General features: G+C 62.4%; 113 protein-coding genes, 1 tRNA gene and 2 pseudogenes (2 of these 116 running past the window's edge). 66 read left to right on the top strand and 50 right to left on the bottom strand.

Translation table 11 applies throughout. The features are described from left to right. The 16 genes from NKI37_RS00885 to NKI37_RS00810 all read left to right on the top strand — a co-directional run. On the top strand, window positions 1-1030 hold the 3' portion of the coding sequence (locus NKI37_RS00885; protein ID WP_023670964.1) for a circularly permuted type 2 ATP-grasp protein. It extends 383 nt beyond the left edge of the window; only the last 1030 of its 1413 coding nucleotides appear in the window; its start codon lies off the left edge, out of view; its stop codon occupies window positions 1028-1030. 116 nt (window positions 1031-1146) lie between these two features. Continuing rightward, on the top strand, window positions 1147-2088 hold the full coding sequence (locus tag NKI37_RS00880; protein WP_023693403.1) for an alpha-E domain-containing protein: 942 nt from the start codon (window positions 1147-1149) through the stop codon (window positions 2086-2088). An 85-nt stretch (window positions 2089-2173) separates the two neighbouring features. Next, window positions 2174-2968, top strand: coding sequence for a transglutaminase family protein (locus tag NKI37_RS00875; protein ID WP_023739978.1), 795 nt, complete (start codon window positions 2174-2176; stop codon window positions 2966-2968). 32 nt (window positions 2969-3000) lie between these two features. Beyond that, window positions 3001-3732 carry a proteasome-type protease gene (locus tag NKI37_RS00870; protein WP_352787718.1) on the top strand — a complete coding sequence of 244 codons (732 nt, stop codon included), beginning with the start codon at window positions 3001-3003 and terminating at the stop codon, window positions 3730-3732. 89 nt (window positions 3733-3821) lie between these two features. Then, entirely contained in the window at window positions 3822-5237 is a 1416-nt protein-coding gene (locus NKI37_RS00865; RefSeq protein WP_023688617.1) for a pyridoxal phosphate-dependent decarboxylase family protein, read from the top strand. Between the two features lie 14 nt (window positions 5238-5251). Next, window positions 5252-5698, top strand: coding sequence for a hypothetical protein (locus NKI37_RS00860; RefSeq protein WP_155923318.1), 447 nt, complete (start codon window positions 5252-5254; stop codon window positions 5696-5698). Window positions 5699-5813: 115 nt separating this feature from the next. After that, window positions 5814-6581: a DeoR/GlpR family DNA-binding transcription regulator gene (locus NKI37_RS00855; RefSeq protein WP_023734329.1), complete on the top strand. Its 768-nt coding sequence runs from the start codon at window positions 5814-5816 to the stop codon at window positions 6579-6581. Window positions 6582-6698: 117 nt separating this feature from the next. After that, window positions 6699-8219: a glycerol-3-phosphate dehydrogenase gene (gene glpD / locus NKI37_RS00850; RefSeq protein WP_023712375.1), complete on the top strand. Its 1521-nt coding sequence runs from the start codon at window positions 6699-6701 to the stop codon at window positions 8217-8219. A 38-nt stretch (window positions 8220-8257) separates the two neighbouring features. Further along, complete coding sequence (locus NKI37_RS00845; protein ID WP_023684650.1) at window positions 8258-9337, top strand: ABC transporter ATP-binding protein; 1080 nt, start codon at window positions 8258-8260, stop codon at window positions 9335-9337. A gap of 10 nt (window positions 9338-9347) precedes the next feature. Further along, complete coding sequence (locus tag NKI37_RS00840; RefSeq protein WP_352787723.1) at window positions 9348-10439, top strand: ABC transporter ATP-binding protein; 1092 nt, start codon at window positions 9348-9350, stop codon at window positions 10437-10439. Then, the gene (locus tag NKI37_RS00835) at window positions 10440-11306 is read left to right on the top strand and encodes a carbohydrate ABC transporter permease (RefSeq protein WP_023712374.1); all 867 of its coding nucleotides are present in this window, start codon (window positions 10440-10442) and stop codon (window positions 11304-11306) included. It begins immediately after the preceding gene. Window position 11307: 1 nt separating this feature from the next. Continuing rightward, window positions 11308-12222: a carbohydrate ABC transporter permease gene (locus NKI37_RS00830; protein WP_023670976.1), complete on the top strand. Its 915-nt coding sequence runs from the start codon at window positions 11308-11310 to the stop codon at window positions 12220-12222. 67 nt (window positions 12223-12289) lie between these two features. Continuing rightward, window positions 12290-12577, top strand: coding sequence for a DUF2160 domain-containing protein (locus NKI37_RS00825; protein WP_352787725.1), 288 nt, complete (start codon window positions 12290-12292; stop codon window positions 12575-12577). A 77-nt stretch (window positions 12578-12654) separates the two neighbouring features. Next, window positions 12655-14382 (top strand): ABC transporter substrate-binding protein, encoded by a 1728-nt coding sequence (locus NKI37_RS00820; protein ID WP_023670978.1) that lies wholly within the window; start codon window positions 12655-12657, stop codon window positions 14380-14382. A gap of 89 nt (window positions 14383-14471) precedes the next feature. Continuing rightward, on the top strand, window positions 14472-15965 hold the full coding sequence (gene glpK / locus NKI37_RS00815; protein WP_352787726.1) for a glycerol kinase GlpK: 1494 nt from the start codon (window positions 14472-14474) through the stop codon (window positions 15963-15965). Between the two features lie 22 nt (window positions 15966-15987). Further along, window positions 15988-16464, top strand: coding sequence for a DUF6882 domain-containing protein (locus tag NKI37_RS00810; RefSeq protein WP_352787728.1), 477 nt, complete (start codon window positions 15988-15990; stop codon window positions 16462-16464). A gap of 90 nt (window positions 16465-16554) precedes the next feature. Here the strand turns inward: NKI37_RS00810 and NKI37_RS00805 are convergent, their stop codons facing one another. Then, window positions 16555-17046, bottom strand: a complete 492-nt coding sequence (locus tag NKI37_RS00805; RefSeq protein WP_023693412.1) for a BA14K family protein — start codon at window positions 17044-17046, stop codon at window positions 16555-16557. A gap of 322 nt (window positions 17047-17368) precedes the next feature. Here NKI37_RS00805 and NKI37_RS00800 point away from each other — a divergent pair. After that, window positions 17369-17444 (top strand) — tRNA-Lys (locus NKI37_RS00800). Window positions 17445-17646: 202 nt separating this feature from the next. Next, entirely contained in the window at window positions 17647-18303 is a 657-nt protein-coding gene (locus NKI37_RS00795; protein WP_352674459.1) for an outer membrane protein, read from the top strand. 190 nt (window positions 18304-18493) lie between these two features. On the opposite strand, the gene NKI37_RS00790 is transcribed toward NKI37_RS00795, so the two are convergent. Together NKI37_RS00790 and NKI37_RS00785 are read right to left on the bottom strand one after the other, a co-directional pair. After that, complete coding sequence (locus NKI37_RS00790) at window positions 18494-18883, bottom strand: hypothetical protein (protein ID WP_155929693.1); 390 nt, start codon at window positions 18881-18883, stop codon at window positions 18494-18496. Continuing rightward, complete coding sequence (locus NKI37_RS00785) at window positions 18880-19305, bottom strand: hypothetical protein (RefSeq protein ID WP_352787729.1); 426 nt, start codon at window positions 19303-19305, stop codon at window positions 18880-18882. Before NKI37_RS00785 ends, NKI37_RS00790 begins: the two co-directional genes overlap by 4 nt. Window positions 19306-19395: 90 nt before the next feature. Between NKI37_RS00785 and NKI37_RS00780 the strand changes: the two are divergent. Together NKI37_RS00780 and NKI37_RS00775 are read left to right on the top strand one after the other, a co-directional pair. Continuing rightward, window positions 19396-19623 (top strand): annotated as a pseudogene (locus NKI37_RS00780) (helix-turn-helix domain-containing protein); the annotation flags it as partial. Between the two features lie 75 nt (window positions 19624-19698). Continuing rightward, window positions 19699-19911 (top strand): hypothetical protein, encoded by a 213-nt coding sequence (locus NKI37_RS00775; protein ID WP_352787731.1) that lies wholly within the window; start codon window positions 19699-19701, stop codon window positions 19909-19911. Between the two features lie 227 nt (window positions 19912-20138). On the opposite strand, the gene NKI37_RS00770 is transcribed toward NKI37_RS00775, so the two are convergent. From NKI37_RS00770 to NKI37_RS00680, 19 genes are all read right to left on the bottom strand, one after another. Then, window positions 20139-20678 carry a hypothetical protein gene (locus NKI37_RS00770; RefSeq protein WP_352787734.1) on the bottom strand — a complete coding sequence of 180 codons (540 nt, stop codon included), beginning with the start codon at window positions 20676-20678 and terminating at the stop codon, window positions 20139-20141. Between the two features lie 107 nt (window positions 20679-20785). Beyond that, a complete protein-coding gene (locus NKI37_RS00765) occupies window positions 20786-21088 on the bottom strand; it encodes a hypothetical protein (protein WP_352787736.1) in 303 nt (100 codons plus the stop codon). Continuing rightward, window positions 21085-23985 carry a phage tail tape measure protein gene (locus NKI37_RS00760; RefSeq protein WP_352794338.1) on the bottom strand — a complete coding sequence of 967 codons (2901 nt, stop codon included), beginning with the start codon at window positions 23983-23985 and terminating at the stop codon, window positions 21085-21087. The genes NKI37_RS00765 and NKI37_RS00760 overlap by 4 nt, the downstream gene beginning before the upstream one ends. Before the next feature lie 54 nt (window positions 23986-24039). Continuing rightward, window positions 24040-24423 (bottom strand): hypothetical protein, encoded by a 384-nt coding sequence (locus NKI37_RS00755; RefSeq protein WP_023700765.1) that lies wholly within the window; start codon window positions 24421-24423, stop codon window positions 24040-24042. Between the two features lie 55 nt (window positions 24424-24478). Next, on the bottom strand, window positions 24479-25078 hold the full coding sequence (locus NKI37_RS00750; RefSeq protein WP_352794336.1) for a hypothetical protein: 600 nt from the start codon (window positions 25076-25078) through the stop codon (window positions 24479-24481). A gap of 477 nt (window positions 25079-25555) precedes the next feature. Further along, window positions 25556-26590, bottom strand: coding sequence for a hypothetical protein (locus NKI37_RS00745; RefSeq protein ID WP_352787740.1), 1035 nt, complete (start codon window positions 26588-26590; stop codon window positions 25556-25558). Window positions 26591-26664: 74 nt separating this feature from the next. After that, window positions 26665-27123 carry a hypothetical protein gene (locus tag NKI37_RS00740; RefSeq protein WP_352787742.1) on the bottom strand — a complete coding sequence of 153 codons (459 nt, stop codon included), beginning with the start codon at window positions 27121-27123 and terminating at the stop codon, window positions 26665-26667. A 48-nt stretch (window positions 27124-27171) separates the two neighbouring features. Then, window positions 27172-27942, bottom strand: a complete 771-nt coding sequence (locus NKI37_RS00735; RefSeq protein ID WP_352787745.1) for a hypothetical protein — start codon at window positions 27940-27942, stop codon at window positions 27172-27174. Then, window positions 27935-28303 carry a hypothetical protein gene (locus tag NKI37_RS00730; protein ID WP_352787748.1) on the bottom strand — a complete coding sequence of 123 codons (369 nt, stop codon included), beginning with the start codon at window positions 28301-28303 and terminating at the stop codon, window positions 27935-27937. The genes NKI37_RS00735 and NKI37_RS00730 overlap by 8 nt, the downstream gene beginning before the upstream one ends. A 1-nt stretch (window position 28304) precedes the next feature. Beyond that, window positions 28305-28502: a hypothetical protein gene (locus NKI37_RS00725; RefSeq protein ID WP_352536792.1), complete on the bottom strand. Its 198-nt coding sequence runs from the start codon at window positions 28500-28502 to the stop codon at window positions 28305-28307. Next, window positions 28499-28705 carry a DNA-binding protein gene (locus NKI37_RS00720; RefSeq protein WP_156933961.1) on the bottom strand — a complete coding sequence of 69 codons (207 nt, stop codon included), beginning with the start codon at window positions 28703-28705 and terminating at the stop codon, window positions 28499-28501. The genes NKI37_RS00725 and NKI37_RS00720 overlap by 4 nt, the downstream gene beginning before the upstream one ends. A 77-nt stretch (window positions 28706-28782) precedes the next feature. Beyond that, the gene (locus tag NKI37_RS00715) at window positions 28783-29763 is read right to left on the bottom strand and encodes a hypothetical protein (protein ID WP_352536791.1); all 981 of its coding nucleotides are present in this window, start codon (window positions 29761-29763) and stop codon (window positions 28783-28785) included. Further along, entirely contained in the window at window positions 29760-30983 is a 1224-nt protein-coding gene (locus NKI37_RS00710) for a tyrosine-type recombinase/integrase (RefSeq protein ID WP_352536790.1), read from the bottom strand. The genes NKI37_RS00715 and NKI37_RS00710 overlap by 4 nt, the downstream gene beginning before the upstream one ends. A 260-nt stretch (window positions 30984-31243) precedes the next feature. Next, complete coding sequence (locus tag NKI37_RS00705; RefSeq protein WP_023670982.1) at window positions 31244-32305, bottom strand: ABC transporter ATP-binding protein; 1062 nt, start codon at window positions 32303-32305, stop codon at window positions 31244-31246. 39 nt (window positions 32306-32344) lie between these two features. Continuing rightward, window positions 32345-33166 (bottom strand): carbohydrate ABC transporter permease, encoded by an 822-nt coding sequence (locus NKI37_RS00700; RefSeq protein WP_023726672.1) that lies wholly within the window; start codon window positions 33164-33166, stop codon window positions 32345-32347. Beyond that, window positions 33167-34105, bottom strand: coding sequence for a carbohydrate ABC transporter permease (locus NKI37_RS00695; RefSeq protein ID WP_023693414.1), 939 nt, complete (start codon window positions 34103-34105; stop codon window positions 33167-33169). Continuing rightward, window positions 34105-35442: an ABC transporter substrate-binding protein gene (locus tag NKI37_RS00690; protein WP_352787753.1), complete on the bottom strand. Its 1338-nt coding sequence runs from the start codon at window positions 35440-35442 to the stop codon at window positions 34105-34107. Before NKI37_RS00690 ends, NKI37_RS00695 begins: the two co-directional genes overlap by 1 nt. A gap of 66 nt (window positions 35443-35508) precedes the next feature. Next, window positions 35509-36168 (bottom strand): GntR family transcriptional regulator, encoded by a 660-nt coding sequence (locus tag NKI37_RS00685; protein ID WP_352787756.1) that lies wholly within the window; start codon window positions 36166-36168, stop codon window positions 35509-35511. Between the two features lie 23 nt (window positions 36169-36191). Continuing rightward, window positions 36192-37076 carry a dihydrodipicolinate synthase family protein gene (locus NKI37_RS00680; protein ID WP_023826980.1) on the bottom strand — a complete coding sequence of 295 codons (885 nt, stop codon included), beginning with the start codon at window positions 37074-37076 and terminating at the stop codon, window positions 36192-36194. Window positions 37077-37315: 239 nt separating this feature from the next. Here NKI37_RS00680 and NKI37_RS00675 point away from each other — a divergent pair, with 239 nt between their 5' ends. Next, window positions 37316-38458 carry a hypothetical protein gene (locus NKI37_RS00675; RefSeq protein WP_023706211.1) on the top strand — a complete coding sequence of 381 codons (1143 nt, stop codon included), beginning with the start codon at window positions 37316-37318 and terminating at the stop codon, window positions 38456-38458. A gap of 235 nt (window positions 38459-38693) precedes the next feature. Here NKI37_RS00675 and dprA read toward each other — a convergent pair whose 3' ends face one another. The 4 genes from dprA to NKI37_RS00655 are packed head-to-tail and all read right to left on the bottom strand — an operon-like array spanning window position 38694 to window position 42728. Further along, the gene (gene dprA, locus NKI37_RS00670; RefSeq protein ID WP_023670989.1) at window positions 38694-39821 is read right to left on the bottom strand and encodes a DNA-processing protein DprA; all 1128 of its coding nucleotides are present in this window, start codon (window positions 39819-39821) and stop codon (window positions 38694-38696) included. Continuing rightward, the gene (gene plsY / locus NKI37_RS00665; RefSeq protein ID WP_023696534.1) at window positions 39818-40423 is read right to left on the bottom strand and encodes a glycerol-3-phosphate 1-O-acyltransferase PlsY; all 606 of its coding nucleotides are present in this window, start codon (window positions 40421-40423) and stop codon (window positions 39818-39820) included. Before plsY ends, dprA begins: the two co-directional genes overlap by 4 nt. Before the next feature lie 56 nt (window positions 40424-40479). Then, entirely contained in the window at window positions 40480-41766 is a 1287-nt protein-coding gene (locus NKI37_RS00660; RefSeq protein ID WP_023706213.1) for a dihydroorotase, read from the bottom strand. Continuing rightward, window positions 41763-42728, bottom strand: a complete 966-nt coding sequence (locus NKI37_RS00655) for an aspartate carbamoyltransferase catalytic subunit (RefSeq protein ID WP_023706214.1) — start codon at window positions 42726-42728, stop codon at window positions 41763-41765. The genes NKI37_RS00660 and NKI37_RS00655 overlap by 4 nt, the downstream gene beginning before the upstream one ends. A gap of 197 nt (window positions 42729-42925) precedes the next feature. Here NKI37_RS00655 and NKI37_RS00650 point away from each other — a divergent pair, with 197 nt between their 5' ends. The 3 genes from NKI37_RS00650 (at window position 42926) to NKI37_RS00640 (ending at window position 45607) form a co-directional block, all read left to right on the top strand. Next, complete coding sequence (locus tag NKI37_RS00650) at window positions 42926-44554, top strand: DNA alkylation response protein (protein ID WP_023688598.1); 1629 nt, start codon at window positions 42926-42928, stop codon at window positions 44552-44554. 124 nt (window positions 44555-44678) lie between these two features. Beyond that, window positions 44679-45266 (top strand): hypothetical protein, encoded by a 588-nt coding sequence (locus NKI37_RS00645; protein ID WP_023670994.1) that lies wholly within the window; start codon window positions 44679-44681, stop codon window positions 45264-45266. Then, a complete protein-coding gene (locus NKI37_RS00640; protein ID WP_023670995.1) occupies window positions 45266-45607 on the top strand; it encodes a DUF6105 family protein in 342 nt (113 codons plus the stop codon). The genes NKI37_RS00645 and NKI37_RS00640 overlap by 1 nt, the downstream gene beginning before the upstream one ends. Here the strand turns inward: NKI37_RS00640 and ruvX are convergent. Next, a complete protein-coding gene (ruvX, locus tag NKI37_RS00635; protein ID WP_023688595.1) occupies window positions 45525-46031 on the bottom strand; it encodes a Holliday junction resolvase RuvX in 507 nt (168 codons plus the stop codon). The two genes, NKI37_RS00640 and ruvX, sit on opposite strands and share 83 nt — an antisense overlap. A 165-nt stretch (window positions 46032-46196) precedes the next feature. Here ruvX and NKI37_RS00630 point away from each other — a divergent pair, with 165 nt between their 5' ends. From NKI37_RS00630 to NKI37_RS00600, 7 genes are all read left to right on the top strand, one after another. After that, window positions 46197-46904, top strand: a complete 708-nt coding sequence (locus NKI37_RS00630) for a metal-dependent hydrolase (RefSeq protein WP_023670997.1) — start codon at window positions 46197-46199, stop codon at window positions 46902-46904. A gap of 44 nt (window positions 46905-46948) precedes the next feature. Beyond that, window positions 46949-47365, top strand: a complete 417-nt coding sequence (locus NKI37_RS00625; RefSeq protein ID WP_023670998.1) for a hypothetical protein — start codon at window positions 46949-46951, stop codon at window positions 47363-47365. Between the two features lie 110 nt (window positions 47366-47475). After that, a complete protein-coding gene (gatC, locus tag NKI37_RS00620) occupies window positions 47476-47763 on the top strand; it encodes an Asp-tRNA(Asn)/Glu-tRNA(Gln) amidotransferase subunit GatC (protein WP_023670999.1) in 288 nt (95 codons plus the stop codon). Between the two features lie 7 nt (window positions 47764-47770). After that, window positions 47771-48226 (top strand): GNAT family N-acetyltransferase, encoded by a 456-nt coding sequence (locus NKI37_RS00615; RefSeq protein WP_023834119.1) that lies wholly within the window; start codon window positions 47771-47773, stop codon window positions 48224-48226. Continuing rightward, a complete protein-coding gene (locus NKI37_RS00610; RefSeq protein WP_352787760.1) occupies window positions 48226-49791 on the top strand; it encodes an amidase in 1566 nt (521 codons plus the stop codon). Before NKI37_RS00615 ends, NKI37_RS00610 begins: the two co-directional genes overlap by 1 nt. A gap of 1 nt (window position 49792) precedes the next feature. After that, window positions 49793-50323: a hypothetical protein gene (locus NKI37_RS00605; protein ID WP_352787762.1), complete on the top strand. Its 531-nt coding sequence runs from the start codon at window positions 49793-49795 to the stop codon at window positions 50321-50323. A 7-nt stretch (window positions 50324-50330) separates the two neighbouring features. Beyond that, on the top strand, window positions 50331-51128 hold the full coding sequence (locus NKI37_RS00600; protein ID WP_352787764.1) for a YdcF family protein: 798 nt from the start codon (window positions 50331-50333) through the stop codon (window positions 51126-51128). Here the strand turns inward: NKI37_RS00600 and NKI37_RS00595 are convergent. Further along, window positions 51077-51820 carry a DUF599 domain-containing protein gene (locus NKI37_RS00595; RefSeq protein ID WP_352787767.1) on the bottom strand — a complete coding sequence of 248 codons (744 nt, stop codon included), beginning with the start codon at window positions 51818-51820 and terminating at the stop codon, window positions 51077-51079. The genes NKI37_RS00600 and NKI37_RS00595 overlap by 52 nt on opposite strands. 272 nt (window positions 51821-52092) lie before the next feature. On the opposite strand from NKI37_RS00595, the gene NKI37_RS00590 reads away from it, so the two are divergent. The 4 genes from NKI37_RS00590 (at window position 52093) to NKI37_RS00575 (ending at window position 55539) form a co-directional block, all read left to right on the top strand. Further along, window positions 52093-53496: an L-serine ammonia-lyase gene (locus NKI37_RS00590; protein ID WP_023688590.1), complete on the top strand. Its 1404-nt coding sequence runs from the start codon at window positions 52093-52095 to the stop codon at window positions 53494-53496. Window positions 53497-53574: 78 nt separating this feature from the next. After that, the gene (locus tag NKI37_RS00585) at window positions 53575-54012 is read left to right on the top strand and encodes a DUF1489 family protein (RefSeq protein WP_023671006.1); all 438 of its coding nucleotides are present in this window, start codon (window positions 53575-53577) and stop codon (window positions 54010-54012) included. 103 nt (window positions 54013-54115) lie between these two features. Further along, window positions 54116-54841 (top strand): vWA domain-containing protein, encoded by a 726-nt coding sequence (locus NKI37_RS00580; RefSeq protein WP_352787770.1) that lies wholly within the window; start codon window positions 54116-54118, stop codon window positions 54839-54841. Beyond that, window positions 54841-55539: a DnaJ domain-containing protein gene (locus NKI37_RS00575; protein ID WP_352787772.1), complete on the top strand. Its 699-nt coding sequence runs from the start codon at window positions 54841-54843 to the stop codon at window positions 55537-55539. Before NKI37_RS00580 ends, NKI37_RS00575 begins: the two co-directional genes overlap by 1 nt. A 46-nt stretch (window positions 55540-55585) precedes the next feature. Here NKI37_RS00575 and NKI37_RS00570 read toward each other — a convergent pair whose 3' ends face one another. Further along, window positions 55586-56980, bottom strand: a complete 1395-nt coding sequence (locus tag NKI37_RS00570; RefSeq protein ID WP_460221999.1) for an SPOR domain-containing protein — start codon at window positions 56978-56980, stop codon at window positions 55586-55588. 68 nt (window positions 56981-57048) lie between these two features. Between NKI37_RS00570 and NKI37_RS00565 the strand changes: the two genes are divergently transcribed. The 4 genes from NKI37_RS00565 (at window position 57049) to clpA (ending at window position 60750) form a co-directional block, all read left to right on the top strand. Continuing rightward, on the top strand, window positions 57049-57324 hold the full coding sequence (locus NKI37_RS00565; RefSeq protein WP_023726657.1) for a hypothetical protein: 276 nt from the start codon (window positions 57049-57051) through the stop codon (window positions 57322-57324). Continuing rightward, a complete protein-coding gene (locus tag NKI37_RS00560) occupies window positions 57321-57650 on the top strand; it encodes a phasin family protein (RefSeq protein ID WP_023671011.1) in 330 nt (109 codons plus the stop codon). The genes NKI37_RS00565 and NKI37_RS00560 overlap by 4 nt, the downstream gene beginning before the upstream one ends. A 277-nt stretch (window positions 57651-57927) precedes the next feature. After that, entirely contained in the window at window positions 57928-58254 is a 327-nt protein-coding gene (clpS, locus tag NKI37_RS00555; RefSeq protein ID WP_023671012.1) for an ATP-dependent Clp protease adapter ClpS, read from the top strand. A 6-nt stretch (window positions 58255-58260) separates the two neighbouring features. Then, the gene (gene clpA, locus NKI37_RS00550) at window positions 58261-60750 is read left to right on the top strand and encodes an ATP-dependent Clp protease ATP-binding subunit ClpA (protein ID WP_023815775.1); all 2490 of its coding nucleotides are present in this window, start codon (window positions 58261-58263) and stop codon (window positions 60748-60750) included. A gap of 57 nt (window positions 60751-60807) precedes the next feature. On the opposite strand, the pseudogene NKI37_RS00545 reads toward clpA, so the two are convergent. The 5 genes and pseudogenes from NKI37_RS00545 to NKI37_RS00525 form a co-directional block, all read right to left on the bottom strand. Next, window positions 60808-61617, bottom strand: a pseudogene (locus tag NKI37_RS00545) (IS3 family transposase); the annotation flags it as partial. A 34-nt stretch (window positions 61618-61651) separates the two neighbouring features. Further along, on the bottom strand, window positions 61652-62080 hold the full coding sequence (locus NKI37_RS00540; protein ID WP_023693438.1) for an HIT family protein: 429 nt from the start codon (window positions 62078-62080) through the stop codon (window positions 61652-61654). 95 nt (window positions 62081-62175) lie between these two features. Beyond that, window positions 62176-63390 (bottom strand): GNAT family N-acetyltransferase, encoded by a 1215-nt coding sequence (locus NKI37_RS00535; protein WP_352787775.1) that lies wholly within the window; start codon window positions 63388-63390, stop codon window positions 62176-62178. A 55-nt stretch (window positions 63391-63445) separates the two neighbouring features. Further along, complete coding sequence (locus tag NKI37_RS00530; RefSeq protein WP_352787777.1) at window positions 63446-64174, bottom strand: glycerophosphodiester phosphodiesterase; 729 nt, start codon at window positions 64172-64174, stop codon at window positions 63446-63448. Between the two features lie 14 nt (window positions 64175-64188). Further along, entirely contained in the window at window positions 64189-64653 is a 465-nt protein-coding gene (locus NKI37_RS00525) for a RidA family protein (protein WP_352787780.1), read from the bottom strand. 138 nt (window positions 64654-64791) lie between these two features. Here NKI37_RS00525 and NKI37_RS00520 point away from each other — a divergent pair, with 138 nt between their 5' ends. From NKI37_RS00520 to tsf, 5 genes are all read left to right on the top strand, one after another. Beyond that, window positions 64792-65622: a cell envelope integrity EipB family protein gene (locus NKI37_RS00520; protein WP_352787783.1), complete on the top strand. Its 831-nt coding sequence runs from the start codon at window positions 64792-64794 to the stop codon at window positions 65620-65622. A gap of 44 nt (window positions 65623-65666) precedes the next feature. Beyond that, the gene (locus NKI37_RS00515) at window positions 65667-65945 is read left to right on the top strand and encodes a DUF4031 domain-containing protein (RefSeq protein ID WP_023671020.1); all 279 of its coding nucleotides are present in this window, start codon (window positions 65667-65669) and stop codon (window positions 65943-65945) included. Beyond that, complete coding sequence (locus NKI37_RS00510) at window positions 65942-66553, top strand: LysE family translocator (protein WP_352787786.1); 612 nt, start codon at window positions 65942-65944, stop codon at window positions 66551-66553. The genes NKI37_RS00515 and NKI37_RS00510 overlap by 4 nt, the downstream gene beginning before the upstream one ends. Window positions 66554-66729: 176 nt before the next feature. Further along, window positions 66730-67512, top strand: a complete 783-nt coding sequence (rpsB, locus tag NKI37_RS00505) for a 30S ribosomal protein S2 (RefSeq protein ID WP_023777441.1) — start codon at window positions 66730-66732, stop codon at window positions 67510-67512. A gap of 127 nt (window positions 67513-67639) precedes the next feature. Next, entirely contained in the window at window positions 67640-68560 is a 921-nt protein-coding gene (tsf, locus tag NKI37_RS00500; protein ID WP_352787789.1) for a translation elongation factor Ts, read from the top strand. A gap of 30 nt (window positions 68561-68590) precedes the next feature. Here the strand turns inward: tsf and NKI37_RS00495 are convergent, their stop codons facing one another. Beyond that, window positions 68591-69517 carry a LysR family transcriptional regulator gene (locus NKI37_RS00495; protein WP_352787792.1) on the bottom strand — a complete coding sequence of 309 codons (927 nt, stop codon included), beginning with the start codon at window positions 69515-69517 and terminating at the stop codon, window positions 68591-68593. A gap of 114 nt (window positions 69518-69631) precedes the next feature. On the opposite strand from NKI37_RS00495, the gene NKI37_RS00490 reads away from it, so the two are divergent. The 13 genes from NKI37_RS00490 to lpxB all read left to right on the top strand — a co-directional run bounded on the left by NKI37_RS00490 (window position 69632) and on the right by lpxB (window position 82763). Next, complete coding sequence (locus NKI37_RS00490) at window positions 69632-70159, top strand: nuclear transport factor 2 family protein (protein ID WP_352787794.1); 528 nt, start codon at window positions 69632-69634, stop codon at window positions 70157-70159. A gap of 30 nt (window positions 70160-70189) precedes the next feature. After that, the gene (locus tag NKI37_RS00485) at window positions 70190-71299 is read left to right on the top strand and encodes an aldo/keto reductase (protein ID WP_352787797.1); all 1110 of its coding nucleotides are present in this window, start codon (window positions 70190-70192) and stop codon (window positions 71297-71299) included. A 151-nt stretch (window positions 71300-71450) separates the two neighbouring features. Next, window positions 71451-72173: a UMP kinase gene (gene pyrH / locus NKI37_RS00480; RefSeq protein ID WP_023671026.1), complete on the top strand. Its 723-nt coding sequence runs from the start codon at window positions 71451-71453 to the stop codon at window positions 72171-72173. A gap of 101 nt (window positions 72174-72274) precedes the next feature. Beyond that, window positions 72275-72829, top strand: coding sequence for a ribosome recycling factor (gene frr / locus NKI37_RS00475; protein ID WP_023671027.1), 555 nt, complete (start codon window positions 72275-72277; stop codon window positions 72827-72829). A gap of 31 nt (window positions 72830-72860) precedes the next feature. Beyond that, window positions 72861-73583, top strand: coding sequence for an isoprenyl transferase (locus NKI37_RS00470; protein WP_023748403.1), 723 nt, complete (start codon window positions 72861-72863; stop codon window positions 73581-73583). A gap of 11 nt (window positions 73584-73594) precedes the next feature. Next, window positions 73595-74410 (top strand): phosphatidate cytidylyltransferase, encoded by an 816-nt coding sequence (locus NKI37_RS00465; RefSeq protein ID WP_023696555.1) that lies wholly within the window; start codon window positions 73595-73597, stop codon window positions 74408-74410. Between the two features lie 103 nt (window positions 74411-74513). Then, a complete protein-coding gene (gene rseP / locus NKI37_RS00460; RefSeq protein WP_023684693.1) occupies window positions 74514-75656 on the top strand; it encodes an RIP metalloprotease RseP in 1143 nt (380 codons plus the stop codon). A gap of 217 nt (window positions 75657-75873) precedes the next feature. Further along, window positions 75874-78267, top strand: coding sequence for an outer membrane protein assembly factor BamA (gene bamA / locus NKI37_RS00455; protein WP_023684694.1), 2394 nt, complete (start codon window positions 75874-75876; stop codon window positions 78265-78267). 77 nt (window positions 78268-78344) lie between these two features. After that, entirely contained in the window at window positions 78345-79403 is a 1059-nt protein-coding gene (lpxD, locus tag NKI37_RS00450; RefSeq protein ID WP_023684695.1) for a UDP-3-O-(3-hydroxymyristoyl)glucosamine N-acyltransferase, read from the top strand. A 1-nt stretch (window position 79404) separates the two neighbouring features. After that, a complete protein-coding gene (fabZ, locus tag NKI37_RS00445; RefSeq protein ID WP_023684696.1) occupies window positions 79405-79857 on the top strand; it encodes a 3-hydroxyacyl-ACP dehydratase FabZ in 453 nt (150 codons plus the stop codon). 15 nt (window positions 79858-79872) lie between these two features. Further along, window positions 79873-80706: an acyl-ACP--UDP-N-acetylglucosamine O-acyltransferase gene (lpxA, locus tag NKI37_RS00440; protein WP_023693447.1), complete on the top strand. Its 834-nt coding sequence runs from the start codon at window positions 79873-79875 to the stop codon at window positions 80704-80706. After that, a complete protein-coding gene (locus tag NKI37_RS00435) occupies window positions 80693-81595 on the top strand; it encodes an LpxI family protein (protein WP_023684698.1) in 903 nt (300 codons plus the stop codon). Before lpxA ends, NKI37_RS00435 begins: the two co-directional genes overlap by 14 nt. Further along, on the top strand, window positions 81585-82763 hold the full coding sequence (gene lpxB, locus NKI37_RS00430; protein WP_023684699.1) for a lipid-A-disaccharide synthase: 1179 nt from the start codon (window positions 81585-81587) through the stop codon (window positions 82761-82763). Before NKI37_RS00435 ends, lpxB begins: the two co-directional genes overlap by 11 nt. A 115-nt stretch (window positions 82764-82878) precedes the next feature. Here the strand turns inward: lpxB and gltA are convergent, their stop codons facing one another. Both gltA and gltX read right to left on the bottom strand, forming a co-directional pair. Continuing rightward, the gene (gene gltA / locus NKI37_RS00425) at window positions 82879-84210 is read right to left on the bottom strand and encodes a citrate synthase (protein WP_023671037.1); all 1332 of its coding nucleotides are present in this window, start codon (window positions 84208-84210) and stop codon (window positions 82879-82881) included. A 181-nt stretch (window positions 84211-84391) separates the two neighbouring features. After that, window positions 84392-85816, bottom strand: coding sequence for a glutamate--tRNA ligase (gltX, locus tag NKI37_RS00420; RefSeq protein WP_023671038.1), 1425 nt, complete (start codon window positions 85814-85816; stop codon window positions 84392-84394). Window positions 85817-86277: 461 nt separating this feature from the next. On the opposite strand from gltX, the gene arr reads away from it, so the two are divergent. Together arr and NKI37_RS00410 are read left to right on the top strand one after the other, a co-directional pair. Continuing rightward, on the top strand, window positions 86278-86694 hold the full coding sequence (gene arr / locus NKI37_RS00415) for an NAD(+)--rifampin ADP-ribosyltransferase (RefSeq protein ID WP_023671039.1): 417 nt from the start codon (window positions 86278-86280) through the stop codon (window positions 86692-86694). A 106-nt stretch (window positions 86695-86800) separates the two neighbouring features. Next, window positions 86801-89257 (top strand): ComEC/Rec2 family competence protein, encoded by a 2457-nt coding sequence (locus NKI37_RS00410; RefSeq protein ID WP_023693448.1) that lies wholly within the window; start codon window positions 86801-86803, stop codon window positions 89255-89257. Here NKI37_RS00410 and lexA read toward each other — a convergent pair. Next, window positions 89251-90048, bottom strand: coding sequence for a transcriptional repressor LexA (gene lexA, locus NKI37_RS00405; RefSeq protein ID WP_352787802.1), 798 nt, complete (start codon window positions 90046-90048; stop codon window positions 89251-89253). The genes NKI37_RS00410 and lexA overlap by 7 nt on opposite strands. Before the next feature lie 205 nt (window positions 90049-90253). Further along, window positions 90254-91018 carry a GntR family transcriptional regulator gene (locus tag NKI37_RS00400; protein ID WP_023684704.1) on the bottom strand — a complete coding sequence of 255 codons (765 nt, stop codon included), beginning with the start codon at window positions 91016-91018 and terminating at the stop codon, window positions 90254-90256. 168 nt (window positions 91019-91186) lie between these two features. Here NKI37_RS00400 and kynU point away from each other — a divergent pair, with 168 nt between their 5' ends. After that, a complete protein-coding gene (gene kynU, locus NKI37_RS00395) occupies window positions 91187-92434 on the top strand; it encodes a kynureninase (RefSeq protein WP_352787805.1) in 1248 nt (415 codons plus the stop codon). Window positions 92435-92539: 105 nt separating this feature from the next. On the opposite strand, the gene kynA is transcribed toward kynU, so the two are convergent. Next, entirely contained in the window at window positions 92540-93376 is an 837-nt protein-coding gene (gene kynA, locus NKI37_RS00390) for a tryptophan 2,3-dioxygenase (protein WP_352787808.1), read from the bottom strand. Next, the gene (locus NKI37_RS00385) at window positions 93373-94998 is read right to left on the bottom strand and encodes an AMP-binding protein (protein ID WP_023822204.1); all 1626 of its coding nucleotides are present in this window, start codon (window positions 94996-94998) and stop codon (window positions 93373-93375) included. Before NKI37_RS00385 ends, kynA begins: the two co-directional genes overlap by 4 nt. A 160-nt stretch (window positions 94999-95158) precedes the next feature. Between NKI37_RS00385 and NKI37_RS00380 the strand changes: the two genes are divergently transcribed. Continuing rightward, a complete protein-coding gene (locus NKI37_RS00380) occupies window positions 95159-95995 on the top strand; it encodes a hormone-sensitive lipase (RefSeq protein WP_502897514.1) in 837 nt (278 codons plus the stop codon). A gap of 45 nt (window positions 95996-96040) precedes the next feature. Here NKI37_RS00380 and NKI37_RS00375 read toward each other — a convergent pair whose 3' ends face one another. From NKI37_RS00375 to NKI37_RS00355, 5 genes are read right to left on the bottom strand one after another with little or no spacing between them, the layout of a single operon-like run. After that, window positions 96041-97246 (bottom strand): molybdopterin molybdotransferase MoeA, encoded by a 1206-nt coding sequence (locus NKI37_RS00375; protein ID WP_023693454.1) that lies wholly within the window; start codon window positions 97244-97246, stop codon window positions 96041-96043. After that, window positions 97247-97729 carry a cyclic pyranopterin monophosphate synthase MoaC gene (gene moaC, locus NKI37_RS00370; protein ID WP_023684710.1) on the bottom strand — a complete coding sequence of 161 codons (483 nt, stop codon included), beginning with the start codon at window positions 97727-97729 and terminating at the stop codon, window positions 97247-97249. 2 nt (window positions 97730-97731) lie between these two features. Next, window positions 97732-98544 carry an indole-3-glycerol phosphate synthase TrpC gene (trpC, locus tag NKI37_RS00365; RefSeq protein ID WP_023684711.1) on the bottom strand — a complete coding sequence of 271 codons (813 nt, stop codon included), beginning with the start codon at window positions 98542-98544 and terminating at the stop codon, window positions 97732-97734. Between the two features lie 3 nt (window positions 98545-98547). Continuing rightward, window positions 98548-99558, bottom strand: coding sequence for an anthranilate phosphoribosyltransferase (gene trpD / locus NKI37_RS00360; RefSeq protein ID WP_023684712.1), 1011 nt, complete (start codon window positions 99556-99558; stop codon window positions 98548-98550). A 31-nt stretch (window positions 99559-99589) separates the two neighbouring features. Further along, on the bottom strand, window positions 99590-101485 hold the full coding sequence (locus NKI37_RS00355; protein WP_352787815.1) for a peptidylprolyl isomerase: 1896 nt from the start codon (window positions 101483-101485) through the stop codon (window positions 99590-99592). Window positions 101486-101632: 147 nt separating this feature from the next. On the opposite strand from NKI37_RS00355, the gene tpiA reads away from it, so the two are divergent. The 5 genes from tpiA (at window position 101633) to NKI37_RS00330 (ending at window position 106752) form a co-directional block, all read left to right on the top strand. Continuing rightward, on the top strand, window positions 101633-102403 hold the full coding sequence (tpiA, locus tag NKI37_RS00350) for a triose-phosphate isomerase (protein WP_023688559.1): 771 nt from the start codon (window positions 101633-101635) through the stop codon (window positions 102401-102403). A 196-nt stretch (window positions 102404-102599) separates the two neighbouring features. Continuing rightward, on the top strand, window positions 102600-103088 hold the full coding sequence (gene secG, locus NKI37_RS00345) for a preprotein translocase subunit SecG (RefSeq protein ID WP_023693455.1): 489 nt from the start codon (window positions 102600-102602) through the stop codon (window positions 103086-103088). Between the two features lie 201 nt (window positions 103089-103289). After that, on the top strand, window positions 103290-104408 hold the full coding sequence (locus NKI37_RS00340) for a L,D-transpeptidase (protein ID WP_023693456.1): 1119 nt from the start codon (window positions 103290-103292) through the stop codon (window positions 104406-104408). 154 nt (window positions 104409-104562) lie between these two features. After that, on the top strand, window positions 104563-106200 hold the full coding sequence (gene pyrG / locus NKI37_RS00335) for a CTP synthase (protein ID WP_081725397.1): 1638 nt from the start codon (window positions 104563-104565) through the stop codon (window positions 106198-106200). A gap of 15 nt (window positions 106201-106215) precedes the next feature. After that, the gene (locus NKI37_RS00330; protein WP_023709418.1) at window positions 106216-106752 is read left to right on the top strand and encodes a DUF1697 domain-containing protein; all 537 of its coding nucleotides are present in this window, start codon (window positions 106216-106218) and stop codon (window positions 106750-106752) included. A 200-nt stretch (window positions 106753-106952) separates the two neighbouring features. On the opposite strand, the gene NKI37_RS00325 is transcribed toward NKI37_RS00330, so the two are convergent. The 4 genes from NKI37_RS00325 to NKI37_RS00310 form a co-directional block, all read right to left on the bottom strand. Beyond that, window positions 106953-108410: an NCS1 family nucleobase:cation symporter-1 gene (locus NKI37_RS00325; protein WP_023688556.1), complete on the bottom strand. Its 1458-nt coding sequence runs from the start codon at window positions 108408-108410 to the stop codon at window positions 106953-106955. 201 nt (window positions 108411-108611) lie between these two features. Beyond that, a complete protein-coding gene (otsB, locus tag NKI37_RS00320; protein WP_023672690.1) occupies window positions 108612-109400 on the bottom strand; it encodes a trehalose-phosphatase in 789 nt (262 codons plus the stop codon). Next, the gene (locus tag NKI37_RS00315) at window positions 109397-111178 is read right to left on the bottom strand and encodes an alpha,alpha-trehalose-phosphate synthase (UDP-forming) (RefSeq protein WP_023707492.1); all 1782 of its coding nucleotides are present in this window, start codon (window positions 111176-111178) and stop codon (window positions 109397-109399) included. Before NKI37_RS00315 ends, otsB begins: the two co-directional genes overlap by 4 nt. A gap of 144 nt (window positions 111179-111322) precedes the next feature. After that, window positions 111323-111909: the 3' end of an amylo-alpha-1,6-glucosidase gene (locus NKI37_RS00310; protein WP_023748420.1), read on the bottom strand. Its footprint extends 1576 nt past the window's final position; only the last 587 of its 2163 coding nucleotides appear in the window; its start codon lies beyond the right edge, outside the window; it ends in the stop codon at window positions 111323-111325.

Raw genomic sequence — 111909 nt, 5'->3', positions numbered from 1 at the left:
AGTGCGGCCACCGGCCGGCGTCTACACCCACATTATCGGCGTCGATATCGTCCGCATCTCGGAGAACGAGTTCTACGTGCTGGAGGACAATGCGCGCACGCCGTCGGGGGTCTCCTACATGCTGGAGAATCGCGAGACGATGATGCAGCTATTTCCCGAGCTGTTCCAGCAGATCAAGGTGCGGCCGGTGGAGAATTATCCGCAATTGCTGCGCCAGTCGCTGGCGGCAGTGCGGCCGCAAAGCACCAAGGGTGCACCGACCATTGCCGTGCTGACGCCGGGCAGCTTCAACTCCGCCTATTTCGAACATGCCTTCCTCGCTGACCAGATGGGCGTGCAGTTGGTCGAAGGCCAGGATCTGCGCGTTGTAGACGGCCACGTCGCCATGCGCACGACCGAAGGCTACAAGCAGATCGACGTGCTTTACCGGCGCGTCGACGATTCCTTCCTCGATCCGCTGACCTTCCGGCCGGACTCGGCCCTTGGCGTGCCCGGCATTATGGACGTCTACCGCGCCGGCAACATCACCATCGCCAACGCGCCGGGAACCGGCATCGCCGACGACAAGGCGATTTATTCCTACATGCCCGACATCGTCGAGTTCTACACCGGCCGCAAAGCCATCCTCGGCAACATCCCGACCTGGCGCTGCTCGGAGCCCGACAGCCTGAAATACGTGCTCGAACACATCCATGAGCTGGTCATCAAGGAAGTGCACGGCTCCGGCGGCTACGGCATGCTGGTGGGGCCGGCTGCGACCAAGAAGGAATGCCAGGATTTCGCCAAGAAGCTGCAGGCGAAGCCTTCCAACTACATCGCCCAGCCGACGCTGGCGCTGTCGACCTGCCCGATCCTGACAGAAAAAGGCCTGTCGCCGCGCCATGTCGACTTGCGACCCTATGTTCTGGTCTCCGACCGAATCCAGATCGTGCCCGGCGGCTTGACGCGGGTGGCGCTGAAGGAGGGGTCGTTGGTCGTGAATTCCTCGCAAGGCGGCGGGACGAAGGATACGTGGGTGTTGGACGATTAGGTAGGCAGTAGGCAGTAGGCAGTAGAGGGACAAGAAATGCCATATTCCACAGAGATTCAAATGCTTACTAATCCCTACTCACTATTCCCTACTCACTAGCCCGAAGGCCACTTCACATGCTTCTCGGCCGCACCGCCAACGGGCTCTACTGGATGAACCGCTATATCGAGCGGGCGGAAAACATGGCGCGTCTGGTCGATGCCGGCCTTCGCATGGCTCTGACCCGCACCCAGAGCGCGTCGGAAGAGTGGAATTCGGTGCTGCTCAGCGCCGGCTCCGACGTCACCTTCACGCAGAAATACAAGGACTATACCGCCGCCAACGTCGCCGACTTCCTGCTGCGCGACACCTCGAACCCGTCGAGCACGATGTCGGCGATCGAGACCGCTCGCAACAATGCCCGCATGGTGCGCACCGCGCTGACGCGCGAGACCTGGGAGAGCATCAACGAAGCCTGGATGGCCCTGAAGCGCATGCTGGCAAAGCCGATCGACGAGCGCGACCTGCCGAGTGTGCTCGACGCCATCAAACGCGAGACGGCGCTGATCCGCGGCTCGTTCTACGGCACGATGCTGCGCAACGAGATCTTCGACTTCTCGCAGCTCGGCACCTATGTCGAGCGGGCCGACAACACGGCACGCATCCTCGACGTGAAATATTACGTGCTGCTGCCGTCGATCTCCTGGGTCGGCTCGAGCCTCGACAACTACCAATGGGAATCGATCCTGCGCTCGGTGTCGGCGCACCGTTCCTATCGCTGGGTCTATGAGGCCGACTACAAACCGACCAATATTGCCGACTATCTGATCCTCAATGTGCGCATGCCGCGTTCGCTGACCTTCTGTTATCGTTTTCTCGCCGAGCATCTGAAGTTCCTGGGCGACGACTATGGCGACCGTCATGCCTGCCACGCCACCGTCGACAGGACACAGGCGATGCTGCAGGCAGGGTCGATCAAGGACATATTCGACGCCGGCCTGCACGAATTCCTGGCCAGGTTCATTCAAGACAACACCAAGCTTGGCGAAGAGATCGCACAAGATTACCGGTTCAATTGAGCATGATCGCGAACCGGAGGGCCGCGCTAGCGACAAGTGGGACCCGGTTTTCGGATAAGATCATGCTTACAAACGGAAAATAGGCATGCGGCTCAAGATCACCCACCGTACCGAATACCGCTACGACGCGCCGGTGCACTATCTGTTGCAGCGGCTGCGCCTGTTACCGGTCAGCGGACCGACGCAGACCGTCTTGTCCTGGGCGCTGAAGATCGAGGGCGCGCGCGAGGAAGTCCGCTTTAACGACCATTTCGGCAACGATAACAGGCTGTTGAGCGTCGATGGCGAGCGCGACTTCATCACCGTCGAGGCCTCCGGCGAGGTTGTCACGCGCGACACAGCAGGCGTCTCGGGTCCGCATCACGGCTTTGCGCCACTGTGGCTGTTCAGCCAGGAGACAGCTTTGACCATCCCCGGCGAGGGCATAAGCGAGCTTGCCGCGGCGGTCGGCAAAGGTACCGACATCGAAAGGCTGCATCGGCTGATGGCCCTGATCGTCGAGCGCGTCGCCTACACGCCGGGCACCACCAGCGTGACGACCCCGGCGGAAGAGGCATTGGCGCTGAAGACCGGCGTTTGCCAGGATCACAGCCACATCTTTGTCACCGCAGCCCGCGTCATGGGTTTTCCGGCCCGCTATGTCAGTGGCTATCTGATGATGGATGCGGCCATCGAGCAGGCGGCAAGCCATGCCTGGGCCGAAGCCCATGTTCAGGGTCTCGGCTGGGTCGCCTTCGACGCCGCCAACGGCATTTCCCCCGATGAACGCTATGTCAGGGTAGCCACCGGCCGTGATTATCGCGACGCCTCGCCGGTGTCGGGAATTCGACTGGGACAGGCGGAGGAACAGCTTGCAGTCACCGTCACGGTAGAGCAGTAGTCTCCGGCAAGATTGCTGCCTGAAGAGATTCCATGACTTATTGCGTCGGCCTCAAGATCGATCGTGGACTCGTGTTCATGTCGGACACGCGCACCAATGCAGGGATGGATTCGATCTCCACTTTCAAGAAGATGCATGTCTGGGAAGAGCCAGGCGAGCGCGTCATCGTACTGATGTCGGCCGGCAATCTGGCTACGACGCAGGCCGTGGTCAGCCTGCTCGACGAGCGCACCAAGGCGGTGGCGGAACGCCACGCGACGCTGCTCGAGACCCCATCCATGTACCAGACGGTTCGGCTGGTCGGCGACACCGTCAAGGAAGTCATCGCCAGCTCGTCGCCTGCCGGCGAAAAGGCGGATTCCTATTTCAACGCCTCCTTCATCCTCGGCGGCCAGATCAAGGGCAGCCCGCCACGGCTGTTCATGATCTATCCCGAGGGCAATTTCATCGAATCGACCGACGACACGCCGTTCTTCCAGATCGGCGAGACCAAATACGGCAAGCCGATCATCATCCGTGCCTATGAAAGGACGATGAGCCTGGCTGAAACGGTCAAGCTCTTGCTGGTGTCGTTCGATTCGACGCTGAAATCGAACCTGTCCGTCGGCCTGCCTCTCGACCTGCTGTTCCTGGAGGAGGACACGTTCACGGTGGGTTTGAAAAAGCGCATCGGCCATGACGATCGATATTATCGTGCTATTTCCGAAGGCTGGTCGAACGCGTTGAAGACGGCCTTTGCCAGCCTGCCGGATTTTCCGGGGTAGCGCGGGAACCTTCGTCGCGGTTGCCTGTCTCTATTTAACATGTTAATCAAAATTCAAACGGCTGGCTGATCGGCGCGTCGGGAGGATCCATGGACAACGAGCAATTCCGCGACTGGTCGAGGCGCGCCGCCGACTGGGGCGCTGATTACCGCGCCGGCCTTCGCGATCGGCCCGTGCGACCTGCCATAGCGCCGGGCGAGATCTTCAGGAGCATCGAAGCTTCTCCGCCGGAGGCCGCGGAATCGATGGAGACGATCTTCGCCGATTTCGAAGCCAAGATCGTGCCCGGCATGACGCATTGGCAGCATCCGCGTTTCTTTGCTTATTTCCCGGCCAATGCAGCACCCGTCTCGGTGGTGGCCGAATATCTGGTCTCTGCGATGGCCGCGCAGTGCATGCTGTGGCAGACCTCGCCGGCGGCGACAGAGCTTGAGACGCGCATCGTCGACTGGATGCGCCAGGCGCTCGGCCTGCCCGAAGGCTTTTCCGGCGTGATCCAGGACTCCGCATCATCGGCGACGCTGGCCGCCGTGTTGACCATGCGCGAGCGCACGCTCGACTGGCAGGGCAACAAGAAGGGTCTTTCCGGGCAGGGCAGGCTGCGCGTCTATTCCTCCGACCAGGTGCACACCTCGATCGACCGCGCCATCTGGGTCGCCGGCATTGGCGAGGAAAACCTCGTCCGCATTCCCGTCGCTGGCACCTACCGCGCCATGGATACCGCGGCTTTGGAAGCGGCGATTGTTGCCGACCGCGCCGCCGGCCTATTGCCGGCCGGCATCATCGCGTGCGTCGGCGGCACCAGCACCGGCGGCACCGACGACATCGCTGAAGTGGCCGCGGTGGCCAAACGCCAGGGGCTCTATCTGCATATCGACGCCGCCTGGGCCGGATCGGCGATGATCTGTCCGGAATACCGGCATTTCTGGACCGGTGTCGAGGGCGCGGACTCGATCGTCTTCAACCCGCACAAATGGCTGGGCGCGCAATTCGACTGCTCGATCCAGTTCGTCCGCCAGCCGGAGGATCTCGTGCGCACGCTGGCGATCAAGCCGGACTATCTGAAAACTCGCGGCCATGACGGCATCATCAACTACTCCGAATGGTCGGTGCCTCTCGGCCGTCGCTTCCGGGCGCTGAAGCTGTGGTTCCTGCTGCGCGCCCATGGCCTTGAGGCGCTGCGCACCATGATCCGCAATCACGTCGCCTGGAGCGAAGGCATAGCAGCGCGCCTGGCCGAGGAGGAGGATTTCGAGCTCGCCAGCCAGCCGATGCTGTCGCTGTTCTCGTTCCGGCATCGCGCCGCATCCGGCGCTGACTGCGACGAGCACAATCTGCGTCTGGTCGACGCCATCAACAATGACGGCCGTATCTACCTGACGCAGACGCGTGTCGATGGGCGGGTCGCCATCCGCTTCCAGGCAGGCCAGTTCGAGACAACCGCGGCCGATGTCGATACCGCCTTCACTGTCATCTGCGAGTGTGCAAGATCCCCGAAGGACTGACAGGGATTGCCCGGGTGGTTGCCGCCGCCGGGGCAAGCCAGCAAGGATTTGCGAGCAAGCATATGGCCGGAAGGGCTGAAGGGGTCAGCCAGAATCTGACGGGCGTCTGGAGCGGGCGCTATTTCTATCCGCGCGAACTGCCGCCGGTTTCCTTCGTTGCAACGCTGATCGAGACGGCAACCAGCTTGACGGGGATGACCCACGAACCGGCGGCGACCAGCACGGCAAGATACGCAAGCCTGCAGGGGCAGCGAGAGGGCAACGCCGTCTCCTTTACCAAGACATACGACAAGGCCCAATTGAAGGCGCACCCGATTCACTACAGCGGCATCATCAACGGTGATGCAACCGAGATCAAAGGCACTTGGCGAATCCCGGGATACTGGTCCGGCAATTTCCTGATGATCCGCTCGCCAGGTAAAGTCGCGGCTGTCACCCGCAAGGTGGCGGAGCGGGTCTGAGCCGTATCTGCCCGGTTCGCCTTTGCAATCATCGATATTTCATTAGCCGGCGTCTCCCTTTTCATTGCTTTCGTTTTCAGCTACAAACAAGAAAAACGAAAACGGGAGGTTCTCAGTGTATTTGTCGCCGCGCCATGCCGAAATCATCCAGATGGCGAAGGACCATGGCCGTGTGCTGGTCGATGGCCTCGCCACGCACTTCAACGTGACGCCGCAGACCATCCGCAAGGACCTCAACGATCTCTGCGATCAGCGGCTGCTGACGCGCATTCATGGCGGGGCCTTGTTCCCGTCCGGCATCGAGAACATGGAGTATGAGGCGCGCCGCAAGATTGCCGCCGACGAGAAGGAGGCGATCGGCCGCGCGGCGGCCAGGCTGATACCCGACAACGCATCTTTGTTCATCAATATCGGCACCACGACCGAGTCGGTCAGCAAGGCGCTGCTCGACCATACCGGGCTCATGGTCATCACCAATAATATCAATGTTGCCAACAGGATGCGCATCTATCCTTCGATCGAGGTGGTAATCGCCGGCGGCGTCGTGCGCGGCTCCGACGGCGGCGTTGTCGGCGAGGCCGCGGTCGATTTCATCAGGCAGTTCAAGGTCGACTATGCGGTGATCGGCGCCTCGGCCATCGACCATGACGGCGCGTTGCTCGATTTCGACTTTCGCGAAGTGAAAGTGGCGCAAGCCATCATCGCCAATGCCAGGCATGTCATCCTGGTGTCCGACCAGACCAAGTTCGAACGCACCGCGCCGGTTCGCATCGGCCATCTCTCGCAAGTCAACACCTTCATTACCGACCGTTGCGACATCCCGTCGGTGCGCAAGATCTGCGAGGAAGCGGAGGTTCAATTGATCGAAACGTCGCTCGGCTAAGCTATCGATCACGGTCCCGTTACATTTCGTTTGACATTCGTTCTTATTTCGAAATAATCCCGCTACGGTTTCGTAAAAACCTAAAAATGCTGCAATGCGAAATCGCGGGAGGGCTTTGTGGACGCAGTCCGTGACATCTTCGTCATCGGTGGCGGCATCAATGGCTGCGGCATCGCCCGCGACGCCGTTGGGCGGGGCTTTTCGGTATTTCTGGCCGAGATGAACGATCTTGCCAGCGGAACCTCCTCCGGCTCGACCAAGCTGATCCACGGCGGTCTGCGCTACCTCGAATTCTACGAGTTCCGGCTGGTGCGCGAGGCGCTGATGGAGCGCGAGGTTCTGTGGAAGAACGCGCCGCACATCATCTGGCCGATGCGCTTCGTGCTGCCCTACGCCAAGGGCCTGCGCCCGGCCTGGCTGATCCGGCTCGGCCTGTTCCTCTACGATCATATTGGTGGCCGCAAATTGCTGCCGGCGACCCGGACACTGGACATGTCCAAGGATCCGGCTGGCAAGCCGCTGAAGCCGCTGTTTCACAAGGCTTTCGAGTACTCGGACGGCTGGGTCAACGATGCCCGGCTGGTGGCATTGAACGCGCGTGACGCCGCCGACCGCGGCGCCACCATCCGCACCCGCACGAAAGTCGTCGGGGCGCGGCGCGAAGGCGATCTGTGGGCGATCCGCGTGGAAGACGTGCAGACGGGAGAGGCAGAGGAGGTCAAGGCCCGGCTGCTGGTCAATGCCGCCGGTCCGTGGGTCGACCACGTCCTGTCGACCACTGTGGGCCAGAACGACGTGCACAATGTGCGCCTGGTGCAGGGCAGTCATATCGTCATCAAAAAGAAGTTCGATGATCCGCGCGCCTACTTCTTCCAGAACAAGGACGGGCGCATCATCTTCGCCATCCCTTACGAGGAAGAATTTACGCTGATCGGCACCACCGATCGCGACTATCCCGGCGATCCGCATGACGTGAAGATCAGCGACACCGAGATCGACTATCTCTGCGCGGCGGCGAGCGAATATTTTGCTGAAGCCGTGACGCGTCCCGATATCGTCTGGACCTATTCTGCCGTGCGCCCGCTCTATGACGACGGCGCTTCGAAGGCGCAGGAAGCGACCCGCGACTATGTGCTGAAAGCCGATGGCGGCGGGGGCAAGGCGCCGATCGTCAACGCTTTCGGCGGCAAGATCACCACCTACCGCCGGTTGTCGGAATCGATGCTGGAAAAGGTCGAAGGTTTTCTCGGCAAGCGCGGCAAGCCGTGGACGGCGAACGCGCCCTTGCCGGGCGGCGATTTCCCGGCCACCGGTTTCGACGTCCAGGTGGCGAAGCTGAAGAGCGCCTATCCTTTCCTCGACCAGCGCCTGGCGCGTCGGTTGACCAGGCTTTACGGCACGCGCGCGCAAGTGCTGCTCGGCCTTGCCAAGTCGAACGCCGATCTCGGCCGCAATTTCGGCGCCGATCTCTATGAGGCCGAGGTACGCTACCTCAGCGAAAACGAATGGGCGCTGACCGCCGAAGATGTATTGTGGCGTCGCACCAAGCGGGGTCTGCATCTCAGCCGCGAACAGGCCTCGGCGCTTGACGAATTCATGCGCGGCATCAGCCGGCGCCATGTCGCGGCAGCGGAATAGGGAAGGCGATTGATGCACAAAGCCTGGGAGGAGGCATCATGCTGGAACTGAGAAACGTGACGAAGATGGTCGGCGCGGTGGAGCATATCCGCGACGTGTCGCTGACGCTTCAGCACGGCTCGCTCAACGTTTTGCTCGGGCCGACACTGTCGGGCAAGACCAGCCTGATGCGGCTGATGGCCGGACTCGACGTGCCGACCACCGGTTCAGTCTGGTTCGACGGCCAGAATGTCACCGGCATGCCGGTGCAGCAGCGCAAGATCGCCATGGTCTATCAGCAGTTCATCAACTACCCCGCGATGACCGTCTACGAGAACATCGCCTCGCCGTTGCGCGTCGCCGGCACCGACCAGGCCAAGATCGACAAGGAAGTCCGCAACGCGGCAGGGCTTTTGAAGCTCACACCCTATCTCGACCGCACGCCGCTCAGCCTGTCCGGCGGCCAGCAGCAGCGTACGGCGCTGGCCCGCGCCATCGTCAAGAATGCCAGTCTGGTGCTGCTCGACGAGCCGCTCGCCAATCTGGATTACAAGCTGCGCGAGGAGTTGCGCGCCGAGCTGCCCAAGATATTTGCCGCCGCCGGCACCATTTTCGTCTACGCCACGACCGAGCCGCATGAAGCCTTGCTGCTCGGCGGCAATACGGCGACGCTGTCCGAGGGGCGGATCACCCAATTCGGGCCGACCATCGACGTCTTCCGCAAGCCGATCGACCTGGTGACGGCGAAAACCTTTGCCGATCCGCCGCTCAACACCATCGTGCTGGCCAAGAAAGGTCCGGATTTCCTTCTCGAGGGCGGCGTCAAGCTGCCGGTACCTGCCGAACTCGCCGGCATTGCCGACGCCAACTACACGATCGGCTTCCAGCCGCATCATCTGTCGCTCGAGCGGCCCAACGCCGCCGCGGTGCCGGTGCGCGCCAAGGTGACGATCACCGAGATCACCGGCTCGGAAAGCTTCATCCATCTCGATTTTGCCGATGCGCGCTGGGTCATGCTGACCCACGGCATCCGCGATTTCGAGCCCGACGCCGAGATCGAGGTGTTTATCGATCCGCGCCACATCATGGTCTTCGACAGCAACGGCAGCGCCGTCGCCGCGCCGAAGCTTGCGGCCTGAGGGGGAAGAGATGGCGCGCATCGACGTCAACCATGTCAGGCACTCCTACCTGCCCAACCCGCAGAAGGATGCCGATTTTGCGCTGCGGGAAGTGCACCACACTTTCGAGGATGGCGGCGCCTATGCGCTGCTTGGGCCCTCGGGTTGCGGCAAGACCACGCTGCTCAACATCATTTCGGGACTTCTGCAACCCTCGCACGGTGAGTTGCTGTTCAACGGCAAGGACGTCACCAATCTGTCGACGCAGGAGCGCAATATTGCGCAGGTGTTCCAATTCCCGGTCATCTACGACACCATGACGGTGTACGACAATCTGGCCTTCCCGCTGCGCAACCGCGGCGTGCCGGAGGCCGATGTCGACCGCAAGGTGCGCGAGACGTTGGAGATGATCGACCTGGCGTCGTGGGCGAAGAAGAAGGCGAGGGGCCTGACCGCCGACCAGAAGCAGAAGATCTCGCTCGGCCGCGGCCTGGTGCGCTCGGATGTCAATGCCATCCTGTTCGACGAACCGCTGACGGTCATCGATCCGCATATGAAGTGGGTGCTGCGCTCGCAATTGAAGCAACTTCACCGCCGCTTCGGCTACACCATGGTCTATGTCACCCATGACCAGACTGAAGCGCTGACCTTCGCCGACCAGGTCGTCGTCATGTATGATGGCGGTATCGTCCAGATCGGCACGCCGGCCGAATTGTTCGAGCGCCCGCGCCACACTTTCGTCGGTTATTTCATCGGCTCGCCCGGGATGAACGTCATGCCGGTGGCGATCGACGGCAAGACCGCGACCATCGGCAGCCAGCGGATCGAGCTGCCCGGCGCGCCAAAGACCGCCGCTGGGAGCTCCGGCGCCATCGAACTCGGCATCCGCCCCGAATATGTCAGGCTCGGCCGTGACGGCATGGCGGTTAAAATCAGCAAGGTCGAGGATCTCGGCCGCCACAAGGTGGTGCGCGCCAGCCTCGAAGGCCGCGAGATCGCTGCCGTCATCGGCGAGGACGAGAGCGTGCCGGCCGACCCAAAGGTTCGCTTCGATCCGGCCGGCATCAACATCTATGCCGATTCCTGGCTGGTTGAGATGGGGCGTGTCGAGTTGGGGGCATAGATGGAAAAGACCTGGAACAACAAGGCCTGGTTCCTGGTGCTGCCGGTGCTGGTGCTGGTGGCGTTCTCGGCCGTCATTCCGCTGATGACGGTCGTCAACTATTCGGTGCAGGACACCTTCGGCAACAACGTCTTCTTCTGGGCAGGCACCCAGTGGTTCGAGGAACTGCTGTCGTCCAGCCGCTTCTGGGAAGCGATGGTGCGCAACCTGATCTTCTCCTTCATCATCCTGGCCATCGAAGTGCCGCTCGGCATATTCATCGCGCTCAACATGCCGAAGAAGGGGTGGGGCGTGCCGGTCTGCCTGGTGCTTATGTCGTTGCCGCTGCTCATTCCGTGGAACGTCGTCGGCACCATCTGGCAGGTCTTCGGCCGCAACGACATCGGCCTGCTCGGCTACTACGTCAACGCGCTCGGCATCGACTACAATTACGTGCAGGATTCGTTCGACGCCTGGGTCACCATCATCATCATGGACGTCTGGCACTGGACCAGCCTTGTCGTGCTGCTCTGCTATGCCGGCCTGGTTTCGATCCCGGATGCCTTCTACCAGGCGGCCAAGATCGACGGCGCCTCGCGCTGGGCGGTGTTCCGTTATATCCAGCTGCCGAAGATGCAGCGTGTGCTTTTGATCGCCGTGCTGTTGCGCTTCATGGATAGCTTCATGATCTACACCGAGCCCTTCGTCGTCACCGGCGGCGGCCCCGGCAACTCGACCACCTTCCTGTCGATCGACCTCGTCAAGACCGCGCTCGGCCAGTTCGACCTCGGTCCGGCGGCCGCCATGTCGCTGGTCTACTTCCTGATCATCCTGTTGTTGTCGTGGGTGTTCTACACCGTGATGACCAACTACGACGCGGAGCGCTGAGATGAGCGGCGCCAACGAAAGAGCCGACAGAGTGAGCGAAACCACCGCTTCGGGAAAATTGGCGAGCACGCTTTCGCAGGATCAGGTCGCCCGGCTGATGCGCAAGCGCGGCGAGGAATCGCGCTGGTGGTGGATCGTGCCGACGATCTACATCATCGTGCTTCTGCTGCCGATCTACTGGCTCATCAACATGAGCTTCAAGACCAATGCCGAGATCGTCTCCTCGCTGACGCTCTATCCGCATCAGCCTACGATCGCCAACTACGTCACTATCTTCACCGATGCGTCCTGGTATTCGGGCTACATCAACTCGATCACCTATGTTGTCATGAACATGGTGATTTCCGTGGCTGCGGCGCTGCCGGCGGCCTACGCCTTTTCGCGCTACCGCTTCCTCGGCGACAAGCATCTGTTCTTCTGGCTGCTGACCAACCGCATGGCGCCGCCGGCAGTGTTCGCGCTGCCGTTCTTCCAGCTCTATTCGGCTTTCGGCCTGATCGACACCCACATCGCTGTGGCGCTGGCGCACTGCCTGTTCAACGTGCCGCTGGCGGTGTGGATCCTCGAAGGCTTCATGTCGGGCGTGCCCAAAGAGATCGACGAAACAGCCTATATCGACGGCTACTCCTTCCCGCGCTTCTTCGTCAGGATATTCATGCCGCTGATCGCCAGTGGCATCGGTGTCGCCTGCTTCTTCTGCTTCATGTTCTCATGGGTCGAGCTTTTGATCGCTCGCACGCTGACGACCACCGATGCCAAGCCCATCGCCGCCACCATGACCCGCACCGTTTCGGCCGCCGGCATGGATTGGGGCCTGCTCGCTGCCGCCGGCGTGCTGACGCTGATCCCCGGCGCGCTCGTCATCTGGTTTGTCCGCAACTACATCGCCAAGGGCTTCGCCCTGGGGAGGGTGTGATGAAACAAAAGCACGGGTTCACCCTCACCACCACCGCCAAGGGCTTTGCCCTGGGGAGGGTGTCACCATGAATCTCGACCTCACCTGGATGGCGTGGACGTGGCCGACGGCGGCGTTCTTCGGCACCATTCTTCTACTGCTGTGCGGCATGGCGTTTTGGGAATTTGCCTCGCCGGGCGGCAATCCGCGCGTCGGCATCCTGCGCTTCGAGACGACGCGCGGCGACCGTCTTTTTCTGTCGCTGCTTGGCAGCGCCTTTATCCATCTCGCTTGGCTGGGTCTTGTCGGATTCAACCTGTGGTGGGCTCTCGCTCTCTCCGTGGTCTACGCCGTCGGCGTGTTCCGCTACGTATAGAGGGGGAAACTGTTGGATCGACCGCGTGCCGGCGGCCGTTCCAGATCGCACTTGAAACCTAAATGTGGAGGAAACCTATGCGACGGCAATTTTTAACATCAACAACTGCCCTTGTCCTGTTGCTCGGGGTAGGCAACGCCTACGCCGGAATGGATGAGGCCAAGGCGTTTCTGGACAAGGAAATCGGCCCTCTGTCGACGCTCGACCGCGCCGGCCAGGAAGCAGAAATGCAGTGGTTCATCGATGCCGCGAAGCCTTTCGCCGGCATGGACATCAAGGTCGTGTCCGAAACCATCGCCACCCACCAGTATGAATCGCAGGTGCTGGCGCCCGCCTTTACCGCCATCACCGGCATCAAGATCACGCATGACGTCATCCAGGAAGGCGACGTCGTCGAGAAGATCCAGACCCAGATGCAGACCGGCCAGAACCTCTATGACGGCTGGGTCAACGATTCCGACCTGATCGGCACCCACTGGCGCTACCAGCAGGTCCGCAACCTGACCGACTGGATGGCGGGCGAGGGCAAGGACGTTACCAATCCCAACCTCGACCTGAAGGATTTTATCGGCACCTCCTTCACCACCGCGCCGGACAAGAAGCTCTATCAACTGCCCGACCAGCAGTTCGCCAACCTCTACTGGTTCCGTTACGACTGGTTCAACGACGAGAAGAACAAGGCCGACTTCAAGGCGAAATACGGCTACGACCTCGGCGTTCCCGTCAACTGGTCGGCCTATGAGGATATCGCCGAGTTCTTCACCGGCCGCGAGATCGACGGCAAGAAGGTCTATGGCCACATGGACTACGGCAAGAAGGACCCGTCGCTCGGCTGGCGCTTCACCGACGCCTGGCTCTCGATGGCCGGCAACGGCGACAAGGGCCTGCCGAACGGCCTGCCGGTCGACGAATGGGGCATCAAGGTCAACGAGAAATCACAGCCGGTCGGCTCCTGCACGGCGCGCGGCGGCGACACCAACGGCCCGGCTGCCGTCTACTCGATCCAGAAATACCTCGACTGGCTGAAGGCCTACGCTCCGGCCGAAGCCCAGGGCATGACCTTCTCCGAATCCGGCCCGGTGCCGGCACAGGGTGCGGTCGCGCAGCAGATATTCTGGTACACCGCCTTCACCGCTTCGATGGTCGACGCCGGCGCCAAGGCGGTGCTGAACGACGACGGAACGCCGAAGTGGCGCATGGCCCCGTCGCCGCATGGCGTCTACTGGAAGGACGGCATGAAGCTCGGCTATCAGGACGTGGGTTCCTGGACGCTGATGAAGTCGACGCCGACCGACCGCGCCAAGGCCGCCTGGCTCTACGCGCAGTTCGTGACCTCGAAGACGGTCGACGTGAAGAAGAGCCATGTCGGCTTGACCTTCATCCGCGAAAGCACGATCCACGACAAGAGCTTCACCGAACGTGCGCCGAAGCTCGGTGGTCTGATCGAGTTCTACCGCTCGCCGGCCCGCGTTCAGTGGTCGCCGACCGGCACCAACGTGCCCGATTATCCGAAGCTGGCACAGCTCTGGTGGCAGGCGATCGGCGATGCCTCGTCCGGCGCCAAGACGGCGCAGGAAGCCATGGACTCGCTCTGCGCCGAGCAGGAAAAAGTCATGACCCGCATCGAGAAGTCGGGCGTCCAGGGCGATATCGGCCCGAAGATGGCCGAAGAGCATGACCTCGCCTACTGGAACGCCGACGCGGTCAAGAACGGCAATCTCGCGCCTCAGCTGAAGATCGAGAACGAGAAGGAAAAGCCGATCACCATCAACTACGACGAACTGGTGAAGAGCTGGCAGAAGTAATCTTGGCGTACGCGCCAGGATCATAGTGAACGGGGAGGCGGCATCTTGCCGTCTCCCCTGTTTGTATAGGCGAGCTACCGGGAGGACTAATGACCGGATACATCCTTGCAATCGACCAGGGTACGACATCGACCAGGGCGATCCTGTTCGACGGCGCGATGAAGGTCGCCGGCAGCAAGCAGCAGGAATTCACGCAGCATTATCCTGCCTCCGGCTGGGTGGAGCATGATCCGGAAGAGATCTGGGCAAGCGTCGTCGCGACGATCAAAGGCGCGCTGAAGGCCGCCGGCCGCGAGGCCTCGGATGTGGCGGCGATCGGCATCACCAACCAGCGCGAAACCGTCGTCATCTGGGACAAGGCGACCGGCAAGCCGATCCACAATGCCATCGTCTGGCAGGACCGCCGCACCGCGCCGCTCTGCCAGAAGCTGAAGAAACACGGCCTGGAGAAAAAGTTCACCAGAAAAACCGGCCTGCTGCTCGATCCCTATTTCTCCGGCACCAAGATCGCCTGGATGCTGGACAAGGTGAACGGTGCGAGAAAGCGCGCCGAAAAGGGCGAACTGCTCGCCGGCACCATCGACAGTTTTTTGATCTGGCGGCTGACCGGCGGCAAGGTGCATGCGACGGATGCCACCAACGCCTCGCGCACGCTGGTCTACAACATCGAGAAAAATGTCTGGGACGACGAGCTGCTCTCCATCCTGCGCATCCCGGTGGCGATGCTGCCTGAGGTCAAGGATTGCGCCGACGACTACGGCGTGACGGAAAAAAGCCTGTTTGGCGCCGAAATCAAAATCCTTGGCGTGGCCGGCGATCAGCACGCAGCGACCATCGGCCATGCCTGTTTCGAGCCAGGCATGATGAAATCGACCTATGGCACCGGCTGCTTTGCGCTGCTCAACACCGGCGCCGATCTGGTGCGCTCGAAGAACCGGCTGTTGACCACCATCGCCTATCGGCTGAACGGCAAGACTACCTATGCCTTGGAAGGCTCGATCTTCATCGCGGGTGCCGCCGTGCAATGGCTGCGCGACGGCATCAAGGTGATCGGCAAGGCCGAGCATAGCGGCGTTTTGGCGGCAACCGCCGACCCCACGCAGAACGTCTATCTGGTGCCGGCTTTCGTCGGTCTCGGCGCGCCGCATTGGGACGCCGAGGCGCGTGGCGCGATCTTCGGGCTGACCCGCAACTCTGGCCCGGCGGAGTTCGCCCGCGCGGCGCTGGAATCCGTCGCCTACCAGACGGGCGATCTCCTCGACGCCATGCGCAAGGACTGGAAGGGGGCATCGGCCAAAACCGTGCTTCGCGTCGACGGCGGCATGGTGGCCTCCGACTGGACCATGCAGCGGCTGGCCGATATCCTCGATGCGCCGGTCGATCGCCCGACCATTCTGGAGACGACGGCGCTGGGTGCGGCGTGGCTTGCCGGCTCGAAGGCGGGCGTGTGGCCGAAGGCGAAGGATTTTGCCAGGAGCTGGGCGCTCGAGCGCCGCTTCAAGCCGGACATGGATGCCGACATGCGTTCGGCAAAACTGGCCGGCTGGCGCGATGCGGTGCGCCGGACGCTGAGCGTACGGTAGTAAATCGTGGCGGGGGAAGGGGATGAATCCACACTGGTATGTCGCCTGGCGCGACGAGGCTGTCGAACAATTGGATGCAAAGAATGCACGCTTGCAGCAGAAATTCCGACTCGGCAGTTGGCCTCGCTATGACTATGATCTGACAGAAGGAAAGCTTCTGTTCTCGGACAACGGCATCACCAAGGTCGTCGCCGAAATCCAAATCGCCGGATCGACGAGTGCCAAGGCCAGCAACTGGCTCTGGGCTTGGGCAAATTCAAACCTGCCTGGCGAACTGCTTGCCGACGCAAAGCTGGTTCGGTCATTCGGACAGGAGCATTCCATTGATGGGCTGGCTCAATCCTATGCGATAGCTTTGAACAACGACCTGGAAGTGCTCGGCTGGAAGATGACCGCAGTTGCGGTTCGAATCTGCAACGGCCTCGGTGCATACCGTTCTCCGCGTGGTGAAGGCGGAGCCCTGTATCTGATCTTCAAGAGCGTCAATTGGGCCAGCTAATCCGCCGCGCCCGTACCCAAGCAACCTACGGAAAGGCCCGCGCCGTTGCCGGCGCGGGCTTTTCTACACAACACTTGGTACCAACTCAGCTCAATAGGGCGAATTGCACTGCCGACGCGGGCCGTAATTGGGCTGGAATGTGTTGTCCGAAGCGCGGTACGACCGATAGTGGTCGTAGCACCACTGCACATGCGCATCGCCGCGGTTGTTCTCGCTGTTGACGATCGCGCCGGTGATCAAGGCGCCGGTGGCGAAGGCAGCCAGCGGGAACCAGTAGTCGCCGTGACGGCGATAGCCGCGGTGATATTCGCGATAGCCGCGATGGCCATTCCAATAGCTGCCGCCATCATTGTTGCGCGAGAATTGGCGGCCTACGCGGAAATCGCGATTGCCGGAATTGCGGTTGCCATGGCGCATCCACCGCCAGTTGTCATGACGAGAATCGCCCACATTCACGATGTCGGACGAAGTTGCTGATGACTGGGGCACGAACATCTGGGCGGCATTGGCCGGCATAGCGGCGGCCGCGGCAAACGAAATTGACAGGGTGGTCGCCAGTAGACCCGTTGCGATCTTGTTCATGATCTTCTCCTTGAAGGGTGGTTGACGTCCCTTGTGAGACGAAAACGGCCCGCTCGTGCGATGGTTCCCACCAAAACAGTAAGTTGCTGATTTGTAATGTTTCTCGAATTTGGCGCGTGAGAAAAGGCGCGTTTCGCGCGCCAACAGATCGAAGCGGCGACCACGTTGCGGGAGCGGCTCACCGGGCTGGTGACGACGCAATTTGCGGCGCGTCGGGCGATGGCCGAAACCCCGGTGGAACGGCCATCTTTTTCCGGTTGACCGGTCGCGGCACTCTCCCTATGTTCCGCGCAATTTCGAGGGCGGCCTTTAGAGCCCGCGGGAGCGCGTAGCTCAGCCGGTAGAGCAACTGACTTTTAATCAGTAGGTCTCGGGTTCGAACCCCGACGCGCTCACCAAAAACTCAAGAAAACCAAGGCATCACGAGGGGCGATCATGGGTGTGATTGAGGACGTTCGAATAGTCGACTGGCCGGCGATCCCCTCAATTCACGTCGACGGACTCAACGGCGGCAACTTAGCCGACAGGTGTGGCTTACTAGCTACATACAAGGTTGCAGGTTTATGGCACTAAGTTCCTGACATTGTGCTGGGGATTCCGATGAAAGCCTTTCTTTTCGCTTCACTTATCGCGCTTTCGGTGACCGCGCCGGCGATCGCCGCCGACACCATTACTGCTCCTGTGGACACCCCTGAATGGACCTGGCAAGGACCTTACGCTGGTATCTTCGGCGCGGGGACGCTGGAACACTACAAGATACATGAGCCGAACATTGGTGCCGGTGCTACCCACAGCCCAGGCTCGGCAACAATCGGCGGCTTTGCGGGCTATAACTTCCAGTCCGGCACGATTGTCTACGGCCTCGAAGGCGAGCTTGGGTATCGCTTCAAAAAGAACACCTTCAACGACATTCCAGGACCAGGCGTCCTCGACGCATCCACCGGGTTGTTCGGCTCTGTAAAGGGTCGAGTCGGCATGGACATGGGCGCGTACATGCCGTTCGTCACTGCGGGTGTAACCGCGGCGAAGTTGAAGACGTTCTATCCAGGTGGCGACGCGGAGCGCGATGCCACCTTGGTAGGCGGCATCGTTGGAGCAGGTTTAGACGTCGCACTCACCCACAACGTGTTTTTGCGCGGAGAGTATGATTTCTCCTTCTTTGGCAAGAAATCGCTAGAATATTGCGGTGGCGGGTGCACACTCGAACACACGCTTCAGACGCACGACTTCCGCGTCGGCGTCGCGATGAAATTCTAGCAGTAGAGAGATCGCCCGCCAGCGTGAGCCGGCGGGCTTTTCGGGAGGCACTCTCTGGCCACAAGAAAAACCCGCCGCTGTGAGGGGGGCCCAGGGCGGCGGGTTCTGCACCTTGAATAGAGCGGCCATATTCCTGAGAAAGCCGCTGCACGACATAAACCCGCAGAGGCGGCTTTTGTTCCGGACAATTTTAAGAACCGGCCAGCACTTCCTGCGATTTCAGATCATCGCCCCACATCACCGTTTCGCCGTAGGTGTCTGGACAAGGCTCGGCGTCCGCGCCTTCCTCGTCGTCGGCGTTGTCTAGCTCCAGATCGCATGTGTCGCCGGCCGGCAGGTTGGGAGCGGTGCCGGACAGGAATGACTGTCCGCCATTATGCGCCCAGCCAAGCGACGGCTCCTCGTCGCCGGTTTCCTCATCGTCGCAAAAGTCGGCTTCCATCAGATCCAATGCCGTCACCAGCGACATCGCCCGGTCTAGAAGGTCGTTGAGGCGTTTCTCGACTGACTGCCTCCAAACACGCGGGTTCGTCCCCTTGGGCATGCCGTAGGGGCGTAGCGTCCTAACCAGGGCGGTCATGACACGCGCTCCTGATCGAGGAACGCCAGCGCCGATATCAGGATGGCTTCTGCCACCCGATCGATCAGCGAATGCTCTTTCAGGGCATATCGGATCGCTTCTGCAACACCCCGATTGCTCGTTGCCGGCGGTGTTGCGTGCCACAGCTTGTCATCCAGCGGCCCATAGGTTGCCGCAACGAGAGCATCCTCGTTTTCGCTCGTGATCTCGCCGTTCGGAATTGCCATGAACTCTGCCATCTTAGCATAATATTCGGCGATGGTGTCGGCGAGCGGGTCAGGAGCCCGCGCTGGCGGCGCCAGCGCTACAGCGCCTCCTATGAGTGGAAGCGAGGCAAAGGTGCCAAGCATGGCACGGCGGGAAAATCTCCCGATGACTGCGGGCATAGCTTCGCCGGCAGCCGGAACATGGGTGTTCGGCATTGATGTTCTCCAATTGCGATAATGTTGCACCAATGGTATAAGGCTGCACATATCGTGTAGTCAACATTTTTAATGTAAGGTTTAATCAAAATGACAATTTCGCCAGCACAATGCCGAGCGGCGCGCGCCCTTGTCGGATGGTCTCAGGATCAATTGGCGACAGCCTCGAAAGTGGCAAAGGCGACCATTGCGAATTTTGAAGCCGGAAAGCGGACGCCATACGACCGCACGTTGCTCGACCTCCAAACCGCTCTGGAGGCGGCCGGGGTCGAACTTATTCCCCGGAATGGCGGCGGCGCCGGGGTCAGGCTCGCAAAGCCGTAGCCACGCCATCGCTTGCGTTTGCACAGGATCGGCGCAATGCTGTTCTTAGGGGAACGGAGGGCAATCCAAATGAAAGAGACTGACAAGCTTGCGCTGGAAGCGTTTATCGCGGCCGGCATCGTAACCGGCGGCCTATGGTATTTCATCCCAGGCCTGCCCTGGTGGGCCTATGCGATCGTGCTAGTCATGGTTGGTGGCGGCGTCTACCAGGAGCGCATCAAGACGGTGTCGCGGGAGAAGATCATCGATCGCGGCGACTGGCCGAACAAAGGCGACAGATGAAGCAGGAAGTTGGACGCTATTCGTGCCGTGGCACGGGCGGGAGGGAATACATTGTCGTTGAATACCAGAACATGGTCGCATTCCACGGAATGAGCGGTCGACAGTACAGGCCTGGGACGAAAGAGCTTCGCTTAGCGAATGGCGGCGCTGTTAACTTCATCGACGAAAATACGTTTCAGATACTCAGCACTGACGAGATCATCCAGAAGGTTTAGCCGGGTAATTCCCTATTTCGAATTACGAAGGAGGAAGTCTGTTCCGGTGTTACCGGGAGGCGTTGCCATCTGATAAGTGACGCCAGCATCCCTTAGCGCCTTCTCGACTGACGTGGCTGCCTTCGGATCAGTAGTGCGCAGGACCAGGTCCGCCGCATCCGTCACATTCTTTGCTACCATCATCACGTCCCAGCCGCTGTCCCTGAACGCGGTCTTAAGCTGATCAGCGCGGGGGTCTGGTTTATCTGGATTGCTATCCAGAATATCGACGGAACCATGTCCATCCTTGAGGCTCGATTTGATGCTTGAAAGCTGCTGGTCCGAGAGCGCTTTTTCGACTTTGTCGAGACGGTCGCTCAAGGTCTTCTGGTAGCCTTCAATCTCTCCATCTCTCTCGTGGACCATGGTTTCAAGAGTGGCGATCCTCTCGGCTGTTAGTACAGAGGCGAATTGGTATCCGCCCCAAAGGCCGGCCGCCACCAGAAGGCAAACGCTAAAAGGAGCGCCCTTCAATACTTGCAACTCTGATTTGATAGTGTCCAAACCCCACATGCCCGACTCATATCAGTCCACTCCTGCTTCGTCACGGTTTCAAAATGGCCACCAAGCCAGCATCAAAATGATTGTGCTTGCCGCGGTAAAGGCGAGGTGATCAGCGCTCATGCGTTGCGGTCCAGTTCCTTGGCTGCAAGCTGGCGCTGTCCCATCTCCTCGATGCAGCCGGCAAGCTCGGCAAAGAACTGCTCCACCATCTGATCGGACAGCGCGAACTTGTGCGTTGAGCCGTCCGGCCGGTGAAACTGGAAGGCCAGGTGCTTCCCGTCCATGGAGGTGCCGAGCCAGTAGGAATCGAATTCGACCGCTTCGAAGCTGCCGAACTGCGCCTTGAATTTGAGCCGGTTCTGTTCGGCCCGGCCTTCGTGTTCCGGCGGCGGCCGCCACCATGCGAGCTTGTCGGTCATTTGCCACGCCCCGGCTTTCGTCCTGTGCTCAGCAATCCGCTTCTGACGGCTTCTTTTTGCAGGCGACGCATCGAAACATCTCCGATGGTCATGTCATCGATTTCCGCGCCGTTCGGCAGTTGCAGCACGAATGGCGTGCGGCCGGCGGTGGTCGACGGAGATGAAGCCGGTACGTTCGCGAAGCCGCCGCCGGCAAAGCGCGGGATCGTCAGTTGCGACATTGAGCCGTTGAAGCTGTCGGCGAAGCCGCCCATGGAGAAGCCGCGCAAGCCCTTCAACGGAGGCAGAAACCCGTTGTTCAGGGCATGGAAGAAATCCACGCCAAGCCGTTTCACGATCGCCGCCTGGACGACAAATTCACCATCGCTTAGGCGTGCCAGGATGCTGTCTGTCCGTGGCCCACCCGGGCCGCGAACTGAGCCGCCTCCAGCGAAGCCGCCATGAGAGCCGCCGCTATCGGAAGATGAACTGGAGCCGGCAGCCCCGCGGAGAGACTGTGCGGCAGCCGCCGCCGCCCTGAGCGAGGCCAGGATGCGGGCGATCGCCGCCTCGACCTGTGCCGCCAGGGTGTTGACGATGCCGGCGAGACCGGAGAACCCGGTTTGCAGCAAGGCGCGCATCCCGGACAGGATGGCCGAGAGCTTGGCCGTTAATGTCTCAAACGGCGCGACGAGGGCCTCTGCGGCAGCCTGGGCTGCACCAGAGTCGAGATTGCCCAGCGAACTGTTGAAGCCGCTGGCGGCCTCCTGTGCGGCCGGCGCGATCTGGGAGATGCTGTGGGTGATTTCGGTACTAACGCCATCCACGGCGCCGCTGGTGCCGTCAACGCTGCTCTTCAAGCCGTCGAGAGCCTGCTTGCCATCATCGGCCGCGCGGGCCACACCGTCGACGACATTGAAAACTTGCTTCGTCAGTTCTCCACCACCGCCGCGAATAACCGTGATCTGGTGGCCGAGGTTTTCCACCTGGCCGGCGGTCGTAGCGGAAGCAGCACCGACAGCAGCAACACCTTTTGCTGCGCCGTCAGCGTTCTCACGAAGATCGATGATGTTGCCGACGACCTTGCCGGCAATCGTGTTCTGGATGTCTTCGAGTTGGCGCTCAGTCTGCGCAAGTCGGATATTCGCCCTGACAAGCGCGTCCATCGCCGGATCTATGTCGACGCCTAGGCGCTTTTCCATGGGGCCAAGCGCGCTCTGATCAGCAGAGAGCTTGGTCGCATCGAACACCGCCTGCTGATGCGCGAGCTGCGCCTTGGCGTCCGCAATTGCCGCCTTGGCGGCGTCGATATGAGCTTGGCCGAGACGCTTCAGCGCGCCCTCCGCACCCGGAACGCCGTTCTTGACCGCGGCAACTGCGGCATTCAGGTCGGCCAGGGCTTTCTGGTGGACTGCCGTTGCCGTTGCAGCGTCGAACTGCTTGTTGCGCACCAGACCGAGTGCCAGGCGCAGCCCCTCGAATGCCGCGGCAACTATGACGATAGCGCGGCCCCATGGCGTCAAGAACAGGAAAGCATTTTTCAGTGCGAGGGCAATCCTGATCAGGTTGGCCACGCCGCCGAACACAAACCCTAAGCCCCGCCCGAGCAAGCCAAGTGCAATCAGCGCCGGGCCAATAGCCGCCGCCACCGCGCCGATCTCCGTGCCGAGCTTCAGCGTCTCCGGATTGAGCTTCGAAAGCGACGTGGTGAAGTCGGTAAGTTTGACGACCATCTTGGTGACGGATTCGAGCAATCCGGAATCGCCTATGGCAATCGACAGGGTTTCCACCGCGCTGTTGAACTTGTTCACTTCGCCGGTGAGACCCTGCACCCGGACTTCGGCGAGCTTGTTGGCTCCGACACCCTTGATGCTTAAGGAAAGCTCGTTGAAGCCCTTGGCGCCGAGCTTCATCAGGCCGATCGCGGTGCGCAATGCATCCGTGCCGAAGATGGTCGAGCCCTTGTCGTTGAGGTCTTCCTGACTGAGCTTGCCGAGCTTTGTCTGAAGCTCCTGGGCGATCTCGGCCATCGATTTCATCTTCCCCGCAGAGTCGAAGAACCGCAAATTCAATTCCTTAAAGACGCCGGCTGCTTCCTTGGATTGCGGCACCAGCCGTTGCAGGAAGGTCTTGAACGATGTGCCGGCATCCGAGCCGCCGGAGAACAAGGCGGCCGTTCCGGCAAGCGCGACGTTCATATCTTCCAGCGAAACACCCAGAGATGAAGCCACACCGCCGGTCTGGCCGATCGCAAGGCGGTAATCATCGAAGCCGAGCTTCGACTTTATCAACGTGCCGGTGATACCGTCGACGACACCGGGCAGTTGCTTGGCCTTGAGATTGAACTGCTGGATCAGGTCGCCAGCGATGCCAGCGGCAGCGACCAATTGCCCGCCATTGGCGGCAGCCAGGTCGAGTGTGGCTTGCGCCGCCCCGTCCATGATCTGGCTATATTCAAGGCCGACCTTCGCCAGCTCGGTCATCGCGTTGGCGGAATCGGTCGCTGAGAACACAGAGGCATTGCCGAGTTCGATCGCCTTGGCCTTGGCCTCGTCGAATGCCGTTCCGGCGGCTCCGGTGTTGGCAACGAAGCTGTTCATCGCCGTCTGGAAATCGGCGGCCTGTTTCAGGATGCCGACACCAGCGCCGACGATCGGCAGCGTCAATGCGGTCGAAAACCCCCGGCCAACGCTCTGGATTTGTTTGCCAGCGTCCTGAAAGGATTTGGCCAGCGATTTAATCTGGACTTCGGCCTGCTTCAGGGAGCTGAAGAAACCGGGACTGAGCCCCTTGGCTTGCGCGGCGGCAGCCTGCAAGTCCTTGAACGCCTTGCGGCCAGCGGCGCCGAACTCTTCAAGCTCGCGCTTGAGTTCCTTGCCGCCGTCGAGGGCGATGCGCTGTTTGATTGTTGAGGCCATGATGGCTTCCTTCTAGGGACAGGCGCGCCATCACGGCGGGCCGAATTGATGTAGCTACTTGTTGCGGCGAGCGTAGATGCCTGCAGCCAGGTCGTTGAAGCCCTCGTTCGTTTTTGCGATGGCCTTATCCCACGCCTTCGAAATGGTCGTGACTGGTTTGCCCGATTCGGCAGCATCGAAGGGCGCCCGCTTCATGGCTTCGGACGTTTCGAACTTGGCCCGATCTTCGGCCCGAGCCTGAGCCAGGGCAGCGGCGTATTGCTCTGGATGACGGTCTGCCAGGTCGAGATAGTGCTTCTCTTCCTGGGAAAAGAGGGCGGTGACGAAGCGTGCCTTGTAGAAAAAGCTCACCATATCGCCGGCGGTGCGAAAGCCGGTGGCGGCACCCGTGGCGAGCGCGGTTTTCCAGTGGTCGGGAAAGTGGCTTGGGATGGTCATTGGGTGTTTCTCCTTCGAATGGGACGCGGTGTCGTCACGACGCTGCGGGTTGGTTTTAAGGCTTGGCTCCCCAGCACGCCGACATTGAGCGTTCCGCCCAATCGGCGCCGCCGGGCAGGCCTTCGATGTCGTCCGAGGTCCATTGCCCGCCTGACCCGTCATTGCCGGTTTGGTCGACGAATTCTTTCACGTCGTCGGACCAGTTCAGGACAGACCGAGCCGGCAACGGCAAACGAAAATCATGAGTGCGTGAGCGGTTGATATCTTGATGCATCGCGCAGGCCAGCGTCGCGGTAAGATCCTCCACCGCTATCACGGCCCGAGCCTGGTCGAGTTCTGAGGCTCCCAGGATTTCCATCGCCTCTCGGATCAAAGACGGCCATTCGGCTGTCATGACCGACAGGCACGCTTTCACGGCCGGGTCGTATCCATCGGTGGATTTTGCCGTCCAAGTTGAGCGCCGACGCTCAGCCCGATCTGGTCGGCCGCCATGGCCGTTCTTTATGTTGGAATTCTGGCGCCGCGCCGCGTCGGCAGCCTGCCGGTCGATCATACGCCGGCCATCAGCCAGAACGACCACAGGCAATGAACCGCGCACCACAGCCCGGCTGATGGTTGACGGGTTGACGCCGATGGTGGCGGCATATGCGGACATTGTGAGGAGAGCTGCTGACATCAGATCATTTTCAACAGGTCAGAATTGCGCGGGAGGAGGGTTCCAGACCTTGCGCCATAAGGGGTCAGCCAATTTGCATGGTGACCATGCCCATGTTTTGGAAGGCTGTGGCTAGGGACAGTTTGGGCTACCGCCGCCCCCTCATACGTGCAGCGCTGGGGAGAACCTACCCTAGGTTGCGTAGCGGTGCCGCTTGGTTGCAAAGCCGGTGCGGACGGACAAGTCGGGGAAACCCTTTCCGACCGTCCGTCCGCGACGCACGCCGGGATGGAAGTCCGCGACCGCGCCATTCGTGATGATGCCGTGAGCCGGCGGCCAACCGCTCTGAAGTCCGCCGGCTCTATGCCCACGCTGTCAGGACTGACAGGAACCGACGCAGGGCAATGGGTGAGGCCGGGCAGCCGAAGCCGTCCGGTCTCTTGGTGATGGTGAAGGATTAACACCATGCTCGTGAACTCAGTCCCGCAGTTCCGGCAGATCGTCGGCCAGACCAAGCAACGCGCGGGGATCCACATCGGCTCGGCGTTCGACTGGCAGGTGTTCGGCCAGGGCTGCATCGACAAGGGCTTCCTCTGTGCGCTCCTTGGCGAGCAACTGCCCATCGATCTCGTTGATCTTGTAGGCGCGGGTGGCCTTATCGAGTGCACGGTCGTCGGCGGCTATAGCGCCGATGTCCCTGTTAAGGGCGGCAATCATCGCGTCTGGGTTGAGCCAGCATTGGAGGGCCACCGGATCAACTGCGCTAGCGTGACCGCGCGCTATGCCGTGCGCGTCGGGCATGACAACCGTGGTCTCGACCGTGATCATCTTGTTGGGGAATTCGATCTCGTTGCGGCCACCGTCAAGGATGCCGTAAAGGCGCGGCTTGGCTGTCGCTGCCTGTGCGGCCACCCAGGCCTTGGCAAATGCCTTAGCATCGCTGGAGGGCAGCGGAGCGGTCTCAACGTCGCGGCGGTCGGCCTTCAGTTTCGAGATGGTCGACCGACTCGCCTTGATCTCGGCAAGCAGCTTGTCACCCTTTGCGGTCGACGGCTTCACCGGCTCGGCCACTTCGATCCGGCCAGGAATGTCCTTGAGGTAGCGCTCAAGCCTGTCAACGAGGGCAGCGTGGGAGCGCCAGACGGTGGCGCGCGCCTCGTACTGGCCGCGCACCCGTTCGAGTTCTTCTAGGGCGATGTCCAACTTTGCCTTGGCTTCTGCCAAGCGGGGATCGTCTGGGCCTCGCCGGACAACGCCGTTGGGCAGATCCTCCTCGCGTTGCAGTTCACCGCGATCCAGGGCGCGTTCCAGGCGCTGGAACTCCGTCTCGGCTTCGTCGCGCTTGTCGAACAGCTTCCGCTGCTTGTCCGAAATCCCCATCAGCAATGCGCGTGCATCGTCGCGGGCCTCGACCAGTGCGACGAACTTTGCCTTTGCCGGTGCAGGCAACTTTCCACCCGGATTGGCGCTGTTGAGGAAGACGATCAGATCGGCGGGAGTGGCGGCGTCCATAGGTTTCTCCGTTGATTTGCACGCATTTTACCAGACCCTGAAAAGTGCCCCGACGCGCAAATATGATTTCCGCGTTAGGTGCTGAAGAAGTCGGCGAGCCATCGCCGTGTCGGAGCTTTGCCGCCATTGCCGCGAAGGATGGTCCAGGCTAGCGCCTTGCCGCCTTCCGGGTGCGGGCAGACAGCCGCCGTTCGATGCTCTGGCCATTCGCCAGCGGCATAGGCTTCGAGGTGTTCGAACATATCCCAAACGCCTTCAGCGCCGGCGCCGTCGCGATCGGCCGCAACATGCCCGGCAAGTTCCCGCAGAGCTTTGTCGCGCTCGCCGATGAGCCAGGCGCGTCGTGCATCGGCCTGGCCAGGGCCAGCGGCCTTCAGGCCGAGCGCTGCGTCGAGCGTTGGCGCGTGACCAGCAAAGAATGCGTCGATCGCCTCGCCGAGCGGCACCGCGTCAACAGGATCGATCGGGCGGCCTTCGCGCAAAGCTGCCGATATCCTGCGCAGACGTGCAGCGGAGTCGATGGCGCCGCTCATAGGTCGCCGCTTTCTGTGGCAAGTTCTTGACCCGAAACTTTCTGAGCGCTATACGGCATCGAGCTGCCCCCCGAGCTCTTCGTATAGCCTGCGGGCTCTGCCGTAGTTCTTGTCGTCGTCGTCCATGGTGGCATGCTCACCGACAAGCCCGTCGAGCCAGTTGAACCAGTACCGCAGTCTTGAACTGTCGCCGCTCTTCATCCCGCGCTCGACCATCGCGAGCACGGCGCCGACGCTGGAGGAGTTCACCCTCTCCTTGCCCCTTCTGTCGAATGGCGTGACGTTCGATGACGCCGTTTCAACGGGATCTATTATTACCGTTTCAACGGGATCTATTAAGGCTTCGCCTAATATATTATACAGCCCATCTCCTTGAAGTTGTTCAGCGTTTTCTGAAAGTTGGTTACCTATCGGGTCATTTTGAGGAACGGGACGGTTACCCATGCGCGCCGTTGAGGTAACAGGCTGGTTACCTGTGTAGGTAACATGCTGGTTACCCTTGACGGTCTTCAGGATGGCCTCGTCCATCTCGCTGTAGATGACGAAGTAGCATCGCGATTTCGGGTTGAGTGGGTTAGCGCGGCCACCGATATAGCCGCACTCAGCCAGGGTTCTGATAGACCTGGAAAGGCTCTTGAGATGGCATCCGACAAGGCCTGCCAATCGGCCATGGCCCGCGGTGCAGCCTATGCCGTTGGTGCTCATGCGGTCATGGATCGAGATAGCCATCATAACCCGGAGATCCAAGGACGTGAGGCGCTGATCCGCCATGGCGCGCGGCGGATCAGGACAGAAGAGGCGACCATCATTCTTAGCCATTGGGGCCTCCTTGCCTGCGCAAGAGCGCATGGAGCCGGCGATGATGCTTGCGGCAGAGACAGATTATCAGCATCGCGTCCGCCGCCGGCTCCGGATGGTGACAGTCCACCCTCGGGTCGCCGCAAACCTCACACGGCCAAATGATCAGCTTTCCCTTTTTGCGCGCCTGTGCGACGGCGTAATGAGCGCGACGCGCGTCCGGGTTGGCAAGGTTCCAGTTGCGTTGCGCGCGCCATTTCGGGTCTGGCGATTGCCTGCGGCGAGTGCTATTGTCCGAACTCTCAGATGCTGCCAAGCTTGAGACTTCGAAGCCGGTGAGCGTGGTTGCACACGCCGCCGGTTTTTCTTTTTGCTGATCCATTTTAGGTAGCCCTCGCCAATGCCAGATGGTGTTGGCGGACAGCCTCACAGGCTTCGCGGGCGGTCAGCCCTAGACCTCTCAAGGCGGGGATAGCCGGGCCGCGAGCGTGGCGCGGCGTATCCTGGATGAAGCGCAATCCGATCTCGACTTTCGAGGAATCGCAGGCGGCGTGATCGTCGGTGTGGATGCCGGTCATCATGCGGCCCTCCGGCGAGGGTTGGGCTTGCGCTCAAGCGCCTCGATCCACGCCTTCACTGACGGCACGCGATACAAAATGCGGCCGCCAAGCTCGACATAGGGAAGGCCGTCCGGCAAGCGTTGCCACCGGATCAATGTGCGCTCGCTGACATGCAGTTGTGCAGCCAGGGCAGGGCGGTCCAGATAGTCATCAAGTAGGCTCATTCGCTGACACTCCTTGCGTTGAGTTGACAGCGACAACCTACGGACGGACACGCATTTGGTCGTCCGAACAACCCGTCCTAATTCTTGACGGTTGGTCGGATTTTCTTCCTCCGCTCAAATCGCGGGATTGCCAGGCGGTTCTGCAACCGCTCGGCACGTTTAGCCATGAAGTCGGCCTGGGCGAGATTGCCGGCGGCGCGGAGTTCCAGGGATTTGCTAAAATGCTCGGAAGCTCTGTCCGCAATTCGTTCCCTGAGCTTCACGGCGTTGACGGCCAATCCGATGTCATCCTTTAGGGCCGCCTTCTCAGCGTCCTCTCCGGTGGCGAGCGTATAGGCAAGCCGTACAAATGCGGAGAACGGACCTGTGTCCGTGCTCGTGATCGCCTTGCCCGCCTCGACGTGCCAGAGGAAGGCAAGATGCCGGATGAATTTCTGCTTTGGGGAGCCGTAGAGCATCGCATGAAGCCCGCGCCCGCCTCCGGAGCCCTTGTCGGGTAGGTCTGGATCGCCGGTGCCGTATGTCTTGACCACTGCGCCTCTCGCAGCACCGGCCGAAAGAGAAATCCGGTGCAGCAACTCCTCGATATCGCTCTGGAGGGCCAGCACGACAAATTCATCAAGCGGCTCGCCTGATTTTTTTCCAATTGCGTCAAGCTGCTCAACGACGGTTCGGATTAAGGGTGCGAGCAGACTTGATCCTTCTGAGATATTGTGGAGGGCGGTCGCCATCTGCGCCACTCGGAAATCCGGACGAGCAGAGCCCTCGATGAAATGGTCTACGATCTCAAGAAATTTCGCCATGAATATGAGCGACGATCCATCGTTCGCGCTCCCAACAAGCATACCCAAAATTTGGTTGAGGCGTTTGTCGTCTTCTGTCGGTTCGGATGGCAAACTGCGACCGTGGATCTCCGCTATGGATGGATCGCGGATGAACAGTGCTCGTTGCTGATCGATCGGAGCGTCGGGCTCCACGGTGATATTTAGGACATGCTCGCGCCACCTCGCGTAAACATCGGCCGCCGAAAAGCTTCCGCTCGGGAAGGGCGGCTTCATTGTGCACCGCCCTTCATGTTCACGACTTCTGCGCCGGTTCCAGTGGCCATGACAATCGCGCCAGCGCGTTCGGTCGCCGCCCGGAGGGGATCGTCCATCAAATGGCTGTAGCGCGCCGTGGTGGCCGGCTGTGAGTGTCCGAGCAAGGCGCCGATGATTGGCAGGGACAGGCCAGCGCTGGCCAGCACTGAGGCATAGGTGTGGCGTAGGTCGTGAATGCGGGCCGATGGCGTGACCACGATCTTGTTGCCTATCGTCTCGGCCGTGACGATGCCGGCGGCAAGACACAGTTCCCGCCACTCGGCCTTGATCTCGACGCGGTGATCAGCGCCACGGCCGGGGAACACATAGACGGCATCATCCTTTGCCTTCTCGCGAAGCTGATTGAGCAAGAGCCGGGCAGGGGCGGACAGGGGAACGCGGTGCATGGTCTTCTGCTTCGTGGTCGAGCCCGGCTTCGTCCAGACACCAGCGGTGAGATCGAACTGCTCCCACTTCGCGGCCTGTACCTCGCCGCGCCGCGCACCAGTGAGCAGCAGAAGCCGAAAGATGTTCGCTGCCTGCTGATCCTCTAGCGCCGTCAACGCCTCGGTCAGCTTGCCAAGTTCGGCCGGGGACAGATAGCGGTGCCGCTTCTGCTCATCGTTGCGTTCGATCCCCTTGGCCGGGTTGTCGGTGCGCCACCGCCATTTGATGGCGAGCCCGAACATCTTCGAGAGAACGGCCACTGCCCGGTTCGCCAGATAGGGCGCCGTCTTCGAAATCTTGCGGTGCAGGCTGTCGATGTCGGTAAACTCGACCTCGGCCACCTTCTTGTTTTTCAGCGCCGGCAGGATGTGGTTCTTGATCAGCGCCTTATAGTCACGGGCGGTCGAGTCACGCTTCTTGGTGAGGTGTTCCTTTTCGAAGCGGTCGCAGAGATCGGCGACGGTCTTTGCATCCCGGGCGGCGGCGACAGCGCCCATGGGGTCAGCGCCCATATCAATTTGCTTTTTGAGGTGTTTCGCTTCCTCGCGGGCAGGGCCGCTTTTCCAGTCAGGAAAAGAGCCGATCGTATATCGACGCTCCAGGCCGGAGCGAGTGCGGTAATTCAGGATGAACGCCCGGGCGCCAGCCTTGGTGACGCGGATACCGAAGCCCTTCACGTCGTCGTCATAGGTGATCTTGTTTCCGCTTGCCGGAGCCGGCAGGGCTTTGATGATGGCGTCCGAGAGTTGCATCCTGTGTGTCCGCACTGTGTCCGTCATATCGACGGCGCTTCATGTGCGCTCACTGTCTCACAATGTTCTGATTTGTCAAAGAGTGTCCGTTGAGAATCAACAGCTTATGTGCGGACACGGCATAATTTCGAATGAAAGCAACGGGTTGGCGAAACGGCTCGGAATGAACTTTTAATCAGTAGGTCTCGGGTTCGAACCCCGACGCGCTCACCAGAAATATTTCGTGCGGAAGTTGCCCTGTCAGCAGCCCCCATCGCCCCCTACAATCGCCGCCCGGTCTTGACGTCGAACAGATGAGCGCAGGCGCGGTCGATCTCGATGCGCATCTGCTCGCCCTGTTTCAGTGCCAGCCGCTCGCGGAAAAGGCAGGAGATTTCTTCTCCGGCGCAGTCGACCCTGGCAAAGATTTCCGAACCCGTTGCTTCCAGAAGCACGATCGTGCCGGCGATTCCTTTGGCGGTCGTCGCTCGGATGTGTTCGGGACGGATGCCGTAGATGAGGTCGCCGCCGGGTATGTTTGCCAGGTCGATGCCTTCCGGCAGCGGCAAGATCAGTCCACCGGCGCTGCGGAAAACACCTTCCTCGACATGGCCCCGAATGAAATTCATCGCGGGCGAGCCGATGAACCCGGCAACGAAGAGGTTGGCCGGGCGATCGTAGAGATCGAGCGGTGCGCCGATCTGCTCGACAAGGCCGTCATGCAGCACGACGATCTTGTCGGCCATGGTCATGGCCTCGATCTGGTCGTGGGTAACGTAGATGGTGGTGGTTCCCAGCCGCTGGTGCAGCGCCTTGATCTCGCCGCGCATCTGCACGCGCAATTTGGCGTCGAGATTGGACAGCGGCTCGTCGAACAGGAACACCTGCGGGTCGCGCACGATGGCGCGGCCCATGGCGACGCGCTGGCGCTGGCCGCCGGAAAGCTGACGCGGATAGCGGTCGAGCAGCTTGTCCAGGCCGAGAATGCTGGCGGCCCTGCCGACGCGGCCGGCGGTGTCGGCCGGATCGGCTTTCTTGATCTTCAGGGCAAAGCCCATATTGTCGGCCACCGTCATATGCGGATAGAGCGCGTAGTTCTGGAACACCATGGCGATGTTTCGGTCGCGCGCCCTGAGATTGTTGACGACGCGATCGCCAATGGCGATCCTGCCGCCCGAGATCGTTTCCAGTCCGGCAATCATGCGCAGCAGCGTCGACTTTCCGCAGCCCGACGGCCCGACCAGGATGACGAATTCGCCATCGGCGATGTCGACGCTGACATCGTGGATGATCTTGGCGGCTCCGAAAGCCTTCTGAACGTTGTTGATTGTTACCGATGCCATTGGATTTCTCCCGGAAATGAGTGATGTCGGGGCCGTGCCTCAGCCGCCCTTGACGGCGCCTGCGGTCAGCCCGGCGACGATCTGCCTTTGCGCGAACAGGGTCAGCACCAGCACCGGCAGCGTCACCACAAGTGCCGCGGCGGCGAGCGGACCCCAGCTCACCTGCTCGTAGGAAAGCATGTTGTAGACGGCGACCGGCAGCGTGCGGGTCTCGCGGCTGGCGAGCACAATGCCGAAGACGAAATTGTTCCATGAGAAGATGATCGACAGGATCAAGGCGACGACAATGCCCGGCTTGGCGATGGGCAAGGCGACCAGCCGGAACACCTGCCAGGAACTGGCGCCATCGATGTTGGCCGCTTCTTCCAGCTCCATCGGCGTGGTCTCGAAATAGCCGATCATCACCCAGACCACGATCGGCACCGTCACCACCAGATGGATGATGATCTGCGGCCACAGTGTGCCGAGAATGCCGACCCACTGGAACAGCAGGAACAGCGGAATGAGATAGGAAAGCCCCGGCGTCATGCGGGCGATCATGATGACCACCGCCGAGCGTTCGGCCTTGAGCCGCGCGATGCCATAGCCGGCCGGCACGCCGATGAGCAGCGCGAGCAACGTTGCCGTGCCCGTCACCAGAACCGAATTCCAGAAATAGAGCAGGAAATTGTTCTCCTCGAATACCTTCACATAGTTCGACCAGGCGAGATGTTCCGGGATCAGGATCGGCGGGTATGCACCGTTGTCGATCTCGAACTTCAGCGACAGCGAGATCATCCAGAGGAAGAACAGGATCGCCGGCGAGACGAAGACCAGAGCCGCGAAAAACAGCCCGATCCGGTTGAGCAGCCGTGAACTCATCTATTTGCCCTCCACCCCGATCCATTGGGAGCGCTGGCGCAGCATCAGCAGGATGAAGGACAGCGCGACGATGACGATGAAGAACACCACGGCCATGGCCGAGCCATAGCCGATGTCGTAGTAGGAGAAGGCGGTGTTGTAGAGATAGATGTTGATGGTTTCCGAGGCCGTGCCCGGTCCGCCCTGGGTCATGGCATAGATGATGTCAAAACTTTTCAGCGCATCGATGGTGCGGATGATCATCGCGATCATCAGGAACGGCGCGATCATCGGCAAGGTGAGATAGCGGAATTGCTGCCAGGCGTTGGCGCCATCGATCTCGGCGCTCTCGAAGGGCTCGCGCGGCACGGAGGCCAAGCCGCCCAGCACGATCAGCATCACCAGCGGCGTCCACTGCCATGTCTCGACCGCAACCAGGGACGGGATGACCGTCCTGGCATTAAAGATCCATTCCTGCGCCGGGATGCCGACCAGCGACAACAGATAGTTGAGCACGCCGAGCTGGGGATGGAACATCATCGTCCAGACCAGCGCCACGGCGACTGGCGTTGCCATCATCGGCATGACGAAGACGCCGCGCAACAGGCCGCGCAGCGGAAATTTGGCGTCGAAGATCAGCGCCGCGACAGTGCCGAGGAACATCGGCGCCGCAACCGAAAGCGCCGTGTAGGTCAGCGTATGGAAAAGCGATTCCCAGAAGCGTTGGTCGACGGCCAGCCGCAGGTAATTTTCCATCCCGGCAAAGCTTCGCGCCTGGCCGAGGGTCCAGCGGTTGACGCTCATCCACAGTGTGAAGGCCCAGGGAAAGACGATCACGGCGCCGACGACGACGAGCGCCGGGACGACGAAAGGCCAGTAGTTGGGAGCCAGCCGGATGGTCTGGCTCCCTTCGATGGCTTGCGTCGTCACCCCGGTGCGTTCTGGGGTGATGGCGGACATCAGCCTTGCTCGCTCCGGTCGAGCACCGGCTGGAACTGCTCGGTGGCCTTCTTCAGTTCCTCCGCCGGATCGGCGCCGGCGATCAGATTGGTCAGCGCCACGCCATAGATGTCGCGGAACTCGGTGACCGGAATGATGACCGGCAGCGACAGCCGGCTGACATTGCCCGAGCCGACCACGGCATCGAGCCAACTCGCCGGCATGGTGACGCCTTCGCGCACCTTGGGATTTTCCAGCACCGACTTGCGGAACGGCACGCCGGCACCCGCCTGCAGCAGGCGCGCGCCCATCGCGGGCGAAATCGCCCACTGGCAGAAGAGGTAGGCGGCCTCCTTCTTCTCGCTGGCGGCCGTCACGCCGAGGCCGTCGCCAAAGGTGCCGGCGGCATGCGCCTTAGGCCCCTTGGGCATGACGCCGTAGCCAACCTTGCCGACAACTCGTGACTTTTCCGGATTTTCCATTGGCGGGGCAAAGCCGACGCCATCGAACCACATCCCGATCTTGCCTTGCAGGAAGGCGGACTGGGCTTCGGCCCAGTTGAATCCGGTGACGCCTGGAGGCGCCGACTTGGTCATCAGCCGCTGGTAGAGGCTGGCCGCCTCGACCGCCTCGGGCGAGGTCGTGCGCAGCTTGCCCTTGTCGTCGAGCGGCGTCATGTCGTAGCCGAGCATAAGCGACGTCCACACCGGCGTGTTGGCGTTCTTGAGGCCGCGGGCGACAAAGCCGTAGGTATTGGTCGACGGGTCGGTCAGCGCTTCGGCGGCCGCCATCAGTTGCTCGAAGGTTTCAGGGTATTTGAGGCCCTTGGCCTCGAACAATTCCTTGTTCCAGTAGACGATCCAGTAGTCGACTGAGAACGGCAGCGAGCGCAACACGCCCTGGCCGTCCTTGGCAAACAGCATGCCGGCATCGGCGAAATCGGTTTCCACCAGCGCAGGATCGGTCAGGGTCGGGTCAGCGAGATAGCCTGATATGTCGGCCAGCCAGTCGCCCTTTTCGAACTGGCGCTTCTGCACGTGGTAGCTCAGATGCACGACGTCGAAGCTCGGTTTGCCGGAGCTCAGTTCGATCACCGTCTTCTGGCGCTGCTGCTGTTCAGGCGTCGCTTCGGCATTGACCTTGATCCCGGTCAGTTCCTCGAACTCGGCGATGTATTTTATCAGCGTGTCGCTGCGCGGGCTTTTCACCAGATTGACGTCAAGCGTCGTTCCCGCAAAGCGCTTCCAGTCGACGCCGGCGGCAAAGCTTGGGCGAACACCGGCAAAGCCGGCGGCGGCAAGGGCGGCGGTTCCCTGGAGGAGTTGCCTCCTGGTTGGGTTGAACAGATTGGACGACATTTTCTTCCTCCCGGTTGTTGTCGTTGTCGATTGCGCCGCAGCGACCGCGGCGCGGCTCATGCTTCCTCAGATTTGCAGCGCCAGCCGGCGCGCCTTGTCGATATGCTGGCTAATGGCCTCGACCGCCTCCCCAGGGTCGCGGCTCTGCATCGCTTCGATCACCGCCAGGTGCTCGCGCATCACCGGCACGACGCGCCCGTCGATACGGAACCGCTCCTGGTGGATCAGGCGGATTTTCACCGAATTGACCAGATAGGCCTTGGCGATGATCTCGTTGCCCAGCGCATCGATGAACGTGTCGTGCATGGCCCAGTCGATGGTCTGCGCCTTGGCCTCCATCTCCGGCGTCGGGGTTTGCGCCAGCGCCTGGGCAAGCATGTCCTCATGCTCGCGCCGCAAGCGGGCAAGCTCGGCATCGGAGGCGCTTACCGTAAACAGCGCCACCGCTTCACGCTCCATGAACAGGCGGAACTGAAAGGCCTCGCGGATCAGGCTGATGTCTATATGGGCGATCTGCATGCCGCGCTGCGGGATGGTCGTCAGCAGTCCTTCCGCCTCGAGACGCGGCACGATCTCGCGAATGGCGCCGAGCGGCAGTCCGGTGAAGGCAACCAGCTCACGCTGCGACACGAACTGGCCCGGCTTGAAGTCGCGCGCCAGCAAATGCCGCGTGAAGCTGGCATAGGCCTTCTCCCTGAGGGTGGTCGGTTCGTTGCCGTCTTCCATTTCGGCGCGCTTCCCTTTGCCGGTCAGGCCGGTTCCCTGGCAAACAAGCTGTCATAGGCTGCGGCAAGCTGCTGCTGCCCTTGCAAAGCGATCGGCTCCAGCGGCGGACGGACCGCCAGCCAGCGCTCGTCGCCGGTCTTGCGCGCCACCATCACCTTTACCGCGGGGGTGACCTGATATTTGAGCAATTCGAGCACAAAACTTTCGACGCGAGGATCGTCGCACCCGTCCCCGGCCATGGCGCGGATTTCGCCCGGGACGAAATTGGCCATGCCCGAGATTGCGCCTTGAGCACCCAGTCGCACCGCACGCGCCAGATGCCTTTCATCGCCGATCAGGATCACCAGATCGCCATGGGCGGCAAGCAGCGCCTCGCTGTAGCTCCAATTTCCACCGGAATCCTTGACCCCGGCGACCACGTCGGGAAAAGCAGTGCGCAACCGGCCGATCAGGCCAAGCGAAAGCTGCACCATGGTAACCGAAGGGATGTTGTAGAGCAGCACATCACGGGCGAGGGGGCCGAGCGCGGCAAAGACGGCGGAGAACCAGCCGAAAAGGCCGTCCTCGCCGACATTCTTGAAGTAGCTCGGCGGGGCCAGCAGAATGTTTCGGGCGCCTCGCTGCAAGGCATGCTGTGCCTGTTCGGCGGCGTCTTCGGCGGCGTCGACCAGCACGCCGGCAACGAGTTGATGCGGCAAGATTCCAGCAGCCAGCATGGCTTCGGTCACCGACCGCCGCTCCGTCGTGCCCACCGACGCGCCTTCCCCTGTCGTGCCGAAAAGCGTCACGCTGCCGCAACCCTGCGCCAGGCAACTTTTGGCCTGAGCGATCATGGGAGCGGTGGCGATCTGCCCGCGGGCATCGAAAGGCGTGGCGAGAGCGGCCGAAAGGCCAAAGCGTGATGTCACCGGAAGGTCTCCGAAGCAGGTGTGTATGCCGTGCTAGCACACTAACATGTTAGTCGTAAATTGGGGTGGTGCGCTTTTTTAACAGCGGAGGGCCTTCACGGGTTCGAAGCCCATGGCGGATCGAGACCATTGGCGAAACAGCAGGATGGCCCAGTGTTAGGGCGCGGAGCGGCAGCTCCAACCTTGTCCCCATCCCAGTCGATGGCTAAACTCAGCCTTTCCCAGGGGAGGGTTCTGACATGACACTTCAGCTTTCGGCGGATGCTGTCGCTCCTAAGGCGGCGGCGCCTCAAAAGTACCTCTTCGGCCCGGTCGCCGATTTCCTCATGCTGGGCGGCAGCGCCTTTCTCATCCTGCCGGTGCTGTTTCTCGTTCCGCTCGAATATGAGGGGCCGGTGGCCGCAACGATGGTCGTCGTCGCCTATCTCGTGAACTATCCCCACTTCGCCCACTCCTACCAGCTTTTCTATCGCAATTTCGGGCGCAAGGTGACGGGCGACGGCTACGACAGGAGCCTGCAACTCCGCTACATCTTCGCGGGCATTGTCGTGCCCCTGGTCATGGCCGGGTTCTTTGCCTATGGCGCGGTGGCGGCGAACACGCGGCTGCTCGGCTTTGCCACCAACGCCATGTTCTTTTTCGTCGGCTGGCACTACGTCAAGCAGGGCTACGGCATGCTGATGGTGGACGCGGTGCTGAAGCGCAAATTCTTCGACGATCGCGACAAGAAGGTGCTGCTGGTAAACTCCTATGCCGTGTGGATCCTTTCGTGGCTGCAGACGAATACGGCGGTCACCCAGGGCAAATATTACGGCCTCGACTATTACACCTTCGCGGTCCCTTCCTGGATCACCGACATCGCCTTGCTGGCAGCCATTGCTTCGACGGCGGCTACGCTTTTGATGCTGGTCAATCGCTGGCGAAAGAACGGTGGCAAGCTGCCCTATAACGGCATCGTGGCCTACGTCGCGTCGCTCTATCTCTGGATCCTGATTGTGAGAATAAATCCGCTCTGGCTGCTGATCGTGCCGGCGCTCCACTCGCTGCAGTACCTCGCCGTGGTCTGGCGCTATCAGACCAATGTTGAGCGTGACAGCTCCGATGCCGAACGCGATCCGCAGCCGAAAATCCTGTCCTTTCTCGGCCCCCTCTACAGGTTTCGGCTCCTCGGCTTCATCGTCGGCGGCACGGCCCTTGGCTATCTCGGCTTCTGGCTGATCCCATCCGCGCTGACGGCTTTGATTCCCTATGACAGGCAAGTGCTGGGGTCATCGCTGTTCTTCTTCATCGTGCTCATCTTCATCAATGTGCACCATTATTTTCTGGACAATGTGATGTGGCGCCGTGGCAATCCGGAGGTATCGAAGTATCTGTTCCGCTGACTGAGGCGCAGACTGTCGAGCCCGGTTTTCGTCAGCTGTCGAGTATGCCATCGCGAGCGTGATCGTCAGTGCAACGGAGAGCCCTGGAATGGCGGAGTGCTTTTCCGAGAGCCGCCTGGAAAATACCCTGCGGTGGCATCTGTACCGGCGTTGGCGACTATACCGAGGTTGGCGCCGCCGGCGTGACCCTCGACGCGTGAGTTGCGGCCGACGTGCGGCGGGATCGGCTGGAACGTCACGAAACCAGTGAGACATTGCCGCCGGCATGGCGCTCGATGCGGCCGGCAAGGTCGAGTTCCAGCAGCACCATGGAGACTTGCGCGGCGTTGAGGCCGGTGTGGCGGATGATCTCGTCCACGCCCACCGGCGTTGGGCCCAGCGCCTCGAGCACGCCGCTGCGTTCGTCCTCACCGGGCGGGGGTGTTGCCGAAAAATCGGGTGCCTTTTCTGGCGGCGCAATGCTTCGCGTTCGCGTGCCCGCCAAGGGTGCGATCGCACCGGAAACATCGGCCGCCTCGGTGACCAGGGTGGCGCCATCCTTGAGCAGCCCGTTGGAGCCGGCGCAGCGCGGATCGAGCGGCGAACCCGGTACGGCAAAGACCAGCCGGCCCATCTCGCCGGCCAGGCGCGCGCTGATCAGCGAGCCGGAGCGTTGCGCAGCTTCGATCACCACCAGTCCGAGGGCGGCGCCCGCGACAAGCCGGTTGCGGCGCGGAAAATCCTGCGCCCGCGGCTGCCAGCCGAACGGCATTTCCGAAATAACGGCGCCGCCACGCTCGGCAATGTCGTCGCACAAGCCGATATTTTCGGGCGGGTAGGGGACATCGAGCCCACCGGCCAGCACACCCACTGTACCAGTCGAGAGACTGCCCTGGTGTGCTGCCGTGTCGATGCCGCGCGCCAGGCCGGAAACGATGACGTAGCCGTCGCGGCCAAGATCCGCCGCCAGCATGCGCGCCATCTTGATGCCGGCGAGCGACGCGTTGCGGGCGCCGACGATGGCCACCGCCGGCAGGCGAAAGACGGCTGCCTCGCCCTTCACGGCAATCAGCGGCGGCGGATTGTCCATGTTTTTCAGCATCGGCGGGTAGTCGGCCTCGCCGATGCCGACGAAGCGGGCGCCGTTTTCACTGGCTGCGTCGAGTTCCGCTTCGGCTTCCTCCACGGAAGGAATGCGCATGATCCTTTTGGCTCCGCCCGAAATCATCAGCTCGGGCAGCATCTCCAACGCCGCCTCCGCCGAACCAAAGCGGTTGATCAATTCGCGAAACGAGGCCGGGCCGACATTTTGTGTGCGGATCAGCCGCAGCCAGCTCAGCCGCTGCCGGTCGCTGAGGCGCGGCCCGGCGGCGGGCTTGCTCAACCCTTGGCTCCGATCTTGCCTTCGGTGCCGGCAAGAAGGCGCGAAATGTTGGCGCGATGTTTGAAGATGACGATCAGGCTCATCACCAGGAACAGCCCGGCGGTCTCAGGTGTGCTCCAGAAATAAAGCGCGATCGGCACGATGACCGCCGCCGTCAGCGCTGCCAGCGAGGAATAGCGAAACAGAAAAGCCATCGCCAGCCAGACGACGATAAAGATCAGCGCCACATGCCAGCCGAGCGCGATCAGCACGCCGAGATAGGTCGCCACGCCCTTGCCGCCCTTGAAACCGAGCCAGACCGGAAACAGATGGCCAAGGAAGGCGCCAAGGCCCGCCCAGAGTCCAAGGCCGGCCCACAGTCCGTAGTCGTGTCCAAAATGGCGCGCGATCATCACCGCCGCCGTACCCTTCAACGCGTCGAGCACCAGCGTCGCGGCGGCGAGGCCCTTGTTGCCGGTGCGCAGAACGTTGGTGGCGCCGATATTGCCGGAGCCGATTTTGCGCACATCGCCGAGGCCGGCCGCGCGGGTGATCAAGAGGCCGAAGGGAATCGAGCCGAGGAGATAGCCGAACAGCAATGCCAGGATAACGTTATAACTCATTGTTTGCCCCCGCATTTCCCCAGCAACATATCGGTCTGCGACGTGGCGCGATCGCTCTAGCTCGAAAACACTGTGCGGCCCGCCACCAGCGTTTGCAAGACCATGCCTTGCAGCCGCGCACCTTCGAAGCAGGTGTTTTTCGAGCGCGAGCGGATGCCGCTTTCACTCACGATCCAGGGTTCTTCAAGGTCGATCAGCGCAAGATCGGCCGGCGCTCCCGGCTTCAGCGTGCCGCCCGGCAGGCCGAACAGCCTTGCTGGTGCGGTGGACAGTGTTTCGACCAGCCGAAGTAGCGGCACGTCCCCATTGTGGTAGAGCCGAAGCGCTGCTCCAAGCAGCGTCTCCAACCCGATCGCGCCGGCAGCTGCATCGGCGAAGGGAAGGCGCTTGGTGTCGACATCCTGCGGGTCGTGCGAGGAGACGATGATGTCGATCGTGCCGTCCTTGACCGCCTCGATCATGGCCAGCCGGTCTTCCTCCGCGCGCAAAGGCGGCGTCAGCCGGAAGAAGGTGCGGTATTCCCCGACATCGTTCTCGTTCAGCGACAGATTGTGGATCGCCACGCCCGCCGTGACATTGGCCTTGTCGGCTTTCGCGCGCGTCATCGCTTGCGCTGCCATCGCCGTCGAGATCTTGGCCGCGTGGTAGGCGCCGCGCGTCAGCCGTGCCAGCGCCAGGTCGCGCTCCAGCGGGATGGACTCGGCCTCGCGCGGAATGCCGGCAAGGCCGAGCCAGCTGGCATACAGGCCTTCATTCATCACGCCCGCCGAAGCGAGGTCGCCATCCTGTGTCTCATGTGCGATGACGCCGCCGAAATCGCGGGCATAGGTCAGCGCCCGGCGCATCACCAGTGCGCTGGATATTGTGTGCCGCCCATCGGTGAAGGCGACCGCACCGGCCTCGCGCAACAGGCCGAATTCGGTCATCTCGCGACCGGCGAGGCCTTTGGTGATCGCCGCCGCCGGAAAGATGTTGACGCTGGCCGTGTCCCGGGCGGTGCGCAGCACGAATTCGACCAGCGCGACATTGTCGATCACCGGGTCGGTGTCGGGCATCATAACGACGGAGGTGACGCCGCCGGCCGCCGCCGCAACGCTGGCCGAAGCGATGGTCTCGCGATGTTCGCCGCCCGGTTCGCCGATGAAGACGCGCGCGTCGATCAGGCCGGGAATGATCGCCTTGCCGGCGCAGTCGACCACGGTGGCTCCCGCCGGCAGGCCCTGGTTCAGGGCAGCCTTGCCGGCGGCAACGATCTTTTTCCCTTCGACGATGACGGTGCCGACCTCGTCGATGCCGCGTGACGGGTCGACGATGCGGGCGCGCTCAAAGACCGTCGTGCTCATGCGCCGCGGCCCTCTGCATTGCGGCGGGGATCGAGCAGCGCTTCCATGACCGCCATGCGCACGGCCACCCCCATCTCGACCTGTTCCTGGATGACGCTTTGCGGACCGTCGGCGATTTCGGACGCAATCTCGACGCCGCGGTTCATCGGACCGGGATGCATCACCAGCGCGCCGTCCTTGGCGGCCTTCAGCTTTTCGGCATCGAGGCCGAAATAGCGGAAATATTCGCGTACCGAAGGCACGAAGGCGCCTTCCATCCGCTCACGCTGCAGGCGCAGCATCATCACCACGTCGGCGCCCTTGAGGCCCTCGGCCATCGAGCGCGAGACGATGACGCCCATTTTCTCGATGCCGGTGGGCAGCAGCGTCGACGGCGCCACGACCCGCACCTGCGCGCCAAGCGCGTTCAAGAGCATGATGTTGGAACGCGCGACGCGCGAATGCAGGATGTCGCCGCAGATCGCTACGATCAGTTTCGACAGCGGCCCCTTGGCGCGGCGGATGGTCAGCGCGTCGAGCAGCGCCTGCGTCGGGTGTTCATGCGCGCCGTCGCCGGCATTGACCACCGAGCAGCCGACCTTCTGCGCCAAAAGAGCAGCGGCGCCCGCAGACTGGTGGCGGATGATCAGGATGTCGGGGCGCATGGCGTTCAGAGTCATGGCCGTGTCGATCAGCGTCTCGCCCTTCTTCACCGAAGAGCTCGCCACCGACATGTTCATGACGTCGGCGCCGAGCCGTTTCCCGGCCAGTTCGAACGACGACTGCGTGCGCGTCGAGGCTTCGTAGAAGAGGTTGATCTGGGTGCGGCCGCGCAGCGTCGAGGTCTTCTTTTCGGACTGCCGCGAAATGGCGACGGCGCGATCTGCCCGGTCGAGCAGAAGCTCGATGTCACCGGGGGAAAGATCGCGGATGCCCAGAAGATGGCGGTGAGGATAAAGCGGCAGGGACGAAGCGTCGGTCATCTCAAGGCGCTGCTATAGGGGGGAGAATTCCTTGCCGCAAGCGTCAGCTTGGCATTGCGGCCTTTCTCCCCGGTATTTTCGTCGCGCGCGCCGCCTGCCTTGGGCTATATCTAGCCGATTGCTTCGGATTCGAAGCCTCGTGATGATAAGTGCCTTTCTAGCGTTAGAAGGCCCTTCTACTTTCAGAAGGATTGGGCGTGACCGACGACGTGACCAACCAGCCGCCGCCGCTGACGGGCGGCAACGCCTGGCGGGGCGATCCGTTGCTGATCCAGCTTGCCGAGCGTTTTTCCGATCCGGTGCGCAAGGACCTCGACGGGCTTGGCCGGTTCGTCCTGACGCAGGAGGCGCAGGAGCTGGCGCGCCTCGCTAATGTCGAGACGCCGAAGCTCCGCACGCATGACCGTCAGGGCCGGCGCATCGACCTCGTCGAATTCCATCCGGCCTATCATGCGCTGATGCGCCGCTCGGTTGCCGGCGGCCTGCATTCCTCGATCTGGGAAAACGGCGATAGCGAGATCGGCCGTCGCCATCAGGTGCGCGCCGCGCGTTTCTACCTGACCGCCGAACTCGAGACCGGGCATCTCTGCCCCATCACCATGACCAGCGCTTCGCTGGCCGCCCTGATGGCCAGCCCAAAGCTGTTTCGCGAATGGGCGCCGCGCGTGACGACGCGCAAATACGACCAGAGTCAGAAGCCGCCGGTCGACAAGACCGGGCTGACGCTCGGCATGGGCATGACCGAAAAGCAGGGCGGCACCGACGTGCGCGCCAACACCACACGGGCCGAACGCGCCGGCAGCGGCTTTTATCGCCTCACCGGCCACAAATGGTTCATGTCGGCGCCGATGTCGGACGCTTTTCTCGTGCTTGGACAGGCGCCTGAAGGGCTTTCCTGCTTTCTCGTCCCGCGCATCCTCGGCGACGGTTCCGGCAACGGCTTCCGCTTTCAGCGGCTGAAGGACAAGCTCGGCAACCGCTCCAACGCCTCATCGGAGGTAGAGTTCGTCAACGCCATCGGCGAGATGGTCGGCGAGCCCGGCGCCGGCATAAAGACGATCATGGACATGGTCACGCTGACCCGGCTCGACTGCGCCGTCGCCTCGTCGGCAATCATGCGGGCGGGGCTGGCTGAGGCCGTGCATCACGCCCGTCATCGCCAGGTGGCCGGCTCGACGCTGATCGAACAGCCGCTGATGCAGCGCGTGCTGGCGGACATGGCGCTCGATGTCGCCGCCGCCACGGCACTCTCGTTCCGACTGGCGCGCTCCTTCGACGAGGCTGCCGGCGACCGCGGCGAGGCTGCTTTTGCCCGCGCCATGACCCCGGTGGTCAAATACTGGGTCTGCAAGATCGCGCCGCCACTGCTCTATGAGGCGATGGAGTGCCTCGGCGGCAATGGCTATGTCGAGGAAGCGCCGCTCGCCCGCTACTACCGCGAAGCCCCGGTCAATGCGATCTGGGAGGGCTCAGGCAATGTCATGGCGCTCGACGTGCTGCGCGTGCTCGGCCGCGCGCCCGGCCTGTTCGAGGAGGTGCTGGCCGGCATCGACCGCGATCTCGGCGCCGGCGGACGCGGAACCATTGGCGTGCTCAAGGCGGCCATGCAGGTCGCCGGCACCGATGAGGGGTCGGCCCGCCTGCTGACCGAACAGCTGGCGCTGTCGGCGGCAGCTGCGGAATTGCGCCGGCTGGGGGCAGGGCGGATTGCGGACGCCTTCGTCGAGACGCGGCTCGCCGGCCAGTGGCGCAACACCTATGGCATGCTCGATTCGCGCCACGATGCGCGCATGATCGTCGACACGCTCTATCCGCCGGTGAATTGAGGGCCTTCCGCCAGGCCTCGAACGAATTTGCCTGCCTGTGGACAGCCGTTAACCTTAACGAATGGTTTCCGTTGCAGCCGCAGGCCGCAGACCCCACTGTCTTTGTCACCAAAGCAGGAATGCCATGCGGCACATTTTGACGTCCTTTCTGGCCTTGCACTGGGCGCTGGTTTTCGCCCTGCTGGCGTTCATCTGTGTCGATGGAAACCGCGGCGTTGCGGGCGCTCTGGGCGTGCTCGGCGTCGTCGTGGAAAACACTCGTCTGGCCGATCTCGACAATGCTGCCGTCGTGGCGCCGCTGGCCATCGCCTTGCTGGTCGTGGCGGTGCTGTTTTGCTGGGTCTTCGTCGAGAGCCTGGTTAACGCCGCAGCGAGCCCGGACGGAGCCGACAGTGTGGCGCGGACCGCCTTCATTTCGGCATCCGCGGTGTTGTCGCTCATCCTGATCGGCGGCGCAGCGCGAGGCATCAACGGCCTGTTTTTGGTTGTCGCCGTGCAATTGGCGGCACTTCTGGCCTCCTATGTCGCCATGCTGGCCGAGCGGAGGTCGGTCTTCGCTGTCATGGTTTCTCGGGAGGCAGAGAGCCGCGCCACCGCCCATGCCATGGCCAAGGGTGCCGCGCACGGCTCCTTGCTGTCGCGCATTTCCGGCCGTCCGGACATTGGTCCCAGCGGTCGCAGAGGCGGCTCCAGCCGCAGGGACGGTCACTGATGCGCACGCTGTTCGCATTGTGGGCCGCGCCACTCGCTCTGTTCTGGGGCTGGTTCTTCCTGTCGCTCAACGACATCAATTTCGGCTACGTCATGCTCAGCCGGCAGCTGCATGATTTCGTGTTTCAGCTCTACGGGCAGATGCTGGGCATCGATCCGGCGATCATTCCGGGCATGGTGGCAAGGGCCTGCATCTTCGACGGCTTCCTGCTGATGGCATTGTGGGCGTTTCGCCGCCGCCGCAACATCATGGCCTGGGTCAGGCGGCAGGCGGGGAATCCGGTTCCGTCCGATCGCGTGGGTCAAGCGACTGGAGCCGGTCCAGAACTCCCTGCAGAATAAAGGCCGCAGCCGCCGAATCGATCTTGCCGGCGCGCTTTCGGCGCGAGAAATCCATCTCGATCAGCGTCCGCTCCGCCGCCACCGTCGACAGCCGCTCGTCCCACAGCACGAAGGGCAGGTCGGTTATACCTGCCATGTTGCGCACGAAGGCGCGCGACTTCTGGGCGCGGGGACCTTCCGAACCGTCCATGTTGATGGGGAGACCGAGTACAAACGCGCCGACATTGTCCTTCTGCAGCTGGGCGAGCAGCGCTGCCGCATCCAGCGAAAACTTTTTGCGCAGGATGACCGCGCGCGGATGGGCGAAGGACAGGCCGCGGTCGGAAACGGCGACACCGATCGTCTTGTCGCCGAGGTCGAGCCCGGCCAGCGTCCTGCCGCCCTCCAGCCGTGCCGGCAGATCCTCGATTGCTATGATGCCCAACGGCTTTCCCCAACCAGTTTTACCGTGACCCAGTCTAACCGTGACCCAGACTTGCCGTCACAAAGAGCGCGACACGTTCTTTTGAACCGCGAGCACACTATGTCACTTTAATTTTGCTGCCGGCGTTCTATCTTCCGGCGCAACCAAAATCGAGGAACACGATCGATGAAATTGACCTGGTACGGACATTCCGCCTTCCGCGTCGAGACATCAGGCGCGAACATCCTGATCGACCCCTATCTCGTCGGCAACCCATCATGGACGAGCGGCTGGGAGGGGCCGGCGGAAGGCGTCACCCATGTGCTTCTGACCCACGGCCACAGTGATCATGTCAGCGGCGCGGTGGAGGTGCTGAAGAAGAGCGGCGCCCAGCTGGTCGCCAATTACGAGATCTGCATGTACCTGGTCGGCAAGGGCGTCGACGGCAAGAAGATCAATCCCGGCAATCATGGCGGCACCGTCGATTGCGGTGCCTTCACCACCACATTCGTGCAGGCACTGCATTCCTCGTCGTTTGGGCTCGATGGCGGCCAGAACGTCTACCTCGGCAATCCCAACGGGCTGGTCCTGCATTTCCCGGAGGACAAGACGCTCTACCATATGGGCGACACCGACATCTTCTCCGATATGGCGCTGATCGAGGAATTGCATGAGCCGAAGATCGGCCTCGTGCCGGTCGGCGACCGCTTCACCATGGGCGGCGCGGTGGCGGCCCTGGCCTGCCGGCGCTTCTTCCACTTCGACACCGTCGTGCCATGCCACTTCGGCACCTTCCCGATCATCGACGCGACGGCGGAGAAGTTCGTGGCCGGCCTCGAAGGATCAGGTGTCGACGTAGCCTTGCCAGCCATCGGCCAAACGATCACACTATAGAGCGATCGTTGAAACGATCCCTTGTCGCAAAGGGGAATTAAACCATGGGTTTGAGAGAGACTCTTTGCGTTTCGATGCTGGTCGCTGCGTCGCCCGCATCCGCCGCCGAGGACTTCATCAAGGGCGTTTACCTCCAGACCCAGGAGCTTTGCGCGCAAGCCAAAAAGGACACGCTGCAGACGCTGATTGACACCGGCAATGTCATCTTGTCGGCGGACGGCCTGCAAAGCGTCGAGTATAATTGCGAGTTCGTCCAGGTCACCAAGGCGACGCGCTCGCCGAGCTGGGCGGTCACTGCCATCTGCCAGGAGCCGGGCTTTCTCTTTCCCGATATACTGTCGATCACGCAGATGAACGCGACCCAAATCGACATCGTCTCGGTGCGCCCGACCGCCGACGAAGGCGAGCAGGCCGGCAATGGCGGCAGCTATTATCTGTGCGAGGGTGTATCGCTGCCCTAGGCTGAAATGCCGCCCTGGCATGAACGGGCTCTATCCCCAAGCACGATCGATGTTGCGCGGCACGCGCCACGCCGCTATAGCGCCATCTGGTTTTCCCAAAGGCTAAAGACATGTCCGTTGATCTGCAAACTGTGAAGCGCGTCGCGCGTCTCGCCCGCATTGCGGTGAGCGAGGAGGATGCCGAGCGCATGACCGGCGAGCTGAACGCCATTCTGGGCTTTGTCGAGCAGCTGAACGAGGTCGATGTCTCCGGCGTCGAACCGATGACATCGGTGACCCCGATGGAGATGAAGAAGCGCCAAGACATCGTCACCGACGGCAACAAGGCTGCCGATATCGTCGCCAACGCGCCGGCCACTGACGAGAATTTCTTCCTCGTGCCGAAGGTCGTGGAGTAGCTGGCCGATGGCAATCGAGATCGCCGTCGAAACGCCGCTGCAGGACGATGTCCGCGCTTTGGTCGAGGAGCTCAACGCGACGCTGCTCGAACTGACGCCGCCGGAGCATTGCTACCATCTGACGGTCGAGCAGATGGCTGGCGACGACACCACCGTGTTCATCGCCCGCGACGACGGGCAAGCCATCGGTTGCGGCGCGCTGAAGCGCCATGACGCCCGCGTCGGTGAGGTCAAGCGCATGTACACGCGGCCCTCGCATCGCCGCAGGAAGATCGGCGCCAAGATCGTCGAGCATGTCGAAACGCTGGCGCGCAGCGAAGGGCTGAAGCGCCTGGTGCTTGAAACCGGCGACCGCCATCCCGCCGCCTGGACCGTCTACGAACGCGCCGGCTTCTCGCGCTGCGGGCCGGTGCTGGATTATCCCGATTCCGAGTGGTCGGTGTTTTACGAAAAGAGCCTTTGATGAGCGGATTGACCCATCTGACAATTTCGCAGGCGCGCGCCAAGCTGCGCGCCAAGGAGATTTCTGCCGTCGAAATCACCGAGGCCTATCTCGGTGCCATCGAGCGCGCCAATCCGGTGCTCAATGCCTACATCGTCGTCACCGGCGACAAGGCGCGCGATATGGCCAAAGCTTCCGACGCCAGGCTCGCCAAGGGCGAGGGCGGTGCGCTGGAGGGCATCCCGCTCGGCATCAAGGATCTGTTCGGGACCGAAGGTGTCCACACCCAGGCCTGCAGCCATGTGCTCGACGGCTTCAAGCCGCGCTACGAATCGACCGTCACCGCCAATTTGTGGGCAGACGGCGCCGTCATGCTGGGCAAGCTTAACATGGACGAGTTCGCCATGGGCTCGTCCAACGAGACCTCCTATTACGGCCCTGTCGTCAATCCGTGGCGGCGTTCGCGCCTCGACACGGTGGTGATGCCGACCACGCATCAGGGCGATGGCGGTTTCGTTTCGGCCGGCGGCACGAAGACCGCGCGCACGCTGGACAATGCCCAACTGGTGCCGGGGGGCTCGTCGGGGGGCTCGGCTTCCGCCGTCTCGGCTTTCCTGTGCGCCGGCGCCACCGCCACCGACACCGGCGGCTCGATCCGCCAGCCAGCCGCCTTCACCGGCACCGTCGGCATCAAGCCGACCTATGGCCGCTGCTCGCGCTGGGGCATCGTCGCCTTCGCTTCGTCGCTCGATCAGGCCGGCCCGATCGCCCGGGACGTGCGCGATGCCGCGATCATGCTGAAGTCCATGGCCTCGGTCGACCCCAAGGACACCACTTCCGTCGACCGGCCGGTGCCGGATTACGAGGCGGCGATCGGCAAACCGATCAGGGGCATGAAGGTCGGCATTCCCCGGGAATACCGCGTCGACGGCATGCCGGAAGAGATCGAGGCGCTGTGGCAGAAGGGCATTGCCTGGCTCAGGGATGCCGGCGCCGAGATCGTCGACATCTCGCTGCCGCACACCAAATACGCTTTGCCGGCTTATTATATCGTTGCGCCCGCCGAAGCGTCATCCAATCTGGCGCGCTATGACGGCGTCCGCTACGGCCTGCGCGTGCCGGGCCAGGACATTGTCGACATGTACGAAAAGACCCGAGCCGCCGGGTTCGGTCGGGAGGTCAAGCGTCGCATCATGATCGGCACCTATGTGCTGTCGGCAGGCTATTACGATGCCTACTATCTGCAGGCGCAGAAGGTGCGCAATTTGATCAAGCGCGACTTCGAGACGGTTTTTGCCGACGGCGTCGACGTCATCCTGACGCCGGCGACGCCGTCGGCCGCCTTCGGCATCGCTGACGAGGACATGGCCGCCGATCCGGTGAAAATGTACCTCAACGACATTTTCACGGTGACCGTGAACATGGCCGGACTGCCGGGCATTGCCGTGCCTGCCGGCCTCGATGCCAAGGGCCTGCCGCTCGGCCTGCAGCTGATTGGCCGTCCCTTCGACGAGGAAACCCTGTTCCAGACAGCCGCCGTCATCGAGCAGGCGGCGGGAACCTTCCAGCCGGAGAAGTGGTGGTAGCATGCCGCCTCCGTCTCGCATTTCCATCGTCGAGACGGGAAACGAACTGCTGATCACGAACCCGCCACGCACCTCGGATTTCAGGACAGTCTTTGTCCTGATCGGGGCCGCGATCGTCGCCTACACCGGCTACATGGGATTGACGGATATGTCGTCCGCAACGCTCACCAGCGGCACGCTCGGCCTGCTGCCCTTCGTGGCGGTCATTGCCCTCTTCACCTATTTCCTGGGCAAGGATTTCATCTGGCGGGTGTTCGGCAGGGAAACCCTGCGGCTGACCGACACCGCAGCCGTGCGCTCGGTGAGGGGTTCCTTGCGAAATCGGTGGTCACTGCCTTTGAAAGGGCATCTTAGGGTCGAAATCCTCGACCATACCTATCCCACGGACGAAGTGGGACTGTCGGAAGTCATCAGCTTGACCAACGCGAACGGCGTCCTTGTTTTCGGCAGGGAGTTAAGCCGCCTCGAAGCGGAAGCGGTAGCGAGTGCGGTCGAGCACTTCACCGGCCGTCACAATTTGAGCTGGAGATAGGCAGGCAATGTTCTTCTATCTCTCCAAGGTATTCTGGTTCTTCGTCCAACCACTCAACCTGGCGATCTTCCTGCTGCTTGCCGGCTTGCTCGCGGCGCTGATCGGCCGCCGGCGATTGGCGGCGACGGGCAGTGTGTTCGCCTTCCTGATTCTGGCGCTGTCGGCCTGGACGTCGCTTGGCGCCATGATGCTCAATCCGCTCGAAGAGCGCTTCCCAAAGCCGCCGCTGCCGCGGAAGGTCGACGGCATTGTCGTGCTCGGCGGCGGCTTCGAGGGCGCCATCAACTTGGCGCGCGGCGGCTATGAGCTGAATTCCGGCGGCGACCGCATGGTCGAGGCGGCGATCCTTGCCCGGCGCTTTCCCGAGGCGAAAGTGGTTATCTCGGGCGGCACCGGTGAACTGTTCATCGATGGCGAGGGGGATGCGGCCACCACGCCGCGGCTGCTCGGTGCGCTTGGCTTCGACGCCGATCGCCTGATGCTCGAGAGCAAATCCCGCAACACCTATGAGAATGCCGTCTTCACCAAGGAACTGGTAACGCCGAAATCGGGCGAAACCTGGCTGCTGGTGACCTCCGCCTTCCACATGCCGCGCGCCAAGGCGCTGTTCGACAAGGCCGGCTTTCACACGGTCCCGTGGCCGGTCGACTATCGCACCTCGGGCAAGGAAGGCTTTGGCCTGTTTCGCGACAACGCACCCGATTCGCTGCAGACCACGACCATGGCGATCCGCGAGTGGATCGGGCTCGCCGCCTATTGGCTGTCGGGCCGGATCGACCAGCTTTTCCCCGGCCCGGGCGGCTGACCGATCACGGCTTGCCTTGCGGCGGAAAAGAACTGACGCCGCACCAGCACTGCCAGTAGCAGCAGCGTCGACAGCACGAACACGATCGGGTCGATGAACCAGCCGAGATAGCCGATCGAGAAGAACACCGCGCGCAGGCCTGAATTGAAATGCTTGCCGGCCAGCATGTTCATGCGCGCCGCGCGCCACACCGCCGTTTCGCTGACCGGGTTGCGTGACGCCTCGCCATAGGGGATCGGCACCGCGCCGATCAGGATCGTGCAGTAGTTGAAGAGACGGTAGGCCCAGCCGAACTTGAAGAAGGCGAAGGCCAGGATCAGGACCAGACCAAAGACCTTGATCTGAAAGGCGGAGCGCGATGAGGTCGCGTTCAACGGCAGGTCGTTCAGCACGGCAAGGACCTGATCCGAGGCGCCAAGCAGCGCGAAACAGCCACCGAGCGCAATCAGCGAACTGGAGGCGAAAAAGGCGGTGCCTTGCTGCAGGCCGCTCATGATGGCGGTGTCGACGATGCGGATTTCGCGCTCGGCCATGGTGCGCATCCAGGCCTCGCGCTGCACGTTCATGGCCATCGTCAACGACACCCGGCTGACCAGTCTGCCGTCGGACGCCAGCGTATGCAGCAACCATGCGAGCAGGAAGAAAGCCAGCGCCGCCAGATCAGCCGTCGACAGATGGAAGGAATCGCCCATGCCCCCTTTTACCACAGGCAAAGCGGTCAGTTCGATGCTCCAATGCATGCCGCCCAGAGGTGAGCTGCGGTTCTGGGACAACGACATGCATTGAAACAAGAACTTAAAGCGCGTCGCATGAATCCGTTTCAGCGCGACGCGCTTTCAGCCGGTGATGTCGCTGCCGGAGCAAACAAGGTCGGCAGGTGCAGCGCCGCAATCCGCAAAACAGCACAAACATCATGGAAAGTCCTATATGTAGGTCTTGATCCCATTCCCGGAGACGGCGCAGCGTGTTTCTTTCGGTTTTCGACCTGTTCAAGATCGGCATCGGACCGTCGAGTTCGCACACGATGGGACCGATGACAGCGGCGCGGCGGTTTCTCGACGAGATCGCCGGAGACGACTGGCCGCGCCCGGCCGGCGCGAAAGTTGATCGTCTGGGCGCCAGCCTGCACGGTTCGCTCGCCTATACCGGTATCGGCCATGGCTCGGATCGCGCCGTTGTCCTCGGCCTTGCTGGCCTGACACCGCAGACGGTCGATCCCGATCAGGCCGAAGGCATCGCCACGCGCATCGCCGCCGAGAAGCGGATATCGCCACACGGCCATCCCTCCTATCGCTTCGACCCGGCGACGGATCTGGTGCTCGACCGCAAGACGCCGCTCACCGGCCACGCCAACGGCATGGCCTTCTACGCTTACGATGCCGGCGACCGGCTGCTGCTCAAGCGCATCTATTATTCCATCGGCGGCGGCTTCGTGGTGTCCGAGGAAGAGCTGCAGCGGATGAAGGTCAAGGGCTCGGTGACCACAGAAGGCAAGAAGGTGCCCTATCCCTTCAAGAACGCCGTCGAGATGCTGAAGATGGCAGGCAAAAGCGGCCTGTCTATCGCCGACATGAAGCGCGTCAATGAAGAGACGCATATGTCGCGCGAGGAGCTCGACAGCGGCCTTGATGCGATCTGGGGCGCCATGAAGGGCTGCATCGACCGCGGCCTGTCGCAGGACGGCATCATGCCGGGCGGGCTGAAAGTGCGCCGTCGTGCCCGCATGCTGCACGACAAGCTGCAGGAGCAATGGCAGCAGAACAAGCCCAACCCTTTGCTGGCCAATGACTGGCTGTCGATCTACGCCATGGCGGTGAACGAAGAGAACGCCGCCGGTGGACGCGTCGTCACCGCGCCGACCAATGGCGCGGCCGGCACCTTGCCGGCGGTGCTGCGTTACTGGCTGCATTTCCACCCCGAGGCCGACCAGCCGAGCATCCGCGACTTCCTGCTCACGGCGGCCGCCGTCGGCGGCATCATCAAGACCAATGCCTCGATCTCCGGCGCCGAGGTCGGCTGCCAGGGCGAGGTCGGTTCGGCCTCGGCGATGGCTGCCGCGGGTCTCTGCGCCGTCATGGGCGGCACGCCCGAGCAGGTCGAGAACGCCGCCGAAATCGCGCTCGAACATCATCTCGGCATGACTTGCGATCCGGTCGGCGGTCTGGTCCAGGTGCCTTGCATCGAGCGCAACGCGCTCGGCGCCGTCAAGGCGGTCACCGCCGCCTCTCTGGCGATCAAAGGCGACGGCGTCCATTTCGTGCCGCTCGACGCCGCGATCGAAACAATGCGCCAGACGGGCCTCGACATGAACGAGAAGTACAAGGAAACCAGCCTTGGTGGGCTCGCCGTCAATGTCGTGGAATGCTGACCGTGCAACGCCACTGGCACTGTGGAGAAGTCGGGCAGGGCCGTTGACGCAATCGCGCGCCGGACTAAACCTTAAGCGATGGCACTCAATCTCCTAAAACTGTGCGTCGGTTGCGACAGCGTCGAGGACCTCGAAGAATGGATCGCCTTCCGCCTCGATGAGCGCCGCCGCGCCGGCGAACCCGCCGAGCACTGGCACACCACCCGCATGGTGCCGACGCGCGGCGCCGAGGTCACCGATGGCGGTTCGCTTTATTGGGTGATCAAGGGCAGCGTGCAATGCCGCCAGCTGATCACTGATATCAGGCCCTTCACGGACGACGAAGGCATCGGCCGTTGCCGCCTGATGCTCGACCTCGACGTCGTGCGCACCGACTGGCAGCCGCGCCGCGCCTTCCAGGGCTGGCGTTATCTCAAACCTTCGGATGCGCCCGCAGATATCGGCAAGGGCAAGGCCGGAATGGTCGAGATGCCGCCGAAACTAAAGCGCGAGCTCGCCGATCTGGGCTTGCTGTAGAGCCAAGGGCGCGGCCGCTTCTCCCAGAGCGTCGAGCGCTGGCCCTTCATCTTGTCCAAGGCTGGACTTGCAAGGGGGCCGACAACGCCACATCTTGCTTCTTATGAGCGACAAGAAGCAGCGCGTGCCCGCAAGGGCCGATCCTGCGCCGGTCAAGCCTCAATCCAATGCCGGCGAGATCGACGCCTTTATCCGTCAGGCCCGGACGCTTGTCGCGACCGGCACGGGCCGGCTGATCCTTGCCCTCGACGCAACGATGAGCCGCCAGCCGACCTGGGATCTCGCCATCAAGCTGCAGGGCGAAATGTTCGACGCCGTCGGCAAGGCCGGCACCCTCAGCGTCCAACTGGCCTATTTTCGCGGGTTGGGCGAGTGCCGCTCGTCGGCTTTTGTCGTCGACACCAATGCCCTGAAGCAGCTGATGACGCGGATCGACTGCCGTGGCGGCCACACCCAGATCGGCAAGGTGCTGGCGCATGCGCTGAAGGAAACGGCGGCGGCCAAGGTCAACGCTCTGGTCTATATCGGCGACGCCATGGAAGAGGATATCGACGAGCTGGCGCAGAAGGCCGGCAGCCTCGGTCTGCACGGCGTTCCCGTCTTCGTCTTCCAGGAAGGCCATGATCCCGGCGCAGAAAAGGCGTTCAAGGAGATTGCGCGGCTGTCCAAAGGGGCTTGGTTCCGATTTGATCGGCGGGCTGCCGCGACCTTGGCCGGGCTGCTTTCGGCGGTCGCCGTCTATGCGACGGGTGGATTGAAGGCGCTCGAGGCAAGGGACAGGCCGGGAGACCGGCTGCTGATCGAGCATCTCAGGGGCGGCGGGAATTGATGGGCGCTATCATTGCACTTGTTGCACTGTTTCTGGTGCTGCTCGGCGCGGCGACGATCTTTGTCCGCGCCGATGCGCAAAAACTGGCAAGCGGCATGCGCACGCTCGGGCCGGTGCTTCTGGCGCTGGTCGGGCTCGCCGTTCTGGTGGTCGGGCGCGAAGGCTTTGCAGGCCTCATCCTGGCCGCGGCCCTTGCCTGGTACGGTTCGATGCGAATGAAGCGGCCGTCGGTCGGGCCGGCGCCCGGCAAGCGCTCGACGGTGCGGACCGCCGCATTGGAAATGGAGCTTGATCACGATACGGGCGGGCTTGAAGGCCTGGTTCTGGCCGGCCGCCATGAAGGCAAGATGCTGGGTGCGATGGGCCTGGCCGAGCTGCAGCAGCTTTACCGCGAACTCCCCGGCGACCCGGAGAGCCGCCAGCTCCTAGAGACGTATCTTGACGGCCGTTTTCCCGTCTGGCGCAAAGACGCTGAGGCGAACGGTGGCGAAGGGCTGGGTGTTGCGCCAGGTGCGGGCGCCATGACTAAGGAGGAGGCCTACAAGATCCTTGGTCTTGAAGCGGGGGCCGCCGCGGCGGATGTCCGCAAGGCGCACCGCCGCCTGATGCAGCGCCTGCACCCCGACATCGGCGGCACGTCTTTCCTGGCGGCGCGGATCAACGAAGCCAAGGACGTCTTGCTCTCCAATCACAACTAGTCTCCTTCGACGCAGTAAATTTCCGGGAGATGGTTCCGACGCCGCCCTACTGTTGGACGGCGTAGCAGGCGATTTTCTTTTTCTTCAGGGCATTGCAGGCATTCCAGGCCGCGTCCTTCGAGCGGAAGCCGCCGAACCGGGCGCGGTAATAGGTCTCGCCATCCTTTTCGAAGGCGACGGTGAAACCGGAAGCAGCCCCAAGAACCTTGGGCGCCAGCTTGGCGGTCTTGTCGAGGAAAGCCTGGGCTTCGGACTGCTTGGGCGACGACGCCACCTGCACCGCCCAACCAGCCGGCACCGAGGCCGTGTTGACCGGGTCGACCGCCTGTGGGGATACAGGCGTGGGTTCGGCATAGGCAGCCACAATCTGCGCAGTTTCGACCTTCGGCGCCGTCACGATGACGGTCTTGACCTTCCTGGTCTTGACGACGGGGGCGGGCTCTTCGACCGCGGCCACCGTCTGTTCGTCGGCAGACTGGCCTTCAGCAGACTGCTCGTCAGCGGATGTCGGATCGTCATTGGACGCTACGGGATCGTCTTCAACGATCGGCTTGCCATCCGGCGTCGGCGCGTCATGCTTGGGCAGGAAGACCTTGGCCAGCGCCTTGACCGGATTGTCACCGCCGGCCTTGGCGACCAGGGCGCCGCCGCCGCGGGTCGATGCGCGCGGCATGTAGGCGTTGATCAGGCCGGCCATCTGGTTGTCGCGGCTGCGCCCCGAAGTGCCGCCCATGACGACGGCGACGAGGCGGCGGTTGCCATCCGAAACCGACGAGACGAGGTTGAAGCCGGAGGCGCGGGTATAGCCGGTCTTGATGCCGTCGACGCCCTTGATGCGGCCGAGCAGACGGTTGTGGCCATTGATGCGCTGGCGGCCGTAAAGGAAGGAGCGCTGCGAGAAATAGCCGTAATACTGCGGATAATGTTCCCTGAGCGCTATGCCAAGCATCGCCATGTCGTGGGCGGTTGTGAACTGGCCGGGATCGGGCAGGCCGTTGGCATTGCGAAACACGGTGCCGTCCATGCCGAGCGCGCGCGCCTTGGCGGTCATCATGCGGGCGAAATTGCTTTCGCTGCCGCCGAGCAGTTCGCCGAGCGCGGTCGCCGAATCATTGGCCGACTTGGTCACCATCGACAGGATGGCGGTCTCGACCGAAACCGCTCCGCCCGCCTTGACGCCGAGCTTGGTCGGCGGTTCGGCCGCCGCTTTGGCCGAGAACGGCACGGGCGTGTTCCTGCTGATCCGGCCCTTCGCCATGGCCTCGAAGGTCAGATAGAGCGTCATCATCTTGGTCAGCGACGCCGGGTAGCGCCGGCCGTTGGCATCGGACGAATAAAGCACCTTGCCGGTCTTGGCGTCGACGACGATCGCCGAAGACCTGGCGGCCATCGAGGACGCGGCATCCGCAACGACAAATGACATCGCCAAAGCGAGGATCATGATCGTTTTGAGGGAAGATGCGGATTTTGAACCGAAGACCGACAACGCCTGACGCACTGATAGTTCCTTTGAAACTCATTGCCCTGGAGGCGGCAAAGGGATCCGACCTCACTTGTCGTCAAACTATCGCAGCCAGCGTTACCAATCCGTTTATGGTAACCGGCGCGTTCACCATTTTCCTCGGGCTTGAGCCTTTCTTTATTCGAATTTTAGCTGTTGCCGGCGCAGCGCGGCCTGATGCCGCTGAAATCTTGACTTTTGTGCAGCGCACAATATATTCTCGTGCATTGCACAACCGCGCTCAGGCAAGGGCGCTTCAAAACGCCAAGGGAAACGTCAAATGACCCAGACCTACGAGGACTTCTCGAAATACGGCAAGGAGTTTGCCGATACCGGATTGAAGAGCTTCACCTCGCTCTCCAAGGGCGCGCAGGCGATCGCCACGGAAGCTGGCGAATACACCAAGAAGAGCTTCGAAGCCGGCAGCGCCGCGGTCGAAAAGCTGTTCTCCGCCAAGTCGCTGGAAAAGGCGGTCGAGATCCAGTCCGACTTCGCCAAGCAGAGCTATGAGAGCTTCGTTGCCGAGGCGACCAAGTTCGGCGATCTCTATGCCGATCTCGCCAAGGAGGCTTACAAGCCCTTCGAATCGATTGTCGCCAAGGCGAAGTAATTTCGCTCGAGAATACCAGGCACGGCCTTTCGGGCTTGCAGAACAGACCCGGTCGCGGATGCGCGGCCGGGTTTTTTCATGCCGGATTCAATTCCGGGGCTTTGGCGGTTCACGATTTTGAAAATCGCCTCGGTTTGCCCACCTAGCCATATTGTCAGCTAACAAGAAGGGCTTAAAATCGTCCATCGAACACCTACATATCGAACTCGCCATGGGGATTCGAAAGAGGCAGGATTACGTGACTTCAGGTTTGACTGCCACGACAAGCGTGGTGCGGATGCAAAGTGACGGCGACGGCAATGAGGCCGGTCGCGGCACAGCCGTCATTACGCGCACCAAGACCAAGACCAAGAAGCCCAGCCTTTACAGGGTCCTCATCCTCAACGACGACTATACGCCCATGGAGTTCGTGGTTCACGTCCTGGAGCGTTTTTTTCAAAAGGACCGCGAAGCCGCCACACGCATCATGCTTCATGTTCACAATCATGGGGTGGGCGAGTGCGGGGTCTATACATTCGAGGTGGCCGAGACCAAAGTGTCTCAGGTCATGGATTTCGCCCGACAGAATCAGCATCCGCTGCAATGCGTGATGGAGAAGAAGTGAGGTAACATGCCGGCTTTCTCCCAAGGCCTGGAAAAGGCGCTTCACCAGGCGCTGACGCTCGCCAATGAGCGGCACCATGAATATGCAACCCTAGAACATCTGCTGCTCGCCCTCATCGACGACACCGAGGCGGCCGCCGTTATGCGCGCCTGCAACGTCGATCTCGACGAGCTGAAGCACACCGTTCTGACCTATATCGACACCGAACTCGACAATCTGGTCACCGGTTACGATGAGGATTCCAAGCCGACCGCCGGCTTCCAGCGCGTCATCCAGCGCGCCGTGATCCATGTGCAGTCATCCGGCCGCGAGGAAGTGTCCGGCGCCAACGTGCTCGTCGCCATCTTTGCCGAGCGCGAGAGCCATGCCGCTTATTTCCTGCAGGAACAGCAGATGACCCGCTACGACGCGGTCAACTACATCTCGCACGGCATCGCCAAGCGCCCCGGCGCATCGGAGACGCGCTCGCCGCGCGGCGCCGATGACGAGCAGGGCGGCCAGAACGGCGCCGAGCCGCAGGAGGAAGGCGGCAAGAAGAAGCAGCAGCAGGATGCGCTGACGGCTTATTGCGTCAACCTCAACAACAAGGCCAAGGCCGGCAAGATCGATCCGCTGATCGGCCGCGAGAGCGAAATCAACCGCACCATCCAGGTGCTGTGCCGCCGCTCCAAGAACAACCCGCTCTATGTCGGCGATCCCGGCGTCGGCAAGACGGCGATTGCCGAAGGCCTGGCCAAGCGCATCGTCGAGGGCGATGTGCCCGAAGTGCTGCAGGACGCCACCATCTTCGCGCTTGACATGGGCACGCTGTTGGCCGGCACGCGCTATCGCGGCGATTTCGAAGAGCGGCTGAAGCAGGTCGTCAAGGAGCTCGAGGATTATCCGGGCGCCGTGCTGTTCATCGACGAGATCCACACGGTGATCGGGGCCGGCGCCACCTCAGGCGGCGCGATGGATGCGTCGAACCTGTTGAAGCCGGCGCTGTCTTCGGGTGCCATCCGCTGCATCGGCTCGACCACTTACAAGGAGTTCCGCCAGTTCTTCGAGAAGGACCGCGCTCTGGTGCGGCGCTTCCAGAAGATCGACGTCAACGAGCCGACCATCGAGGACGCCATCGAGATCATGAAGGGCCTCAAGCCCTATTATGAGGAATTCCACAAGGTGAAGTTCACCAACGAGGCGATCAAGGCTTCGGTGGAACTGTCGGCCCGCTACATCAACGACCGCAAGCTGCCGGACAAGGCGATCGACGTGATCGACGAGACCGGCGCCTCGCAGATGCTGGTGCCGGAAGCCAAGCGCAAGAAGACGATCGGCATCAAGGAGATCGAAGCCACGATCGCCACGATGGCCCGCATCCCGCCGAAGACGGTTTCGGCCGACGACGAGAAGGTGCTGCAAGGCCTCGACATCGAGCTGAAGCGCGTCGTCTATGGCCAGGACACCGCCATCACCGCGCTGACCTCGGCGATCAAGCTGGCGCGTGCCGGCCTGCGCGAACCGGAAAAGCCGATCGGCTCTTACCTGTTCTCAGGCCCGACCGGCGTCGGCAAGACCGAAGTCGCCAAGCAGTTGGCTGCCTCGCTCGGCGTCGAGCTGATCCGCTTCGACATGTCGGAATATATGGAACGCCACACCGTTTCGCGGCTGATCGGCGCGCCTCCCGGCTATGTCGGCTTCGACCAAGGCGGCTTGTTGACCGACGGCGTCGACCAGCATCCGCACTGCGTGCTCTTGCTGGATGAAGTCGAGAAGGCGCATCCGGACCTGTTCAACATCCTGTTGCAGGTCATGGACCACGGCAAGCTGACCGACCACAACGGCAAGCAGATCGACTTCCGCAACGTCATCCTGATCATGACCACCAATGCGGGCGCATCGGATGCGCAGCGCGCGGCGATCGGTTTCGGATCGACCAAGCGCGAAGGCGACGATGTCGAGGCCATCAACCGGTTGTTCACGCCGGAGTTCCGCAACCGTCTCGATGCGATCATCCCGTTCGGCTCTCTGCCGGTCCCGGTCATCCACCAGGTGGTGCAGAAGTTCGTCATGCAGCTCGAGGCCCAGCTCTCCGAGCGGGGCGTCACCTTCGACCTGTCGCCGGACGCCATCGCCTGGCTGGCCGACAAGGGCTACGATGAACGCATGGGTGCGCGGCCGCTCGGCCGGGTCATCCAGGAGCACATCAAGAAGCCGTTGGCCGACGAGGTGCTGTTCGGCAAGCTCAAGAAGGGCGGCACGGTGCGCGTCACTGTCGAGAAGAAGGAAACCGGCGAAACCGGCCTGAAGCTCGAATCGCTGGCCGACGAAGCCCCGGTGCAGCCGAAGCAGGAGCCGGAAGAGGCGCCGAAAGCCCGCAAGGCGGTGGCCAAGAAGCCCGTCGCCAAAAAGGCGGCGGCGCAGAAGCCTCAGCCCAAGGGCAAGGACGAGCCTGAGCCCAAGGGCAAGGATGGCGGCAAGCGCAGCCTGGTGCCGCAACTGCCGCGCAAGAGCTGAAAGGTTCGCCCATCAAAAAAGCCCGCTTCATGAACTGACCCCATAAAGTTGGACGGTTCATTGAGTTGGTAGGTTTAAGGGCTGGTTCCTGTATTGCACAGGGGCCAGCCCTTTCAGTTTCAGTTTGATGCGGCGGTGGTTGTAATAGTCGATGTAGTCCGCGATGGCGTCGTCCAGGCTTTGAACGGTGTCGAAGGTTCCGGGATGGAAGAGCTCGGATTTGAGGATGGCAAAGAAGCTCTCCATTGGGGCGTTGTCGAGGCAATTGCCTTTGCGTGACATGCTCTGTTGGAGGCCTCTGGCTTCCAGCCTGCGTTGGAATGCCGACATCTGATACTGCCATCCCTGATCGGAATGCAGGATCGGCCTTTCGTTCTCACCAAGCCGGGCGAGGGCTTTGGTCAGCATATTATCCACCATTTTGAAGCGTGGCCGCCGCGCCGTCTCGAACGCGACGATCTCGCCATTGTAGAGATCCATGACCGGGGACAGATAGAGCTTGTCGCCGGCCAGGCTGAACTCCGTCACGTCGGTCACCCATTTGCGGTTGGCGCGGTCGGCGCCGAACTTGCGCTGCAACAGATCGGGAGCGGTCCGCCCAGCCTCGCCCCTGTAGGAGCGATACTTCTTCGGCCTGACCAGCGACTTCAATCCCATCCCGGCCATCAGGCTCTGGACGGTCTTGTGGTTGACGCGCCGGCCCAACCGGTGCAGTTGCGCAGTCACCCGGCGATAGCCGTAGCGACCCTTGTGGCTGTCGAAGATGGCCTTGATCGCCGCCTTCAGCGCCGCATGGCGGTCCGAGCGCTTCGCTGCTTTCTGTCTGTAATAGAACGTGCTGCGCGCAAGCTTCGCCAGTTCGAGCAGCCCTCAAGCGAATCGCCGTGAGGCGCGCGCCACCTCAACCGTTCAGCGCTGCTCGGATCCTGGCCGCGTTCTCAGTCAGCACTTCGGGCTTCTCCATCTGCCCCGTATGCGGCTTGAGCGCGATGCCTTCGAACCGCGGGATGACATGGACATGCAGGTGGTAGACGGTCTGGCCAGACGCCGGTTCGTTGAACTGCAGGATGGTGACCCCGTCAGCGCCGAAAGCCTTTTTGACCGCCAGCGCCACCTTCTGGACCGTGGTGAACAGCCGGCCGAGCGTCGCCGGATCGGCATCGAGCAGATTGCGCGACGGTGCTTTGGGCACCACCAGCGTGTGACCGGGGCCTTGCGGCATCACATCCATGAAGGCGACCACGGCATCATCCTCGTAGACGCGGTGCGACGGGATTTCGCCGCGCAGGATCTTCGCGAAGATATTGCTGGGGTCGTAAGCCTCGGTCATGGCGGCGCTCCGGGAGTATGCTCCCGGTGTAGCGAAGCTGTCCCGGACCGGCAAGATGGTCCGGCGATATCGACAGGCGAGGGCAGGGCGGATCGCTATTCCTCAAGATCCTTGCGGAACGGCGTATGCTCTTCCAGAATTTCGCCCATCCGCTCGACCTCGCGCCGCTCACGCCGGAGATAATCGGCCACAGCATTGCGCAGGCCGGGATGTGCGATGTAGTGCGCCGAATGCATGGTCACGGGACGATAGCCGCGCGCCAGCTTGTGCTCACCCTGCGCGCCGGCCTCGACCACCTTCAGCTTACGCTCGATGGCGAAGTCGATGGCCTGATGGTAGCAAACTTCGAAATGCAGGAACGGGTGGTCCTCGATGCAGCCCCAATTGCGGCCGTAGAGCGCATCGGAGCCGATGAAGTTGATGGCGCCGGCGACATAGCGGCCATTGCGCTTGGCCATTACCAACAGGATATCCTGGGACATGCGCTCGCCGATCAGCGAGAAGAACTTGCGGTTGAGATAAGGCCGGCCCCATTTGCGGCTGCCGGTGTCCATATAGAAGGCGAAGAAATCGTCCCAGGCCCTTTCGGTCAGGTCCTTGCCGGTCAGCCGGTCGATCGAGATATCGTTGGCGAGCGCCTCGCGCCGCTCCTTCTTCATCGCCTTGCGCTTGCGCGATGCCAGCGTAGCGAGGAAATCGTCATAGGTCGAAAAGCCTTCGTTGAAGAAGTGGAACTGCTGGTCGGTGCGGTGCAGGAAGCCGGCTGCTTCCAGCGTTGCAACGTCGCTTTCACTGGCGAAGGTGACATGCGCGGAGGACACGCCGAGCTTTTCCGTCACCGCCTTCAGGCCCGCTGCGAGACCGGCCTTCACAATGGCGCTGTCCTCGCCCTTGCTGACCAGCAGGCGAGGGCCGGTGACCGGAGAGAACGGCACGGCGCATTGCAGTTTCGGATAGTAGTTGCCGCCGGCGCGTTCGAACGCGTCCGACCAGCCATGGTCGAAGACATATTCGCCCTGGCTGTGCGATTTGAGATAGCAAGGCACCGCGCCCAGCAATCTGCCATGCGCATTCTCCAGCCTGAGGTGGTGACCCTGCCAGCCGGTGCGCCGCACGGCGCAGCCAGAATCCTCAAGCGCGCTAAGAAAGGCGTATGAAACCAGAGGGTTATAGCCATTTTCTGTGTCGCTGCGGGTTGTGCCGGTAAAGCCGTTCCACTCGTCGCAGGTGAAGGCATTGATGCCGGCGGCAACGCGGATGGAAAACTCCGCATTCGCCGTTTGCCCGTCACCTTCATCACCCTGATCCATGGGGCTTATTTAAGCTCTGTCGGGGCCGCTACAAGTCACGTTTCAGGCACTTCCATCAGGCGACATTGACCAGATCGGGTTCGAACCCTTCGAACGTCATCTGGTCGGCGTATTTGAAGGTGAGATCCACCGCCGGCTGGTCATGCACCGTCCAGGTGATGACAGGCATTTTAAGCCTTTCGCGCACGAAGCTGACGAACGGGTTCGGCAAATCGCCCGCGGCGTAGGAAGTGAAGGCGAGGTCATGCGCCAGCATGGCGAAATGCGCCTCGATCAACTGGTTGTCCCTGCCATAGGCAGTCAGCCCGCCCGGAATGCCAGGCGCGTCTTTCGGGAAGTCGCGGACCAGCCAATGGTCGAACGACATGATCGCCGCCTTGCCCTTGTAGCGCTTCAGCATCTTGCCGACGCTCGCCACCAGGCCCTCGTCATAGCCGGGCACGCCCTTCAGTTCGACCACCAGCGGCACACGGCCGTCGACAAGGTCGAGCGCTTCCTGCAGCGTCGGAATATGGTCCTGCGTGCCGCCGATCCTGAGTGCGGCCAGTTCCGCCGCCGTGCGCTGCCAGATGAAGCCGTCCTGGCCGGTCAGCCGTTTGAGGTCGCCGTCATGCATGATGACGGGAACGCGGTCGGACGACAGATGCACGTCGCATTCGATCGCATAGCCGCGTTCGGCGGCAGCAGCGAAAGCCGACAGCGTGTTTTCCCAGCGCGTCTTGTTCAGGTCGTGGAAGCCGCGATGGGCGACGGGGCGGGCGGTCAGCCAGGATAGCTCGGTCATGGACGTGGCCCTGTTCATGCGACTTCGAAGACGGCTTCGATTTCCACTGCGGCATTAAGCGGCAGCGAGGCAGTGCCGACGGCGGAGCGGGCATGCTTGCCGCGCTCGCCGAGCGCCGCCACCAGGAAATCGGAGGCGCCGTTGGCGACCAGATGCTGCTCGACGAAGTCGGGTGCCGAGGCGACAAAGACGGTGATCTTGACCAGGCGCTGGATCTTTTCGAGGTCGCCAAGTGCTGCCTTGGCCTGCGCCAAGATGTTGATTGCACAGTACTTTGCGCCTTCCTTGCCGGTTGCCGTGTCGACGTCGCGGCCGAGCAGGCCGCTTGCCTGCAGCTTGCCGTCCTTGAGCGGCAACTGCCCGGCGGTGAACAAAAGATTGCCGGACCTGCAATAGGGCACATAGTTCGCGGCGGGCGCTGCGGCGGCAGGTATCGTCACGCCGAGATCGCTTAGCCGCTTTTCGATTGTTTCACTCATCGTATTTCCCTATTGCTTGGAGACGCCGCGCTGGCCGGGCCGAAATTGCTATTTTTGCCTCGCTTCCGCCACGACTTTTTTTAAGCTGGACCATCCTTACCTGCGGCCTGCCATCAGCTGCGACGATCGGAGCCCTTTATGCGCGCAACGCGCCTTGCCTTCCACGCCGTTCTCGTTCCGGTGCTGTTCTCGATGGCTCCAGCCTTTGCCGTGCCGGCGCTGCAGGCGCATCGCGCCGTCTACGATCTTACCCTCGACAAGGCGTCGGACCGATCGGGCATCACCGGCATTTCCGGCCGCATGGTCTATGAGTTCAACGGCTCGCCCTGCGAGGGCTATACGGTAAAATTCCGTTTCGTCACCCAGATCGCCACCGGCGACAACACCAGGCTGACCGACCAGCAGACGACCACGTTCGAGGACGCCGAAGGCAAGACCTTCTCGTTCGTGACCAAATCCTTCGTCGACCAGAACCTCGACAAGGAGGTCAAGGGCACCGCCACGAAAGAGACCAAGGGCCTCAAGGTCGACATCGACAAGCCCGAGAAGAACAGCCTGGAACTCGCCGCCACTCAGTTCCCGACCCAGCATCTGGTCGAACTGATCGGCAAGGCCGAGAAGGGCGAGAATTTCTACGAAACCAGCCTGTTCGACGGTTCGGAGGATGCCAACAAGGTGATGACCACCACCGTCATCGTCGGCAAGAAGGCCGAGGGCGACAAGGCCGACCCCGAAGCGCCGGCGCTGGCCAAGCTTGCCGGCGACAAATACTGGCCGGTCGACATCGCCTATTTCGACGAGACCGACAAATCGGGCGAAGAGGTGCCGGAATACCGCATCAGCTTCAAGCTGCACGAGAACGGCATCACCCGCGACCTCACCATGGACTATGGCGAGTTCTCGATGACCGGAAAGCTGGTCAACCTGTCGCTGTTCGATCAGACCAAGCCTTGCCCGGTCTCGAGATAGCAACAATGCGGCGCTGGCCACGGCAGGCTTGATGGCAGTTCCCGATGGCGGTCTATGTCGATGCGGCGATCTGGAAATGGGCCGGCCATCGCTGGTGCCACCTGATGGCCGACGATACGGACGAACTGCATCGTTTCGCCGCCGAGCTTGGCGTCAAGCGTTCGTCCTACCAGGGGCCGCCCAGGACATCGGCGCCGCACTATGACATAACCGGCTTCGAGCGCGACCGGGCGGTGCGGCTCGGCGCCATCGAATGCAGCCGCGAGGAGATCGTTGCGATCTTCAGGCGCGTACGGGTACCCAACGGAAAGGGCCGATCGTGACGCTAACGGCATTCCTGGCTTATTGCCTTGCCATCACACTTGCCGCCGCCACGCCGGGACCGGCGATGTTCACGGTGATCACCAACGGCGTGGCAGGCGGCTTCCTGCGTGCGTTCGTCGCCGGAATGGGCATTGCCGCCGGTGATGCCGTGCTGGTCACCTTGGCACTGCTCGGGCTGGTGGCGCTGGCCCAGACCTTCGAATGGGTGTTTCTCCTGTTGAAATACGCCGGTGCGGCCTACCTGATTTTCCTCGGCATCAAGATGTGGCGGGCCGCGGCCGCGCAATCGGCCGAGCAAGGAATCCCCCAAACCGGATTGTCGCGTTCGTTCCTGCTTGGCGCCTCCGTGGCGCTCGGCAACCCGAAGGCGATCCTGTTCCACGCCTCGATCATGCCGCTGATCCTCAACCTCGACACCATGACGTTTGCCGACAGCCTGCTGGTGGTGGCAGTCGTCGTCGGCGCCAATATTCTCACCATGGGCATCTACGCCGCGCTGGCGGGCAGGGCATCCGGCTGGTTCAGGACGCCCGAACGCATGCGGCTGATTAACCGGTTCGCCGGCAGCGCCATGATCGGCACCGGAGCGCTGATTGCCGCACGCTGAGCGATGAAGCACCTCACCGCTTGCGTTTGCAGCGCTTCCCCTCTATATGCGCGCTCATTCCACACACGGACTTTGGTGTCTGCCCGGGAGAAATCCGGCTGAAACCTCCGGTGGCGTTCGAGGACAAAGTCCAAAAATGCCTGTGTCCGTGGAGGCTAACCGGAAAGGAACTTTGAATGGCACTGCCTGATTTCAGCATGCGCCAGCTTTTGGAAGCTGGCATTCACTTCGGCCACCAGACCCACCGCTGGAACCCGAAAATGGCGCCTTACATCTATGGCGCCCGCAACAACATCCACATCATCGACCTGTCGCAGACGGTGCCTTTGCTGCACCAGGCGCTGAAGCAGGTTTCCGACACCGTCGCCAAGGGCGGCCGCGTTCTGTTCGTCGGCACCAAGCGCCAGGCGTCCGACATCGTCGCTGACGCCGCGCAGCGTTCGGCCCAGTACTATGTCAACTCGCGTTGGCTCGGCGGCATGCTGACCAACTGGAAGACGATCTCGAACTCGATCCAGCGCCTGCGCAAGCTCGACGAGATGCTGGCCGGCGAAGCCCAGGGCCTGACCAAGAAAGAGCGCCTGAACCTCGACCGTGAGCGCGAGAAGCTCGACAAGGCGCTCGGCGGTATCAAGGACATGGGCTCGACGCCCGACCTGATGTTCGTCATCGACACCAATAAGGAAGCGATCGCAATCCTCGAGGCCAAGCGTCTCGGCATCCCGGTCGTCGCCATCATCGATTCGAACTGCGATCCGGACAAGATCGACTTCCCGATTCCCGGCAATGACGACGCGGCGCGCGCTATCCAGCTCTATTGCGACCTGATCGCCAAGGCCGCCATCGACGGCATCGCTCGTCAGCAGGGTGCACTCGGCGTCGACATCGGCGCTTCGGTTGAAGCTCCGGTTGAGCCGGCCCTCGATCCGGCTCCGGCATCGGAAGCCCCAGAAGCCTGATAACAACCCGGGCTTGATAATCGAAGGCCGGACCCGGCCTTCATCTTTCTAATATTTTGGCACGCTAAACGGACGCATCACCGAGAACCGGTGGTGCGTCGGTGCATTTAAAAACAAAGAGGCGACAATGAGCATTTCGGCTGCACAGGTCAAAGAACTCCGCGACTTGACTGGCGCGGGCATGATGGACTGCAAGGCGGCGTTGACCGAGACCAATGGCAACATGGAAGAGGCCGTCGACTGGCTGCGCAAGAAGGGCATTTCGAAGGCCGACAAGAAGGCTGGCCGCACCGCGGCTGAAGGCCTGATCGGTGTCGACAACGGCGTCCGCGAGGCTGCGATCGTCGAGGTCAATTCCGAGACCGACTTCGTTGCCCGTAATGCCGCGTTCCAGGAAATCGTCGCCAACGTCGCCAAGGTGGCGCTCGCTTATGGCACGACGGAAGCCGTCGCTGCCGCAAAATATCCGGGTTCTGATAAGTCGGTCACCGATACCATCAAGGACGCCGTCGGCACCATTGGCGAGAACCTCGGCTTCCGCCGTTCGGCCAAGCTGACGGTCCCGCACGGTGCTGTCGCCACCTACGTTCACAATGCGGTTGCCGACGGCCTCGGCAAGCTCGGCGTGCTGGTTGCGATCGAAACCACCGGCAATGAGCATGCCGCCAACGCTTTTGGCCGTCAGGTCGCCATGCACGTCGCCGCCACCAATCCGCTGGCGCTGACTGCCGAGCAGATCGATCCGGCAGCGGTCGAGCGCGAGAGGGCGATCTTCGCCGACCAGGCGCGCCAGTCCGGCAAGCCGGAAGCGATCATCGAGAAGATGGTCGAGGGCCGCCTCCGCAAGTTCTACGAGGAAGTCGTGCTGCTGAAGCAGGCCTTCGTGCTCAATCCCGACATCACTGTCGAGCAGGCGCTGAAGGATGCCGAGAAGGAAATCGGCGCTCCGGCCAAGATCTCCGCCTATCTGCGCTTCGCGCTGGGCGAAGGCATCGAAAAGGAAGAGACCGATTTCGCGGCGGAAGTCGCGGCAGCGGTCAAGAAGTAATCTTTAGCCCCTGAAAAGGGGCTTCTGAGCTCAGGCAACTCGGCCGGGTGTCCGCAAGGATGTCCGGCCGATTTCTTGTGCGGTGTCGATGAAGGCGCGCAGCTTCGGCGCCATCGATGCCCGGCGCGGGAAGTAGAGAAAAAGCCCCGGCTCCTCGATCGCCGTTTCCGGCAGAACCTGAACAAGGCGGCCAGCGGCAAGATCCGCGCGTACCAGCGGTTCAAACACATAGGTCAGCCCGACGCCGGCAAGCGCCAGGTCGATCGCGGCCAGCGAATCCGTGACGATGACCGTGCCTTTCGTCTCGACGACCACATCCTTGCCGTCCTCGGTCAGGTCCCAGCGATAGAGCGCGCCGGAGCGGACGAGCCGGTAGCCGATGCAATTGTGGTTGGCGAGATCGGCCACGTTGCGCGGACGGCCATGCCGGCCGACATAGGCGGGAGAAGCGACGATCACGGCGTGAACCGGCGGCGTTAGCCGGACCGTCACCATGTCCTGCGCGATCATTTCACCCAGTCGGATGCCGGCATCGAAACCCTCACCGACAATGTCGATCAGCCCCTGGTCGGTGAGCAACTCGATTGTCACGTCCGGATAGCGCTCTGCCATCGCCGCGACCACAGGTGTCACCGCCAATGGGACGGCAATTATTGGAACGTTGAGCCTGAGCAGGCCTGAGGGCCGGCCCTTGATGGCGCGGATCCGATCTATCCGCTCGGCAATGTCCTGAAGGGCAGGGGCTGCCGTCTCGACCAGCGCCTTGCCAGCCTCTGTCAGCGAAACACTGCGCGTCGTGCGCGCAAACAGCGGCTGCCCGATGCGCTCCTCCACCAGCCGCACGGCGTGGCTGACGGCCGATGGGCTCATGCCGAGCTCGGCCGCTGCAAGCGCGAAGCCGCCGCGCCGGGCAACCGCAATGATGACAGGCAGGTGGTTGAGCAGATCGCGATCCATTCATGAATGATATCGCATAGTCCTTGCGAACAATTCAATCTTCTCGGTGCCGGCTGCGCGGCCCACATTGTCGCTAACAGGTCGGCGGTGGCCGATACACCAGGGAGAAGAAGCATGAACGCCTTGAAACACATGACCTTCGCCGCGGGCCTCGCTTTGGCGCCGGCCGATGCCGGCGGCGCCGAGCCGTCCGGCTGGCGCGCGCTCGCCGACGAACGCGCCGTCATCCGCATCGCCGATGCCATCGACCGTGCCGTCGATGCGCAGGACTGGAAGCTTGCGCGCAGCTATTTCGCGGATCGGGTCACCGCTGATTTCAGCAGCCTGTCCGGCCAGCCCGCGGCCACCATCGCCTCGGACGAGCTGATCGGCGGCTGGGCCGGCAATCTCAAGGGTAGCAAGACCAGCTTGCACCTGCGCACCAATCACCAGGTGGTTCTGGAAGCGGATAGCGCAACCGTCTCCTCCAACGGCTACGCCTGGAACCGGATGGAAGGCAATGGCGACCCGCTGTGGGAAGTCTGGGGTACCTACGAGCATCATCTGGTCCGCTCCGGTGGCGGCTGGAAAGTGGACGGCTTCACCTTCCGTGCCACGCATGAGCGCGGCAACCACTGGGTCAAGACCACGCCCGGCCAGTGAGCCGGCATCAAATCGGATCGGAACGACATCATGACCATGACCTACTACACCCTCGGCAACAGCGGTCTGCGCGTCAGCCGCTTGGCGCTCGGCACCATGACCTTCGGCACCGAATGGGGCTGGGGCGCGGACAGGCAAACCGCCCGCGCCTTGGTCGACGCCTATGTCGAGGCCGGCGGCAATTTCTTCGACACCGCCGATCTCTATACCGGCGGCACCGCTGAAACCTGGCTCGGCGAATTCATCGCCGAACGCGGCTTGCGCGACAAAGCGGTGATCGCCACCAAATTCACGTTCAACGCCGAAGCTGGCAATCCCAACGCCGGCGGCAACGGCCGCAAGAACATCCTGCGCGCCGTCGACGCCTCGCTGAAGCGGCTGGGCACCGACTATATCGACCTCTATCTGATGCATGTCTGGGACAGGCTGACACCGGCCGAGGAGGTGATGCGCACGATGGATGATCTCGTGCGTGCAGGCAAAATCCGCCATGTCGGCTTGTCCGATGTGCCGGCCTGGTATGCTGCCCGCGCGCAGACGATCGCCGAATTGCGCGGCTATGAGCCAGTGTCGGCCCTGCAGCTCGAATATTCGCTGGCCGAGCGCTCGATCGAAAATGAGTTCGTGCCCTTCGGCACCCGCCATGGCGCCGGCATCATGGTGTGGAGCCCGCTGGCTAGCGGCCTGCTCAGCGGCAAGTACCGGCCGACACAGGACGGCAATGCCGGCCGGCTCGACGGCTTCCGCAATACCACCCATCCGGGCTTCCGGAAATTTACCGAGCGCAACTGGTTAATCGTGGCGGAGCTCGAAAAGGTCGCCGCCGAGCTTGGGCGAAGCATGGCGCAGGTCGCGGTCAACTGGGTGGCAACCCAACCGGGCATCGCAACCGTGATCCTTGGAGCGACCAAGCTGGCGCAGCTGCAGGACAATCTGGCGGCGCTGGATTTCACCATACCCGCAGCGCTTCGTGAGCGCCTCGATTCGGTCAGCAAGACGCTGCCGCCATTTCCGCACTCCTATTTCGGTTCCGAGATACAGGTCCGTGTTACCGGCGGCGCCGTGACCGGCGACAAGCCGTCCGGCTATGCGCCACCACAGCTTGTCGAGGGCGACGCCGTCAGTATCACCAGCAACTGACAGGCCGCGACAGTCAGATGCAATTGAGCAAAGGGCGCCCGTGACATCGCGGCGCCCTTCGTGTATCGGAACTCGACATCGCGCCAGCGCTGGCGGCGCCCCGCGCAAAGGCGTCCTGCCCAGCGCGCCACACGCACCTGACGAGGTCCAGATGACGGCAAAGCCCCTCTATCGACGTGTCTTGCTGAAAGCGTCGGGCGAAGCATTGATGGGCGAACAGCATTTTGGCATCGACGTCTCGGTCGTAGACCGTATCGCCGCCGACATCGCCGAAGCCCGCGCGCTCGGCATCGAGGTCGGTGTCGTCATCGGCGGCGGCAACATCTTTCGCGGCGTGGCGGTAGCCTCCAAGGGCGGTGACCGCGTCACCGGCGACCACATGGGCATGCTGGCTACCGTGATCAACTCGCTGGCATTGCGTACTTCGCTGAACAAGATCGGCGTCGACGCCGTCGTGCTGTCGGCCATCGCCATGCCGGAGCTTTGCGAGAGTTTTTCCCAGCGCCAGGCCACCGCCTATATGAACCAGGGCAAGGTCGTCATTTTCGCCGGCGGCACCGGCAATCCGTTCTTCACCACCGATTCGGCCGCGGCCTTGCGCGCCGCCGAGATCGGCGCCGACGCGTTGTTCAAGGGCACCCAGGTCGACGGCGTCTATTCGGCCGATCCCAAGAAGGATCCGAATGCGACCCGCTTCGAGCGCATCAGCCATGCCGAAGTCATCAACAAGGGCCTTTCGATCATGGATACCGCCGCAATTGCACTTGCGCGCGAAAACAACATCCCGATAATCGTCTATTCGATCCACGAAAAAGGTGGTTTCGGCGATATTCTGCGGGGCGGCGGCCGTTGCACGATCGTCGCCGACGAGTGACCCGGAGTATACTCTCCTAAAAAGGGGATCAGTTTTCGAAAGCGGGTCCGAATATAGGCCCTAAGCACTGAACCCGGATCAAACGGGTCGAGGAGACTAAGATGAGTGGTGAGTTCGACGACCTCAAGCGGCGCATGGATGGCGCGATCGCCGCCTTCAAGCACGATCTGGCTTCGCTGCGCACCGGCCGTGCCTCCAGCAATCTGCTCGACGCCATCCAGGTCCAGGCCTACGGCACCACCATGCCCATCAACCAGGTGGCGAACGTGTCGGTGCCGGAGCCGCGCATGATCTCGGTTTCGGTATGGGACAAGTCGATGGTCGGCGCGGTCGACCGTGCCATCAGAGAATCCAATCTCGGCTTCAATCCGATCGTCGACGGCACCAATCTCAGAATTCCGCTGCCCGAGCTCAACGAGCAGCGCCGCAAGGAACTGGTCAAGATTTCGCATGGCTACGCCGAGAACGCCCGCGTTGCGGTGCGCCATGTCCGTCGCGACGGCATGGACTTCTTGAAGAAGGCGGAAAAGGACGGCGACATCAGCGAGGACGATCAGCGCAAGCGCTCCGATCAGGTCCAGAAGCTGACCGACGAAACGATCAGCACCATCGATCACCTGCTTTCCGATAAGGAAGCTGAAATCATGCAGGTCTAGGGTCGGCCCACACCGGCCCGAAAGCGAGACAATGGCAACGCCCGCGCATGTCGCGATCATCATGGATGGAAACGGACGCTGGGCCAAGGCGCGCGGCATGCCGCGGCTTGCCGGCCATCGCGCCGGCGTCGAAGCGCTGCGCAAGACGGTGCGCGCCGCGCCCGGTCTCGGCATTTCCTTCCTGACCGTCTACGCCTTTTCGTCGGAAAACTGGTCGCGGCCCAAGGCCGAAGTCAGCGACCTGATGGGGCTTTTGAAGCTGTTCATCCGTCGCGATCTGGCCGAACTGCACCAGAACGGCGTGCGCGTCAGGATCATCGGTGACAGGGCGGGGCTGCAGCCGGACATCAGGGGCCTGCTCGAAGAGGCCGAATCGCTGACTGCGCGCAATGAATCGCTGACCTTGGTCATCGCCTTCAACTATGGCGGGCGCGACGAGATCGTGCGCACGGCACGCAAGCTCGCAGCCGCAGTGGCGCGCGGCGAGATCGACGCAGAGGCGATCACGGCAGACACTTTTGCCGGCGCCCTCGACACCGCAGGCATTCCCGATCCGGAGCTGGTCATCCGCACCAGTGGCGAGCTTCGGCTGTCGAACTTCCTTCTGTGGCAGGCAGCCTACAGCGAACTGGTTTTTCTGCCTTGCTACTGGCCTGACTTCAGCCGCGAACACCTGGCCGACGCATTGCGCGATTTTGCTGGCCGCGAGCGCCGTTTTGGCGGGCTTGCCGCTCAAGATGTCGCTGCCTCGTGATCGGCGGCGGGATGAACAATCTTCAGCTTCGCATCGTCTCGGCGCTGGTGCTGGCCGCAATAGCGCTTGGCCTGACCTGGTTGGGAGGGCTGTGGTTCCGCCTGCTTTGCGCCGGGATATCGGCGGTCATCTTCTATGAATGGGCGCGCATGTCGCGCCCCTTGGCCGGTGCGACCCTCGGCTTCATTCCCGAAGCGCTGCTTCTGGTTTTCGTCGTCGCCCTGGTTGCAGGCGTGCCGGCATCGTGGCTTCTGTCTCTTGTCCTGGCCATGGTTGTGGTCGCTGCTGTCGGCGCCCGTATGCGTGGAGCGGCGCAATGGGATGCAGCCGGTCTTGCCTACGCGGCTTTGTCCGGCTTATCGCTGGCGCTGCTGCGCGGCGGCGACCATCCCGGCCTGGTCGCAATCCTGTTTCTGTTCGCCGTGGTCTGGGCGACCGACATCTTCGCCTATTTCGTCGGCCGCTCCGTCGGTGGGCCCAAGCTCGCGCCATCTATATCCCCCGGCAAGACGCAGAGCGGCGCGCTTGGCGGCGCTGTCGGCGGCGTGGCCGCCGGCGTGCTTCTGGCTGCCGCCGCCGGGGCCGGCAATCTTGGCGTCCTCGCCTTGGTTGCGCTGGTGCTGTCGATTGTTGCCCAGGCTGGCGATCTCTTCGAATCCTGGGTCAAGCGCCGCCACGGCCGCAAGGATTCAAGCGCGTTGATACCCGGGCATGGCGGTGTCATGGACAGGGTGGACGGGCTTGTCGCGGCGGCTTTTGCCCTATACGTGATCGGCTGGATTTCGGCGGGCGCCGATCATCCGGCGCAGGGGCTGTTTCCGGCTTGAGTGATATTTCACGGCGAAGAAATGGCGCTCGCCACGGATTCGCCTGGATTGATGTCACAGTCGCGGCGACACCTTTTGCCGCGGGTGAATTTGAGGGCATGACTTGAACGAAATTCTTCACGCGTTTTTCAGCACGGAAGGCTTTGTCCTCGGCACGCTGGTGCCGTTTCTGTTCGTGCTGACCGTGGTCGTCTTCATTCACGAAATGGGCCATTACCTGGTCGGCCGCTGGTGCGGCATTGGCGTGAAGGCCTTTTCGATCGGCTTCGGCCCCGAACTTCTCGGCTTCAACGACAGCCACGGCACGCGCTGGAAGCTCTGCGCCATACCGCTCGGCGGTTATGTCAAATTCGTCGGCGACATGAGCGCCACGTCGAGCCAGCCGAGTTCGGAAGATCTGGAAACGCTGACTGACGCTGAACGCAAGGTCGCCTTCCACACGCAACCCATCTGGAAACGCGCCGCCACGGTGGTGGCCGGCCCGCTGTTCAACTTCCTTTTGACCATTGCCGTCTTTGCCGTGCTGTTTTCCCTCTATGGCCGCCCTGTGTTTGAGCCGATGGTGGCGGCGGTCACCGCCGGCAGTCCAGCCGCAAGGGCCGGCATTTTGCCAGGCGACCGATTCGTCGCCGTCGACGGCAGCAAGGTTGAGACCTTCGCCGACGTCCAGCGCCTAGTTTCGGGCCGCGGCGGCGACGCCATCACCTTCACCATGTTGCGCGAGGGCAAGGAGGTCACGGTCGTCGCGACGCCGGAGCCGATGGAGCAGCTGGACGCACTGGGCAACAAGGTCAAGGTGGCCGTCATCGGCGTCGTCAACAACAAGGATGTCGGCCAGCCCAGGCTGATCACCTACAGCCCTGTCGGAGCAGTCGGCGCCGCGGTCGAGGAGACGGGGCACGTCATTCAGCGCACCGGCCAGTTCCTGCAGCGATTCGTTGTCGGCCGCGAAGACAAATGCCAGCTGGGCGGCCCGATCAAGATCGCCAAGATGTCGGGGCAGGCGGCAAAGCTGGGCTTCCTATGGCTGGTGCAACTCGTCGCCGGCCTGTCGGTCGGGATCGGAATTCTGAACCTTTTGCCGATTCCCCCCCTCGACGGCGGCCATCTCCTGTTCTACGCACTCGAAGCCGTTTTCCGGCGTCCGGTATCGGAGCGGATGATGGAAATGGGATACCGGGCCGGCCTCTTTCTGGTGCTGGGATTTATGGGCTTCGTCTTCTGGAACGATCTGTTTGGGTGCTGAAATCATGAAGAAATTTGGCTTCAGCACCGGCAATGTTGAGACGCCGTTTACCATGCACGGGAGTATGCGTGACGCGAAAGCCACGCATCAGGGTTAAGTAATTACAAATTAACCAGAAGCCTTGCGTGTAGGGAAAATCCGGTTAATACGGTAGGAGAAATTACCGCACGTCCGGTTTTCTCGCCGTGGGGACTTCGAGAAAAGGTACAAAAGCCCGATGAAGGCAGCATCCAAATTTTTGAGCGCCGCGTCCGCGGTGGCTATGTCCGCCGCTCTGGTTGTACCAGGTGCGCTCGCCGTGCAGTTCGTTGCCACATCTGCGGCGCAGGCAGCCGTTGTCTCGAGAGTCGAGGTCAGCGGCAACCAGCGTGTCGACGCCGACACCATCCGCAACTACATCACGATCAAGCCGGGCAAGGCGTTTTCCAGCGCCGATATCGACGATGCGGTCAAGGCGCTGTTCGGCACCGGGCTGTTCTCGGACGTGCAGATCAATCAGGTCGGTTCGACGCTGGTAGTCAAGGTTGCCGAATACCAGGTCGTCAACCAGGTTCTGTTCCAGGGCAACAAGAAGCTCAAGGACAACGCGCTGGCAGTCGCCGTGCAGTTGAAGCCGCGCGGGACGTTCTCGCAGGCAACGCTGGACTCCGATGTCGAGGCGGTAAAGGCTGCCTACAGGCGAATTGGCCGGGATGACGCCGCTGTCACGACGCAGATCATGGATCTCGGCGACAACCGCGTGAACGTGGTCTTCAACATCAACGAAGGCGGCCGCACCAAGATCGCCGCTGTCAATTTCGTCGGCAACAGCGCCTATTCGAGCCGCCGCCTGTCCGACGTCATCGCAACCAAGCGCTCGAGCTTCTTGTCCTTCGTGCTGCGTGACGACGTCTATGACGAGGACAAGCTCCGCGCCGACCAGGAATCGCTGCGCCGCTTCTATTACAATCACGGCTATGCCGACTTCCAGGTGGTCTCAGCCGTCGGCGAGCTCGACGACACGACCAACCAGTACACCGTTACCATCACCGTCCAGGAAGGCGACCGCTATACGTTCGGCGACGTCAGCGTCGAGAGCACCATTCCCGAAGTCGACTCGAAGGCGCTGGAATCGGTGGTTCAGACCCACAAGGGCGACGTCTACAACGCCAAGAATGTCGAGGACACCATCATCGCGCTGACCGAAAAGGTCGCGGGTTCGGGCTATGCCTTCGCCCAGGTGACGCCGCGCGGTGATCGCAACTTCGAGAACCACACCATTTCGGTCGTCTATACGATCGACCAGGGCACCAAGGCCTATATCGAGCGCATCGAAATCCGCGGCAACGACCGCACGCGCGACTATGTCATTCGTCGTGAGTTCGATGTCAGCGAAGGCGACGCCTTCAACCAGGTACTCATCCAGCGCGCGAAGAAGCGGCTGGAAAAGCTAGATTACTTTGAGAAAGTCGACGTTTCGACTGTCCCGGGTTCTGAGCCAGACCAGGTCGTGCTCGTGGTTGACGTAGTCGAGAAATCGACCGGCGAGTTCTCGGTTGGCGCAGGATATTCGACCGGTGGCGACACTGCGGGTCCGTCCGTCGAAGGTTCGGTTGCGGAGCGCAACTTCCTCGGTCGCGGCCAGTACATCAAGGTTTCGGCGGGTGGTGGCAAGAATTCGCGCGACTACAGCCTGTCCTTCACCGAGCCCTATTTCCTCGGGCGCCGTATCGCTGCCGGCTTCGACATCTTCCAGCAGACACGCAACTACGACCACTATGACAGCGAGACGCTGGGTGCGACGGTGCGCTTCGGCCTGCCGATCACCGACAACATCTCGACGCAGTTGGCGTACAATATCGCCCAGGAGAAGTACAAGCTCGACGACGGTTGCGATAACAATCCTGCCGTCCCGGGCAACGCCCCTGGCGACGGGATTCCCGACGCGGACTGCAACGTATCTGCGGCAATCGTCCAGGGAATTGATGAAAGCCCTTGGATCAAGTCGTCGGTCAGCCTTGGGTTGGTCTACAACACCATCGATGACATGAAGAGCCCGCATGAAGGCATCTACGCCACCACGACCATGGAAGTTGCCGGCCTTGGTGGCGATGCCAAATTCGTAAAGGTTACCGGTCGTGGGACTGTCTACCAGACGTTGTCCGAACAGCTGGACCTGGTCGGCCTGATCTCAGGCGGCGCCGGCCATATCCAAGGCTTCGGCGGTGACGGCCTGCGTATCTTCGATCAGTTCCAGAGCAGCGACCGCATGATCCGCGGCTTCGAGTATGGTGGCATCGGTCCTGCGGATATTGCAACGGGTGACCACCTCGGCGGCACCACCTATTTCAATGCGTCGGCGGAAGCTCAGTTCCCGATACCGGTCATTCCGGAAAGCTTTGGTGTGCGCGGCGCCGTGTTTGCTGATGCCGCCACACTGTATGGCAGCAAGATTAACGTCGCCGGGGTTACTCAAGCTTCAACTGATCTAGAGTTGCGCGCTTCGGTTGGTGTCGGCTTGTTGTGGTCATCGCCTTTCGGCCCGATCCGCATTGACTACGCGATGCCCGTCAAGAAGGAAAAGACCGACGACGTGCAGGAATTCAACTTCGGCATGTCGAGCCGCTTCTGATGCGCGGGTAACGATGCTTCCGGGCCGTTGGGGTCCGGAAGAGAATTGATCCGACCTAGCTGGATATTGCTTCTGGAATGACCGATCCGGTGTTCTTCGCGCCATCACGCCGGTATACGGCTGGCGAAGTCGCGAATCTGACCGGCGCATCGCTTGTCGATTCCGATTTTGCCCACATATCGATCGATGCGTTGGCGCCAGCCAATGAAGGCGGCGAGGGTGCGCTCGTCTTCGTCGACGGCAAGCGCAATTTCGCGCTGATGCAGTCGCTGAAGGCGGCGGCCGTGTTTTGTCCCGCCGAGTTCGCGGGCAAGGCGCCGGCAGGCATTGCGGTTCTGGTTCATCCGCGCCCGCAGCAGGCCTTCGCCATGATCGGCCGGCTGCTGTTCCCGACGGCGGCTACGCCGGGACCGATGACCAGCGAAACCGGGGTCTCGCCGCAAGCTCATGTCGATGCCTCGGCGCATATCGAGGCCGGGGCGATCATCGAGGCCGGAGCGGTCATCGGCCCCCGCGCTTCCATCGGCAGCGGAACGGTCATTGCCCCCCACGCCGTTATCGGCCCCTCCTGCCAGATCGGCCGTGACGGCTACATTGGGCCGGGTGTCAGTGTTCAGTATGCGCTGATCGGCAACCGCGTCATCATTCATGGCGGCGCCAGGATAGGCCAGGACGGCTTCGGCTTTGTCGGTGGCGCCAAAGGCCCTGAGCGTGTGCCGCAGGTCGGCCGCGTCATCATCCAGGACGATGTCGAAATCGGCTCGAACACGACCGTCGATCGCGGCGCCATGTCGGATACGGTCATCGGTCAGGGCACCAAGATCGACAATCTGGTGCAGATCGCCCATAACGTTCGCATCGGCCGCAATTGCATTATTGCCGGGCTCTCTGGTATTTCCGGCTCCGTCACCGTCGGTGATGGTGTCACCATGGGCGGCGGCGTTGGCCTTGCCGATCATTTGACCATCGGATCAGGGGCCAAGCTTGCTGCAAGAAGCGGGTTCATGAGCAACGTGCCGGCGGGCGAGATCTGGGGAGGCTATCCGGCGCAGCCGATGGCGGAAGCCATGCGCGAGATCGCCATGCTGAGGAAGCTCGCCAGGACGCGCAAGCAGGGCGAAGGGGGAAGTAGCTGAGATGGTGCCGGCGACGCTCGAAGCGGTCGATATATTGGGGTTGATGAAGCTTTTACCGCATCGCTATCCCTTCCTGATGATCGATCGCATCATCGAAATCGACGGCAATGATTCTGCCATCGGCATCAAGAACGTGACCATCAATGAGCCGCATTTCCAGGGCCATTTCCCGGATCAGCCGGTGATGCCGGGCGTGCTCATCGTCGAGGCCATGGCGCAGACCGCCGGCGCGATCTGCATCCGTAACCTCAACACGGAAAAGCCGTCGCTGGTCTATTTCCTGACCATCGATAATGCGAAATTCCGCAAACCGGTCGTCCCGGGCGACCAGTTGAAAATCCACGTCAAGAAAATCAAGATGCGCGGCAACCTGCTCAAATTCGCCTGCGAGGCCATGGTGGAGGGCACAAAGGCCGCCGAAGCCGAGATCTCGGCAATGATGGTTACCGGCTGACGGTTCGAAATGCTCATGAAAATACAGACTTCAATCCACCCCTCGGCCGTCATCGAGGCCGGCGCGCAGGTCGGCGAAGGCGCCGCAATAGGACCTTTCTGCTATGTCGGCGCTGACGCCGTGATCGGTGACCGCGTCGAACTGGTCAGCCATGTCTCGGTGCTGGGCGCGACAACCATTGGCGCCGCGACCAAGGTCTATCCAATGGCGACACTGGGCGGACCGCCGCAGAACACCAAGCACAAGGGCGGCCGCACCACTTTGGTCATCGGCCAGCACTGCACGATCCGCGAAGGCGTGACCATGCATCTCGGCACCGATTCCAGCCGCGGTGAGACGACCGTCGGCGACAACGGCAATTTCCTTGCCTATGCCCACATTGCCCATGATTGCGTCGTCGGTAAAAACGCCACCTTCGCCAATGGCGCGACCCTGGGCGGCCATTGCGAGGTCGGTGACAGCGTTTATATTGGCGGCCTCAGCGCCGTTCATCAGTTCGTGCGTATTGGTGACAACGCCTTTCTCGGCGGCTGCTCGGCTTTTGTCGGCGATGTCATTCCCTACGCCATTGCGGTGGGCAATCGCGCCAGCCTGCGTGGACTCAACATCATCGGCCTGAAGCGCGCCGGGTTGCCGCGCGCCGAAATCTACCTGCTGCGCAAGGCTTACAAGACCATCTTCGACCGCTCCCGCACTGTCGGCGAGAACATCGAATTCGCCAAGGCCGAGTTTGCGTCGTCGCCGACGGCCATGAAAATCATCGATTTCATCACCAGTCGCGGCAAGCGGCATTTTGCCGTCCCGTCGCTTAAGGGTGGCGACGGCGACGATGCCGATGACGAAGGCTGAGGCCACTTCAACGGGCCTCGATCTTGCGCCGGACGCCAGGGTCGGCATCATTGCCGGCGGCGGTAGCTTGCCGGTCGAAGTTGCCGCCGGCCTGGCGGAGGCCGGACATCCGCCCGTCATCATCCTGGTCGAAGGTCAGGCCGACCGTCAGTCCGACCTCACAATCTATGAGCATGAAAGCCTTGCGCTGGAAGACATCGGCTCGCTGGTTGCGTTGCTGAGGCGCCGGCGAATCACCCATCTTGTGCTTGCCGGCGAGATCAGGCGCAGGCCGCGGTTGGTCGACATGCGTCCGAACCTTGGGCTACTGGCACTTATACCCTCGCTCGCCATGGCGCTTGCCCGCGGCGATGACGGGCTGTTGAAGATATTGACCCGCGGCCTGGAGGCACGGGGCGTCAAGGTTGTCGGTGCGCATGAAGTCGTGCCCCGGCTCGTCGCGGCCGAAGGGCCGCTGACCAAAGCAGCGCCGCGAAAGTCCGACTGGCGCGATATCGAGGCGGCACACGCGGCGGCAAAGGCCATCGGCGCGCTCGACATTGGTCAGGCGGCAATTGCCATCGGTGGCCGCACTGTTGCCCTGGAAGGCGTCGAGGGCACCCACGGACTGCTCGAGCGGACGCAGCAGTTGCGCGGCCATGGCAGGCTGGCCGGCAAGACGCGCGGTGTCCTGGTCAAATGCGCCAAGCCTGGCCAGGAATTGCGTGCCGATCTGCCATCTATTGGCCCCCGGACCGTCGAGGCGGCGCATGCCGCGGGGCTGGCCGGCATTGCCGTCGAAGCCGGCCGTTCGCTCATCCTCGAAGGCCCCGCCGTTGTCGCGCGCGCCAATGCGCTCGGCCTGTTCGTGTTCGGCCTGCCGGCTGCGGAGTCTGTCCATGGCAGCTGAGAAGCCGCTGAAGATTGCCATCGTCGCCGGCGAAGAATCCGGCGACCTGCTGGGCGCCGACATCGTGCAGGCGCTGAAGCGCATGACCGGGCGCGAGGTGCAACTCGTCGGCACTGGCGGGCGGCATCTGCAGGCGCTCGGACTGGCGCCGCTGTTCGACGGCGCCGAGATCGCGCTGATGGGGCTCAGCGCCATCCTCCGTGACTTGCCGCGCCTGATGCGGCGGATCAGCCAGACGGCAAGTGCTGTTGCCGCCGAAAAACCCGACTGTCTGATCACCATCGACAGCCCCGATTTCTCGCTGCGCGTCGCCAAAAAGATCCGCGCCGCCGATCCGTCGATCCCGATCGTCCATTATGTCTGCCCGAGCGTCTGGGCGTGGCGGCCGGGTAGGGCGGCCGCGATGAAGCCGTATGTCGACCACATACTGTGCATCCTGCCTTTCGAGGTAAAGGAGCTCAGCCGTCTCGGCGGCCCGCCCGGCACTTACGTCGGACATCGCCTCACGCATGATCCAGGCGTGCTGGGCGCGGCCAGGGCGCAAGCCCAGCCACGCGATCTCTCGGCCGATCACGTCAAGACGCTGCTCGTCCTGCCAGGGTCGCGGCGCGGCGAGGTGAGCCGGCTTATCGGTCCGTTCGGCGAGACGGTGTCGGCGCTGCGCGCGCGTGGCCACCGGCTGCGGCTGTTGCTGCCGACGGTGCCGCATGTCGCCGAACTGGTCAAAACATCGGTGGCGCGCTGGGATCAGGAGCCGGAAGTCATCCTCGATCCCGAGCGCAAGTGGCAGGCCTTCGGCAAGGCCGATGCGGCGCTGATCGCGTCAGGAACGGTGTCGCTGGAACTGGCGTTGTCGGGTGTACCGATGATCTCTTGCTACAAGTTCGATCCGATCATGCTGATGGCGCAGAGCCTGATCACGGTGTGGAGCGCTGCTTTGCCCAACCTTATTGCCGACCGGCCGGTCGTGCCGGAAAGCTACAACCAGTATGTGCGGCCGCACTATCTGGCGCGGCAGCTCGAGGCACTGTTTTCAGACACCGCCTACCGCGCCTGGCAAAAGGACGGCTTTGGCGAGGTTGCCAGACGCATGGCCACCGACAGGCCCTCCGGCGACATCGCCGCCGATGTCGTTCTTCGCCACATCGGGAGAGCGAATAGGCCGTAGTGAATAGTGAATAGTGAATAGTGAATAGTGAATAGGATTAACGCGCTCTCGCCTATAATCAAGCTGCTACTTACTACCTGCTATTCACTACTTACCATTCACCATTCACTCTCTTTCACCTTTTCGCAATCGGCACGTAGTCGCGTTCCGGCGCGCCGGTGTAGAGCTGGCGCGGACGGCCGATCTTCTGGTGGGGATCCTCGATCATTTCCTTCCACTGCGCGATCCAGCCGACGGTGCGGGCGACCGCGAACAGTACGGTGAACATGGTGGTGGGGAAGCCCAGCGCCTTCAGCGTGATGCCGGAATAGAAATCGACGTTCGGATAGAGCTTCTTCTCGATGAAGTAGGAATCGGTCAGCGCGATCTTTTCCAGCTCCATGGCGATGTCGAGCAGCGGATCGTCCTTGATGCCGAGTTCGCCCAGCACCTCATGCGCCGTCTTCTGCATGATTTTCGCGCGAGGATCGTAGTTCTTATAGACGCGATGGCCGAAGCCCATCAGCCGGAACGGATCGTTCTTGTCCTTGGCGCGGGCGATGAATTCCGGGATGTGGTCGACGTGGCCGATCTCGCCCAGCATGTTGAGCGCCGCTTCGTTGGCGCCGCCATGCGCCGGGCCCCACAGGCAGGCGATGCCGGCGGCGATACAGGCGAACGGATTGGCGCCCGACGAGCCGGCAAGCCGCACGGTCGAGGTCGAGGCGTTCTGTTCGTGGTCGGCGTGCAGGATGAAGATGCGCTCCATGGCGCGCGCCAGCACCGGATTGATCTTGTATTCCTCGCACGGCACCGCAAAGCACATGTGCAGGAAGTTGGCGGCGAAGTTCAGCTCGTTCTTCGGGTAAATGAAGGGCTGGCCGATATGGTATTTGTAGGCCATGGCCGCAATCGTCGGCATCTTGGCGATCAGCCGCATCGAGGCGACCATGCGCTGGTATGGGTCCGAAATGTCGGTGGAGTCGTGATAGAAGGCCGACAGCGCGCCGACCACACCGCACATCACAGCCATCGGATGCGCGTCGCGGCGAAAGCCGGTGAAGAAGCGCGACATCTGCTCGTGCACCATGGTGTGGCGCGTTACCCGGTAGTCGAAATCGTCCTTCTGCGCCTTGGTCGGCAGTTCGCCGTAGAGCAGGAGGTAGCAGACTTCGAGGAAGTCGCCATGCTCGGCCAGCTGGTCGATGGGGTAGCCGCGGTGAAGCAGGATGCCGGCATCCCCGTCGATGAAGGTTATCGCCGACTCGCAGCTCGCCGTCGAGGTGAAGCCGGGATCGTAGGTGAAGGCGCCGGTGGTGTTGTAGAGCGCACCGATGTCGATGACGTCGGGCCCGACCGAGCCGCTTCGCACCTTGAATTCATGCGTCTTGCCGGCCAGTTCGAGCGTGGCAGTCGACGGGTGCGTCGTCTTGCTGCCGGTTTCCAGTCTTGTCGCAGCTTCGCTCATTCTCAAACTCCTTCATGTTCCTCATGCCGGCAAGGCAATTCCTGCAAACGACACGTCGAAATCACCGGAATGCGCGAACTCGCCACCGCATTTTGGGAGGTGCGTGCCAGATTGGGCCAAGGCCTAATGTTGCACTGCGAAACCCGCCTTTCAATGCCAATCTTCTTGGGCCAGTTCGCTCCTAATCGATTTGATCCGCAATCCGCGCCAGGCTTTCCTCGCGGCCAAGCACGGCGAGCACGTCGAACACGCCGGGCGAGGTGCTGCGGCCGGTAAGGGCCGCCCGGAGCGGTTGGGCCACGGCGCCGAGCTTGTGGCCGCCTGCCGTCGCGAACTCGCGCACCGCGGCTTCAGCCGCGGCAGCCGACCACTCGCCCGAAACAGTCTGCAAAGCGGCATGTGCGCCGCGCAGGATCGCGCGCGCGTCGGCATTGAGCAGTGCTGCCGCCTTCTCGTCGATCGGCAGCGGCCGCTCGACGAACAGGAAGGCCGCGCCATCGGCCAGTTCCACCAGCGTCTTGGCGCGCTCTTTCAGGCCCGGCAAGGCGGCCAGCAGCTGCGCCTTCCTGGCATCGTCGAGACGGGCGGCGATAGCCGGTCCGCCTTCGAGGTATGGCAGAGTGGCGACGAAAATGTCGAACAGCTCGGTATCGGCCATCTTGCGCATATGCGCGCCGTTGATTGACTCGAGCTTGGCGAAGTCGAAGCGCGCCGCACCCTTGTTGACATCGCCGATGTCGAACCACGAAATCATGTCCTTGATCGACATGATCTCGTCGTCGCCATGGCTCCAGCCGAGCCGTGCCAGATAATTGAGCAGCGCCTCGGGCAGATAGCCCATGGCGCGATAAGCCTCGACGCCGAGTGCGCCGTGCCGCTTCGACAGCTTGGCGCCGTCGGCGCCGTGGATCAGCGGGATATGCGACATCGACGGGACGTCCCAGCCCATCGCGTTGTAGATCACCGTCTGGCGCGCGGCGTTGGTCAGATGGTCGTCGCCACGGATGATGTGGGTGACGCCCATGTCATGGTCGTCGACGACGACGGCATGCATGTAGGTCGGATTGCCGTCCGAGCGCAGTATGATGAAATCGTCGAGGTCCTTGTTGGGGAAGCGCACCTCGCCCTGCACACGGTCGTGCACCACGGTTTCGCCCTCGGTCGGCGCCTTGATGCGGATGGCGCCCTTGACGCCGGGAGGCGCCTCCGAGGGGGCACGATCGCGCCACTGGCCGTTGTAGCGAGGCGGCAGGCCCTTGGCGCGTGCGGCCTCGCGCATCGCCTCGAGCTCGGCAGGCGTCTCGTAGCTGTAATAGGCCTTGCCCAGGCGCACCAGCTCCTCGGCCACCTCACGGTGGCGCGGCGCGCGCTCGAACTGCGATATGGCCTCACCGTCCCAGGAAAGGCCGAGCCAGGTCAGCCCATCCAGAATGGCCTGTGTCGCCGCCTCGTTGAAGCGTTCGCGGTCGGTGTCCTCGATGCGCAGCACCATCGTGCCGCCGGTGTGCTTGGCGTACAGCCAGTTGAACAGCGCCGTGCGCGCGCCGCCGATATGCAGATAGCCGGTGGGCGAGGGGGCAAAACGGGTGACGACCGTGTCGGACATGGAACTCTCGGGAAGTTTGGAAAGCGGGGCGTGATCGCGCGGACTTTCGCGCTTTGCGCGTTCATGTAGCATAGGAGGTCTGGGGCGCAAGGGGCAGACCCGATGGCTGGACGAGGCCGGGGCACGTCGGCAATTATCGGTTGCGTCAACGGGCGCCGGAGCCTTGTAGCACAAAATCTGTTCGCACCTCCGCGCAACCTCATTTGGCAGCAGCGTCAATGTCTGGGTTTCATTCGGCTGCAGCGTCCGTCACAGTGCCTGGAACATCGCTGCGACGGTGGTAGCCCCCTCTGACGAGCGGACATTTCTTCACGAATGCGGCACTGCCCGACTACAACGCCGCCGTGACAGCGTTGGCTTGGTCACGCATATTGACCTTCTGCAATCATTATCGTGAACACAGCAACTGTGTGCGGTCCGGTCTCGCCACGAAGGAGGAATGATTGAAAGAAGGGCTCCCGATGACCAGCAACGCCGACCATACGGAGGGTGATCCGTTCTACCATGGTACCCGGGCGGATTTGAAACCCGGGGATCTGCTGAGCGTCGGCCACCCTTCCAATTTCAGAGGTAAACCACTGTCATGGATCTATTTCACCCAGACACTGGAAGCCGCCATCTGGGGAGCAGAGCTTGCAACGGGTGACGGTCGTCAAAGGATTTACATCGTAAAGCCGACAGGGTTTTTTATGGATGACCCTAACCTGACCGATAAAAAATTTCCCGGCAATCCGACGAAATCCTACCGCTCCCGTGATCCGTTGCTCATCCTGGGGGAGCTCGCTGAATGGCAGGGTCATACACCGGAACAATTGAAGGCAATGCACGATGGGCTTGCTCGCCTGAGGGCGGAGGGCCGGGATATGATTGAGGATTGAGCGTCCTTGGCGGGTCAATTCCGGCGCGGTGGATGCGACCGCACGGACTTTCGCGCTTTGCGCGTTCATGTAGCATAGGAGGTCTGGGGCGCAAGGGGCAGACCCGATGGCTGGACGTGGCCGGGGCACGAAGGAAGGCGAAGGCGGCGAGGCAAGCGTCAGCGAACGCTCGCTGTTTGCCGATAGTCCCTATGCCGAGCCGCTGCCCCTCGCGCTGCCTGAGCCGCATCCCGGCATAGCGCCCGCGCTGCCCGGTGACGCGTTGCCGGCGCAAGTCACAGCGCCCGGATCTATCGCCCGACTGCGCAGACGGCTTCGCCGCCCGTCATGGCCCGCGCTCCGCCGCAGCCTTGCCGTGGCTGCCGACACGGAGCTCGACCGGGGCGTCGCCTTCCTGCTGGTCCCGGTTTTCCTGGCAGCCGGCGTCATCGTCTACTTCTCGCTGGCCGGCGAGCCGGGCTTTGCGCAGCCAATCGCCATTGTGGTGCTGGCGACATGTTGCGCTGTCGCCACGCGATCGCGGCCGAGGACGCATCTGTTCTGCATGGCCGCGATGCTGTGCGCGCTCGGCGTCGTCGCCGCCAAGGTCGAGACCTGGCGCGCCGGAACGCAGATGCTCGGCTCCGAGATTCAGACACGGCTGACCGGCCGCGTCGTCAGTCTCGAACAGATGGAAAGCGGCCGCATCAGGCTGACGCTCGACGTGGTTTCGACCGCTTACCCCGAGCTGCGCTACGCCCCGGAGCGGGTCAGGCTCTCGGCGCGGACCGTTCCCGCCGATATGACCGCCGGCTCCCTGATCACCGGCTATGCCAGGCTGTTGCCGCCGACCGGTCCGGTGCGGCCGGAGAGCTACGATTTCTCCTTCGACAGCTATTTCACCGGTATCGGCGGCAGCGGCTTCTTTCTCGGCAACCCGAAAACCATTGCTACGCAGGGACCGCCGCCGCTGACCGCACGGCTCTCCTCGGCAATCGAGAACGCGCGCGAAAACATTGCCGACCATATCAGGGGCAAGATCGGCGGCGCCGAAGGCGAGATTGCCGCGGCGCTGATTGTCGGCGTGCGCGCCGGCATCCCGGACGAGGTCAACGAAGCGATGCGGCGCACCGGCATCTACCACATCATCTCCATCTCCGGCCTGCACATGGCGCTGGTTGCCGGCACCATCATGGCGTTGCTGCGTGGCGCCTTTGCGCTGTTTCCCGTTTTCTCTTCGCGCCGGCCGGTGAAGAAATATGCGGCCGCGGCAGCGCTTGTCTCGATCGCCGCCTATCTCGTTATTTCAGGCGTCGTGGTTGCCGCCGAGCGCAGCTTCATCATGCTGGCGGTCATGCTTGTCGCCGTGCTGTTTGATCGCGCCGCACTCACCATGCGCAATCTGGCGATCTCCGCCATTGCCGTCATCCTGGTGTCGCCGCACGAGGTGGTCGGTCCCAGCTTCCAGATGTCGTTTGCCGCCACCGCCGCCCTTGTCGGCGCCTATGCCGGCTGGGCCGATTACCGCGCCGACAAGGTGAGAACGCCGCTGGCAAAGCGCTCCTTCGTCGGCTTCCTGTCGCGAAAATTCGCGCTGGCCATGGGCGGCCTCGCCATGACCTCGATCATCGCCGGCAGTGCAACCTTGCTGTTCGCCATCTGGCATTTTCAGCGTGTGTCGCCGCTCAGCCTGATCGCCAATCTGGCCGTGATGCCGATTGTTTCGTTGATCGTCATGCCCTTTGCCGTGCTCAGCGCACTGGCGATGCCGTTCGGCGCCGACGGGCCGTTCCTCTATGTGATGGGCAAGGGTCTGATGGCGATGATCGCTATATCGGCCTGGATTTCCGAGCGCTCGCCGGTCGACGCCGTCGGGCTGATCTCCATCCGCTCGGTGCTGTTGGTGGCAGTCGCCCTCGTCATCGCCACCATGGCCACCACCTGGCTCAGGCTGGCGGCCGTGCCTTTCGCGCTGGCCGGCCTGTTGACGGTGCCGCAGGTGCTTACGCCCGACGTGCTCATATCCGAGGACGCACATTTGGTGGCCATGCAGATCGGTGGCGGCGAACTCGCCCTCAACCGCGAACGCTCCAACGAATTCACCACGGACAATTGGAAACGGGCGCTGCGGGCCGAAACCATTATCCCGCCCGAGATTTTCGAGGCAACAGATACGCGGTTCGATCTCGATCCGCTCGATCTGCCGCCCGGCTCGCCCTTCTATTGCACCGGCGATCTCTGTATCGCTCGACACCCTTCCGGAGCCATTGTAGCTCTTGCGAAAGACCGCAAGACGGCGCGGCCGGCCTGTGCCTTCGCGAGCCTGATCGTCATCGATGACGCCACCGCCTACAATCCGTGCCGCGACCCGCTGGTCCTGGTCGTGACGAAGAAACAGCTGGCCCGCGACGGCAGCGCCGCCGTCTTCTTCGATCCGCAATCGGCAGCGGCAGCGCCAACCATCCGGTTCGCCGTCGACAAGCCGTATCGCCCCTGGCACGAGCAACGCCGCTTCTCCCGCGACGCGCGCGGCCTGCCGCCTTACAACCAGCGTGAAAAGTACAAACCCAAGCCGGCTCAGTAGCGCCGGATCAATCCGACAAGCTTGCCCTGCACCTTCACCCTGTCCGGTCCAAAAATGCGGGTCTCGTAGGCCGGGTTGGCGGCTTCCAGGGCGATCGAGGCGCCCTTGCGGCGGAAGCGTTTCAGGGTCGCTTCCTCATCGTCGACCAACGCCACCACGATCTCGCCGGGGCTGGCTGTGTCGGCATTGCGGATGATGACCGTGTCGCCATCGAAAATGCCGGCCTCGATCATCGAATCGCCCTTGACCTCGAGCGCGTAGTGTTCACCGCCCATGATCATGTCGGGCGGCACCGAGATCGAATGGGTCTGATGCTGGATGGCGTCGATCGGCACGCCGGCGGCGATGCGTCCCATCACCGGGATTGAAATCGCGGAAACGGCATCGTCATTGCCGGCAGACATCGAACGCGACGGCGAGCCCGCCTTGATCTGGCGGCCGAGACCGCCTTGGCCCATCCCGCCTTGGCCCATCCCGCCTTGTCCTTGGCCGCCTTGCCCTTGGCCGGCTTGACCAAGACTGCCCTGAATGACGCTCGGCGAAAACTTCCTCGCCGCGTTGAGGCCTGGTGCGATCGAGTCGGGCAGCCGCAGCACTTCCAGCGCGCGCGCCCGGTTCGGCAGCCGGCGAATGAAACCGCGCTCCTCAAGCGCCGTGATCAGGCGGTGGATGCCGGACTTGGAGGCGAGGTCGAGCGCTTCCTTCATCTCGTCGAAGGACGGCGGGATTCCGCTCTCCTTCAGGCGTTCATGGATGAACATCAGAAGCTCATGTTGTTTGCGCGTCAGCATCGCGGCCCCCAAGGGTTCTGAAACCAGAATCAGAAAAAACAAACCCAGAACAAACACTATCTGTTCCAGTTGTGTTCCGCAACCTTTTAAAGTTTAATGAATGTGTTGACGTTTTGTTCAGCGTAACGTTCGGCGCTGCGAGCGCCGCCTGCGCCCAGTTGCCAGCAACGGGGTGAAACGAAGACAAAGTGCCCTGCGTCGTCGGCTACGATCGCCGCTTCCTTTTCGGACGGGGCTGCGCAGCATCCGCGCGGGGTTCTCTCTGGGCATAGACCCGCAGCGTGTAGCCGATGTGAGCGGTCATCAGAGTTTTCGCACGTTCGACGTCGCGATCGAGGGCCGCTTCCATCAGGGCGGTATGGTGTTCGATCGCCACGGCGTCGCGCAGGGCCGCCACGGCCTTCCGGTGTCCGTCCGTGCGGCCGGCGGCGGCGCGCAGCGTCGGGGCCAGACCCAGAAAGCGGTGATGGCGATGCAATTGGTCGGAAATCGTTGCATTGAAGCGCAGCAGCCAGCTGGATGTCGCGGCACTGAGCAGCGCCGCATGGAAGGCATCGTGTTTTTCGTACCACGCGTCGACCGCATCATCCGATGGATCGTCGAGAACAGACCCGCACCGTGAGAGACGATAGTGGGCGGCAACGACCGCGTCTTCCCACTCACGGTCGCCCTTCTCGATCGATTCCACCAGCAGGGGCAGTTCGACCACCAGCCGCGCACGCGCCAAATCCTCGAGCTCCGCCCGAGAGACGGGAGCGACCGCAAACCCGCGGTTGCTGATGGCGGTCACAAGCCGTTCCGCCTCCAGCCGCGACAGCGCCTCGCGCAACGGCGTCCAGCCGATGCCGTAGGTGTTGCGCAGCGTGCTCAGCTTCAACGGCGCGGCAGGCGCCAGCCGGGTCGCAAGAATATCGCGCCTGAGCAGGCGATAGGCCACTTCCGTCTTCGAGGTCTGCTCGTCATCCAGCATCGTGATCCATCAGACATAAACGCTCGGGCGGATCATTATATATCAAAGCCTTTCAATGGGTGAATTATATATAATGTTTGACAGTTCAAGGGCGACCACTCAAGATCGCCGGCATGTTTGGGCGGCAGGCTCCGCCGCGCGCGTTTGTCCATGGAGGGGCGCCGGATCATGAGCACGACACCCGATCTCGCTACAATCGAAGCAATGGATGCCGCCGATCCGCTGCGCTCCATGCGTGAACGCTTTGTCTTGCCGCAAGGCGTGATTTATCTCGACGGCAATTCCCTGGGCGCCGCGTCAGCGGTCGTCTTCAGCGAACTGCAGCAGGCCGCCACGCAGGAATGGGCGCACGACCTCATTCGCGCCTGGAACACCGCCGGCTGGTTCAACATGCCGGTGGAACTCGGAGATCAGCTCGGGCGACTGATCGGCGCGGCTGATGGGCAGACGGTGGTCTGCGACACAACCTCGATCAACATCTACAAGTTGCTGCACGCAGCGCTCGGCATGCGGCCGGATCGGTCGGTCATCGTTGCCGAGGGCGACAGTTTCCCGACCGACCTCTACATGGCCGAAGGCGTCGCCTCGACCCGGCCGGGAACGCGGCTGCGGCTGGAGGGCGTCGACGCGGCCGCAATCGAGGAGCTGATCGACGACAGCGTTGCCGTCATCCTGGTCAACCACGTCAACTACAAATCCGGCCAGTTGCGCGACATGGCGGCGCTGACGCGCAAGGCACATGACGCCGGCGCGCTGATCATCTGGGATCTCTGCCACACGGCCGGCGCCTTGCCGGTCGAACTTGACCGTGCCAATGCCGATTTCGCCGTCGGCTGCACCTACAAATACCTCAATGGCGGCCCGGGCTCGCCGGCCTTCATCTACGCGGCCGAGCGCCACCATGGTGATATCAGCCAGCCGCTCAGCGGCTGGTGGGGCCATGCGCGGCCCTTTGCCTTCGAGCAGGGCTTTGCCGTCGGCAGCGGCATTCGCCGCTTCCTGTGCGGAACGCAGCCGGTGCTGTCGATGCGGGCGCTCAAGGGCGCGCTCGATATCTGGAACGACGTCGATATGGCGGCGGTGCGCAGAAAAAGCATCGCGCTGACCGACCTGTTTATCCAGCTCGTCGAAGCCAGATGCGGCGCCTACCGGCTTGAACTGGAAAGTCCTCGCGACGGCAGCCAGCGCGGCAGCCAGGTGTCGTTCCTCCATCCGCATGGCTATCAGGTGATGCGCGCGCTGATCGAGCGCGGCGTGATCGGCGATTTCCGGGCGCCGTCGACCATCCGTTTCGGCTTCACGCCGCTCTATGTCGGATATGGCGATGTCTGGCAGGCGGTCGAAGTCCTGGAGGATATTCTGCGCACCGGCGCCTGGCAGGACGCCCGCTTCGCGGTGAAGACCGCGGTTACGTGAGAAACCAGAGCAATTTCAGGAAAAGTGTGAAGCGGTTTTCCGTCCGAAATTGCGTCAATCAAAGAGCTAGAGCATTTCGCCGTTTCCGTTAAACGGTGAAATGCTCTAGAGCCGGGTGCGGACCGTCCAGAGCTCCGGAAACAGCACGACCTCCAGCATCTTCTTCAGATAGGAGGCGCCTGAGGTGCCGCCGGTGCCGCGCTTCAAGCCGATGATGCGCTCGACCGTTGTGACGTGGTTGAAGCGCCAGCGGCGGAAGTAATCCTCGAAGTCGACCAGCTTCTCGGCCAGTTCGTAGAGCATCCAGTAGCGCTGCGGGTCGCGGTAGACGGTTTGCCAGGCAGCCAGCACGTCTTCGTTCTCACCGCGCGTCTCGCGCCAGTCCGTGCGACTGGCGTCGGCGCCGATGTCGAAGCCATTGCGCGCCAAAAGCAGAAGCGCCTCGTCGTACAGCGACGGCGTGGCCAGGATCGCTTCCAGCCTGTCCGTAAGATCGCGCCGGTGCTTGTGCGGCCCGAGCATGGCTAGGTTGCGGTTGCCGGCCATGAACTCGATGGCGCGGTACTGCCACGACTGGAAGCCCGAGGATTGGCCGAGCGCGTCGCGAAACTCGGTGTATTCGCTTGGCGTCATCGTGCGCAGCACGTCCCAGGCATTGTTGAGCTGCTCGAAGATGCGCGCGACGCGCGACAGCATCTTGAAGCTCGGTTCGAGGCGGTCGGCGCGGATCGAGCGGATCGCGGCGCCGATCTCGTGCAAAGCGAGCTTCATCCACAATTCCGATGTCTGATGCTGGATGATGAACAGCATCTCGTCATGGGCCGAAGACAGCGGCGCCTGCGCATCGAGCACCTTGTCCAGCTGCAGATAGTCGCTGTAGGACATCCGCTCCTTGAACGACATCTGCGCGCCATCGGACGCCGGATCGTGCGGCTTAATCAATTGCTCTTCTCCGCGCGCAACCGGAAGCGCTGGATCTTGCCGGTCTGGGTTTTGGGCAAGGCGTCGATGAACTTCACCGAACGCGGATATTTGTAGGGCGCGATCGTTGCCTTGACGTGGTCCTGCAGGCGTTTGACGGTCAATGCGTCCGGCGAAACACCTTGCACAAGCACGATATGCGCCTCGACGATCTGGCCGCGTTCACCGTCCTCGGCGCCGGTCACCGCGCATTCGGCGACGTCGGGATGCGAGAGCAGCGCCGCTTCGACCTCGGGGCCGGCGATGTTGTAGCCGGCGCTGACGATCATGTCGTCGGAACGCGCGGCGAAGTGGAAGAAGCCATCCTCGTCCTGCGTGAACGTATCGCCGGTGAGATTCCAGCCGTCGCGGACATAGTCCTTTTGCCTGGCATCGGCCATGTAGCGGCAGCCGGTCGGGCCGCGCACCGCCAGCCGGCCAGCAGAGCCGCGCGGCAACTCCCGCATCTCGTCATCGACGATGCGTGCCAGATAGCCGCCGACTGGTTTGCCGGTGGAGGCCGGCTTCATGTCGTCGAAGCGGTTGGAGATGAAGATATGCAGCATCTCGGTGGCGCCGATCCCATCGAGGATCGGCTTGCCGGTCTTCTCAGTCCATTCCTCGAAGACAGGCGCCGGCAGCGTCTCGCCCGCCGAAACCGCGACGCGCAGCGAGGACAGGTCAGCGCCTTGATCCATGGCCTTGAGCATGGCCCGATAGGCGGTTGGAGCGGTGAAGGAAATGGTCGCTTTGTAGGTCTCGATGATGTGGATCATGTTGGGTGGCGTCGCCTGTTCCAGCAACGTCGCCGCGGCGCCGAAACGCAGCGGGAAGATGGCGAGCCCGCCAAGACCGAAGGTAAAGGCAAGGGGCGGGGAGCCGACGAAGATGTCGTCGGGCGTCACCTCCAGGATTTCGCGGGCATAGGCGTCGGCGACGATCAGCAGGTCGCGGTGGAAATGCATCGTCGCCTTCGGCACGCCGGTGGTGCCGGAGGTGAAGCCGAGCAGGGCGACATCGTCGCGGCCGGTGTTGACGGCAGTGAAGGTGACCGGCTTGTCGAGGGCGGCGCGGTCGAGTTCCGCGTCATGGTTGGCCGTGCCGTCGAAGCCAATGACCTGCTTGAGATACGCACTGCCCTTGGCGCAGGCGGTCATCTCGTCCATCAGCCTTGTATCGCAAAGCGCAACCGTGATTTCCGCCTTGTCGACGATCTTGGCGAGTTCGCCGGCGCGCAGCATCGGCATGGTGTTGACGACCACCGCGCCAACCTTGGTGGCGGCCAGCCAGCAGGCGACCATGGCCGGGTTGTTGGCCGAGCGGATCAGCACCCGGTTGCCCGGCTTGACGCCATAATTCTCGACCAGGGCATGGGCGAGCCTGTTGGTCCAGTCGGACAGTTCCTTGTAGGTGCGGCGGCGGCCATTGCCGATCAGCGCGGTGTGGTCGCCGAACCCTTTTTCGACCAGCCTGTCGGTCAATTCGACGCCGGCATTTATGTGGTCGGGATAGTCGAAGCCGTCGAGCAAAAACTCCGGCCATTGCTCCGGCGGCGGCAGGTTGTCACGCGTGAATGTGTCGATATGCGCTGATGGCCCAAGCATTTTCGGCTGCCCCTGTCTGCCTCGCGCCCATGGCTGAACAAGGCGCAGGATCGCACCAGTCGAAATTTGTTTCAAGCCTAAAATGTTTTTAGGTCGCAGCATTGACGCCGCCCTGTTCGGCGGCCATTCCTGTCGACTGAACTGAAGCCATCCGGGAGGGATGCAGATGCTCGAACATCGTGTTGCCGATTGGGACAATGCCTACGCCAACGGCGACAACATTGCCGGCAGCAATCGCTGGCCGGCCGCATGGGACACACCGGCACAGGCTTTTCGCGACACAATGTCGGCGTCCGGTCGGGCCAAGCTCGACATCGCCTATGGCGACAGCCCGCGCAACAGGCTCGATCTGTTCCTTCCCGATGTCATGCCCAAAGGGCTCGTCGCCTTCATCCATGGCGGTTACTGGAAGGCGTTCGACAACAAGCCATGGTCGCATCTGGCCAACGGCGCGGTTGCCAATGGCTTTGCCGTGGCAATGCCGACTTACACGCTTTGTCCCGACATACGCATTTCCGGCATCGTCAGGGAAATCGCGGCGGCGATCGGCAAGGCGGCGACGATGGTCGGCGGGCCGGTGATCCTGACCGGGCATTCCGCCGGCGGCCATCTCGCCTCCAGGATGGTGACGACAACGACGCCTCTGGCCGCCGATGTGGCCGGCCGCATACGCAATGTCGTCTCGATCTCCGGGGTTCATGATCTGCGGCCGATCATGCGGACGGGGATGAACGCGACACTGGCCATCGATGAAGCGGAAGCACTGGCCGAAAGCCCGGTTCTGCTGCGCCCCATGCAGGGCGCGCGCATCACCTGCTGGGCCGGCGGCGGCGAGCGGGCGGAGTTCCTGCGCCAGAATGCGCTGCTTGCCAACATCTGGATCGGCCTCGGCGCCACGACCAGCACAGTGGTCGAGCCGGACCGGCATCATTTCAGCATCGTCGACGGGCTTGCCGATCCGACACATCCGCTGACGCGGACATTGCTGGCGGAGTAACAACCAGTCTTATCTCTTGGAATTAACGGCTTGGATCCGCGACCTTCAGCGCAACATCAGAACGCTGCAAGCAGCGCCTGCTTCTGCCGCCGGAGCGAAGGGCTCGCGCACGATCAGGCCGGTGGCGTCGGCCAGCATTCTCAGCATCGAGGAATCCTGGATGCCGAACGGCGTCGCCACCAATGCGCCGGCTTCTTCCCGGACCACGGCGCGCACATAGTCTTGCCTTAGATCATTGGCCGGCATCGCGGCGCCAAGCTGAGCCTGGCGGATGTCCTGCCGGTGGGGACGGCCGCCGAGCTGCGCCAATAACGGCTTCAGGAACAATTGCGAGCAGACCAGGCTCGCCACCGGATTGCCGGGCAGGCCGATGCACCTGATATCGCCCAGCCGCCCGAACATCAGCGGCTTGCCCGGGCGCATGGCGAGCTTCCAGAAGTCGAGGTTCATGCCTTCGCCGGTCAGCACGTCATGGACGAGATCATGGTCGCCGACCGAGGCGCCGCCGAGCGTGACGATGACGTCGGCTTTCGCATCGACCGCCTTTTTCACCAGCGCCGCGATCGCTTCCTTGCGATCGGCCGCTATACCGAGATCGAGCGCGCGAGCGCCGACCGACTGCGCCACAGCAGCGACGCCATAGGCGTTGGACGAGATGATCTGGTCGGGGCCAGGTTCGCTACCCGGTGGCAGCAATTCGTCGCCGGTGGCGATGATGGCGACCAGCGGCCGTTGCACCACGTTCAACCGGGGATGATTGGCCGACGCCGCCAGCGACAATGCAGCCGGATCGAGCACGCGGCCTTTCTCCAGCAGCACGTCGCCTTGGGCAAAATCCAGTCCAAGGCGGCGGATGTTACGGTTCTTCGCCGTCGGTTCGGTGACCTCGATCCGGCCACCGCCGAGATCGCGGACATTCTCCTGGATGACGATGGTGTCTGCGCCTTCCGGCAGCGGCGCGCCGGTGAAGATGCGCACAGCTTCCGCCTTACCTACAGCGCCGTCAAAGCCTCGCCCTGCAGGCGCCTTGCCGATCACCGAAAGCCTCGCCGGGAGGGTCGCCACATCCCGCGCCCGTGCGGCATAGCCGTCCATGGCAGATGCATTGAAAGGCGGCTGGGTACGCAGCGCCACGACCGGCTCCGCCAGCACCCGGCCGGCCGAATCCGCCAGCGCGACGCTTTCACCGGGCAACGCCACAGCGCCGTCGAGTAGGCGTTGAAGCGCCTCGGCGACCGGAACCAGCGCCATTTACGAACCCGCCTTGTAGTCGCCGGACTTGCCGCCGGTCTTTTCCACCAGCTTTATACCGGAAATCACCATGGCGCGGTCGACCGCCTTGGCCATGTCGTAAATGGTCAGGCACGCGACAGATGCCGCGGTCAGCGCCTCCATCTCGACCCCGGTCTTGCCGGTGACGCGGGCGAGCGCGGTGACCCTGAGGCCGGGCAGCGTGGTGTCCGGTTCGATGTCGACCGACACCTTGGTCAAAAGCAGCGGATGGCAGAGTGGGATCAGCTCATGCGTTTTCTTGGCAGCCATGATGCCGGCAATGCGCGCGGTACCCAGCACATCGCCCTTCTTGGCGTCGCCGTCGAGGATCATCTTCAGGGTTTCGGCCCGCATCGAGACAAAGCCCTCGGCGACCGCCGTGCGCGTCGTCTCCGCCTTCTCGCCGACATCGACCATGTTGGCCTCGCCCTTGGCGCCGAGATGGGTGAGGGCGGCTGCCATCCTCAGATGGCCTCTGCTTTCGCCTTGCCTGTCAAAAGCAGCCGCGTTGCCGCAGCGACATCCTCTTGCCGCATCAGGCTCTCGCCGACGAGGAAGGTGCTGATGCCGGTCTTTTGCATCCTGAAGCAATCGTCGTGGGTGAAAATTCCGCTCTCGCTGACCAGCAATCGGCCGCCCGGCACCATCGATGCCAGCCGTTCCGAGGTCTCGAGGCTGGTCTCGAATGTTCTGAGATTGCGGTTGTTGATGCCGATCAGCTGCGACGAGAGTTTTACCGCGCGCTGCGTCTCGGCCTCGTCATGCACCTCGATCAGCGCGTCCATGCCGAGTTCGAACGCGGTCGCTTCCAATTCGCTCGCCAAGGCATCATCGACGCTGGCCATGATGATCAGGATGGCATCGGCGCCCCATGCGCGAGCCTCGTAGACCTGGTAAGGGTCGAACAGGAAATCCTTGCGCAGCGCGGGCAGGGACACTGCCTTCCGTGCATTGGTGAGAAATTCCGGCGCGCCCTGGAAGGATGGCGCATCGGTCAGCACCGAAAGACAGGCGGCACCGCCTTTCTCATAGGCCTGCGCCAGTGCGGGCGGGTCGAAATCGGCACGGATCAAGCCTTTGGATGGGCTTGCCTTTTTGATCTCGGCGATCAGGCCGAAGCTGCCCGATCTGCGCTTCGCCTCAAGCGCCCTCCGAAAGCCACGCGGTGCGTCGGCATCCTTGGCTCGCGCCTTGATCTCGGCCAACGGTATCCGCGCCTTCGCCGCCGCGATCTCGTCGCGCTTGTAGGCCTCGATCTTGCGCAGAATGTCAGCCACGGCTCATCCGTTCGAAATCTCGACCAGCCTGTCGAGCACGCCCAGCGCCCGGCCGCTGTCGATGGCCTGTGTGGCCGCGGCCATGCCGTCGGCAAGCGTCGTCGCCTTGCCGGCCACCACCATGCCGGCGCCGGCGTTCATCAGCACCGTATCGCGATAGGCCCCGGCAGCACCTCTCAGCATGTCGCGCAACGCCGTGGCATTGTAGGCGGCGTCGCCGCCGCGCAACTCGTCCTTGGTGTGGCGCTGCAGGCCGACGGCTTCCGGGGTGAGCGTGAAATGGCGGATCTCGCCGCCGGCCAGTTCCGCCACCTGCGTTTCGCCGGTGGTGGTGATTTCGTCATAGCCATCCCCATGGACCACCCAGGCATGCTCGGTGCCCAACGCCTTCAATGTCTCGGCCACCGGCACGATCCATTCCGGCAGGAACACGCCGACCATCTGCCTGCTGACGCCAGCCGGATTGGACAGCGGTCCGAGCAGGTTGAAGATGGTACGCGTGCCGAGCTCGACGCGGGTCGGGCCGACATGCTTCATCGCAGGGTGGTGCGCCGGCGCGAACATGAAGCCGACGCCGGCCTCCTGGATGCAGCGGCCGATCACCTCTGGCAGGATATCGATCTTGACGCCGAGCGCGACCAGCACATCGGCAGCGCCCGTCAGCGACGACAGGCCGCGATTGCCGTGCTTGGCGACCGGCACGCCGCAGCCGGCAATGACGAAGGCCGAAGCGGTCGAGATGTTGACTGAATGCGAATTGTCGCCGCCCGTGCCGACAATGTCGATGGCGCCCTCAGGAGCTTCGACGCGCAGCATCTTGGCACGCATGGTGGCGACGGCGCCGGAAATCTCGCTCACGGTCTCCCCGCGCACGCGCAACGCCATCAGGAAGCCGCCGATCTGGCCCGGCGTCGCGTCGCCAGACATGATGATGTCGAAAGCTTCGCGCGCTTCCTCGAAGGTAAGCCCGGTTCCCGTGGCGACCTTGGCGATATGGGTCTTCAGGGCGCTCATTGGGCCAAGACGTTCATTGGGCTAAGGCCATTCATTGGGCGAGGGCTTGGGAAACGGCGGCCTGGTCGACGCTGACGGCGTACTGCGTCTGCAACTGCGCCACCAGCTGGTCGAGCAGATCGTCGGACATGCCTTGCGTGAAGGATTTTTGCGCATCGTCGGGTACCGAGCTGGCGTCGGCTCCGGCCGGCTCGAACACTTCGGCGACCTTGAACAGGATCTGGCCGTCGCCGATGGGCGAGGGGATCAGCCCGGTGCCGCCTTCGCCGACCCCGAACATCGCAGCAGCACCCTCCTTGCCGAAATCGACATCGTCGGCCTCGCGCTTCACGCCGCGCTTGGTCTGCTTTTCAAGCTTCAGTTCGCCGGCGATGACGTCGAGTGTGGTGCCAGCCTTGAGGCGCTTGTCGAGTTCGTCTGCTTTCGCGGTCAGCCGCTTGGTCGTTTCCTCTGTCGTCCAGTCCGCCACCACGCGCTGGCGGACTTCGTCCAGCGTGCGGTCGCGAGCCGGCGTGATCGATGTCAGTTCATAGAACACGAAGCCGTTGTTAGGCGTGGTCAGGGCTTGATTCTCGGTGTTGGGCTCGGCCTCGAACACCGCCTTGATCAGGTCCGGCGATGCCGGCAGGTCCTTGATGATGGTGCCGTCCGGCTTGAGGCCGGTGCGGTCTATGGCCTCGACGGTGACGTCCTTGAGCTTCAGTTTGGCGGCGGCTTCGGCCAGCGTGCTGCCGGCGGCGCGGGTGTCTTCGTAGTTGTCGTGCACGTCGAGCAGGATGCGGCTTGCTTCGCCGAGCGCCAGATCCTTCCGGATCTGGTCTGACACTTCCGCCAGCGGCTTCACCGTTTCCCGTTTGATCTCGGTGACGCGCAAAAGCACCGGACCGAACGCGCCCTGGACGACCGGGCTCACTTCGTTGACGGCAAGCGCGAATGCGGCATCGGCGACCGCCTTGTCGGTGATCTTATCCTTGGAGAGCGTGCCGAGCAGCGTGTCGGCCGGGGTCTTGCCCTGCGCGGTGACGATCTTGTCGAAAGTGGCGCCCGTCTTCAGCGAATCGGATGCCGCCTTGGCGGCGTCCGCGGAAGGGAACACCAGCTGTTCGATGGTGCGCATTTCCGGCGTGGTGTAGCGGCCCTTGTTCTTGTTGTAGTCGTCGCTGACCTGCTGGTCCGTTACGGCGCTGACATCCATGATGTCTTCGGGCTCGAGCCGGACATAGGAGAATTTGCGGTATTCTGGCGCCGCGTAGGTTTTCTTGTTGGCCTCGAAATAAGCCTGAAGCACGCTGTCGGATGGCGCCTCGATGGGCTCCACCAACGCCTTTGGCAAGATCAGATAGTCGATGGTGCGGTCTTCGCCCCGATAGAGCGCAACTGCCTTGAAGAAGGTGTCCGGAGCCTTGAGGCCGTCCGAAACCGCTTCGACGATCTGCTGGCGCACCGCCACCTGAGCCCGGTTCTTCAGATAATCCTCCGGCCGCATTCCCAGTTCGCGCAGCCGGGATTCGAACAGCCGGCGGTCGAACTGGCCATTCGGGCCTTGGAAGGCGGGTTCCTGCCGCGTCAGTTCGGCCAGCCTGTCCTTGGAGAAGCCAAGCCCGAGCTTGCGCGCCTGTTCGTCAAGGACGGCGCCGGACACCAACTGAGCCAGCACCTGGTTGTCGATGCCATAGGCCTTGGCCTGGTCGCGGCTGATGCGCTGGCCGATCTGCTGCTGCAGCATGGCGATCTGGCGATCGTAGGCGAGGCGGTACTCGGTGATCGACACGGTGGTGCTGCCGGCGGTGATCACCGCATGATGGCCAGCCAGGAAGCCGCCCGTCATCCGCGTGGTGACGCCCCAGGCAAGGAAACTCAACACCAGCAGCGACAGCAGGGCTTTCGCGACCCAGGTCCCTGCCGCGCTTCTCAATATACCAAGCATTGTTACTTCCGATTTTTGCGCAGTTTTGCGTGCGCCCGAGTCTGAAACAAGCGCAATAGCGCCCTTCCGGCTCACTGTCGATTGCTTTGTGGCCTGATTTTGATAGGGAGGGCGAGACCCCAATGTCGCCCGGAGAACCAGATCCCCATGACGCCAGGAATTCGACCGCTCGTTGCCGGCAACTGGAAAATGAACGGCACCAGCGCTTCGCTGAACGAGCTCAGGATGATCGGCAACGGCTTCATGAGCGGGCTCGACGCAGAGACCGAAGCATTGGTCTGCGTGCCGGCGACCTTACTGTCGCGCGCCGTCGAAATCCTGTCGCGCACGCCGGTGCGGGCCGGTGGCGAGGACTGCCACATCAAGGAAAGCGGCGCCTTCACCGGCTGCGTCTCAGCCGAGATGCTGAAGGATGCGGGCGCCAGCCACGTCATTGTCGGCCATTCCGAGTGCCGCGAACAGCGCAGCGAGGACGATGCCATCGTCCTCGCCAAGGCCTCGGCGGCGTGGCGGGCAGGGCTCGTCGCCATCATCTGCATCGGCGAGACCAAGGCCGAGCGCGAAGCGGGCACAGCACTCGACGTGTTATCGCGCCAGGTCGCCGGCTCGGTGCCACCGAGCGCAACGCCCGCCAACACCGTTATCGCCTACGAGCCGGTATGGGCTATCGGCACCGGCCTGACGCCGACCGCCGAAGACGTGGCGGAGGCGCACGCGCATATCCGCCAAAAACTGGCGGAAGCGCTCGGCGCAGCCGTGGCCGGCAAGATGCGCATCCTCTATGGCGGCTCGGTCAAGGCGTCCAACGCTGTCGAACTGCTAGGCGTCAAAAACGTCGATGGCGCGCTGGTTGGCGGCGCCAGCCTGAAGGCGTCCGACTTTCTCGCCATCGCCGAGGCATACCAGAATATCTCGTAGGCCCCGGAATTTCGTTGCCGACCAGTTCGGTCATAGACTTATGAACGCAGCAGTTCGGCGGAAATCGTTGCAAAGGGCGCATTGCTTCCCATATTCCGGCCACGGGCTTGGAAATGCCGTTAAAGCATTGTATGGAGCCGCCTCCAAATCACCGGCCCTGATCGCCAGGGAGCGGCAGGGCTTGCCAGGATAAAATATGGAAACCGTACTGATCGTCATCCACCTCATGGTCGTGCTCGCCCTTGTCGGCGTGGTGCTGCTGCAACGCTCCGAAGGCGGTGGTCTCGGCATTGGCGGCGGTTCCGGTTTCATGACCGCGCGTGGCGCCGCCAATGCGCTGACGCGGGCGACGGCGATCCTGGCCGCGGCCTTCTTCGTGACGTCGCTGACACTCTCGATCGTTGCCCGCTATGGCGAAAAACCGATCGACATTCTCGACCGCGTGCCGGCCGACAGCGGCAACGGCGTGCTCAATCAGTTGCCCGGCACGACGGCGCCGACGCCGCCTTCGGGCAACACCGCACCGGCCGCGCCCGCGGCCAACGGCGCCGCCACCACGCCGCCCGCCACCACGGCCCCGGCGACGGCTCCATCTCCGGCGACGCCACCTGCAACCGATTCGGCTACGCCGCCGGCTACCAATGGCGTTACCTTGCCGGTGACACCGCAGGTTCCGAACCAGTAGTCGGTAGCGTCAGATGCCGCGATCTGTTGTTGTTTCAACACAGTCGCGGCAAATGGCACACGATCACGAAGATTCGACCGCACCCCGTGCTTGAGGCCCGTACGCCACTTCGATTATAGATTGCCGGCGGCACTTTCTGCGCCCTTGGGGGGCGCCGGGCGACGCCGTGGGCAACAAGCATTGAACGATCGGATCTTCGCCATGCAGCTTCGCAGCTTCATTTTCATGGGGTTTTGTGCCGTATTCGGCATGAGCTCCGCGGTCTTCGCCGGCACTCCGGCAATGACCTCACCGCAGGCGGTTGGCAAAACCGCTGTCATCAACGTCGCCGCCAAGAGCGATGCGACGCAGCTGAAGCTTCTCAAGAAGAAGAAAAACCCGAGCCCGGATGATCTGGCTCAGATCAGCAAGCTCGAAGACAAGATCGCCGCCGACAGGGATCTCGCCCGCGTCAAGGCGCTCGAGGCCCGCAAGCTGGCGATGCGCGATGCGGCGAAAGCCAGGGCCGATGCCCAGCGCCAGGCGTTCCTGGCAAGCAAGGGCAAGCCGGTCGTGGTTGCCGACGCCAAGCCAGGCAAGAAGACCACCAAGATCATCGCTCCGGTTGACCCGATCGCGCCGATCGAGCCGATCGAATCGGCTGAACCGCTTCCGGCCGAAGCGATGAATATCGCGCTGACCGGCAACAATGGCGAATTGCGCAGCGAGGCCCCGGGCCAGAAGCCGACGAGCGGCGGACTGTTCGCCGGCCTGTTCGGCGGCACGTCCTCTGCCTCGTCGATTGCCTATCTCCCCGAAACGCGCGCGCTCGACCAGGCTCTCGCCAAGCGGCAAGCCAAGAAGCAGTTCAAGGTGAAGCCGGAATTCGTGCCGCAGGACGTCGAATTCAGCGGCTATGAGCCGGGTACGATCGTCATCGATACCAGCGCGCGCCGCCTCTACCTCGTCGAATCGGCTTTCACCGCCCGCCGCTATGCGATCGCGGTCGGCCGCGAAGGCCTGCAGTTCAAGGGCAAGGTTGCCGTTGGCGACAAGCAGGAATGGCCGCGCTGGATCCCGACGCTCGACATGCAGAAGCGCGAACCCAAGCATTATGGCCAGTACAAGGACGGCATGCCCGGCGGCGGCCAGAACCCGCTCGGCGCCCGCGCCATCTATCTCTACGACGGCAAGAAGGACACGCATCTGCGCATCCACGGCACCATCGCGCCGCAGTCGATCGGAACCAGCGCTTCCAATGGCTGCTTCCGCATGATCAACGAGCACGTCATGGACCTCTACAGCCGCGTCAGGGTCGGCACCAAGGTCGTCATCATCTGACGCTTTCACAAACCTGCCGAAAGGGCCGGCTTTTGCCGGCCCTTTTGTTTTGACCAAAACACCAGTCTCGAACCTCGGGACTATCGCGCCTTCTCTGGAAAAAGCCTCAGCGGCGGTTTTTTCTCTGGCGGAATCAATTCGGCCGCGTTAAGCGATGACTCCCATGGCGCGATATGTATTCATCACAGGCGGCGTGGTTTCCTCACTTGGAAAAGGCATCGCTGCAGCGGCCCTTGGGGCTCTCTTGCAGGCGCGAGGCTATCGCGCACGCATCAAAAAGCTCGATCCCTATCTCAATGTCGATCCCGGAACGATGTCGCCTTACCAGCATGGCGAGGTTTTCGTCACCGATGACGGCGCCGAGACCGATCTCGATCTTGGCCATTACGAGCGCTTCACCGGCCGCTCGGCCAACCAGCAAGACAACATCACCACCGGCCGCATCTACAAGAACATCATCGAGCGCGAACGGCGCGGCGACTATCTCGGCGCCACCGTGCAGGTCATTCCGCATGTCACCGATGAGATCAAGAATTTCGTGCTCGACGGCAATGACGACTATGATTTCGTGCTGTGCGAGATCGGCGGTACGGTTGGCGATATCGAGGCGATGCCGTTTCTCGAGGCTATCCGCCAGCTCGGCAACGATCTGCCGCGCAACAACGCCGTCTATGTCCACCTGACCTTGATGCCTTACATCCCCACGGCCGGCGAGTTGAAGACCAAGCCGACCCAGCATTCGGTCAAGGAACTGCGCGGCATCGGCATCGCGCCCGATATCCTGCTGGTCCGCGCCGACCGCGCCATCCCCAAGGAAGAGCGCAGAAAACTGTCGCTGTTCTGCAATGTGCGCGAGAGCGCCGTCATCCAGGCGCTCGACGTGCCCCACATCTATGACGTGCCGATGGCTTACCACAAGGAAGGGCTCGATTCGGAAGTGCTGGCCGCCTTCGGTATCGATCCGGCGCCGAAGCCGCGCATGGAGCCCTGGCAGGCCGTGTCCAACCGCATCCACAATCCGGAAGGCGAGGTAACGATCGCCATTGTCGGCAAATACACCGGCCTCAAGGATGCCTACAAATCGCTGATCGAGGCTTTGTCGCATGGCGGCATGGCCAACCGCGTCAAGGTCAAGCTCGACTGGATCGAGAGCGAGATTTTCGAGAAGGAAGACCCGACGCCGTGGCTGGAAAAGGTGCATGGCATCCTGGTGCCCGGCGGCTTCGGCGAGCGCGGCTCGGAAGGCAAGATCCTGGCGGCGAAATTCGCCCGCGAGCGCAAGGTGCCGTATTTCGGCATCTGCTTCGGCATGCAGATGGCCTGCATCGAGGCAGCGCGCTCGCTGGCCGGCGTCGAACACGCCTCGTCGACCGAATTCGGTCCGACCGACGAGCCGGTCGTCGGCCTGATGACCGAATGGCTGAAAGGCAACATGCTGGAGAAGCGCCGCGAAACGGGCGATCTCGGCGGCACCATGCGGCTTGGCGCCTATCAGGCTGAACTCGCCAAGGGTTCGAAGATCGCCGACATCTATGGCGACACCCAGATTTCCGAGCGCCATCGCCACCGCTACGAGGTCAATATCGACTACAAGGAGCGGCTAGAAGATTGCGGCCTGGTGTTTGCCGGCATGTCGCCCGACGGTGTGCTGCCGGAAACCGTCGAATATCCCGACCATCCCTGGTTTATCGGCGTCCAGTATCACCCGGAGCTGAAGAGCCGGCCGCTGGAGCCGCATCCCCTGTTCGCCAGCTTCATCTCGGCCGCGGTGGACCAGTCGCGGCTGGTATAAGCAGGCCGCGTTGCCATGCAAACCTATGTTGCGCTGCTCTACAGCATTATCCTCGGCGAAGGCCGCCGGGTCGTCATGGCCGACCTCAAGGCGATGGCTGAACAGCTTGGGCTGAAGAACCCGCGCACCCTGGTGGCGACCGGCAATCTGGTCTTCGAGACACGGGCGACTGGTATCGCCAAGCTGGAACAGCAGTTGGAAACGGCCTTCGAAAAAACCTTCGGCCGCAATGTCGTCATCATCGTGCGCACTGCCGAGGATTGGCTGAAACTTGCCGCCGGCAACCCATTCCCGGCCGACTCTGCCGAGGCAGGCGATCAGGTGGCCGTGCGGGTGATGCGCGAGCCAGCGCCAGCGGATGGTGTGGCCGCGCTCCAGGCCTATGCCGCCGAGGACGAGAGGGTGGCTTCGGTCGACGGCGACATCTGGGTCGTCTTTTCGCGCCAGCGGCCAAGCTCGCGGCTGCTCGCTGCCATGAACCACAAGCGCATGGGCATCGGCACCGCACGCAACTGGAACACGGTGCGGAGGTTGGCTGAGATGGTGGAGTAGGGAGTAGGGAGTAGGGAGTAGGGAGTAGGGAGTAGGGAGTAGGGAGTAGGGAGTAGGGAGTAGGGAGTAGGGAGTAGGGAGTAGGGGTATTATTCCCTACTGACTACTGACTACTGACTACTGACTACTGACTACTGACTACTGACTACTGACTACTGACTACTGACTACTGACTACTGACTACTCCCTATCCCTCAATTTCACGCCTTCGCCGTCCTGGCCCCTGCGCCAAGGGCGGCGGTGCGAAGGACGTAGTAGATGACCCCTGCAATGCCGACGCCGAAAAACCAGCCATAAACGCCCCACCATGCCGGCAGCAAATTGGTGAAGTTCGGCAGGACCGAGGAGAAGATGGCGCCGATGCCGGCTGCTATGAAGGCGTTGACGTGCCAGCCGCCCTGGAAGCGGAACTCGCCATCTTCGCGGTACAGTGCCTCGACGTCGACCTCGCCCTTCCGGATCAGATAGTAGTCGACCATCATCACCCCGAAGATCGGCCCCATCGTCGCGCCGATGACGTTGACGAAAGATGCGGCACTGCCTTCCCACGGCGCGAAGGGATAGAGCACCAGCGCGATAACAGCTGCGATATAGCCGCCCTTCTTGAAGTCGATCTGCCGGGGAAAGACATTGGAGAAGTCGAAGGCCGGCGAGACGAAGTTTGCCACCACATTGATGCCGAGCGTCGCCACGGCAAAAGTCAGGGCTGCAAGCGCTGCCAGGAACCAGCTGTCGAATTTCGCCGAGATCTGGTCGGGATGCAGAAGCACTTCGCCATACACGTCGAAGGCAGCGATGGTGGTCACGCCGGCGACCAGCGAGAACAGGATGAGATTGATCGGCAGGCCCCAGATGTTGCCCTTGCGCAGCGATGCCTTGTCTGGGGCATAGCGGGCGAAATCGCAGAAATTGAGATAGAGCGCTGAGAAATAGGTGACCCAGATCGCCGCCACCGCAAACAGCGACGTCCAGGAGCCAGGGGTTCCGGGTACGCCGGCATCCTTTGTCTTGTCGAGCAGCACATCCATCGGGATGTCGCTGGTGAAGGCAAATCTCCCGGATTTTACACAGAGATAGATCGCCAGGATCAACATCATCACCCACACCGCCGGTCCGGCCCAATCCTGGAAGCGGCGCACCGTTTCCATGCCGTTCTGGATGATCAGCAATTGCAGTGCCCAGATGACCACAAAACAGATCACTTCCAGACCCGTGTGGCCGAGGAAATGCGTGTTGGCGTTGAAATCGGCGAACCATTGCGAGCGGATCAGCAACGCCACGATCGCGCCCGATGCCGCCGCCGTCTGCGCGCCGTACCAGAAGCAGGCGACGATGGCGCGCACCAGGGCCGGAATGTTGGCGCCCCAGATGCCGAAGGAGGCGCGCGCCAGCACGGGGTAGGGCACGCCGGTCTTCACGCCGGCATAGCCGACCATGTTCATCAGCGCGTAGATGATCAGCGAACCGATGCCGATGGCGATGATGAAATTGACGAAGCCGCCGCAAAACAGGAACAGGCTTGCGGCGAGATAATAGCCCCAGAGGCTGTGGACGTCCGACGTCCAGACGTTGAAGATCGAGAACGGCCCCCAGTTTCGGACTTTGGCCGGAGCCAGATCCTCATTGTATAGATCAGGTGATGCGCCTTGTATGGTCACTGCGATGTCCTCCCCTTGATGCCGCACGCGCCCTCACGCGTCGACTGCGCAGGTTATGCCTGACGCAGGGGAACCGGCAAGCAATCCATTTGCCGGCTTTGGCCTTAAAGATATTCAATGAGAACAGCGCTTATCGATCGGCTTTTGGCGAAGGTCGGCGCAAACGCGGCGTATCTTGATTCGATCCGCAGGCGGCAGCGATCAGGACGCTTTGCGGTTGAGAGCCGGTGATGCGTCGAAATTGGCGGCAAGCCAAGCTATCGCGCAGGTGACATCATCGAGCCTGTATTGGGCCACGGTCGGCCCACGCGGCTTGACCCGGATCGAGATGCCGCCGGCCTCGTTGATCGCCTCGAAACCGTTTTCGTCGGCGGTGTCGTCGCCGAGAAAGACCGGCCGCCGTCCGGCAAAGGGCGGGATTGCCATGAAACGCCGCACGGCAGCGCCCTTGGCCGCTTCGAGCGGCATGAGTTCGACGCCGGCGTTGCCCGGGATAACCCGATAGCCCTTGGGAAGCTCGGTCAATGCCTGTTCGGCAAGATGCGTTGCCCTGGCCAGCAGATGCGGCGCCGCACGCGTATGGATGGCGAGGATCGGACCCTTGCGCTCGATATGAACAAGGCCGTCATCCAGTTCGGCCTCGATGGCGTCGGCAAGGGCAGCGATATCGGCGGGAGCATCGGCGGTAACGACCGGGCCGTCCGGCGTCAGCCGGTGTTCCAGCCCATAGAGACCGGCAACACGCAGCTTCAACGGATGAAACAGGCGGTCGGCGCCTTCGACCGAGCGGCCGGTGATAAAGGCGACAGCGCCGTCCAGCCGTTCATCGACGACGCCGAGGAGGTTGCGCAGTTCGTCGCTTACGGACACGGCGTCGGGGTGCGCCGCGTGCTCCAGCAACGTGCCGTCGATATCGAGGAAAAGCGCCCATTGTCCTTCCGGCAGGTCGGGTGCGGTTGGCAGGCCCGGTGCTTTTGACAGGCTATTCATGACGCCACCTTCCGCATGCGGTCGAACAGCGAGACGATGTTGGTGTCGGTGTTTGCGGGCCGCTCGGCGACACTTGTCGCTCTTTCGAGGTCGCCGCGTTTGCGCAGGCGCGCCGCATCGAGCAGCATGCTGCCGGCCCAGCGAAAGACATTGTTGTCGCGCACTATTTCGCGCATCGGGCGCATGCGCTCGCGTTGTTCGTCCGGTGACATGGTTAGCGCCTGCAGCAGCACCTGGCTCATCATCGCCGCGTCGTAAGGATTGACGATCAGTGCTTCCAGCAGTTCGCGCGACGCGCCGGCAAACGTGCTGAGCAACAGCACGCCCTGTTCGTCGTCACGCGCGGCGACGAATTCCTTGGCTACGAGGTTCATGCCGTCATGCAGGCTGGTGACCATGCAGATGTCGGCGGCGCGATAGATCTCATAGACCTGTTGCTGCGAATGGTGCTCAGCCACCATGACCACGGGCTTGTAGCCGTCATGACCGTAGCGCTGGTTGAGCTCGTTGGCATAACGCAGGCATTCATCGTGCAATTGCTGGTAGGCCGGCAACGTGCCGCGGCTTGGGGCAGCAATCTGCAGGAACACTACCTTGCCGATCCACTCGGGGTGGCGCGTAAACAATTCGTCCAGCGCATGGAAGCGGTCGAGGATGCCCTTGGTGTAGTCCAGGCGCTCGACGCCGACGCACAGCTTGACGTCCGCCGACAGGCCGAACCGCTCACGCAGGCGGGCGCGGCTTTCCTCGACCGGTGGCAGTTTCGCCAGGAGTTCGGCCGGCCATTCGATGGAGATGGGATAGGCGTGCACCAGGGTCGTCCGCCCGCCATACGAGATCGCGGCGTCGGCGCGCTCGATGCGGCTTTCCAGGAACCGGTCTACGCTTTCAGTGAAATTATTGGCATGAAACTGGGTGTGAAAGCCGATGATCGAGCTCCCGAGCAGTCCATCAAGAACGCGTTCGCGCCATGGGCAGATGCTGAACACTTCGGAGTTCGGCCACGGGATGTGCCAGAAGGTGATGATGATCGCCTCCGGCAGGCGCTCGCGGATCATGCGCGGCAGGAGCGCGAAATGGTAATCCTGAACCAGCACGATCGGCCGCTCATTGCGCGCCTCGGCAACCACCATATCGGCGAATTTGCGGTTGACGACCTCATAGGCCTCCCAGTCCGAGGCACGGAAGACCGGCCGGGTGAAGGCGATATGGCAGAGCGGCCAAAGCCCTTCATTGGCAAAGCCGAGATAGTAGCCCTGATATTCGTCGTCGCTCAGCCACACGCGGCGCAGCGTATAGGACGGATTGTCCGGCGGCACCTGAACCCGATCGTTGCTATCGACCGTCAGACGATCCGCCGTTCCGCCGCCATAGGCGATCCAGGTGCCGCTGCAGGCGCGGGTGATAGGCTCAAGCGCCGACACCAGGCCGCTGGCCGGCACCAGAAGCTCGACGCCGTCGTCCTTGATGTTGTGGATATAGGGTTCTCGGTTCGAGACGACGATGACCTGCGCGTCCGGCAGGTCGTCGGCAAGTATCTTGCGCAAGGTGTCGGGCGACCAGTTCACCAGCGCCGCGTCGGGAGATTGTCCATTCTTCTCGAACTCCCGCAAAACCTTGCGCGTCGCTTCCGATGCGACGTCCTCGCCGGCAGTCGGTGCAACCGTCAAGCTATGGCTACGACGTTGCCTGGAGATCGATAACAGAACGGCTAGAATCGAAAGGCCAAGGCTTGCAAGGATCAAGACCCAGAGCAGGGCCATGCCATAATCAGTCATTCCAATTCCAACTCAATTTTGGCCGTCAGGGCCTTTTTCTTCATGGTTCGATTTGAGTGTTCGCAGCCGACGATCGCCCGTGAGAACCTGTGTTTTTCGCAACGCACAAACCCTGGGTTCGGTTCCCGTTGAAGGCCGTTCAGATCATGTCCGCACGATCAGCGGAACCAGCCCTTCATGGCGATCGGCGAGAAAGGCGACGACGCGGTCGCCGACGCGCTGGAAGGTAAGATCGACCCTCTTTTCGCCGACACCCAGATGCCTGAGCGTCAGCGTATCGATGCCGATCGGCAAACGGGGTCGAGTGACGTGGATTTCGCCGTTCCAGCCGTCGATTTCCAGACCGAGGCACGCCTGCATCAGCATGAAGGCCGAGCCTGCCGACCACGCTTGCGGCAGGCAGGCGACGGGGTAGGCGATCGGCGCTTCGCCCGGCGAGCGGGTGAAACCGCAGAACAGTTCCGGCAGTCGCATGTTGAAATGCACTGCCGATTCGAACGTACCGCTCATCAGCCGCACCACGCTGTCACGCTCGCCGAACCGCGCCAGGCCGGCGCCGCACATCGCCGTGTCATGCGGCCAGATGGAACCATTGTGGTACGACATCGGGTTGAACAGCACAGCATCGTCGGAAAGCGTTCGCACCCCCCAGCCGGAGTGGAAGGAGGCCGAAAGCAACTGGTCGGCGACCATCTTAGCCCGCGCCGGTTCGGGCAGGCCGACATAGAGCA

The sequence above is a fragment of the Mesorhizobium sp. M0626 genome (assembly GCF_040320665.1).
GTDB lineage: Bacteria > Pseudomonadota > Alphaproteobacteria > Rhizobiales > Rhizobiaceae > Mesorhizobium.
The sequence above is the reverse complement of the archived record's forward strand: the minus strand, read 5'-3'. Positions and strand labels throughout refer to the sequence as shown.

What these genes read in the sequence shown, in the direction of transcription:
- NKI37_RS00880 (WP_023693403.1), top strand. Translation starts at nt 1,147, where the DNA reads ATGCTTCTCGGCCGCACCGCCAACGGGCTCTACTGGATGAACCGCTAT.
- NKI37_RS00875 (WP_023739978.1), top strand. Translation starts at nt 2,174, where the DNA reads ATGCGGCTCAAGATCACCCACCGTACCGAATACCGCTACGACGCGCCG.
- NKI37_RS00870 (WP_352787718.1), top strand. Translation starts at nt 3,001, where the DNA reads ATGACTTATTGCGTCGGCCTCAAGATCGATCGTGGACTCGTGTTCATG.
- NKI37_RS00865 (WP_023688617.1), top strand. Translation starts at nt 3,822, where the DNA reads ATGGACAACGAGCAATTCCGCGACTGGTCGAGGCGCGCCGCCGACTGG.
- NKI37_RS00845 (WP_023684650.1), top strand. Translation starts at nt 8,258, where the DNA reads ATGCTGGAACTGAGAAACGTGACGAAGATGGTCGGCGCGGTGGAGCAT.
- NKI37_RS00840 (WP_352787723.1), top strand. Translation starts at nt 9,348, where the DNA reads ATGGCGCGCATCGACGTCAACCATGTCAGGCACTCCTACCTGCCCAAC.
- NKI37_RS00835 (WP_023712374.1), top strand. Translation starts at nt 10,440, where the DNA reads ATGGAAAAGACCTGGAACAACAAGGCCTGGTTCCTGGTGCTGCCGGTG.
- NKI37_RS00830 (WP_023670976.1), top strand. Translation starts at nt 11,308, where the DNA reads ATGAGCGGCGCCAACGAAAGAGCCGACAGAGTGAGCGAAACCACCGCT.
- NKI37_RS00825 (WP_352787725.1), top strand. Translation starts at nt 12,290, where the DNA reads ATGAATCTCGACCTCACCTGGATGGCGTGGACGTGGCCGACGGCGGCG.
- NKI37_RS00820 (WP_023670978.1), top strand. Translation starts at nt 12,655, where the DNA reads ATGCGACGGCAATTTTTAACATCAACAACTGCCCTTGTCCTGTTGCTC.
- glpK (WP_352787726.1), top strand. Translation starts at nt 14,472, where the DNA reads ATGACCGGATACATCCTTGCAATCGACCAGGGTACGACATCGACCAGG.
- NKI37_RS00810 (WP_352787728.1), top strand. Translation starts at nt 15,988, where the DNA reads ATGAATCCACACTGGTATGTCGCCTGGCGCGACGAGGCTGTCGAACAA.
- NKI37_RS00805 (WP_023693412.1), bottom strand. Translation starts at nt 17,046, where the DNA reads ATGAACAAGATCGCAACGGGTCTACTGGCGACCACCCTGTCAATTTCG.
- NKI37_RS00795 (WP_352674459.1), top strand. Translation starts at nt 17,647, where the DNA reads ATGAAAGCCTTTCTTTTCGCTTCACTTATCGCGCTTTCGGTGACCGCG.
- NKI37_RS00790 (WP_155929693.1), bottom strand. Translation starts at nt 18,883, where the DNA reads ATGACCGCCCTGGTTAGGACGCTACGCCCCTACGGCATGCCCAAGGGG.
- NKI37_RS00785 (WP_352787729.1), bottom strand. Translation starts at nt 19,305, where the DNA reads ATGCCGAACACCCATGTTCCGGCTGCCGGCGAAGCTATGCCCGCAGTC.
- NKI37_RS00775 (WP_352787731.1), top strand. Translation starts at nt 19,699, where the DNA reads ATGAAAGAGACTGACAAGCTTGCGCTGGAAGCGTTTATCGCGGCCGGC.
- NKI37_RS00770 (WP_352787734.1), bottom strand. Translation starts at nt 20,678, where the DNA reads ATGTGGGGTTTGGACACTATCAAATCAGAGTTGCAAGTATTGAAGGGC.
- NKI37_RS00765 (WP_352787736.1), bottom strand. Translation starts at nt 21,088, where the DNA reads ATGACCGACAAGCTCGCATGGTGGCGGCCGCCGCCGGAACACGAAGGC.
- NKI37_RS00760 (WP_352794338.1), bottom strand. Translation starts at nt 23,985, where the DNA reads ATGGCCTCAACAATCAAACAGCGCATCGCCCTCGACGGCGGCAAGGAA.
- NKI37_RS00755 (WP_023700765.1), bottom strand. Translation starts at nt 24,423, where the DNA reads ATGACCATCCCAAGCCACTTTCCCGACCACTGGAAAACCGCGCTCGCC.
- NKI37_RS00750 (WP_352794336.1), bottom strand. Translation starts at nt 25,078, where the DNA reads ATGTCCGCATATGCCGCCACCATCGGCGTCAACCCGTCAACCATCAGC.
- NKI37_RS00745 (WP_352787740.1), bottom strand. Translation starts at nt 26,590, where the DNA reads ATGGACGCCGCCACTCCCGCCGATCTGATCGTCTTCCTCAACAGCGCC.
- NKI37_RS00740 (WP_352787742.1), bottom strand. Translation starts at nt 27,123, where the DNA reads ATGAGCGGCGCCATCGACTCCGCTGCACGTCTGCGCAGGATATCGGCA.
- NKI37_RS00735 (WP_352787745.1), bottom strand. Translation starts at nt 27,942, where the DNA reads ATGGCTAAGAATGATGGTCGCCTCTTCTGTCCTGATCCGCCGCGCGCC.
- NKI37_RS00730 (WP_352787748.1), bottom strand. Translation starts at nt 28,303, where the DNA reads ATGGATCAGCAAAAAGAAAAACCGGCGGCGTGTGCAACCACGCTCACC.
- NKI37_RS00725 (WP_352536792.1), bottom strand. Translation starts at nt 28,502, where the DNA reads ATGATGACCGGCATCCACACCGACGATCACGCCGCCTGCGATTCCTCG.
- NKI37_RS00720 (WP_156933961.1), bottom strand. Translation starts at nt 28,705, where the DNA reads ATGAGCCTACTTGATGACTATCTGGACCGCCCTGCCCTGGCTGCACAA.
- NKI37_RS00715 (WP_352536791.1), bottom strand. Translation starts at nt 29,763, where the DNA reads ATGAAGCCGCCCTTCCCGAGCGGAAGCTTTTCGGCGGCCGATGTTTAC.
- NKI37_RS00710 (WP_352536790.1), bottom strand. Translation starts at nt 30,983, where the DNA reads ATGCAACTCTCGGACGCCATCATCAAAGCCCTGCCGGCTCCGGCAAGC.
- NKI37_RS00705 (WP_023670982.1), bottom strand. Translation starts at nt 32,305, where the DNA reads ATGGCATCGGTAACAATCAACAACGTTCAGAAGGCTTTCGGAGCCGCC.
- NKI37_RS00700 (WP_023726672.1), bottom strand. Translation starts at nt 33,166, where the DNA reads ATGAGTTCACGGCTGCTCAACCGGATCGGGCTGTTTTTCGCGGCTCTG.
- NKI37_RS00695 (WP_023693414.1), bottom strand. Translation starts at nt 34,105, where the DNA reads ATGTCCGCCATCACCCCAGAACGCACCGGGGTGACGACGCAAGCCATC.
- NKI37_RS00690 (WP_352787753.1), bottom strand. Translation starts at nt 35,442, where the DNA reads ATGTCGTCCAATCTGTTCAACCCAACCAGGAGGCAACTCCTCCAGGGA.
- NKI37_RS00685 (WP_352787756.1), bottom strand. Translation starts at nt 36,168, where the DNA reads ATGGAAGACGGCAACGAACCGACCACCCTCAGGGAGAAGGCCTATGCC.
- NKI37_RS00675 (WP_023706211.1), top strand. Translation starts at nt 37,316, where the DNA reads ATGACACTTCAGCTTTCGGCGGATGCTGTCGCTCCTAAGGCGGCGGCG.
- plsY (WP_023696534.1), bottom strand. Translation starts at nt 40,423, where the DNA reads ATGAGTTATAACGTTATCCTGGCATTGCTGTTCGGCTATCTCCTCGGC.
- NKI37_RS00660 (WP_023706213.1), bottom strand. Translation starts at nt 41,766, where the DNA reads ATGAGCACGACGGTCTTTGAGCGCGCCCGCATCGTCGACCCGTCACGC.
- NKI37_RS00655 (WP_023706214.1), bottom strand. Translation starts at nt 42,728, where the DNA reads ATGACCGACGCTTCGTCCCTGCCGCTTTATCCTCACCGCCATCTTCTG.
- NKI37_RS00645 (WP_023670994.1), top strand. Translation starts at nt 44,679, where the DNA reads ATGCGGCACATTTTGACGTCCTTTCTGGCCTTGCACTGGGCGCTGGTT.
- NKI37_RS00640 (WP_023670995.1), top strand. Translation starts at nt 45,266, where the DNA reads ATGCGCACGCTGTTCGCATTGTGGGCCGCGCCACTCGCTCTGTTCTGG.
- NKI37_RS00630 (WP_023670997.1), top strand. Translation starts at nt 46,197, where the DNA reads ATGAAATTGACCTGGTACGGACATTCCGCCTTCCGCGTCGAGACATCA.
- NKI37_RS00625 (WP_023670998.1), top strand. Translation starts at nt 46,949, where the DNA reads ATGGGTTTGAGAGAGACTCTTTGCGTTTCGATGCTGGTCGCTGCGTCG.
- gatC (WP_023670999.1), top strand. Translation starts at nt 47,476, where the DNA reads ATGTCCGTTGATCTGCAAACTGTGAAGCGCGTCGCGCGTCTCGCCCGC.
- NKI37_RS00615 (WP_023834119.1), top strand. Translation starts at nt 47,771, where the DNA reads ATGGCAATCGAGATCGCCGTCGAAACGCCGCTGCAGGACGATGTCCGC.
- NKI37_RS00610 (WP_352787760.1), top strand. Translation starts at nt 48,226, where the DNA reads ATGAGCGGATTGACCCATCTGACAATTTCGCAGGCGCGCGCCAAGCTG.
- NKI37_RS00605 (WP_352787762.1), top strand. Translation starts at nt 49,793, where the DNA reads ATGCCGCCTCCGTCTCGCATTTCCATCGTCGAGACGGGAAACGAACTG.
- NKI37_RS00600 (WP_352787764.1), top strand. Translation starts at nt 50,331, where the DNA reads ATGTTCTTCTATCTCTCCAAGGTATTCTGGTTCTTCGTCCAACCACTC.
- NKI37_RS00595 (WP_352787767.1), bottom strand. Translation starts at nt 51,820, where the DNA reads ATGGGCGATTCCTTCCATCTGTCGACGGCTGATCTGGCGGCGCTGGCT.
- NKI37_RS00585 (WP_023671006.1), top strand. Translation starts at nt 53,575, where the DNA reads ATGGCACTCAATCTCCTAAAACTGTGCGTCGGTTGCGACAGCGTCGAG.
- NKI37_RS00580 (WP_352787770.1), top strand. Translation starts at nt 54,116, where the DNA reads ATGAGCGACAAGAAGCAGCGCGTGCCCGCAAGGGCCGATCCTGCGCCG.
- NKI37_RS00575 (WP_352787772.1), top strand. Translation starts at nt 54,841, where the DNA reads ATGGGCGCTATCATTGCACTTGTTGCACTGTTTCTGGTGCTGCTCGGC.
- NKI37_RS00570 (WP_460221999.1), bottom strand. Translation starts at nt 56,980, where the DNA reads ATGATCCTCGCTTTGGCGATGTCATTTGTCGTTGCGGATGCCGCGTCC.
- NKI37_RS00560 (WP_023671011.1), top strand. Translation starts at nt 57,321, where the DNA reads ATGACCCAGACCTACGAGGACTTCTCGAAATACGGCAAGGAGTTTGCC.
- clpS (WP_023671012.1), top strand. Translation starts at nt 57,928, where the DNA reads ATGCAAAGTGACGGCGACGGCAATGAGGCCGGTCGCGGCACAGCCGTC.
- clpA (WP_023815775.1), top strand. Translation starts at nt 58,261, where the DNA reads ATGCCGGCTTTCTCCCAAGGCCTGGAAAAGGCGCTTCACCAGGCGCTG.
- NKI37_RS00540 (WP_023693438.1), bottom strand. Translation starts at nt 62,080, where the DNA reads ATGACCGAGGCTTACGACCCCAGCAATATCTTCGCGAAGATCCTGCGC.
- NKI37_RS00535 (WP_352787775.1), bottom strand. Translation starts at nt 63,390, where the DNA reads ATGGATCAGGGTGATGAAGGTGACGGGCAAACGGCGAATGCGGAGTTT.
- NKI37_RS00530 (WP_352787777.1), bottom strand. Translation starts at nt 64,174, where the DNA reads ATGACCGAGCTATCCTGGCTGACCGCCCGCCCCGTCGCCCATCGCGGC.
- NKI37_RS00525 (WP_352787780.1), bottom strand. Translation starts at nt 64,653, where the DNA reads ATGAGTGAAACAATCGAAAAGCGGCTAAGCGATCTCGGCGTGACGATA.
- NKI37_RS00520 (WP_352787783.1), top strand. Translation starts at nt 64,792, where the DNA reads ATGCGCGCAACGCGCCTTGCCTTCCACGCCGTTCTCGTTCCGGTGCTG.
- NKI37_RS00515 (WP_023671020.1), top strand. Translation starts at nt 65,667, where the DNA reads ATGGCGGTCTATGTCGATGCGGCGATCTGGAAATGGGCCGGCCATCGC.
- rpsB (WP_023777441.1), top strand. Translation starts at nt 66,730, where the DNA reads ATGGCACTGCCTGATTTCAGCATGCGCCAGCTTTTGGAAGCTGGCATT.
- tsf (WP_352787789.1), top strand. Translation starts at nt 67,640, where the DNA reads ATGAGCATTTCGGCTGCACAGGTCAAAGAACTCCGCGACTTGACTGGC.
- NKI37_RS00495 (WP_352787792.1), bottom strand. Translation starts at nt 69,517, where the DNA reads ATGGATCGCGATCTGCTCAACCACCTGCCTGTCATCATTGCGGTTGCC.
- NKI37_RS00490 (WP_352787794.1), top strand. Translation starts at nt 69,632, where the DNA reads ATGAACGCCTTGAAACACATGACCTTCGCCGCGGGCCTCGCTTTGGCG.
- NKI37_RS00485 (WP_352787797.1), top strand. Translation starts at nt 70,190, where the DNA reads ATGACCATGACCTACTACACCCTCGGCAACAGCGGTCTGCGCGTCAGC.
- pyrH (WP_023671026.1), top strand. Translation starts at nt 71,451, where the DNA reads ATGACGGCAAAGCCCCTCTATCGACGTGTCTTGCTGAAAGCGTCGGGC.
- frr (WP_023671027.1), top strand. Translation starts at nt 72,275, where the DNA reads ATGAGTGGTGAGTTCGACGACCTCAAGCGGCGCATGGATGGCGCGATC.
- NKI37_RS00470 (WP_023748403.1), top strand. Translation starts at nt 72,861, where the DNA reads ATGGCAACGCCCGCGCATGTCGCGATCATCATGGATGGAAACGGACGC.
- NKI37_RS00465 (WP_023696555.1), top strand. Translation starts at nt 73,595, where the DNA reads ATGAACAATCTTCAGCTTCGCATCGTCTCGGCGCTGGTGCTGGCCGCA.
- bamA (WP_023684694.1), top strand. Translation starts at nt 75,874, where the DNA reads ATGAAGGCAGCATCCAAATTTTTGAGCGCCGCGTCCGCGGTGGCTATG.
- lpxD (WP_023684695.1), top strand. Translation starts at nt 78,345, where the DNA reads ATGACCGATCCGGTGTTCTTCGCGCCATCACGCCGGTATACGGCTGGC.
- fabZ (WP_023684696.1), top strand. Translation starts at nt 79,405, where the DNA reads ATGGTGCCGGCGACGCTCGAAGCGGTCGATATATTGGGGTTGATGAAG.
- lpxA (WP_023693447.1), top strand. Translation starts at nt 79,873, where the DNA reads ATGAAAATACAGACTTCAATCCACCCCTCGGCCGTCATCGAGGCCGGC.
- NKI37_RS00435 (WP_023684698.1), top strand. Translation starts at nt 80,693, where the DNA reads ATGACGAAGGCTGAGGCCACTTCAACGGGCCTCGATCTTGCGCCGGAC.
- lpxB (WP_023684699.1), top strand. Translation starts at nt 81,585, where the DNA reads ATGGCAGCTGAGAAGCCGCTGAAGATTGCCATCGTCGCCGGCGAAGAA.
- gltA (WP_023671037.1), bottom strand. Translation starts at nt 84,210, where the DNA reads ATGAGCGAAGCTGCGACAAGACTGGAAACCGGCAGCAAGACGACGCAC.
- gltX (WP_023671038.1), bottom strand. Translation starts at nt 85,816, where the DNA reads ATGTCCGACACGGTCGTCACCCGTTTTGCCCCCTCGCCCACCGGCTAT.
- arr (WP_023671039.1), top strand. Translation starts at nt 86,278, where the DNA reads ATGACCAGCAACGCCGACCATACGGAGGGTGATCCGTTCTACCATGGT.
- NKI37_RS00410 (WP_023693448.1), top strand. Translation starts at nt 86,801, where the DNA reads ATGGCTGGACGTGGCCGGGGCACGAAGGAAGGCGAAGGCGGCGAGGCA.
- lexA (WP_352787802.1), bottom strand. Translation starts at nt 90,048, where the DNA reads ATGCTGACGCGCAAACAACATGAGCTTCTGATGTTCATCCATGAACGC.
- NKI37_RS00400 (WP_023684704.1), bottom strand. Translation starts at nt 91,018, where the DNA reads ATGCTGGATGACGAGCAGACCTCGAAGACGGAAGTGGCCTATCGCCTG.
- kynU (WP_352787805.1), top strand. Translation starts at nt 91,187, where the DNA reads ATGAGCACGACACCCGATCTCGCTACAATCGAAGCAATGGATGCCGCC.
- NKI37_RS00385 (WP_023822204.1), bottom strand. Translation starts at nt 94,998, where the DNA reads ATGCTTGGGCCATCAGCGCATATCGACACATTCACGCGTGACAACCTG.
- NKI37_RS00380 (WP_502897514.1), top strand. Translation starts at nt 95,159, where the DNA reads ATGCAGATGCTCGAACATCGTGTTGCCGATTGGGACAATGCCTACGCC.
- NKI37_RS00375 (WP_023693454.1), bottom strand. Translation starts at nt 97,246, where the DNA reads ATGGCGCTGGTTCCGGTCGCCGAGGCGCTTCAACGCCTACTCGACGGC.
- moaC (WP_023684710.1), bottom strand. Translation starts at nt 97,729, where the DNA reads ATGGCAGCCGCCCTCACCCATCTCGGCGCCAAGGGCGAGGCCAACATG.
- trpD (WP_023684712.1), bottom strand. Translation starts at nt 99,558, where the DNA reads ATGAGCGCCCTGAAGACCCATATCGCCAAGGTCGCCACGGGAACCGGG.
- NKI37_RS00355 (WP_352787815.1), bottom strand. Translation starts at nt 101,485, where the DNA reads ATGCTTGGTATATTGAGAAGCGCGGCAGGGACCTGGGTCGCGAAAGCC.
- tpiA (WP_023688559.1), top strand. Translation starts at nt 101,633, where the DNA reads ATGACGCCAGGAATTCGACCGCTCGTTGCCGGCAACTGGAAAATGAAC.
- secG (WP_023693455.1), top strand. Translation starts at nt 102,600, where the DNA reads ATGGAAACCGTACTGATCGTCATCCACCTCATGGTCGTGCTCGCCCTT.
- NKI37_RS00340 (WP_023693456.1), top strand. Translation starts at nt 103,290, where the DNA reads ATGCAGCTTCGCAGCTTCATTTTCATGGGGTTTTGTGCCGTATTCGGC.
- pyrG (WP_081725397.1), top strand. Translation starts at nt 104,563, where the DNA reads ATGACTCCCATGGCGCGATATGTATTCATCACAGGCGGCGTGGTTTCC.
- NKI37_RS00330 (WP_023709418.1), top strand. Translation starts at nt 106,216, where the DNA reads ATGCAAACCTATGTTGCGCTGCTCTACAGCATTATCCTCGGCGAAGGC.
- otsB (WP_023672690.1), bottom strand. Translation starts at nt 109,400, where the DNA reads ATGAATAGCCTGTCAAAAGCACCGGGCCTGCCAACCGCACCCGACCTG.
- NKI37_RS00315 (WP_023707492.1), bottom strand. Translation starts at nt 111,178, where the DNA reads ATGACTGATTATGGCATGGCCCTGCTCTGGGTCTTGATCCTTGCAAGC.